Here is a 115,343-nt window from a genome sequence, read left to right on the forward strand (position 1 = left end):
TGTTGCGGTCCCCGTCGACGTCCTCCGCATGGTCCTGGAACCAGAGCCTGCGCTGTCCGGAGGACGCGCGCACCGGAGACGACCGGTCGGCCTGCGGGACGGCCGGGGTGTCACTCGCTCCACGCCGGCCGGCCAGCCAGCGTTGCAGCAGAAGTGCCCGACCGTCAGGATCGGCAGCCGGTTGCTGAGGCGAACTCATGGGATCCCACTTCTCCTCGATGTGGTCGAAGCCGGGTGGTGACCCCGGTCCTTGCGCCCGCTCGGGGCCGGCCCGGCCTCCGGTGGTGTCGGGAAACGGTCTGCCGGACGCCCGACGTCGTTCCGGGCGGGGGCCGCGGTGCGCACCTGCAGGACGGATGTGCCAACCGGTGTGACGATCTGGTCTCTGGCGTCCGAAATATCTGCGGTCCGGGTCGATGACCACGGCAACATATGCTTCGAAAATCGCCACAGTCAAGACTAGATCTTGAGCGAACCTCGTCCTCATACTTATGTTGAACGAGCACCGGTCGGCGCTGTTTTGACAGAACGTCTGGCGGTTTTTTGCATGTTTCGTTTCGTAGCCCCCGGGGGAGAGGCGCTTCCGCATGGCTGAGCAACAGCCGGATCCGGCCACCGACTTACTTCAGGCCTGGTTGGCCCGGGCAGGAGAGATTCCGGCCGACGCGGTGCCCCGGGCGGACCGTGACCGGCCCTTACCGGCCTCGCACGCGCAGCAGGGCATGTGGCTCGCCCAGCAGGTGGCGGGGGACGACGACCGTTCGCTGACCGCCCCGCACGCCTACCGCCTGGACGGACGGCTCGATGTGGACGCGCTGGCCACGGCCCTGGGCGTGATCGTCGCCCGGCACGAAGTGCTGCGCACGGGCTTCACCGTCCGACAGGACGAGCTGTTCCAGGTCGTGGCCGATCCGATGCCATTTCGTCTGATCCCCGAGGAAGTCACCGACCGGAAGGGTCTGGAATCCGCCGTACGGGCTTTCAGCCGGCTTCCCTTCGATCTGGAACACGACCCGCTGCTTCGGGTCGGACTGTATCGCCTGGCCCCGCAAGAGCACGTCTTGGTCGCCGTGTTCCATCACATCGCCAATGACGGCTGGTCCATGGACGTTTTCCACCGGGAACTGGCCGCACTCTACGACACTGTTGTCGGTCATTCTTCGGTGGTCGATCCGGAAATTCTGGCAGGCATCGCCGAATTACCGGAACTAAGCCTTCAATACCCGGACTTCGCCGTCTGGCAGCGCTCCCTCGCGGACGACGAGGCCGTGCACGAACCGGCTCTGGCCCACTGGCGTGAAACGCTCGCGGGCGCACCGGATCTGCTTCGCCTGCCGACCGACCGGCCGCGCCCCGCCACACGCTCCAGCACGGGAGAGCGGATCGGATTCGTCCTCCCGCCCGCGGTCTCGTCCGCCGTCGGCGAGCTGGCGACGGCCAGGGGAACGACACCCTTCGTCGTCCAGTTCGCGACGTTCCAGGCGCTGCTCGCCGCATGGTCGTGTCAGTACGACCTGGTGACCGGTGTCACGACGGCGAACCGGTCCTTGCCCGAGACGGAGGAGCTGATCGGGTTCTTCGTCAACATCCTGCCGATCCGTGGTGTCCTCACACCGGACGAGACGTTCGACGGGTTCCTGGCCCGGACGGCGCAGAGTCTGATCGACGCCTACAAGCAGGACGAACTGCCCTTCGAGTTACTGCTGGAGCGGCTGGAGCTGCCCCGCTCGGCCGGCCACAATCCGCTCGTCCAGGTCACCGTCGCGTCCCACCAGGAACTCACCGCGCCACTGGCCCTGACGGGCCTGGAGGTCGAGCATCTGCCTCCGCACGGGCTCGACGTGCAGGAGGACCTGACCTTCTACCTGACGACGGGCGGCCAGGAGGTCCTGGGCCATTTCGCCTTCCGCGCGGACCTGTTCGACCGGGACACGATGGAGGAGCTGAGCCGGGCCTACCTGCGCCTGCTCGAACTCGTCGTCGAAGACAGCGGACTGACGGTGGCCCAGCTGACCGGGAGAGCCGGTCTCCCGGAACGGAAACGGTTCGACGGAACGGTCCGGCAGGCCGGCCACGACGGCGAGGCGACGCCGAGCCCGGAGTCACCCCGCGGTGTCGTGGAGGAACTCGTCGCCTCCGTCTGGGAGGAGGCCCTGAACTGCGGCCCGCTGACACGTGATGCCAACTTCTTCCTCGTCGGCGGGACTTCGCTGGCGGCATCCCGCGTCGCCAACCGGCTCTCGGACGAACTCGGCATCCGGATCCCGGTCCGTGCCGTCTTCCAGAACAGCGGACTCGCACCGCTGGCCGCGCATCTGACCCGGCTCGTCCGGGAGGCCGCCGGCGCGCACTCCGCCGCGACGGGCACCGGGCGGGAAGGCCACGTGTGAAGCAGCCGCCGAACCCCCTGAACACCCGCCCGCAGGCCCGGGAGTGGCTCTGGGACCTGAACCCCCGCTCATCGGCCGCCGACGTGACCCTGGTACTCCTTCCGCACTCCGGCGGCTCGGCCCAGAGCTACGGCGAATGGGGACGCTGGTTCCCCAGCACCGTACGGGTGGTCGCCGCTCAGTACCCCGGCCGGGGCGCACGCTACGGGCAGGATCCGGTCACCGAGATCGCGGCCCTGGCGGATCCGCTGGCCGAGGTACTGGCCGGACTCGACACCCCGGTCCACGTCTTCGGACACAGTCTCGGCGCACTGGTCGGCTTCGAGGTGTGCTGGCGGCTGCAACAGGCCGCGCGCCCCGCGACCGTGTTCCACCCTTCCGCCGCCGCGGCCGCGCACGTGCACCGCTCGGCAGCCGTCTCCCCGGCCCGGCTCACCGACGCCGAACTCCTGGAACTGCTCGCGGAGCGCGGCGGGATGCCGGAGGACATCCTGGCCGAGCCCGACCTGATCGACCTCGTGCTCGACGCCTGCCGCACGGACATGGCCGTCACCGACAGCTATTCCTACGGCGGGGACGACCGGCGGCTGGACTGCCCCGTCATCGCGTTCGGCGGTGACACCGACTCGGCCGTACCGGTCGCCGAGCTGGAGCGATGGAGCGAACTCACCCACGCGGACAGCGAGATCCACGTCCTGACCGGAGGCCACTTCTACCTCCACGACCACATGGCCACGCTCACCGGCGTGGTGCGCCAGCACTTACAGGAGCGGAGTTCCCTCGGATGAAGCCCGACGCGCCCGCACTTCCGGCCACCGCCCTGCCGATCCGGCTGGAACCCGGCAAGCCGCCCGTCCTGTCCCCGCCCCCACTGCCCGACCTCGCCGCGGCCCGCACCTGGCTGGCCGAACGGCGGGCGGCCGTGCGGACCGAACTCCTGCGCCACGGACACCTGCTGATCCGCGGCCTTCCCATCAGCCGGCCGGAGGAGTTCGCCGAAGTACGCGATCTCCTGGTCGAGCGACGGGCCGCCTACAAGGAGAAGGCGACACCCCGCAGCGCGTACGGCGACGACGTCTACTCCTCCACGGACCTGCCGGCCGCGCAGCCCATCCACCTGCACAACGAGAACAGCTACACGCTGGACTTCCCCGGACTGCTGGTCTTCGGCTGCATCGAGGCGCCCCGGAGCGGTGGTGCCACCACGGTGGCCGACGTCCGCGAGGTGCTCGCGGCCATTCCCCCCGACCTCGTGGAACGGTTCCGCAAGGCGGGATGGCTCCTCACCCGCAACTACCACAGCCACGTGGGACTGCCCTGGCCCACGGCCTTCGCGACCGATCGCCCCGAGGCCGTCCAGGAGTACTGCGCACAGAACCTGATCGGCTGGGAATGGGGCGCCGACTCCGCGCTGCGCACCGTCCAGCGCCGCTCCGCACTGGTCCGCCACCCGGTGACCGGTGAGGAGGTGTGGTTCAACCACGCCGCGTTCTGGAGCCGGTGGTCCCTGGAAGAAGAAGTCCTCGACGTGCTGACCATGACCTACGGCGAGGACGGACTGCCCTTCGACACCGCTTTCGGCGACGGCAGCGCGCTCACCGAGGAGGACGTGCGGCTGCTCAACGCGGCGTACGAGTCGGCCACCCGCCGGGAGAGCTGGCAGGCGGGCGACCTGATGCTCGTCGACAACATCCTCTCCGCACACGGACGCGACGCCTACCAGGGGGACAGGAAGATCCTTGTCGCCATGGGGGAGCCCGTGACCCTTCAGGAGTGCGCACCGACGGTGGAGCCGGCTTCCGGGCCCACCGCCTGAACATCTCTTCCCAGACTTGGAGCATCCACCAGATGCCGGAACTCGACTGCGTCGTCATCGGATACAACGAGGGCGACTTCCAGGACTACCGTCTGATGTGCGAGCGAAGCGGCCCGGACTCGCCCGAGTGGCAGATCTACCGCAAGGAACATCTCGAGGTCGACGGGCGTCCGATGCCGTGGATGGACGCCCTGAGCACCCTGCGGAACAGGGCGACCGGACGCAACGACCGGTACCACGTCGGTGAGGTCTTCAACCTCGCCGGCCTCTATCTGACCAACTTCCTGCGCCGGCACGGCGTACGCGCCGACGCCGTGTCGTTGTTCGGAGCCGAGCAGGACCGACTGGCGCGGATGCTCGCCGGGCGTCCGGCAGTCGTGGCGATCACCACGACCTTCTACGTCAACATTCTCTCGGTCACGCCGATCGTCGACTTCGTCCGCACCCATTCCCCGTCCTCGCACATCGTGGTGGGCGGCCCGTTGGTCGACAACCTGTGCCTCGACGGCATCACCGACGAGGTGCAGGACCTCTTCCACGGGATGGGAGCCGACAGCTACGTCCGGGAGTCCCAGGGGGAGCACGCGCTGGCGGAGCTCTGCCACGCCGTCGGACGCGGGCAGCCGCTCGACACGGTGGCCAACCTGATCACCTGCCCGGAGGAGGACTGGGTCGCCAACCGGCGCAAGCCCGAGGGCAACGACCTGGACGCCTGCGCGATCGACTGGGGGAGTTTCACGCCCGAACAGATCGGTGTGACCGCGCAGACGCGCACGGCCCGCAGCTGTGCCTTCAAATGCAGCTTCTGCGACTACCCCACCCGGGCCGGGGCCCTGACCACCGCCTCGGTCGACACGGTCCGCCAGGAACTACGGGCGATGGCCGAACTCGGGGTGCGCAACCTCGTCTTCGTCGACGACACCTTCAACGTCCCGCCGAAACGGTTCAAGGAACTCTGCCGCATGATGATCGAGGAGGACCTCGGTCTCAGCTGGTACTCCTACTTCCGCTGCTCCAACGCCCGGGACGAGGAGACCTTCGACCTCGCCGCGCAGAGCGGCTGCCGGGGGGTGTTCCTCGGCATCGAATCGGGTGACGCCGACATCCTCGCCAACATGAACAAGCTGGCCCAGGACTCCCAGTACCGCGCCGGCATCGCCCGGCTCAAGGAGCGGGACATCACCACCTTCGCCTCGATCATCGTCGGCTTCCCCGGCGAGAACGAACGCACCATGCAGAACACCATCGATTTCGTCAACGAGACCGGACCGACGTTCTGGCGGGCCCAGCCCTGGTGGGGCAACCCGCGTTCCCCCGTCTACCGGAACAAGGAGGTGTACGGCATCGAAGGGGCCGCGTACGACTGGTCGCACGCGACGATGAACTCGGCCGAGGCCGCCGCGTGGTGCGACACCATGTTCGACCGGGTGACCGAGTCGGTGTGGCTGCCGCTCTACGACTTCGACTTCTGGTCGCTGCCGTACCTGGAGGGCAAGGGCCTCGGGGTCGACGACCTCGTCCCCCTCCTGCGCACCACCCAGGAGCTCATGCGCGAGCGTGACGGCCGTCGCCCGGACCCCGCCCGGCTCGCCGTCCTCAACGAACAGCTCGCCAAGGACGTGGCCGCCCTCGACATGGCCCCCGCACGGTTCGCCTACCCCGCGTCATGACCAGTGGCATACACGCGGCGATCACCGCCGCGGCACGCACCCATCCGCGCCGTGCCGCGGTGGTCACCGACGACGGTGAGCTCTCCTACCGGGAACTGGACGACCTCTCCGACCGGCTCTGCGCGGACCTGATACGCGCCGGCACGGCCCGGCAGTCGGTGGTCGGCCTGCATTTCTCGCGCAGCGCGGAGCAGGTCGTCGCCCTGCTCGCGGTACTCAAGGCAGGGTGCGCCTACCTGCCGCTCGATCCCCGCTACCCGGCGGACCGGTTGCGGTACATGGTGGCCGATTCCGGCGCCGCCAGGATTCTCACCAGCCCCATGCCGAAGCATCCGGAGGACTGGCCCGTGCACTGCCCGGTGACGCAGGTGTCCCTGCCGCTGCCGCCGGAGAGCGCGTCGGCGCGGCACGCCGGACGAACCGTCCACCCCGGCGACCTCGCGTACGTGCTCTACACCTCCGGGACCACGGGCCGCCCCAAAGCGGTCGGCATCACGCACGGCAATGTCACGAGCCTCCTGCGGGGCCTCGAAGCGACGGTCCTGCGGGACATCGGGCCGGCCAGGGTCGCCTGGAACGCGAGCGCCTGCTTCGACGCCTCCGTCCAGCAGTGGCTGCGGCTCGGCCGCGGCGACACGCTGGTCCTGCTGGACGAGGACGTCCGCGCCGATCCGTCCGGCCTGGTCGACGATCTGGTGCGACACGGTGTGACCGACATGGACGTGGTCCCGTCCCACCTCGCCCAGCTGACCGCACCGCTGGCCGTATCGGGCATTCCCCTGCGCCTGCTCGTCGGGGGCGAACCCCTGCCGCCCGCTCTGTGGGCCGAGCTGTGCCACCTGGGCGGCCGCCAGGGGCTGCGCGCCTGGAACATGTACGGTCCGAGCGAGTGCACCGTCGACACCACGGCGGCACCCGTCGACGGCGAGGCTCCGAACCTCGGCGGCCCGCTGCCGGGTGTCCACTGCTACGTACTGGACGCCGGGCTCCGCCCCGTGCGGGCCGGCGGAACGGGCGAACTGTTCATCGCGGGCCCCTCGGTCGGACGCGGCTACCACCGCCTGCCCGGGCGCACCGCGGCCGCCTTCCTGCCCGACCCGTTCACCGGGGACGGCGGCCGGATGTACCGCACCGGCGACCTCGTACGCCACGACGACCAGGGGCGCCTGGAGTTCGTACGGCGCCGGGACCGCCAGGTGAAGGTACGCGGCCACCGCGTCGAACTCGGCGAGGTCGAGGCGGCGTTGGCCGGACTGCCCGAGGTCGCGGGCGCATCGGTCGTGCTGCGCGACGACCTTCCTGCCGGACCGGGTCTCGCCGGTTACGCGGTGCCGGCCGCCGGGACGTCCCCGACCGCCCCCGCACTCCGCGAACGGCTGCGCGCCCTGCTGCCCGAGCACATGGTGCCCACCGTCGTCGTCCTCCTGGACACGCTGCCCCTGGGCCCCAACGGCAAGATCGACCATGCCGCGCTGCCCCGGCCCTCCTTCCCCGCCGCCCCCGCGGAGGACTCCGCCGAACCGGACCCCGCCGAACCGGGGGGACCCCTGGAACGGGACGTCGCACTGATCTGGACCAAGGTCCTGGGCGAGCGCCGGATCGGCGCCACCGACAACTTCTTCCAGCTCGGCGGTGACTCCCTGGCGGTCGGCCGAGTACTGAACCGGTGCCAGGAGCACTTCGGGGTGCGGCTCAGAGCCAGGGCGCTCTTCGAGAACCCCACGGTCCGCGGGTTCGCCGCCGCCGTACGCCACGAGACAGAACAGGTCCTCTCCCGACCGGACAACGAAGGATCCACCCCGTGACTGATCAGCCTGCGCAGCGCACCCTCCCGACCCGCCTCGGCCAGGAGGGTCCGTCCCCCGCCTCGTTCTCCCAGGCACGCCTGTGGTTCGCCGACCAGATGGGCCGACGCGGGCTGGAATTCGTGTACCCGTACGCGCTGCGGTTGCGTGGCCCCCTGGACGCGGACGCATTCGCCGGAGCCCTCGACGCGGTCGTCGCCCGCCACGAGACGCTGCGTACCACATTCGTCTCCCACGACGGAGAACCGCTGCAGGTCGTCAACGAGCCGTTCTCGCTCGGCCTCGAGGTCACCCCGGTGGAAGCCCGCGCGGACGAGTCGGCCGAAGCGGCGCTGGAGCGGGAGATCCGTGCCGTGGTGGAGCTGCGGTTCGACCTGTCGCAGGGGCCGGTGCTGCGGGCCCGGCTGTTCCGGGTCGGCCCCGACGAGCACGTGTTCCTCCTCGTGATCCACCACATCGCGACCGACGGCTGGTCCATGGAGATCGTGTTCCGCGAGATCGGCGAGGCGTACGAGGCACTGCGCTCCGGACGGGAGCCGGAGTTCCCGGAGCTCTCCCTTCAGTTCGCCGATGTCGCCTCCTGGGAACGACAGCGTTTCGCGGCCGGGGAGTTCGCCGCCGACCTGGCGTTCTGGCGCGAACACCTGGAGGGCTGTCCGCACGTGCTCGCCCTGCCTCTGGACCGTCCGAAGCCCGCTGTCCAGTCCTTCGACGGGCGGCTCCTGTCGTTCGAGGTCCCGGCGGCCGACGCGACCGCGCTGGCCGAACTGGCGAAGGAGTGCGGCGCTTCCACCCACATGGTGCTGCTCGCCACCTTCCAACTGCTGATGGCGCGGTGGTCGGGGCAGTACGACTTCGTCGTCGGCACCCCGGCCGCCAACCGAGAGGTGTCCGAGGCGGAGGAACTGGTCGGGTTCTTCATGAACCTGCTGCCGCTCCGTGCCGCGGTGGACCCGGCAGGCTCCTTCCGGGACCTGGTGGCCAGGGTCCGGGAGTCGTCGCTCGACGCCTATGACCACCAGGGACTCTCCTTCGACCGCCTGGTGGAGGAGATCGCGCCGGAGCGGACCCTTGCGCACAACCCCCTGGTCCAGATCGCCTTCAACATGGAGAAGCACCCGCGGCTCACCATCGACGGCGTCGGGGTCGAAGCGCTGGACGTCCAGCCCGACATCACGCGCTACGACTTGGCGGTCGACTACTTCGTGGAGCCTTCGGGCGCTCTGCGCTGGGACTTCTACTACGCGAGCGACCTGTTCGAGCCGGAGAGCATCGAGGCGCTGACCCGTCGGTTCGCCCGTCTGCTGCGCACGGTCACCGCCCGGCCGGACGCCTCCCTGGCCGTTCTTCCCGTGCTGGACGAGCAGGAGGAGGCCCGCGTCCTGGGCCTGGGCAGGGGCCCGCAGCCCGAGGGCGACGCCCCCACCCTGCTGGACCGGTTCCGGACAGCGGTCGAGACCCGCCCCGACACCCCGGCGGTCGTGGACGGTGACACCGTCCTCACCTTCGCCGAGCTGGACCGGCGGGCCACCGAGATCGCCCGGATCGTCGCAGCCCACGGAGCCGGTCCCGAGGAGGTGGTCGGCCTGTGCCTGCCCCGCTCCGCGGAACTGCTGGCAGCCATGCTCGGTGTCCTGCGCACCGGCGCCTCCTACCTTCCGCTGGATCCCCAGTACCCGGCCGAGCGTCTCGACTACCTGATCCGCGACAGCGCGGTACGGGTGGTGCTCACCGCGTCCCGCACCGAGCGCGACGCGCGACTCGGCGGTCTCGCGACGACGGTCCGACTGGACGAGGCGCAGCCGGGCGCCGCCGCTCCCACCCCCCTCGTCGAAGTGCGTCCCGACCAGTGCGCGTACGTGATCTACACGTCCGGGTCCACGGGACGCCCCAAGGGCGTCCAGGTCAGCCACGGCTCCCTGGCCTCCCTGCTGGCGGGTCTCGAACACTCCGGTGCCGTCCGAACGGCCGACGGCCGCGTCGGCTGGAACGCCAGCCCGTCCTTCGACGCCTCCGTGCAGCAGTGGACCCGGGTCTGTCGGGGGGACACCGTCGTCATCGTCGACGAGGCCGTGCGCCGCTCCCCGGAGCTGCTGGCGGACTTCGTCGCGCGGCAGCGCCTGACCGACCTCGACCTCACCCCCTCCCACGCGGAGCACCTGGCCGGCCCGCTGGCCGAGGCCTTGGGGTCCGTCGGCGGACTCCGCCTGTGGATCGGCGGCGAGCCCCTCCCCGTCGCCCTGTGGGAGACCCTGGGCGCGCTGACCGACCGGGGCGTGCTCGACGCCGTCAACGTCTACGGCACCACCGAGACGGCCGTGGACACCACATGGGCGCCCGTGACGAGCAGGACGCCGCCGCACCTCGGCACGTCCCTGGCCGGCCAGACCGTGCGTCTGCTGGACGGCGGACTCCTCCCGGTGCCGGTGGGCACGCCCGGTGAGCTCTACGTCTGCGGCGTGTCCGTGGCCCGTGGCTACCTCGGACGTCCCGGACTGACGGCATCGCGCTTCGTCCCCGACCCGTGGGCCGCCGACGGCTCCCGGATGTACCGGACGGGCGACCGGGCGCGCTGGACCCCGGACGGGCGACTGGAGTACCTGGGCCGTACCGACCACCAGGTGAAGGTGCGCGGCTACCGGATCGAGCTGGGCGAGATCGAATCGGTCCTCGCGGAGTTCCCCGGAACGCTGGACTGCGGGGTCGTACGCAAGGAGCACGAGGGCGACGCCGGGCTCGCGGCGTACCTGCGCACGACACCGGGCACCACCGCCCGGCAGGTGCGGGAACACGCCGAGAGCCGGCTGCCCGAATGGATGCGGCCCTCGACCTACACCCTGCTCGAGGAGATGCCGCTGACGCCGGCGGGCAAGCTCGACCGGGTGGCCCTGGCCGAGATCAAGACATCCGGGCCGAGCGAGGCGGAGACGTCCGCGCCGGAGGCCGACGTCCCGCGCAGCGCCACCGAGGAACTGCTGATCCGCATCTGCCAGGAGGTCCTCGGGGTGGAGGGCCTTCGCCCGTCCGACCACTTCTTCGAGGCCGGAGGCCACTCACTGCTGGCCATCCGGGTGGTCGCGCGGCTCAAGCGTCAGGCCCAGCTGGTCATCCCGATGACGGCCGTCTTCGAGAACCCCGTACTGCGGGACCTGGCGGCCTACGTCGAGGAGGCCATCCGGGCCCGGATGGCCTCCTCGTGAGCCTCGACCAGCCGCCATCGAAGTCCGGAGCACCCATGCGTCAGATCCCGATCCTCTGCCTGCCCTACGCGGGAGCAGGCGCCACCTTCTACCGGAGCTGGCCCGCGCCCCCCGCCGGCGTCGGCATCGTCGCCCTCCAGCCCGCCGGCCGGGAGGAGCGCTACCACGAGGACCCGTACGCCGGCCTGGAGGAGGCCGTCGAGGACCTCGCGAAGCTGGTCACCGCGCACGCCGAGGCCGGCCCCTACGCCCTGTTCGGTCACAGCTTCGGGGCGATCCTCGCCTATGAGCTCGCACGCGCGCTGCACGAGGCGGACGTACCGGGGCCCGACCGGCTCATGGTCAGTGGCTCCGCCGCTCCCGGAGTGCCGCTCGGGCGGCACTCCGCGGATCTGGACGACGAGGAGTTCGTGGCCCGGGTGGAGCAGCTCGCCGGCTACGTCCACCCGGCGCTGGCCGACCCGGACCTGCGTGAGGTGGTGCTCCCGGTGCTGCGGGCCGACGTGGGGCTGCACGAGTCCTACCGGCCCACGGGGACGAAGCCGCTCCCCGTCCCGATCACCGTGTTCCGGGGCGCGAAGGACCACCTGGTCAGCGCGGAGGACTGCCGGCCCTGGGCGGACCTGTCCACCGAGGGCTGCTCCTGGCTCGAGTTCGAGGGCGGCCACATGTACCTGGCGGAGGACCCCGTGTCCGTCCTGAACGCGATGGCCGACTCGGTCGCTGTCAGGCCTCTGCCGGAGCGCCCGTGAGCCGGGCCAACTCCCTGGTGCTGCCCGGCCTGCGGCGCATCGACGCGGACGAGGTCGGGCGTCGGCTCGACGGCTTGCGGGCCCCCGGACCCGTGTCCCGGGGGCCGGTGCTGTGGACGGAGACCCTGCCGTACCCGAGCCACGACCCGCGGGCCGAACGGCTGCGTCTGCGGACCACGGGCCGGCCCGTCGCCCCGCCCGACGGGCCGGCCGTCCGGGTCTGTCTGCTGACGTACACCGACCAGGTCCAGGACCTGGTGGTGAGCGCCCGGCCGGAGGCGCTGGACGAGGCAGGACTCGCCGGCCTGGCATGTCTGCTGGTCGAAAGGTCCGGCACCCCGGATCCCGGACCGGTGGTGCTGCCCGAACCCGTCGGCACGACCGCCGCGGAGCCGGCCGAGCGGCTTTCGCTGGAGTGGGCGTCGGGTGCCGACGGCGGCCCCGGAAGCCGGGGGAGCCGCGCCGTCGCCCTGCCCTCGGACGACGCCCCTCGGCGGGGCGAGGCCGTCGTCGTCGCAGCCCTGGCGGCGGCGCTGGCCCGTAGGACAGGCGGCACGGCCCCGCCCCTGACGGTGCGCCGGCCCGGCCCCGCCGGTGAGAGCCTGGCGCGTACGGACTCCGCCGCGACCGTACTGCTGCGGTCGCCGGCATCGGCGACCGTCGAGGCGAGGGCGGCCGCGGCCCGTCGGATCCTGCGCGATGCCCACTGGGCGGTCGGCCCGGTACCGGCGCACGATGTGGAGCTGCGGCTCCCCGTACCTCCGGCCACCCGTCTTCGGCTGGAGGCGGCGGGGCTCGGGCTGTCGTCGCGGACGGTGCCGGCCCCCGAGTCGGCCGTGCTCGCCTTCCGCCTCGACTCCGGGCCGGACGCGCACGAACTCAGCTGCGACTTCGCCGCCGACCTCGTGGCGAGCGAGGCGGTGGAGGCCCTGCTGACCGAGGTCGCCAGGGCCGTCGGCGAGGCGTCCGAGGATCCCGGGCCGGGAGGATCCCGTGCCGGGACGGCGTCGGCCGGAGGCGGCCCGGCCCTGGGCGCCGAGACCACCATTCACGACCTGGTCACCGAACGGGCCGCGGCGCACCCGGATGCCGTGGCGGTGACGGCACCCGACCGCGAACTGACCTACGGGCAACTGGATCTGTGGGCCGAGACGATCGGTGACTCGCTGCGCTCACGGGGCATCGGCGCCGGGCACCGCGTGGGCGTGTGTCTGACACGCGGCGCGGAACTCGTCGCCACACTGCTCGGGGTGCTCAAGTCCGGAGCGGCCTACGTACCGATCGACCCTTCCTCTCCCGAGGACCGGGTGCGCTATCTCGCGCGGGACGCGGGCCTCTCCCATGTCCTCACGCACCGGAGCGACGGAGCCTTCGCCGGCTGTCCGCACTCGGCCCCGCCATCGGCGACCGACGGACCGGCGGACGGGGGGGCGCGCGCGGCGGACGGCGCTCCGCGCTCCGGCTCCCGCGACCCCGCCTACGTCATCTACACGTCGGGGTCCACCGGCCGGCCCAAGGGCGTGGTGGTCGAGCACCGGAACTTCGCCGCGCTCCTGGCCGGGACGCGTGAGGAGTTCCGGTTCACCGGCCATGACGTGTGGACCTTCTTCCACTCGTTCGCGTTCGACTTCTCGGTGTGGGAGATCTGGGGCTGCCTCGCCACGGGAGGCAGGCTGGTCGTCGTCCCCGAGGACGTGGCCCGGGTACCGGAGGAATTCCGGGAGCTGCTTCACGGCCAGCGGGTCACCGTCCTCAACCAGACCCCGTCGGCGTTCGTCCAGCTGCTGTCCACCGAGACCGCCGGGGCGGCACCGCTCGACGTACGGCTCCTCGTCTTCGGCGGTGAACCGCTGGACTCGCGCACCCTGTTGCCCTGGTTCGACGCACACCCCGAGGACCGGTGCCGGGTGGTGAACATGTACGGGATCACCGAGACGACGGTGCACTGCACCTGGACCGACCTGACCCGGCGTGACGCCCTGGCGAACAGCCGCTCCATCGGCGTCGCACTGCCCGGCTGGACGCTCCACGTCCTCGATCCGCACGGGCGGCCCCTGCCGCCGGGCGTACCCGGCGAGATCCACGTCGGCGGTGCCGGAGTGGCCCGCTGCTACCACGGCCGGTCCGGCCTGACCGCCCAGCGCTTCCGCCCCGACCACCTGTCCGGGGTCCCCGGAGCACGTCTGTACCGAACGGGCGACCGCGGGCGGCTGCGTCATGACGGCCGGCTCGAACACCTCGGCCGGCTCGACGGGCAGGTGAAGGTGCGCGGGTACCGGATCGAGCTCGACGAGATCAGGAACTGCCTGCTGGAAGCCGCCGAGGTCCGTGGGGCGGCGGTCGTCCTGCGCCACCGCGGCGAGGCCGGCGACGCACACCTGGACGCCTACGTGGTGGGTCCGCAGGCCGATCCGGCGGCCCTGCGCGAGCACCTGGAGCGGACCCTGCCCGGCTACATGGTGCCCAGCACTCTCACGGTCCTGCCGTCCATGCCGGTGACGGGCAACGGGAAACTCGACGTCGAGCGCCTGCCCGAACCGGGCCACCGGCCGTCCCCGCCGCGGCCGGCCGGGACCACGGAGCAGCCGGTCCCGTCCGGACGGGCCCCCGCCGAGCCGGACGTGGCCTCCCGGATAGCGGGAGCCTGGCACGAGGTGCTGGGCACGCCCGTCACCCCGGACGACAACTTCTTCCTGGTCGGCGGCAACTCGCTGCTGGCCATCCGGGTCATGGTCCGCCTGCGGGAGCAGGGAATCACGGACGCGCCCGTACGGATGCTCTACCGCCACCCGACCGTCCGGCGACTGGCCGAGGCTCTGACCGCTCAGTAGCCCGTCCCGCCGCCCGGCCGAGATCAGCACACGACACCACATCACACCGGAGGAATCACACATGAGCGACAACGGCCCCGAGCGCTGGACCGTCCTGGTCAACGCCGAGGAGCAGTACGGCCTGTTCCCCGCCGAGCTTCCCCTGCCGGACGGGTGGCGTCCGGCGGACTTCACCGGTACCGAGGACGAGTGCGTCCGCTACGTCGACGAGCACTGGACCGACATGCGCCCGCTGAGCCTGCGGAAGGCCCTGGGGGGTTCGGCGGCATGACGACGACGCAGACGATGAACCTGCCCAACGGGCTGGCCGTCTCCCACGTCAGCGTGGGGGAGACGGCGTTGCTCTACCGGGACATCTTCGCCGAGCGGTGCTACATGCAGCACGGCATCACGTTGTCTCCCGGCGGCACCGTCTTCGACGTCGGCGCCAACATCGGCATGTCGACCCTCTTCTTCCACACGGAATGCCCCGGGCTCACCTTCCACGCCTTCGAGCCGGCGCCGATCCCGTACGCCGCGCTGAGCGCCAACATCGACGCGCACGGGATCGACGCCACGGCCACCCGGTGCGCCCTGTCCGACCACGCCGGAACCGGCCGTCTGACGTACTACCCCGACTCCACCGTGATGTCCGGCTTCCACGCCGACGCCCGGTCGGAAGCGGACCTGACCCGGACCTTCCTGGTCCGGAGCGGTTTCGACGACGAGGACGTGGAGGACATGCTGGCCGGCCGGCACGACACCGTCGAGATCGAGTGCCCGGTGCGGACCCTGTCCCAGGTCATCGCCGAGCACGGCACCACCTCGATCGACCTGCTCAAGATCGATGTGGAGAAGAGCGAACTGGAGGTGCTCCAGGGCCTGGAGGAGGCGGACTGGCCGAAGGTCCGCCAGGTCGTCGCCGAGGTCCATGACCTCGACGGCACGTTGAAGGCGTTCGTCTCGCTCCTGGCGGACCACGGATTCGACGTCGCGGTCGAACAGGACGCATTGCTCGCGGACACGGAGATCTACGAGGTCTTCGCCGTACGAAAGGCAGGCTGATCGTGGTCGACACGATCGATCCCACGACGATCGACCCGGCGACGATCGACGTGGCGGACCCGGAACTCTACGAATCCGGAGATCCGGTGGCCCTGTGGGCGCACCTGCGTGCCACGTCTCCGGTCCACTGGAACAACCACCCTCCGGGCCCCGGGTTCTGGGCCGTCATGTCCTACCGGCCCGCCCTCGAGGTCTATCGGAACACCGACGCGTTCACCTCCGAACTCGGCATGCGCATCGACTCCGACCCGGCCGCCGTCGAGGCGGCGGCGGGCAAGATGCTCATCGTCACCGACCCGCCCACCCATCCCCGGCTGCGGCAGCTGATGAACTCGGCCTTCCTGCCCAGGGTCGTCTCCACTCTGGAGGCCTCCATGCGCAGGGTGATCGAACCGCTCGTGGACGAAGCGCTGCGCAACGACGTCGTGGACTTCGTCAGCGAGATCGCCGCGGTCCTGCCGGCGGCGATCATCTGCGACATCATGGACGTGCCCCAGTCGGAACGGGCCATGATGATCGACCTGACCAGCAAGGCGTTCGGAGCCTCGGTGGGCGGCGAGGCGAAGTGCCCCATGGGAACCATGGAGAAGACCGAAGCCCACGCGGAGATATTCCTCTACTACACCGAGCTCGTGGAGCAGCGGAGGCGCGCCCCCGGGAGCGATGTGGTCAGCGCGCTCATCCAGGGGGACCTGGGCGGACGCAGACTCACCGACGAGGAGGTCCTGCTCAACTGCGACGGTCTGCTCACCGGCGCCAACGAGACGACCCGCCACGCCTCCGCCGCCGGGCTGCTGGCACTCATCCAGAACCCCGGCGAATGGCACCGGCTGCGCGGCGGGGAGGTGAGCATCGAGTCCGCGGTCGACGAGGTCCTGCGCTACACCAGCCCCGCCCTGCACGTCCTGCGCGTCGCCAAGAAGGACGTCGAGGTCGGTGGCCGGCTCGTCCGCGCCGGGGAGGCCGTCGCCATCTGGAACTCCTCGGTCAACCGGGACGAGACGGTGTTCCCCGATCCGGACAGGTTCGACCTCGGCCGCGACCAGAACCGGCACCTGACGTTCGGGATCGGCCCGCACTTCTGTCTCGGGGCACCGCTGGCCAGGGTGGAGTTGAAGGTCCTGCTCCAGGTGCTGGCCGAGAAGGTGACGCACTTGGAGCTTGCCGGGCCCGTCGAGCGGCTGCGGTCCAACTTCATGTGGGGCATCGAACGGCTGCCCGTGGTCCTGCGCTGACCCGCTCGCCCGGACCGCCGGAGCGGAGAGCGGCCGACGGCGAGACCGCCGGTCCGCCCCGGTGCTCCCGGGGGCTCCGACCCACCGGCCCCGCGAAGATCCCAGAGACCGGCCGCACGGCCCGCCATGGAGGAATCTGTGCCACTTCCCGCACTGCTTCAGGATCTCATCGACAACGCCGAGCTCCGGCCGTCGTCCCCGGCCCTCTCCGCCAGCGACGGGGAGCTGAGCTACGCGGAGTTCCACGCGGAAGTCCGGCGGGTGGCCCGTTGGCTCGTGGCGAACGGGGTCGAACCGGGGCAGCGCGTGGGGTTCACCGCGCACAAGACCGCCGCGTCGGTCGTCGCCATGTTCGCCGTCATGCGGGCGGGAGCGGCGTACGTCCCCCTGGATCCCAGGGCTCCGACGGCTCGTCTCGCCGGTCTCGTGGAGGACGCCCGGTGCCCCGTCGTGCTGACCTCCACCGCACGCGACGAGGAACTGGCGAAGGCCCTGCGGGCGAAGGGCGCCACGGTTCCGGCCGACCTGCGGACGATGCCGGCCGTGGCCGGGGACGCCGAGCTGCCCACGGAGATCGCGGAGAGCTCGGTGGCCCTCTGTCTGTACACCTCGGGGAGCACCGGGCGCCCCAAGGGGGTGCAGCTGTCCTACGCGGCCGTTCACGCCTTCCACGCCGGCTTCAACGAGCTGTCGAAGATGGGCCCCGACTCGCGGTGCCTCAATGTGGCCGCACTGCACTTCGACGTGTCTCTCTTCGACGTCCTGCTGCCCTTGCGCCTGGGGGCGGTCGTCCACATCGGGCCGGCGATCCCGACACCGGAGGTCACCCTCGGCATCGTGACCGAGCACCGCATCACGCACATGTCGTCGGTGGGATCGACGATGACGCTGCTCGCCGACGAGAGCAAGGACTTCAGCGGCTACGACCTGTCCACCCTGACCGCGCTGCTCACCGGCGCGGAGATCATCGATCCGCGGACGGTCCAGCGATGGCTGGCCGCGGCCCCGAACCTGGTGGTGATCAACGCGTACGGTCCGTGCGAAGCCACGTGCGCGGTGATCAACCACTGCATCAGCGAACGGGAACCGGACCGCACCGAGTTCTACCCCATCGGCACGCCGCTGCCGGGCACCCGCATCCGCTTCCGCGACGAGGACGGACGGGTGGACGAGGACGGCCCGGGCGAGATCCTCATCGCCGGTGACCAGCTCATGGTCGGGTACCTCAACCGGCCCGGGGAAGAGGAACGCGCCTTCCTCGAACAGGGCGGAACACGCTACTACCGCACCGGTGACTGGGGCAGCCGCCGGCCCGACGGCGTGATCCTCTTCGACGGCCGGCGCGACGACGAGGTGAAGGTCCGCGGGCACCGGGTCAATCTCAACGAGATCAGACGCGGCCTGGAGACGAGTCCGGACGTGCACCGCGCTTTCGTGGCCGCGGTGCGCGCCCCCTCCGGCACGCAGCTGCTGGCCTGCGCGGTCGCGCGCACGCAGGTCGAACGGATGACGGCCGGAGCGGCCGACGGGCGGCCGCTCGCGACGCTGCCCGCCGACCAGGAGCAGTCACTGCGCAGGCATCTCGGCGCGGTTCTCCCCGGCTACATGGTGCCCGACCTCTTCTACGTCCTTCCCGGCCTCCCCGTACTGCCGTCGGGCAAACCCGATGCCACGGCCGTCCGCCGGTGGATCACGGCCTCCGGCGTGGAGAACGCATGACCGACGCCGAGTCCTGGCTCGTCGGGACGTGCGACGAGATCCTCGGACGCAGGGTCCCGTCCCTGCTGCTCTCGCCCATCGAGGCCGGCATGAACTCCGTGATGGCGGTCCGGCTCGCCGCGCTCGTCTCCACGAGGTTCGACGTCGACCTCAACCCGGCCGCGGTGCTGCGCGCACCCAGCCTCGTATCGCTGGTCGAAGGGGTTCTGCCGCGGCCGCCCCGGCAGCTCGACCTGCCCGAGACGGACTTCGTCGCACTCAGTGACATGCAGATGGCGTTCTACGTCGCCGACGAGCTCTCCGGGGGCGGCAACGCCTTCCACTGCCCGCTGGCGTGGAAGCTCGGCGCGTCCCTCTCACCCCGGACGCTCGACCTGGCACTACGGGACCTGGCGGCCCGTCACCCCCTGCTGCGGGGGACCCTCTCCTTCGAGGGCGACGACCTGGGATTCCGCATGGCCGAGAAGACCGGGTCGCGTCTTGTCCGCCTCCGCGCGGCGGACGAGCGTTCCGCCCTGGCGCGACTTCGCGAGGCCATCGAGGAGCCGCTGCTCGCCGACCCCGACGCGCCCTTGTGGAAGGCGTTCCTGTGCACCTACGGCGAAGCGGGCGAGGAGGGACACTTCTTCGTACTGATGAACCATCACATGCTCGTCGACTGGGTCTCGGCCCAGGTACTCCTGAGGGACCTCTCGGAGTTCTACACCCGCCGTGAGTCGGGTGAGTACCCGCTGGTCACGGCCACGCCCCTGGTCCGCGTGCTTCAGGAGCGACGTCGGCGTGACGGCGAGGCCCGGCACGACAGCACCGCGTACTGGGCCGAAAAGCTCGAAGCGCTCCCCGAGCCGCCCCTGAAGGGGGGAGGTCCCCACCGCCATGACGAGATCCGCCTTCCGGCCGCCCTCACGGAGCGGTTGCGCCGGATCGCCCTCCGGCAGCAGTGCACCCTCCACAGCGTCCTGCTCTCCTGCTTCATGGCGGCGTATCACGCGTGGACGGGAGAGGACGACCTCGTGGTGGGGGTCTCGTACGCCTTCCCCCGGTCCGGCCTTTCGAGCAATGTGTGCGCCCCCCTGATGAACACGCTCTGCATCAGAACGCGTCTTCCTCCCCGAGGGGGAGACCCGGCCGCACTGCTCCACAACGTCGCCGAACAGGTTCTCGACGGGATCCTGCACGGAGAGCTGCCCGTCGCGAAGGTGGCGGCGGCGGTCACACCCGCCCGCCGCGGGAGCCCGCTCTTCGGTGTCTCCTTCAGCTACCAGGAGAACGGTGCCCCCGCTCTTTCCCTCGGGGTGCGGTCCGAACCCCTCCTCCTGCCCGTGCGGTCCATGTTCCCCGTGGTGATCGCCGCGGAGCCGAGGAACGACGAGATCCACGTGTCCGCCACGTCCTGCCTCCCGTCGGGGCAGGGGTGCGGCGCGCTGCTCAGCCGCTTCGCCGGTTTCTGCGAGGGACTCTCCGGATCGCGGTGACCCCGCCTTCGGGACCCGGCACCCGCACACCCGTCAGGAAATCGTTCACGGGAGAACACAGACGTGTCGAACCAGTCCGCGCCACTTGAGGTCAAGGTCCCGAGTGTGCTCGCGGCCGAGGAAGTCGTGCAGCAGGCCGAGGAGTTCTTCGCGTTGCCCGAGTTGTCACGGCTGCACGACGCCTCGCGGCTGAGAGCGGTTCGCTCCGAGATCGAAGCGACCGGAACCTACCGGCATACACGTGCGGAGTTGGAGACCGGCGCGAGGATCGCTTGGCGCAACCACGCCCGGTGCGTGGGGCGAACGAATTGGCGAGCGCTCCAGCTGCTCGATTTCCGCGACCGTACGACCCCTGACGGCATCGCCGAGGCCTGCTGGGAACACCTGCGCCACTCGACGAACAACGGTCGCCTGAAAGCCGTCATCTCCGTGTTCCCGCAGCAGCGGCCGGACGGCGCGGCCGTTCGGGTGCTCAATCCACAACTGCTCCGCTATGCCGGGTACCGCCGTCGGGACGGCTCGGTGCTGGGGGACCCCCTGCACTGCGAGCTGACCGAACATGTCGTGCGCGCCGGCTGGGAGGGCGCCGGGACGGCCTTCGACCTGCTCCCCCTCGTCCTGCATGTTCCCGGCCACGGGCCGGCGTTCTACGAAGTGCCTCAGGACGCGGTGCTCGAAGTGCCCATCAGCCATCCCGAATATCCGTGGTTCGGTGACCTGGGCCTCAAATGGATGGCGAACCCGGCCGTCTCCAACATGGCTCTGGTCATAGGAGGCGTCACCTATACCGCGGCGCCTTTCAGCGGCTGGTACCTGAGCTCCGAGATCGGGGCGCGGAACTTCAGCGACACATCCCGCTACGACATGCTGCCCACCGTCGCCCGGAAGATGGGGCTGGACATCTCCCACGATCGCACCCTCTGGAAGGACCGTGCCCTGGTCGAGCTGACGTACGCGGTGCAGCACAGTTATCGCAGCGCGGGCGTGCACATCCTCGATCACCACACGGCGGCTCAGCAGTTCATCCACCACATCGAGCGGGAGGAGGCCGCGGGAAGGTCCGTTCCCGCGCAATGGTCCTGGATCAATCCTCCGCTGTCCGGCAGCACCACCCCCACCTTCCACCGCGAATACGATGCGCCGGATCTCGGCGCACGCCCGAATTTCGTCGCTCAAGAGAGTCCGGCACACTGAGCCTTTTCGGACCTCGTGCCGGTGACGGCCGGTCGGGCCGCCGGGGTGAAGTCCGTTCTGTACCCGGCCGGTCATGTGGTCGACGGGGGCGGCGAGGAGGATGTGTCCGCCGATCTCGAACGCGTGGCGGGCCGACTCTCCGACAACTCCCGCCGACGGCCCGCCCATTCCTTTGGAGGTATCGCATGAGCGCCACAACGCCCCCTGAAACCGACGCCATCGGCCTGCCCGGCCCGCTCGTCCGGGCGGACTGGGTGGCCGGGCGGCTCGGGAAGGAGGGCCTGGTCCTCTTCGAGGTCTCCGTCGGCGCCCGCCGGGGCGCCGGCCCCCGCATCCCCGGCGCCCGCCCCTTCGACCTCGAGGGAGACCTGTCCGACCGGACCTCCGCGCTGCCGCACACCATGCCCGGCGCCCGGGAACTCACCGAGGCGCTGCGCACCCTCGGCGCGCACGACACCGACACGGTCGTCGTCTACGACGCCCAGGGCGTCTACTCCAGCGCCCGCGCCTGGTGGATGCTGCGCGCCATGGGCTTCGACCGGGCCGCCGTCCTCGACGGCGGACTGCCCGCCTGGACCGCGGCCGGTCACCCGGTCGACGCCGGGCCCGCCGCGTACGACGGCCCGCGCGGCACGTTCACCGCCCGGCCCCGGCCCGGCCTGGTCGTGGACGCCGACACCGTCGCCGCCGCCCTCGCCGACCCGCGTGCCGCCGTACTCGACGCACGGACCCGGGAGCGCTACGCGGGCACCGCCCCGGAGCCCCGACCGGGCCTGCGCGGCGGCCACATGCCGGGCTCCGTCAGCCTCCCCTTCGGTGAACTCCAGCGCGACGGCGGCGAGATGCGTCCGGCGGACGAGCTGCGTACGGCGTTCGAGGCGGCGGCCGGGGACCGGGAGCAGCTGTACCTCAGCTGCGGCTCCGGGGTCACCGCCTGCGTCCTCGCGCTCGGCGCCGCCCTGGCCGGCTACCGCGAACTCGCCGTGTACGACGGTTCGTGGAGCGAGTGGGGCCTGCCCTCGGAGCGCCCGGTGGCCACCGGCGCCGCAGACCAGGGCGGTTCACCGTGAGCGGGGGGGGTGTCAGCGGCGGACTCGCCGCGAGGTACCGGACGTCCACCGGCCTGCCGTCCGCGATCGAGGCCCTGATCGTCCTGTCGGTGGCGGTGGCCACCTTCATCCGGTTCGGCGGCGGCGTCCTGGGCGGCGTACCCGGCCGTCGCCCTCGCGACGGCCGGCCCCGCCACGTGAGCGGCGGGGCCGGACCCCCCGGCGGGCTCAGGTGAGGTCGAACCGGTCGAGATTCATCACCTTGTTCCACGCCGCCACGAAGTCACGCACGAACTTCTCTCCCGCGTCCCGGGACGCGTAGACCTCCGAGACGGCTCGGAGCTGAGAGTCCGAACCGAAGACCAGGTCGGCGGCGGTGGCGGTCCACCTGGCCTCGCCGGTGGCGCGGTCCCGGCCTTCGAACACGTTCTCGTCCGTGGCCGACGCCTTCCACTCCGTGCCCATGTCGAGCAGGTTCACGAAGAAGTCGTTGGTCAGGACTCCCGGCCGCTGGGTGAAGACACCGTGGGGAGACCCCTTGAAGCCGGTGTCCAGGGCCCGCATGCCGCCGATCAGCACCGCCATCTCGGGAGCGGTCAGCGTCAGCAGGCTTGCGCGGTCCAGCATGAGGGTCTCCGGCGACAGCTTCTCGCCCGCCGGGAGGTAGTTGCGGAAGGCGTCCGCCTTGGGCTCCAGCACGGCGAACGAGGCCGCGTCGGTCTGCTCCTGCGAGGCGTCCGTACGCCCCGGCGCGAACGGAACCGTGACCTCGTGCCCGGCGTTCCGCGCGGCCTGCTCGACGGCCGCGCACCCGCCGAGGACGATCAGGTCGGCGAGGGAGACCCGCGTTCCGCCCGACTGGGAGCGGTCGAAGTCCTGCTGGATCCCCTCGAGCGTGCGCAGCGCCTCGGCCACCTCGGGGACGTCGTTGAGTTCCCAGTCCTTCTGCGGCGCGAGCCGGATCCGTGCTCCGTTCGCCCCGCCGCGCTTGTCGGTGCCGCGGAAGCTCGCCGCCGACGCCCAGGCGGTGGTGACCAGTTGGGAGACGGAAAGGCCCGAACCGAGGATCCTGGCCTTGAGGGCGGCGACGTCCTCGTCCCCGACCAGTTCGTGATCGACGTCGGGAACGGGGTCCTGCCACAGCTGCGGCTCGGGAATCCACGGGCCGAGGTAGCGCGAGACGGGTCCCATGTCGCGGTGCAGCAGCTTGTACCACGCCTTGGCGAACGCCTCCGCGAGATGGTCCGGGTTCTCGTGGAACCTCTTCGTGATCGGGCCGTAGACCGGGTCCACCTTCAGCGCCAGGTCCGTCGTCAGCATCATGGGGGCGTGCCGCTTCGACGGATCATGGGCGTCCGGCACGGCGTCCCCGGCCGCGGGATCCGTGGGAGTCCACTGGTGGGCGCCGGCGGGGCTGCTCGTCAGCTCCCACTCGTATCCGTAGAGATTGTCCAGGTAGCCGTTGTCCCACCGGGTCGGCTCGGTGGTCCATGCGCCCTCCAGACCGCTGGTGAGCGTATGGGTACCCGTGCCGCTGTCGTACGTGTTCCGCCAGCCGAGGCCCTGCTGCTCGATCGGGGCGGCCTCGGGTTCCGGGCCGACATGACTGGCGTCGACCGCGCCGTGACACTTGCCGAAGGTGTGGCCGCCCACGATGAGCGCGACCGTCTCCTCGTCGTTCATCGCCATGCGCCCGAACGTCTCCCGGATGTCCTGGGCGGCGGCCAGCGGATCCGGGTTTCCGTCGGGTCCCTCCGGATTGACGTAGATGAGCCCCATCTGCACGGCGCCGAAAGGACCGGTGAGTTCCCTGTCGCCGCTGTACCGTTCATCTCCGAGCCATGTGTCCTCGGGCCCCCAGAAGATCTCCTCGGGTTCCCAGATGTCCTCTCGGCCGAACCCGAATCCGAACGTCTTGAACCCCATGGATTCCATCGCGCAATTTCCGGCGAAAACCAGAAGATCGGCCCAGGAGATCGCCCGGCCGTACTTCTGTTTGACCGGCCACAGCAGACGCCGTGCCTTGTCCAGGCTCGCGTTGTCCGGCCAGCTGTTGAGGGGGGCGAAGCGCTGTGCGCCGCTGCCGCCACCGCCGCGGCCGTCCGCGATGCGGTACGTTCCCGCGGCATGCCAGCTCATCCGGATGAAGAGCGGCCCGTAGTGACCGTAGTCGGCGGGCCACCAGTCCTGGGACGCCGTCATCACCTCGAAGACGTCACGCTTCAGCGCGTCGACGTCGAGGGCCGCGAACTCTTTCGCGTAGTCGAAGTCCTCGTCCATCGGGTTCGACCGGGGCGAGTGCTGTCGGAGAACCTGGAGGTCCAGCTGATCCGGCCACCAGTCCCGGTTCGTCCTGGGCCGCCGGGCCGGTGTGGGAGTCGGTGAGGGGATTGCCGGGTTCTCGCTTTCACTGCCGGACATGCCCGTCCTTCTTCCTGTCTCGGTGTTCCTTCTGCCGGCGGCCGCTCTCGGCGTCGTCGGATTTTCCGGTGTCGAGCACGTCGGCCTACGCGGTCGGCGCGCCTCGGCGCCCGCCGGACGGAAAATGTGCTCCACCGCGTCCGTATGGTCGCGCACCACGGACCACACCTCTATGAAACACGCAGAGCACCCTTCATGACATACGTGAGAGAAGGGGCTTCCTTTCCGTTCCCGCGCCGATTCGCGACGTAATCCGAATCGAATGCGGCAGCCCCGGACGCGCCGGAGTGTTCGCCGGTGCCGTCTGTCGTCACGAGCGGTTCGTCCGCCTCGCCGTGCAGGACGCGGTCCGAAGAGCCGGGAGACGCGGGGCGGCCCCGGCGCCTGCCTGACGGCTCGTCGGGCGAGTCGGCGACGGGCCGGTGTGAGTCCGGAAACACCCGTGGACGGATGACCGGACATGCGAAGCGTTGTACGCTCCGGAGACCGCCCTTGACCTGCAAGAAGCAGGCAAGGAGCAGACAAAACGGGAGTTGCTCCGTGCTTCGTACCATGTTCAAGTCCAAGATCTAGAATTTGGGCGTTTGTGCAGGTCAGCGCCTGTCGGCTCGCCCGAGGTCAGCAAAAGGTCAGCATGCGTCGCAGCAGAGACTCCGTTTGCTGACCTGGCGCCCCATGCGGACGCAAGGCGTGATCCCTGACTTGCGCTCGGAAGGCTCGTACCGGGCCCGAGAACTCGCCCACGGCACGGGGCCCGTCTTCAAGGGCTGCTCAAGTGCGGCGACTGTGCCAAGCCGACCGTTGCGCGCACCCGTACACGTGAGGAGGTCGGCTGCGGCAACCGCATGTTTGACGTCCCGCGGGTCGAGTGCCAAGGCGAGCTCACCGAAGGCCCGCGCGACCCGTCCCGCTGCTCGGGGCACACCGCCCGCCTGCTGCCGCAACTCGACCATCACCCGCGCCCGCGGTCCCTCGCGCTGAAGAGCGGTTCGGTCACACGCGGCTCGCCGTCCTTCCCGTCGATTGAGGAACCACCGCCGACAACCGCTCGCCCCACCGCTGAAACGGCATCACCGCCGCAGCACCCTGGCCGGGCTGAAGCCTCGTGATGGCGACAGAGGCATACGTGTGGCGGCGCCCGACGCGGCCGGGAGACCACTCGCCGCTCCCGGAGGCGCGGCGCTCCCCGTGGCCGACTTCGTCACTCACCCCGGTGTGCGGGTTCTGAGCCGTCACCTTCCGCCGCCACGGCCGCCCGCACCCGCTGCTCCTCGCGAGCAGAGCCGACGTCCCGTTCCAGGGGCGTGCGGCTCACGGCCGTCGCGAGCTCTTCCAAGGCCCGCTTTTGCAGTTCAGCCTCGCGCCGCACGACCGGGCTCCGGTTGCCGACGGGAGCGTCCTCCCACGCGTGGAGCGCCTCCTCCACACGCCCCCAGTCCGGATTCCTGTGCTCGCTCACGTCGACTGCCGCCTTCGCGGTGTCCGCCTCCAGGGCCTCGGCGAAACGCTCCGCCTCGGGGACGAAACGGCTGTCGGCCCGCGGGACGTGGCTCTCCATGAGCATCGCCGCCCGGCCGAACCCCTTGAGCGCCTCCTGCGCCTCCTGCGCCTCGCGCGACGTCAGACCCCTGGGGCGGACCGGTTCCTGCCTTGCCCGGTCGTACGCCTCCTGCCAGGCGGCATACGCCTCCCTGCTCGCCAGCAGTGCCCTGCGCATGTCGGCGTGATGCTCCCGGGTCGGTTCGGCGTAGTTGCGGAGCACCGCGGCCGCGTAGCGGCCGTCGGCGGCGAGCCAGTCCGCAAGCCGGCCCGGCAGCCGGGGTGTCTCCCATGCGGGGAACACCAGGTACGCCAGCATTGCCATGGCCCCGCCGAGCAGGGTGAGCACCACCCGCTCCGGGACCGTCTGCTCCCATGCCTGGCCGCCCATGCCGAGCAGGAAGACGACGTATGCGGCGGTGAAGCACTGGGAGTAGGCGTAGCCGGTACGGATCAGCGTGTACGACAGGCCCGCCGAGACCACCGCCAGCGCGCCGAACACATGGGCGTCCGGGCCCAGGGCCCGCACCATCCCGGTGGCGAGTGCAACCCCCGCCAGGGTGCCGGCGAGACGGGCCACCGCACGCGCGTACGTCCGGTGGAAGTCAGGCCGCATCACCATCACCGAGGCGATGGGCGCCCAGTAGCTGTGGCCCAGGGGCAGCCGGGCGGCGATCAGATAGCCGAGCGTGGCCACTGCTGCCAGGCGGACGGCGTGCCGGAACACGGGCGAGTCCCGGCGGAGCTCACGGCGGATCGCCCGGACGACGACCGGGACCAGCCGGAACATGGTCGGGCGCACCAGGAACTGGGCGCTCGTCGAGCCGGGCGGCGTGGGCGTCCTCCCGGAGACGCTGCCGCTCCCGGCGATCTCCAACGCCTCGCCGAGCAGTTCCACGAGCCGCTCGGCGGCCTGCCGCGCTGGGCCCTCCAGCACCTCGTGCTCCTCGTCGACACGCAGGACGTCCGTGCTCTCGGGCCGCACCTCGGCGGGAGTGCCGCGGCGGATCGAACGAGCGGCCGCATCCAGGACGTCGGCGGCCGCGTCGAGCAACTCCCGCGCGCGGTCCCTCCCGGGTCCCTCCGCCGGGGCGCCGACGTCCGGGTCGGCGAGCGCGGCGACGACCGGCCGAATGCACTCGGCGAGTCCTCGGGGGCCGTGGAGGACGGGGGGACGGGTGCGGGCCTGTGACGGCGTCACGGTGGCCGCGTCCCGGGCCGTCATCAACGGCTCCGGGTCGAACGGGGCGGTCGGGTCGTGCCGCAACCGGCGGGCGTAGTCCGCCACGGCGGCCAGGGCGTCGGCGAGCGCGTCACGATGCGCCCCCCAACGGCGGATCGGGAACAGCAAGATCAGCACGGCCTGCACCACGCCCCCGAGCGCGATGACCCCGGCGTGCTCCAGGGCTCGCCCGACGCTCGTGGGCAGGGTGATGGTCACCAGCATGCTGCCGACCGTCGTCGCTGCGACGATCCCAGTGGTCGATCCGACGGCCCACGCCATCCCCGCGACAAAGGCCCATACGGCCAGCAGTGGGAGGAACGTCACAAGTCGCCCCGCCGCCAGGTAGCCCACGAAGGTGCTGAGCGCCAGACCCGCGCCCGCGCCGAGCGCGATCACCTTGCGTGGACGCCAGGTGCGCTGGAAGGTGGCCCCACCCGCGGAGTAGGCGCCGAGGGCGGCGGACGCGGCATACGCGGGGGAGACGAGCCACAGCGCCGGCCCGACGACGATCGCCATCCCAGCGGCCGTGCGCAGCGCGAGCAGGGGCTCCAGCCGCGTCTCCTCGATCGTGAGCCCGGATCGCACGACCTCTCCGAAGGCCCGCAGCCACGTCACGGGTGTGAGCCTAGCCGGAACACCCTGCCGGGTCGCATCGGCCTGGTTGAGGTGCGGCAACCGTCGGGCAGGGAAGCCTCCCACCCGCCCCGCGAACAGGCCAGCGGCCGCAGCCGCTGGACGGGGTGCAGCCACTGCGGACACTGTTGAGCGTCCGCCGTCCGTCCTACCGGGCCGTAGCGCGGGCGATCGTCCCCAGCCCCGGCCGGAGGACGGGCGGGACGGCGGCCCCGGGTCGCCTACCGCTTGTGGCCGTTCCCGTGTCCGTTCGGATGCAGGACCACCTTGGTCCAGCCCTCGTCACGGGCGTCGAAGTGCTCGTAGGCGGTGGGGGCCTCGTCCAGGCCGAGTTCGTGGGAGACGACGAAGCCCGGCTTCGCCCTCTCGCCGGCGATCAGGTCCCGCAGCGCCCGGTTGTACCTCTTCACCGGTGCCTGCCCGGTGCCCATGCGCTGGCCCTTGAACCACATCATGCCGAAGTCGATCGGGACCTTGCCCTGCGCCTCCAGCTCGCCCTGGGCCTCCGCGCCGCCGGGGTCCTGGGGCAGGAACACGCCCACCACGCCGATGTCGCCCGTGAACCTGACCGAGTCGATCAGCCCGTTGAGCGTGAGGCTGGCGTCCTCGTGTCCCTCGGGATCGTGTGCCTGATATCCGACGCACTCGCAGCCGTTGTCGGCGCCCAGACCGAGGGTGGCCTCCTTGACGACCTCCGCCGGGTTCTGCTCTGCGGTGTTGATCGGGATGGCCCCGATCTCCTCCGCCTTGCGCAGCCGGTCGGGCTGGTGGTCCGCCACCCAGACGCGCCCGGCGCCCTTGAGGAGGGCGGAGTAGGCCGCCATCAGCCCGACGGGACCGGCCCCGAGGACGATCGTCTGGTCACCCGGTTTGACGTGGGCCATCTCGGTGGCGTGATAGCCGGTGGGGAAGATGTCGGCGAGCATCACGTAGTCGGTCTGCCGCTCGGCGGCGTCCTCACCCAGACGCAGCGCGTTGAAGTCGCCGTAGGGCACGCGCAGAAGTTCCGCCTGGCCGCCCTGGTAGGGGCCCATGTCGGCGAATCCGTAGGCGGCTCCGGCAAGGGCCGGTTCCGGCTGCATGGTCAGGCAGTAGTTGGTCAGACCCCGCTCGCACTGCTTGCAGAAGCCGCAGGCGATGTTGAAGGGCAGGACCACGTACTCGCCGACCTGGACCTTGCGGACGGCCGAGCCGACCTCCACGACCTGGCCCATGTTCTCGTGTCCCAGGGTGCGGCCGGACTCGAACGAGGTGCGGCCCTCGTACATGTGCAGGTCCGAACCGCAGATGTTGGTGGTGGTGATCCTGACGATGATGTCGCAAGGGTGTTCGATCTTCGCGTCCGGTACGTCCTTCACCGTGACCGTTCGCGGTCCTTCGTATACCGCTGCTTTCATGATCGCTTCCTTCGGCGCCGCGGCACGACCGCGGCACGGGTGCGATGGGGGCGGCGTACCGAGCCTGACTCCCGGGAGTCGGCGCGACGGGGTCCATGGCTCCGGCATGCCTCTGTGGGCCGTTCGCCCGGTTCAGGCGGAACGGTGGTGCCGCCGTTGCCTGCCCGGCGGGGCTTCGGCGCTCCGGCGGCGCGCCGTCCGAGTCCCCGTCGCCCTTGACGCGAAACAAGCACGCACCGATCGATCGGCGGAATATTCGTACGCGGACGACCATCGACCGCCGGCGCGTCTCCGGAGCGGGTCGCCGGCTAGTTGCCGTCGTCCTGGAGCATGCGGCGGCGTTCCTGTTCGCGCTTGGAGTAGGCGGCTGCCCGGATCGCCTCGTCGCTCTCCAGGCCTGATCCCAGCGCCCCGCCCACCGTCGCGACCGAAGCGACGAACCAGGACAACGTCCAGTATTCCGCGGCGTGAAGCGGGGTTCCTGTCGTGGAGGCGAACACCTGGCCGTTGAGGATGAACAGGGCCCACACCAAGTTGATGACGATCAAACCCGTGTAGCAGACGAGCACCCCGATACCCACGGTCATGATCGTCGAGGCGTTGTAGAGCCTCGCCCTCTGCCTCGCCTCGGGTGAGCGCTCCGCGGTTCGATGCCACAGTTGCGCGTCCAGGATCAGCCAGCCGATCATGAGCGCGACAGACCCGACCGTGGCGATCACGAGGCGCGGCGTGCTCAGGGACTCGGCCAGGTTCCAGATGGTCGAGTTCACGGTGGCGACCGCTCCCGTGGTGAGTGCGGCCGCCAGGGCTTTCGACAAGCCCGGCACCAAGCGCCACGGCCGGTTGGCGCGGACCATGCCGACGAGCACCCTCAGGTAACCGCGCGGCCCGCTGACGACGTACCGAAGATCAGCGGTCTCCTCCTCACCGATCCGGCCCGGGTGAACAGGCGCGAAACGACTGACGAAGGGAGCCGGCAACGGCTGACCCCGCGGAGGTCCCTCCGCCCCGGTGGCCCGCCGACCCGCCAGGCTGAGCACGGTTTCTTCCACGGCCCGCCGCGCCCTCGTCTGCAGCCGCAAGCCCCCCAGCGTGGGAAGGGACAGCAGGGCCAACCCGTGTTCGTGACTCAGATCCACCGCGAGCTTGAGCCCGTGCGAGTGCAGCGGAAGGTCGGTGAGGGCCACGACGATGTCCCAACTCTCCGCTCTTCCGCGGTCCATGATCCGGCGCATCAAGGTGGGCTGGTCCTCGGTCCCCGCGGTGAAGGGCTCACTGACCACCTCGACGTCGAACCGTCGTCCCTGGCCCGATCTGTCGGCGAGCCGAGCGGGAAGCACCCGGGCCATGCGCTGGGCGATCTCCGTGGGCGCGTCCGGATCCGCCAGGAGAGCCACGACCGTAACGCCCTGAGACGACACCCGCATGACTCCTTCTCGTCGCCTGCTTCCGCGATCGCCCGTGCCCCCAGGATGCCCCCGACGTACCGCCGACGCCGCGTGACACGCTGGCCCCTGCCGGCAGGTGCGGGCGGTACGGTCGGATCTCCTCGTCCACCCCGTGCGGGCCCGCTCCGCCACCGGGCCACGGTTGCGTGCGCCACCGCGAACGCCCGCTCCGCACCACCCCGGTCGGCACAGCACGCCGCGCCACCGGCCACCCCGCTTCGGTGCCCGGCCGGGAGCAACGGTTTCGTCCGCGCCCACGGCGCGCCGGTCAACGGAGCGCCCGGACCAGCGATCCGATGATCCGAACGAAGCGGCCGGCCCAGGTGGGACGGCCCCCGTGTGCGACGTCTTCGACGGGAGCGGCTCATACCGGGATTCTCCGGATGCTCGTGTGAGCGGGCCCGGTGGCGGCGCCTGTCGCGCGGTTCCCGGCGCGATCAGGTAGTCAGGAACGGTGGACAAGGACGCGACCGACCCCTTCGTGCATGTCCGGGGCGCCGGTGAGAACAACCTGCGGAACATCGATGTCGACGTTCCGCGGGACGCGATGGTCGCCTTCACCGGCGTCTCCGGTTCGGGCAAGTCCTCGCTCGCGTTCGGCACGCTCTACGCGGAGGCCCAGCGGCGCTACTTCGAGTCCGTGGCACCGTACGCCCGAAGGCTGTTGCAACAGGTCGGCGCACCGCACGTACAGGAGATCACCGGACTGCCACCGGCCGTGGCCCTGCAGCAGCGACGCGGGTCGCCCAGCTCGCGCTCGACGGTCGGCACCATCACCACGCTGTCCAATCTGCTGCGCATGCTGTACTCCCGCGCCGGCACCTATCCGCCCCGTGCCGCACGGCTGGAGGCCGAGTCGTTCTCACCCAACACCGCGGCCGGCGCCTGCCCGGAGTGCCACGGACTGGGCGTCGTGCACGACGTCACCGAGGACCTGCTCGTCCCGGACCCCTCGCTCAGCATCCGCGAGGGGGCGATCGCCGCCTGGCCGGGCGCCTGGCAGGGCGCCAACCTGCGCAGTGTCGTGAACGGCCTGGGGATCGACATCGACCGACCGTGGCGCAGGCTCAGGAAGAAGGACCGGGACTGGCTGCTGTACACGGACGAGCAGCCCTCCGTGTACATCGAGCCGGAGGAGGACCGCGTCGACTACGGCTACCAGGGCAAGTTCTGGAGCGCCCGCAAGCACGTCATGCACGTCCTCGCCGACTCCAAGAGCGAGAAGATGCGCGAACGGGCGCTCCGGTTCGTCAGGAGTGTGCCCTGCCCCGAGTGTCACGGCAGCGGACTGCGGCCCGAGGCGCTCGCCGTGACCTTCGCCGGACGGTCCATCGCCGAGATCAACGCGATGCCGCTCACCGAGGTCGTGGCGCTGCTGCGGCCCGTCGCGGGGCGGTCCGAGGCCGATGCCACCACGTCGACCGCCCGGTCCGGGGAGACGACCGAGGTCGCGGTCCGGATCTGCGGCGATCTGGTCGCGCGGGTCGAGGTACTGCTCGACCTGGGCCTCGGATACCTCAGCCTCGGGCGCCGCTCGACGACCTTGTCGCCCGGCGAGGCGCAGCGCCTGCGGATCGCCACCCAGCTGCGTTCGGGGCTGTTCGGCGTCGTCTACGTCCTCGACGAACCCTCCGCGGGCCTGCACCCGGCGGACGCGGAACCGCTGCTGGACGTGCTGGACCGCCTCAAGGCGGCGGGCAACTCGCTGTTCGTCGTGGAGCACGACATGGAGGTCGTACGGCGGGCGGACTGGGTGGTCGACATCGGCCCCGGCGCGGGCGAGGGCGGCGGACGCGTGCTGTACAGCGGCCCGGTCGCCGGTCTCGAGCGGGTCGGGGAGTCGGCCACGAGCCGGTACCTGTTCGGGCGCGCCCAGCCGCTCGATCACCGCCCGCGCGCACCGCACGGCTGGCTGCACCTGAGCGGCGTCTCCCGCCACAATCTGCACGACGTGTCCGTCGACGTACCGCTCTGCGTACTGACGGCGGTGACGGGCGTGTCCGGTTCCGGGAAGTCGACGCTGGTGACGCAGGTGCTCGCCGAGGTCGTCCGCGGCCACCTCGGACTCGCACCCGAGGAGCCCGACGAGGCGCGGCTGGAGGTCGACGTCCAGGACGCGTCGGGGGTCGAGTCGTTCGACCGGCTGGTCCGGGTCGACCAACGGCCCATCGGCCGGACTCCCCGGTCCAACCTGGCCACGTACACGGGCATGTTCGACGCGGTGCGCAAGCTGTACGCGGCGACGGACGAGGCCAGGGCGCGCGGCTACTCGGCCGGGCGGTTCTCCTTCAACGTCCCCGAAGGGCGGTGCGAGACCTGCCAGGGCGAAGGATTCGTCGCGGTCGAACTGCTGTTCCTGCCCGGCACCTACGCGCCGTGCCCGACCTGCGAGGGCGCCCGGTACAACGCCGAGACGCTGGAAGTCACCCACCGCGGCAAGAACATCGCGGACGTGCTGGCGCTGTCCGTCGACGCCGCCGCCGAGTTCCTGTCGACCGTCCCGGCCGCCTCCCGCAGCCTGGAGACGTTGCGCGAGGTGGGACTGGGGTACCTGCGGCTGGGCCAGCCCGCGACGGAACTCAGCGGTGGTGAGGCCCAACGCATCAAACTGGCCACCGAACTGCAGCGGGCCCGCCGCGGGCACGCGCTCTACCTGCTCGACGAGCCGACGGCGGGGCTGCACCCCGCGGACATCGCGCTGCTGCTGCGACAGCTGCACCGGCTCGTCGACGCCGGCAACACGGTCGTCCTCGTCGAGCACGACCTGGACACGATCGCCACCGCCGACTGGGTCATCGACCTCGGGCCGGGCGGCGGCGACGCGGGCGGGCGGGTGGTCGCGGCGGGTCCGCCGGCCAAGGTGGCGAGGGCCCGCCGCAGCGCCACCGCGCCCTATCTCGCGGCCCGGCTCGCGCGCTCCTGACGACGGCGCGGAAGGCTGAGCACCGGTCGGCCGGATTCGGGGCGCCGCCGCGCGTCGCCGTGCCGCGTCCCGGCCTGTGGCGGACGGCGCTCGCGTGGTGTCCCGTCCGTGCCACCCGGGTCGGCGTGGCTCCGAGTACCCGGGCCACGGCACCCAGTGCCTCGACCTTCAGGAGTCGCCCCCGCGCGATCGGATCGAACCGAGGAAGGGACACCCACCCACTGCGGCTCTGTGACAGGGCGGCTCGCCCAACTGCTCCTGACACCGCTCGCGCAAAGGTTCTGGCGAGGCGATCAGCCGGGCCCGCCCAGCACGATCTTCCACACTCGCGTCGCCACCTGGAGGTTCAGCCGGTCCTCGACGTCGGCGAGGTCGTTGCCGCTGATGTCGCGGATGCGCTGGAGCCGATAGCGCAGCGTGCTGCGGTGGATCGCGAGGGATTCCGCGGTCTCGTCGTAGTTGCCGCCGCAGTCGAAGTACCGGGACAGGGTCTCCACCATGGCCGTGTGGTGCCGGGAGTCGTAGTCGATGAGCTGCCCGAGCCACTCCTGGACGAACGTCTCCAGCTCCCGGTAATCGTTGCCGGGCCCCAGGATGCGGTAGAGGCCGAGCTCGTCGAAGAACGTCGTGCCGTAGCGCTCGCGTGAGTGGCGGCGCACTTCCATGGCACGCTGCGCCTCCTCGTAGCCGTGGGGTATGTCGTCCAGGGAGTCGCAAGGGGCGCTCACTCCGATCGTCCCGGAGCGTGTCCCGGTCTCCCGGGCGAGCGCCTCGTACAACGTGCGGGCGTGCGGCCTGTCGTCGGCGACCAGGACCACATGGTCGGAACGCCGGGTCAGCAGCGAGCGCATGCCCACGGCAGAGGCCGCCCGTCCCACGGTCTGCGCGAAGGAATCGTCCGCGGTCCGGTTCGGCCACTGCACCACGACGATGTAGTGGCTGCGGTGCAGGTCGTGTCCGACCGCCTCGGACCGGGCGTAGGCGCTCGCCTCGTCCGTCCCCGCCAGCAGGTCGTCGACCAGCTCGCGGTGCAGCCTCAGTTCCACTTCGGCCAGATCGCGCAGGTGCGTCAGCTCCGGGGCGAGCGACGCGGCGGCGTGTTCCAGCGCGAGCTCGGTGTGCTCGTCGGCCTCGTCCCGGGCATCGACCACGGCCAGCACGCCCAGGATCTCGCCGTGCGGGCGGACCAGGGCGATCAGCCGGTCCTTCACCCTCACCGGCCCGGCCTGACGGGCCACGGCGTGCAGCATGTCGTCCTGGCGCACGGGGTCCGGTTCGGGATAGGGGTCGGGGCGGCCGGGGCCGGTCCAGGACCTCAGGCGGCCGAAGCGGTCCTCGACCAGCGCGGGGAGTCCGGTGAGCCTGTGCAGTGCGCGGGTGATCGCTTCCTCGCCGCCGCTCGAGGCAGCCACGTCGGCCATGAGCGCGTGGACGGCCCGCTGGTACCCCAGCTCCGCCACGACGGAGATCAGCTGCCGCTGGAGGGCCGTGCGTTCGTCCCTCAGCCGGTGCAGCTCCAACGCGTCCTCGCGTCGGCGGTGGTGTGCGAAGGCGACCGACAGAGCGGCAGCGGTGTGCCGGACGAGCGTGGCGAGCAGGGATCGCTCGGCCTCGGTGGGCCGGGAGCGGGACGTCACCACGAGGTAGCCGTGGAGTCCCTCGAGTCCGCGCAGCCCCAGAGCCCGGCCCCAGGGCCGGCCGGGCACGGTCACGGGACCGTCCCGCCCGGCCAGGTCCCGCACCCTGTGGCCCGCGGCCGAGGCGTGCGTCTGCCCGTTCCTCGGGCTGGGGACCAGGTCGCCGTCCACCATGAGGTATCCGGCCTCGGCGCTGTATGGCCCCGCGGCGGCTATGTGGTCCATGGCCAGGCGCAGGATCTCGCCTTCGTCCGGGGTGTCGAACAGGACTCTGGAGAGCGCCGTCAGGTCGCGGAGGGCATGGTCGTCCGGGTTGCGAACGGGTGGGCGGGTCCATGTGCGCGCGGCCGTGGTGTGCCACCGGGCGCTGCCCTGCGGAAGGCTGCTCGCCCGGTCGGAGCGGCGATGGTACAAGCTGTGTGTCCGACTGCCGGCCATGGGATCACTCCGTTCTCCCTGAGCCTTCAGGGAGGCGAGTGGCGTTTCGCGTACCCGCTCCCGGCCGGCTTAACCGAGATGTTCGGATTCTTTCTCTCGTACTCGTAGGGCGACCCGACCCGTGCATTCCTGACTCGCCAGGCGCAGGCGTGGAGCCTCCCGGTTCGTCACCCTGGGGAGTGCTCGAGACCCTCCGCGCGCACCGGTGGGAAACCGCCGGAGGTCCCACCACCTGAACGAACGTGATCCGGAGAGTCGACGCAGGCGCCGTACCGGGAGGAGTTCCTCATGGCCAAGGCAGTGGGCATCGACCTGGGCACCACCAACTCGGTGATCGCCGTGTGGGAGGGCGGCGAGCCGTCCGTCGTGCCCAACAGCGAGGGCAACCGCACGACACCTTCCGTGGTGGCCTTCACCGACACCGGGGAACGTCTGGTGGGCCAACTGGCCCGCCGCCAGGCCATTCTCAACCCCAAGGGCACCATCTACTCGGCCAAGCGGTTCATCGGCCGGCACTTCGACGAGATACCCGACGAGGCCAGAGCGGTGGCGTACGACGTCGTCGAGGGCGACGGCGGGGCCGCCCGCTTCAAGGTGCGCGACAAGCTGTACGCGCCGGAGGAGATCAGCGCACAGGTGCTGCGCAAACTCGCCGACGACGCCTCCAAGCAGCTGGGGGAGCGGGTCACGGAGGCGGTCATCACGGTGCCCGCCTACTTCAACGACGCTCAGCGCACCGCCACCAAGGACGCCGGACGGATCGCCGGACTGGAGGTGCTGCGGATCATCAACGAGCCGACGGCGGCCGCCCTCGCGTACGGCATGGACAAGAAGGAGCACGAGACCGTCCTCGTCTTCGACCTGGGCGGCGGCACCTTCGACGTGAGCATCCTCGACGTCGGCGACGGCGTGGTGGAGGTGCGCTCCACCGCCGGCGACAGCCACCTGGGCGGCGACGACTTCGACCGGCGTCTGGTGGATCACCTCGCGGACGACTTCCAGAAGGAGAACGGCATCGACCTGCGCAAGGACCCGCAGGCGCTGCAACGACTGTTCGAGGCGGCGGAGAAGGCCAAGACCGAGCTCAGTTCGGTGACGCAGACGCAGGTCAGCCTGCCGTTCATCACCGCCGACGCCGCGGGCCCCAAGCACCTCACCGACTCGATCATGCGGTCCACGTTCGAGCAGATCACCGGCGACCTGGTGGAGCGCTGCCTGGGACCGGTGCAGCAGGCGATGGCCGACGCCAAGGTCGGCGACAGCGACATCGACGAGGTCATCCTCGTCGGCGGTTCCACCCGCATCCCCGCTGTCCAGACCCTGGTCCGCCGGCTGACCGGCGGCAAGGAACCCAACATGAGCGTCAATCCCGACGAGGTCGTGGCCCTGGGCGCCGCGATCCAGGCCGGGGTGCTCAAGGGCGAGGTCAAGGACGTCCTGCTGCTCGACGTCACCCCCTTGTCGCTGGGCCTGGAGACGCGCGGCGGAGTGATGACGAAGATCATCGAGCGGAACACCACCATCCCGGTGCGCCGCAGCGAGACCTTCTCCACCGCCGAGGACAACCAGCCGGCCGTCGATGTGGTGGTCCTCCAGGGCGAACGCGAGCTGGCCGCCGACAACCGGGTGCTGGGCCGGTTCCAGCTCACCGACATCCGGCCGGCGCCGCGGGGCGAACCGCAGATCGAGGTCACCTTCGACATCGACGCCAACGGCATCCTCAACGTCAAGGCCCGCGACCGGGACACCGGCAAGGAACAGGGCATCACCATCAGCGAGAGCTCCAACCTGGACCGCGGTGAGGTCGAACGCATGGTCCAGGAGGCCGAGAGCAACCGGGGCCAGGACCAGGCACTTCGCGAGGCCGTCGACGCCCGCAACGAACTCGACGCCGTCGCCTACCAGGTCGAGAAGCGTCTCGCCGAGCTGGGCGACGCGGCGCCCGCGCACGAGAAGGCACGCGCCGAGATGCTCGTGTCCGACGCCCGGGCGGCGGTCAAGGACGAGGCGGGCGTGGAGCGCGCGCGGCCCCTGACCTCCGAACTCCAGCAGGTGCTCGCCGGGCTGACGGCTCATCAGGGCGCAGGCGCCACGGGCGGCGGTCCCGGCCAGGACGCCGCCGCCGGCGGTCCCACGAGTGGCGGCGGCGGTGACGATGATGTCATCGACGCCGAGTTCGACAAGGGCTGAGGCGCGTCATGCCCACCCACGCCCAGGAACCCGACCGGGCCGCGTCGGATCCGGTCGTACCGGTCCCGGAAGCCGCCGGACGCTCTCCTCGCGGGGATCTGCCGCAACCGGGCCCGCCCCGGTCCGAAGCGGCGAACGACGAACCGGGACCCGACGCCGCCGGCCCCGCGCGTGCCGAGGACGAGTACACGACCGCGATCCAGGAACTGGAGGACCGCTGGCGACGCGCGCTCGCCGACCTCGACAACCTTCGCAAGCGTCACGCCAGGGAACTGGAGCGCGAACGGGCGGTCGAGCGGTCCCGCACGGCGGCCGCCTTCCTGCCCGTCCTCGACAACCTCGAACTCGCCCTGACCCACGCGGGCGCCGATCCGGGCGCGATCGTGGAGGGCGTCCGGGCCGTACGCGACCAGGCGGTCAACGTCCTCGAACTGCTCGGCTACCCGCGGCACGCGGAGACCGGCGTCGCCTTCGACCCGGCCCGGCACGAGGTGGTCGGCGTCGTCCAGGACCCCGACGCCCCACCGGGCACGGTCGTACAGGTCCTGCGCCCCGGATACGGGGACGGCGAGCGGCAGCTCAGGCCCGCCGCCGTGACCGTCGCGAAGCGGGAGTGACCGGTCATGGCGCAGGACTTCTACGAGGTGCTCGGCGTGTCGCGGACCGCGAGCCAGGACGAGATCCAGCAGGCATATCGCACACTCGCCCGCAGGCACCACCCCGACGTCAACAAGGACCCCGGGGCGGAGGAGCGCTTCAAGGACCTCAACGAGGCGTACAGCGTTCTGTCCGATCCGAAGACCCGGGCCCGCTACGACCGCTTCGGCGAGGACTTCCGCAAGATCCCCGAGGACTTCGACGAACGGGTCGCGGCCGGAGCGGGCGGCGGCTTCCGCGGTCGGAGCACCGCAGGCGGCGGTCCCCGTGTCCGGTACGCCACCGGCTTCGGCGACGACTTCGGCGCGGAGGGCATCGACATCGAGGACCTGCTCGGCTCCATGTTCGGAACCGGCGCCGCCCGGGGCGGCGTCCCCGGAGCGGACCAGGAGGCCGAACTGCCGCTCACCGTCGAGGAGGCGTACCGAGGCGGCCGCCGCACCGTCACGCTCGCCGGTCCCACCGGGCAGCCGCGGCGGTACGAGGTCGACGTGCCGCCGGGCGTCACCGACGGGCAGCGCATCCGGCTGGCGGGTGAGGGCGGCCGGGGCAGTGGCGACGCCGCCGCGGGCGACCTGTACCTGCGGGTGCGTATTCAGCCCCACCCCCGGTTCCGGCTGGACGGCCGCGACGTGCACGTCCAGGTCCCGGTCACCCCCTGGGAGGCGGCCCTGGGTGCGACCGTGCCGGTGCCCACGCCCGGCGGCGGCACGGCCAAGGTCACGGTGCCCGCGGGCTCGTCCAGCGGGCGGCGGCTGAGGCTGCGCGGCGAGGGCATGCCGAACCCGCGGGGCGCGAACGGCGACCTGTACGCCGAACTCCGCGTCATGGTGCCGCCCGCCCTCGGTGACCGGGAGCGCGAACTGTTCGAGGAGCTCGCCGCCACTTCCCCGTTCGACCCCAGGAGGACGTGATGAACGACCGACCCACGGGAGCGGCAGGCATCGGCCGGGCCGGCGTGGGCGCCCGACCGGTGCGGACGGGCGCCGACCTCACCGCCTCGACGGCTGTCCGGTACGCGCTCGTGCCCGTCCCCAGGCTCTCCCTGGCCGCCGTGGCCCTTCGCTCGGGCCTCCACCCCGATCTGATCCGCCGGTTCGTCGCCCTCGGCCTGGTCGACGCCGAACGCGACGCCGCGGGGCGCCTGGTGTTCGACCCCGCGGCCCCGGCGGTCCTCGCCCGCATCCAGCGGCTGCGCACCGGACTCTGCCTCAACTACGCATCCATCGGCCTGGTGCTCGACCTGCTCGACCGCATCAGCCTGCTCGAAGCCGCCCTGCGCGGCCGCGGCACGAGGAGTGAAACACCCCCATGGACATGAACCGTCTCACCCAGAAGTCCCAGGAAGCCCTCCAGGAGGCCCAGACCGCGGCCGTCGGCATGGGGCACACCGAGGTCGACGGGGAACACCTGCTGCTCGCACTGCTCGATCAGGAGGACGGTCTGATCCCGCGGTTGCTGCAACAGGCCGGCACCGAGCCGCAGGAACTGCGCGCTGCCGTGAGGGAGGAACTCTCCCGCCGCCCGAAGGTCACCGGCCCCGGCGCGGCGCCCGGCCAGGTCTTCGTCACCCAGCGCCTCGCCCGCCTGTTCGACGCCGCCGAACGGGAGGCCAAACGCCTCAAGGACGAGTACGTGTCCGTGGAGCACCTCCTGCTCGCGCTGGCCGAGGAGAGCTCTTCGACCGCCGCCGGGCGGCTGCTCAAACAGGCCGGCATCACCAGGGACTCGTTCCTGAGCGCGCTCACCCAGGTCCGCGGCAACCAGCGCGTCACCTCCGCCAACCCCGAAGTGGCCTACGAGGCGCTGGAGAAGTACGGCCGCGACCTGGTCCTCGAGGCTCGGTCCGGGCGGCTGGACCCGGTCATCGGCCGGGACGCGGAGATCCGCCGCGTCACCCAGATCCTCAGCCGCAAGACCAAGAACAACCCCGTCCTCATCGGCGACCCCGGCGTCGGCAAGACCGCCATCGTCGAGGGCCTGGCCCAGCGCATCGTTCGCGGCGACGTCCCCGAGGGCCTGCGCGACAAGACGGTGTTCGCCCTCGACATGGGCTCCCTGGTCGCCGGCGCCAAGTACCGCGGCGAGTTCGAGGAACGGCTCAAGGCCGTGCTCAGCGAGGTCAAGGCCGCCGAGGGACGGATCCTGCTCTTCGTCGACGAGTTGCACACGGTCGTCGGCGCGGGCGCCGCCGAAGGGGCCATGGACGCCGGCAACATGCTCAAGCCGATGCTCGCCCGCGGCGAACTGCACATGATCGGCGCGACCACCCTCGACGAGTACCGCAAGCACATCGAGAAGGACGCCGCCCTCGAACGCCGCTTCCAGCAGGTCCTGGTCGACGAGCCGAGCGTGGAGGACACCATCTCCATCCTGCGCGGACTGCGCGAACGCCTGGAGGTCTTCCACGGCGTGAAGATCCAGGACACCTCGCTGGTCGCGGCAGCGACGCTCTCCCACCGCTACATCACCGACCGTTTCCTGCCCGACAAGGCCATCGACCTCGTCGACGAGGCCTGTGCCCGGCTGCGTACGGAGATCGACTCCATGCCCGCCGAACTCGACGAGATCACCCGCCGGGTGACACGCCTGGAGATCGAGGACGCGGCCCTGTCCAAGGAGACCGACCCCGCCAGCAAGGCCCGCCTGGGGGAGCTGCGCAAAGAACTGGCCGACCTGCGCGGCGAGGCCGACGCCAAACGCGCCCAGTGGGAGGCCGAACGGCAGGCGATCCGCCGTGTGCAGGAACTGCGCCAGGAACTGGAGCAGGTCCGCCACGAGGCGGAGGAGGCCGAACGCGCCTACGACCTCAACCGCGCCGCCGAACTCCGCTACGGCCGACTCCAGGACCTGGAGCGCCGACTGGCCGCGGAGGAGGAGCAGCTGGCCTCCAAACAAGGGGAGAACCGGCTGCTGCGCGAGGTCGTCACCGAGGAGGAGATCGCCGAGATCGTCGCCGCCTGGACCGGCATCCCCGTCGCCCGCCTCCAGGAGGGCGAACGCGAGAAGCTGCTGCGCCTCGACGAGATCCTGCGCGAGCGTGTCATCGGCCAGGACGAAGCCGTCAAACTCGTCACCGACGCCATCATCCGCGCCCGCTCCGGCATCCGCGACCCACGCCGCCCCATCGGCTCGTTCATCTTCCTCGGCCCCACCGGCGTCGGGAAGACCGAGCTGGCCAAGACCGTCGCCCGGACCCTGTTCGACTCCGAGGAGAACATGGTCCGCCTCGACATGAGCGAGTACCAGGAGCGGCACACCGTCAGCCGGCTCATGGGCGCACCGCCCGGATACGTCGGCTACGAGGAAGGCGGCCAGCTCACCGAGGCCGTACGCCGCAAGCCGTACTCGGTCGTGCTGTTCGACGAGGTCGAGAAGGCGCACACCGACGTCTTCAACACCCTGCTGCAGATCCTCGACGACGGCCGCATCACCGATGCCCAGGGCCGCACGGTCGACTTCCGCAACACCGTGATCATCATGACGTCCAACATCGGCTCCGAGCACCTCCTCGACGGCGCCACCGCCGAAGGCGAGATCAAGCCCGACGCCCGCGCCCTGGTGATGGGCGAGCTGCGCGGGCACTTCCGCCCGGAGTTCCTCAACCGCGTCGACGACATCGTGCTGTTCAAACCGCTCGGCGAGCAGCAGATCGAGCGGATCGTGGAGCTGCAGTTCGACGAACTGCGGCAGCGGCTCGCCGAACGCCGCATCACCGTCGAACTCACCCCCGCCGCCCGGGAGGTGATCGCCCACCAGGGCTACGACCCGGTGTACGGGGCCCGGCCACTGCGCCGCTACATCTCCCACGAGGTCGAGACGCTGGTCGGACGCGCCCTGCTGCGCGGCGACGTCCAGGACGGCGCGACGGTCCGCGTCGACGCCCAGCACGGAGAGCTGGTGGTCACCTACGACCAGCCCGAGGACGTGAAGGGAGCGCGGGCGGCATGAGCACGATGCAGGCGACGACCGTCAGGTGTCCGAACTGCGGGCGCACCAACAGGGTGCCCGCGGCCGCGGAGGGCCGCCCCAAGTGCGGCCACTGCAAGCAGCCCCTGCCGTGGATGGTGGACGCGGGCGACGACGACTTCACCGAGGTCGCCGAGCGGGCCGACGTCCCCGTCGTGGTCGACCTGTGGGCCACCTGGTGCGGCCCCTGCCGCATGGTCAGCCCCGCGCTGGAGAAGGTCGCCACCGATCTCGCCGGCCGCATCAAACTCGTCAAGGTCGACATCGACAAGAACCCGCGGCTGTCACAGCGTTTCGAGGTCCAGGCGGTACCGACGCTGCTCGTCCTCGACCAGGGCGAGACGGTCGCCCGGCAGGCGGGGGCGGCGCCCGCCCCCGCTCTGCGCCACTGGGTGGAACAGTCGATCACAGCCCGGGAAGGGTGATCAGGATGACCCTGCACGCAGACCCCCACCTCGCGCTCGTCCGGCCGGTCCGGCCGCTGACCCCAGAAGGGTGCCAGGAGTGTCTGCTGCTCGGCTCCCCGTGGGTCCACCTGAGGCTCTGCCTGACCTGCGGGCACGTCGGCTGCTGCGACTCCTCTCCGAACAAGCACGCACGCAGGCACGCGGCTGCCGTCGACCATCCGATCGTGCAGTCGTTCCAGCCCGGCGAGGAATGGCGCTGGTGCTACGTCCACGAGGCGTTCGTCTGATGTCCGGCGACCAGTCGCCGCCGGGCGAAGGACCTATGCCGCGGGAGGCGACCTTCCCGGAGACCCCGGACATCTGCGGGGCGTATCCGCGCCTTGCGGAGGACCAGATCGCACGTCTGGCGGAGCACGGGCAACGCCGGAGCATGGCTCCCGACGACGTGCTGATCCGGGAAGGGGAGCGCTGCGAGACGTTCTTCGTCGTCCTCAGCGGTACCGTCGCCGTCGTCGAGGACTACGGGACTCCCGAGGAGCACGTGCTGCGCGTGCACGGCCCCGGTCGTTTCATCGGCGAACTCGGGCTGCTGCACGGACAGGTGGCCTTCTACACCGCTGTCGCCAGGGAGCCGGGCGAAGTCCTCGTCGTCTCCCTGGACCGGCTGCGCCACCTGGTGTCCCAGGACCCCTCCATCGGGGACGTCGTGCTGCGCGCCTGCCTGGGCCGTCGCGCGCTGCTCGTCGGACAGGGCGCCGGCTTCCGCATCATCGGCTCGCGCTACTCGCCCGACACCCGGCGGCTGCGCGAGTTCGCCGTCCGCAACCGGCTGCCGCACCGCTGGATCGACCTGGAGACCGACGAGGAGGCCGAGGACCTGCTGCGCCGCTTCGGCGTCGGACCGGAGGAGACACCGCTCGTCATCTGGCGGGACACCACCCTGTTGCGCAACCCCAGCAACGCGGAACTGGCCCGGCTCATCGGCCTGCCGCAACTGCCCGCCGGAATCCGTCACGGCGACGTCCTCATCGTCGGCTCCGGACCCGGCGGCCTCGCTGCCGCGGTGTACGCCGCCTCCGAGGGCCTGAGCACCACCGTGGTGGAGGCGATGGCCACAGGCGGCCAGGCCGGCACGTCGTCCCGCATCGAGAACCTGCTCGGCTTCCCCGCCGGCATCTCCGGCGCCGAACTCACCGAACGTGCCGTGCTCCAGGCCGACAAGTTCGGCGCCAGGATCAGCATTCCGGTGGAAGCGACCGCTCTCCATCACAAGGACGAGGACCACTACGTGGTGGCGTTCGCCGACGGCAGCGAGATCGCCGCCCGCGCCGTCGTCCTGGCCACGGGCGCCCGCTACCGCCGGCTCCAGGTGCCCGGCATCGAACGCCTGGAGGGAACGAGCGTCCACTACTCGGCGACCGTCTACGAGGCCCAGCAGTGCCGCACCGACCCGGTGGCCGTCGTCGGCGGAGGCAACTCGGCGGGCCAGGCGGTGCTGTTCCTCGCCGGGTACGCGCCGAAGGTGCACCTGCTGGTCCGAGGACCCAGCCTCGAGGCCAACATGTCCCGCTACCTGGTCGAGCAGGTCGAACGCCACCCGCGGGTGGAGGTCATGCTGCACACCGAAGTCACCGAGGTCATCGGCCAGGAGGTGCTGGAGGAGCTCGACGTGGTCGACAACCGCACGGGCGGGCACCGCCGACTCGCGGCAGGGGGGCTGTTCGTCTTCACCGGCGCCGACCCCCACACCGAGTGGCTCGCCGACAGCATCGCCCTCGACTCCCGCGGCTTCGTCCTCACCGGCCCGGAGGCCCAGGAGGCCTGCGCCCACCCGGAGGTGTGGCACGGCCGGGGGCGCTCGTGCATGACCCTGGAGACCAGCCTGCCCGGGATCTTCGCGGTGGGGGACGTCCGCAGCGGCTCGGTGAAGCGGGTGGCCTCGGCGGCCGGTGAGGGCGCGATGGCCATCCACTTCGTGCACCGGCACCTGGGGCACTCGGCCGCACCCGGCACCACGGGCACGCCCGCTGCCGCGGGCGGCTCGGACGCCTCCCCACGCACACGTCACAAGGAGTCCGCATGGCTCGCATGACGAACGGCGGGCGATGAGATCACGAGAAGGAAGATGGAGGCGATGGCGGTGGCCGTGCCCGTCCGGCGGCACCGCGGTGGCGGTCTGAAGGAAAGGCCCGTCCGGGCACCCACCCCTCTCAGCCCCCTGGTCGAGGTCGACGAACTGCTCAACCAGGTGAGCGGCCTGCGGGAGTCGGCGGCGGGCGCGACACCGGCGGCCGCGTGGACGCCTCTCGCGAACGTGTCGGAGTCCGACGACGCGTTCCACAGAGATGGGGATACGGCCTGCACGGTGCGGTTGGTCGGCATGGTCCCGACGCACACGTCAGAGCCCGGGCTACCGACCGATCATGGCCCGATCGCCCACCGCATCCACCTCCAGATCCGAAATGCCCGAGGAACATCGCTACTTGTGGACCGGGCGTGCCGTCACCCGGCACCGCGGCGACCGGGGCGAACCCGGCAAGACCTTCGCCATCGTCCTCGGCTGCGAGATCCGCCACGCCCCACCGCCTCGTCTACGCCGACGGCCTCGACCTCACCGATGTCTCCGCCGCCACCCACATAGGCATGGGCTGCCGCGTCTGCGAACGCCTCGACTGCCCCCAGCACGCCGCACCACCTCTCGGCCACCCGCTGCGGATCGACCAGGACCTGGCCGGCTCTCGTCTTCTCACGCGACATCAAAAAAGTCAGCAACGGGTCAGTGTGAGTCCTCGAACACCTGGCGACAGCAGACCGAACATGCGAAACGATGTAATCTCCGAAGACCGCCCTTGACCTGCAGTGGCAGGCAGGGAGCAGACGAATCGGGAGTTTCTTCGTGTTTCGTACAGTATTCAAGTCCAAGATCTAGAATCTGGGCGTTTGTGCAGGTCAGGAGCCTTGTGGGGTTGCTCAGGTCAGCAAATGGTCAGCATCGGGCGTGGGAGCGTCCCAGCTCGCTGACCTGGCGGCCGCCGTGGCGGGGGCCTGCGTGGGTGGGCGATGACGTGCTGAGCGCGCCCCCTGGGTGAGATGTCCGAGGGAAGGACGGGCGGCGCCCGACCCGTACGTACGACGGGGACCCCGTATCAGCCATGCCGCCGCCTCCCGGCAGCGATACTGGACGCATGGACGCGACGACCACCGCCCCCCGTGCCGAGGTGCTGCGGGACCGCTACCGCAGCCGACTGCCCGAGCGCTTGCAGGAGCTGGCCGGCCCCGTCGAGGGCGATGTGGACCTGCCGCTCCACATCGTCTGGTCCGGGCGGACGAGCTACAGCCTGGACCGTCCGAAGTCCTGCATGACGCTCTACCGGACCGTCCTCGCCGAAGGACTGAGCGAGGACCTGGTGGCTCTCCTGCACCACCGGCTGCTCGCCGAGCAGTGGCCCGTGCTGCGACGCTTGATCAGTCCCTACATCCGCGAGGTCTGGGAGGACGCCTTCCCCGAGCTGCTCCGCACCGCTCCGGCCGGCACGACCGCCGCGTGAAGCTCACTCCGCTCCACGAGCGTCTCCTCGCCGACATCCTCGACCTCGGCTCCCCCTACCCTCTGGTCCTCACCGGCGGATACGCCGTGCAGGCCCACGGCCTGGTCGAACGCTTCAGCCGTGACCTCGACGTCGCCACCGAGAACCCCGCTCCGATGCAGGAGATCGTCGCCTCACTCACAGCGGGCCTCAGCGCGCGCGGATGGCGGACCACGCACGTCCAGACCGATCCGCTCAGCGGCCGGTTCCTCGTCACCGATCCGGACACCGGCGAGGAGTGCGAGGTCGACGTCCTCAAGGAGGCGTTCTGGGCCCCGCCTGCCCAGACCCCCTACGGCCCCGTTCTTTCCCTCGACGACGTGATCGGCACCAAGGTCCGTGCCCTCGCCGACCGCGGCACCGTCCGCGACCTCATCGACGTCCAGGCCGCCTCCCGTCACCGCTCCACCGCCGACCTCGAATCCCTGGGCCGCCGTCGCGCCCACGACGAGTTCAGCCTCGAAGACCTTCGGGACCGGCTGATCGGCGCGGACTGGTACGAGGACGAGGACTACACCGCGTACGGGCTCACCTCCCGGCAGATCGAAGAACTCAAGGCGTGGGCGCTGGAGTGGGCGGAGGATCTGGGTGCGCGGATCCATGACGAGAACACCTGAGAGGTCGTTTTCGCCTGTCCTGCCTGGTTATTAGGCGATTCTCTGGGTGATGGATGGTGGTGCAGGCGAGGTCTTGGAGGCCGTCGATACCTGCGGGTCAGGGGATGTTGCTGATGGGGCGGAAAGGGCCGCAATCCTGTCTCATCCCAGGATGCCCGGTCCTCGAGGTTGTGTGCTTCGAGCGCCGATTCGGCGCGACTGGGCGCACTCGGGTCGGGGCAGTACGCCGGAAGCATGGCCAAGCGACGCCCGTATCCGAGTGATCTGTCCGATGCCCGCTGGGAGTTGATCGAGCCGGTCCTGGCGGCCTGGCGCTTCGAGCGCCGCGGCAGAGCTCTGGACTTCGGCCGGCCGCCCGAGCACGACCTGCGCGACATCATGGACGCGATCTTGTACGTGGACCGCACCGGCGTCCAGTGGCGCTACCTCCCGCACGACTTCCCGCACTGGAACACGGTCTACGGCTACTTCGCCAGGTGGCAGCAGGAAGGCGTGTTCGCCCAGCTCAACGGCCTGCTCAGGTAACTCTTGCGACAGAAGGAGGGACGGGAGGCCGAACCGTCTGCCTGCGTGATCGACGCGCAGAGCGTGAAAACCTCCACCAGCGCGCTCGCCTCCAGCCAGGGCATCGACGCCGGGAAGAAGATCGTGGGCAGGAAGCGGAGCATCGTCACCGACACGATCGGCCTTCTCCTCGCCGTGCTGGTCACTGCGGCGAGCGTGCAGGACTCTATCGCCGGCACCCAGCTCCTGGACCAGGTGGCCGCCGAACATCCCGGCATCCGCAAGGTGTGGGTCGACGGCGGCTACCGCCACCACCTCGTCGAGCACGCCGCCGGCCTCGGCATCGACATGGAAATCACTCAACGCAAGCCCGGAACCAGGGGATTCACCCCGATTCCGAAGCGGTGGGTGGTCGAGCGGACCTACGGCTGGCTCATGCTCCATCGCCGCCTGGCCCGCGACTACGAAACCCTGACCGCCCGCTCCGAAGCCATGATCCACATCGCCATGACCGACCTCATGACCCGCCGCCTCACCGGCGAGAACACCATCTCCTGGCGTGACCCGACACCACAGACCAAACACCAGATTCCGGGATGAAACGACGGAAGAAAACGACCTCTAACAGAAGCTGTTGATCATGTGACCTCCAGCTTGGACGGTCGTTGGTCCGAGTGTGGGAACACGTCAGTCGCGTCCTTGGATCGTGTCGGATGAACTGTGGTCGCTGATCGAGTCGTTGCTGCCCGAGCCGGGTCCGAAGCTGGTCGAGGGCAGGCTGCGGATCCCGGACCGGCAAGCCTTGTGCGGGATCCTGTTCGTGCTGCGCACCGGCATCCAGTGGGAGTACCTGCCCCAGGAGCTGGGCTTCGGCTCGGGCATGACCTGCTGGCGGCGTCTGGCCGCGTGGAACGAGGCCGGCGTGTGGGACGAACTGCACCTGGTGCTGCTGAGGAGGCTGCGGGCGGCGAAGAAGCTGGACTGGTCGCGGGCGGTGATCGACTCCTCCCATGTCCGGGCGACCCGGCAGGGCCCAAAAGCGGACCCAGCCCGGTCGACCGAGCGCGTCCGGGCAGCAAGCACCACGTCGTCACCGACGCCCAGGGCATCCCGCTCGCGGTGTCGCTGACCGGCGGGAACCGCAATGACGTCACGCAGTTGGTGCCTCTGATCGACAAGATCCCGGCGGTTGCCGGCGTCGTCGGCCAGCCGCGACGTCGGCCAGCCGCGACGTCGGCCCGACGCGCTTCTTGTGGACCGCGGTTACGATCACGACAAGTACCGCCGCCTGCTCCGGGCCCGTGGCATCCGATCCGTGATCGCCGAACGCGGCCAACCACACGGCTCCGGCCTGGGCGTCTTCCGCTGGGTCGTCGAGCCGACCATCGCCTGGCTCCACGGCTTCCGCCGCCTGCGCATCCGCTGGGAACGACGCGACGACATCCACGAAGCATTCCTAGGCCTCGCCACCTGCCTCATCACCCACCGACACGTCCAACGCCTTTGTTAAGACCTCTAAAGCGCTCCGCAGTGAACGCGCGCTTGCCGGCCGCAGTCCCCATCGTGGCCGATGGGGCGCTGGTGGAGTGGGGACCTGCGTCGATGCGGCGTGTCGCGGTTTCCCGCGAAATCCGGTGGAGTCTCAGCGGCCGGAGGTGGTTGGGTCCTGCTCAATGCTTCGCTGACACGGCCCGGCACAGTGCGAGGCGCAAGGTCCGAATCGCAGGCGCGATCTAGCACGCGTGTCGTCGAGTGATGGAGGTTGTCGCGGTGGCTGGTTATGGGGCGCTTTCCGACGTATACGAGTGGCTGATCGGGGACGACAGGTTGACCCCCGCCCAGGCAGCCGCGGTTTACTGCAGCGATGTCGTGGGCTCTCTGCCGCCCAACGCGCGCGTCCTCGACTGCGCGTGTGGAACCGGCCAGCTCGCCGTCGGTCTCGCGGGTCTTGGCCTTGACGTGGTCGCCGCAGACGCCAGCAATGGGATGGTTCGCCGGACCGAGAAGGCCGCCGACGAGCAGGGTGTCTCGCTTCGAGCCCTCCGCGCGAGCTGGGACGAGCTGCCCGACCACCTGGAGGACTCCACGTTCGATCTGGTGTTCTGCGTCGGCAACTCGCTCGGGCACGCCGAGGGCGCAGCCGGGCGCCTGACCGCACTGGAAGCGATGTCGCGGCTGCTGAATCCGGGCGGACGCCTCGTGCTCACGTCACGCAACTGGGAGCTCGTGCGCTCCGCCGGCTCACGGGTAGACGTCCGCGATCGACTCATCCGCCGCAACGACCGCGATGCGGTCGTCAGCTACTACTGGCAGATCGAGCAGCGCTGGGAGCAGGAACACTTCCTCGAGATCGTGGTCGCCCAGATCGAGCCGGATGGGGCAGTGCGAGCCTGCTCGGAGCGGTTGTCCATCTGGCCCTACCGGTACGAGGACCTCGTGGCGCAGTTGCGCAGTGTCGGGCTCACGGTGCAGTCCACCACCTTCGACCCCGAGAGCGATGGATACCTGGTGGTCGCCAGCCGCGACCAGGCGCGAGGCACGTCTGAGCCGACGCGCTGATCCGCCTTTCGTCGTTGCCGACCTGCCGGCTCGCGACCGCCTGCAGCGGGTTCTTCGCAAAGTGTTCAGCGCTTGAAGCGGTTGCTGCGGGTGCGGTCCTCGCCGCGCCGGCTTCCGACCTGCGGGCCGCGGCCTGCACCGCCTCCACCAAGGCATTCGTGATCCTGGACGGCACGCCGCTGCCGATCGACCGAATCGCGGCCGACCGGTCCTTCTGCTTTGGGAAACATGAGAAGCACGGCAGGAACGTGCAGATCATCACCGATCCCGCCGGGCGACTGGTGTGGGCGTCGCCTGCACTGCCCGGCGCGGTTCACGACATCAAGGCCGCGCGAATCCACGGCATCATCGACGTCCTGGAGGAAGCCGGCGTGGAGTGCTGGGCCGACAAGGGTTGCCGAGGCGTCCGGCGGCACCATACGGCTGCCCTGTTAGGGTCGCTGGGAGACGCTTTCCGCAGGTTCAGCAGGCTGTCAACCGCTCGCATGCGAGGATCCGTGCGCTCGTCGAGCAGGCCATGGCCACCCTCAAGTCCTGGCGGCTCCTGCGCGAAGCTGCGATGTTCCACGACTCGCATCACCAGCCTGGTTCAGGTCGTCCTCACCTTGCATCTGACCTGTTCAACCTGAGGTTGGAAACAGCTCACGGACTGCCTCACGGTCAGCTCACTTCAGTAGCTGGGGAATTACGTGAACTTCCGCTGATGACCTTGCCGCTGCCCAGGGCGAACTTGAACAGCTGGTCCCGGTCCCAGGAGGCATCGAACTCCTTCCCGGACTCGAAGGTCACTCCGACATAGTGGACCCTGACCACCATGCCCGGCTTGACCTCAGCCCCGTCACCGACGACCAGGTCCCGGATGACCAGCTCGGCAGGAGCGTCACCCTCTGGAACGTCGACCTCGGGCTTTGTCGGTTCACTCATCGCAGCCTCATCACTTTCCGTCGGAAGGCGTCGGACCAGCCGGACACGTGGACATCCCATGCGGCGGATGGTCGCGCTACCGAGAGTGCCGGTCCGCGCCTTCTCTTCTCAACCGCGACCCTGAGCGCAGGTGATACCGACGCTTGGGCAGACCTCGGCGCACCTGCTCACCGCGGCAATACCAAATGAGTCCACCCCTCGGTCCCGCTCCGAGCTCGCACTCGTTCACGGGCAGGGGTCGAATCGACTCCGGGCGGGCCGCGTGCTGCCGATCCTCAACTTGCCTGACGAGATGTCAGGTAAGTCAGCGTCCACTCAGCATCAGTCCCGCACGGTTCTTCGCGCATGGGTCGAGTCGGTGGCCCTGCGGCAGTCTGGTCGGCGCGGAAATGCGCAGGCGGGGTGCCTGGTCGCAGCAGCACACGATGTTCCTGAAAGTCTTCGAGTCCAAGGCGTGTCGATGTACAGTGTGGGACGCCTTTGACCTGCAAAAAGCGGGCAGGGAGCCGTCTTCCAGGAGTCCAAAGTGCTGCGTACTCTGTTCAAGTCCAAGATCCACCGTGCCACGGTCACCCAGGCCGACCTGCACTACGTCGGGTCCGTCACCATCGACGCCGATCTGCTCGACGCCGCCGATCTGCTGCCCGGCGAGCTCGTCCACATCGTCGACATCACCAACGGCGCCCGCCTGGAGACGTACGTCATCGAGGGGGAGCGTGGATCGGGGGTCGTCGGGATCAACGGAGCGGCGGCCCATCTCGTGCACCCCGGTGACCTGGTGATCATCATCAGTTACGCTCAGGTCGCCGACGCCGAGGCGCGGGCGCTGCGGCCGCGGGTCGTGCACGTGGACCGTGACAACCGGATCGTGTCCCTCGGCGCCGACCCGTCCGAGCCGGTACCGGGCTCGGACCAGGAGCGCAGCCCGCAGGCCGTCGCCCTCTGAGCGGCGGCGCGGCGGTATCGCAGGACCCCAGGACCCAGGACCGAGGAGTGCCCGTGAGCGACATCGAGATCCGCGACGACCGGCCGGCCGGCCGCCTCGAGGCCTTCGCCGACGGCCAAGTGGTCGGACACATCGAGTACTTCGTCCTGGAGGAGCCCGCGCGGGCCCTCGTCCCGGTGCACACGATCGTGGAACCGGAGCACGAGGGCAAGGGCATCGCGGGCTCCCTCGCGCGCGAGCTGTACGGCATCGCCGCACGCGAGGGCGTCGTCGTGGCCCCGCTCTGCCCGTACGTCGTGCGGTGGGCGGAGCGGCACCCGGAGGAGGCCCCGGTGGCCGACCCCGAGCTGCTGGACGCCGCGACGGAGTGGCTCAAGGCGCATCCGGGACGTTTCTGATGGCTCCGGCTCCGGATCAGGACCCGGCGCCGTTCCGGCCCCGGTTCGGACCGGTCGCCCTGCTGCACACCTCCCCGGCGCACGTCCCCGTCTTCGACGCGCTGCGCGACGCGGACCACCCGGACCTGGAACTGCGCCACCTGGTCGACGAGGAACTGCTCGCGAGAGCGCGGCGCGAAGGGCCCGACGCGGTGGCCGACCAGGTGCGGACGCTGCTGGCCTCGGCCGTCGCCGACGGTGCCCGCGTCGTCCTGTGCACCTGCTCGACCATCGGCGCGGTCGCCGAACGGACCGACGTCGGGGTGCCCGTGCTCCGGGTGGACCGTCCGACGGCCGCCGCCGCGGTGGCGGCGGGGCCCCGGGTCGTCGTCCTGGCGACGGTGGCGAGCACCCTGGGACCGACCCTCGCCCTGGTCGAGGAGGAGGCCCGCCGTGCGGGCCTCCCCGTCGAGGTCCGTACGGCCCTGGTCGACGACGCGTGGGTGCTGTTCGAGGCGGGGGACACGGACGGCTGCGCCCGAGCGGTGGCCGATGCCGCCGACGCGGTCGCCGACGCCGACGCGATCGTCCTCGCCCAGGTGTCCATGACCGCGGCCGGGCGGCTCACCACGACCCCGGTGCCGGTGCTGTCGAGCCCCCGGCCCGGACTCGCCGCCGCGGCGGACGCGGCCCGCGGGGTGTGTGCCGGGTAGGACCCGCGGGCCGTCACGACGGGTGCCGGGCGGAGCCGCCGTCCGGCGCGGCGGTGCGGATCAGGTGCGGATCAAGAGGGCTCGACGGGGTTTCGGGCGGTGCGGGCCGACGGGGCCGCGAGCCGTCCGGGTGATGCGCCCGCCGGTTCCACGGACCTCCCGGTACGGGCCGAGGCCGTCGCACGGCGCCTCGGCCCCGGCTCCGAGGTGCACGCTCGCCGGCGCGGGGGCGCGGTCCGGGCTGCGCCACCCGGGCGCCGTTTCCCCGCGCGGCGGGGTGAGTGGGGGCCCGGGCGCTGGGTACGCGGGAGACAAGTCCAGAGGGCCGACGTACCGACTGGCTGGAGGACCGCCATGACACAGCCGTATCCCGATCCCGTGCCGCCGGCACCCACCCCCGGGCCGAGCCCCGAACCCCCGGGCCCCTCTCCCTTCCCCGATCCGGTGCCGAATCCGGGCGGCCCCGACCCGGGACCCGGACCGACCCCCGGCCCCGGCCCGGTGCCGAACCCGGGCGGGCCCGATCCCGTACCCGGCCCGGAGCCCGTACCGTCCCCGTCCCCGGTCCCGAAGCCGCCGGGACCCGATCCGGTACCGGAGCCCCAGCCCCGGCCGGAGCCGCTGTCCTGACGGGCACTCTCCGTACGCATGCCGAAGCCGTCACGACCCCTGACGCGGGCCGTGGCGGCTTCGACGTGCGTACGGTGTCCGGCCGGGACGGTTCACTACACTCCCCGGGTGAACGACATACGGTGCACCCAGTGCGGTGTCGTGGGACTGGAGCCGGGCTTCGTCGAGGACTCGGGGCAGGGGGCTCGCGGGTTCGCGCGGTGGGGCGAGGGCGTGCTCGAGCGGGGCCCGCTGGGCGGTGCCAGGCCGATGGGTCGGCCGCGCCGGCAGATCGACGCCTTCCGCTGCCCCGACTGCGCGCACCTGGAACTGTTCGCCGCCCGGCGGAGCCAGGCTCGCCGGGCACCCCGGCACCGCTGAGGGCTCGCGCCCCGGCGCCTACGCCTCGACCTCCGACCGGTCACCGCCCCACAGCGTGTGGAACGAACCCTCGCGGTCCGTCCTGCGGTACGTGTGCGCTCCGAAGAAGTCCCGCTGCCCCTGGGTGAGCGCGGCCGGCAGGCGCTCGGCGCGCAGGGCGTCGTAGTAGGCGAGCGCCGCCGAGAAGCCGGGTGTGGGCACGCCCTGGAGGGTCGCGGCGACGAGGACCTCGCGCCAGCTGTCCTGGGCGGCCGCGATCTCCTGGGCGAACGTCTCGTCCGACAGCAGGCTCGGCAGGTCGGGCCGGGCGTCGTAGGCGGCACGGATCCGGTCGAGGAAGGCCGCCCGGATGATGCAGCCGCCGCGCCAGATCGAGGCGACGGAACCGAGGTCGATGTTCCAGTCGTACTCGTCGCTGCCCGCGGTGATCTCGTGGAACCCCTGGGTGTACGAGACGATCTTCGACGCGTACAGCGCCTGCTCGACCCGGTCCGCGAAGGCTGCGGCCTCGGACTCCTCGAGCCGCCGCGCCGTCGGACCGGCGAGGCCGCGCGAGGCGGCGCGCAGGTCCGCGTGTCCCGACAGGGAGCGGGCGAAGACCGCCTCGGCGATGCCGGACACCGGCACTCCGAGGTCCAGCGCGATCTGCACGGTCCAGCGGCCCGTGCCCTTCTGCTCGGCCCGGTCCTGGACCACGTCCACGAACGGCTCGCCCGTCGCCGCGTCCACGTGCGACAGCACCTCGGCGGTGATCTCGATCAGATACGAGTCGAGCCGGCCGGTGTTCCACGTACGGAAGATGTCCGCGATCTGCGCGGGGGAGTACCCGGCGACGTCGCGGAGCAACTGGTAGGCCTCGCCGATGAGCTGCATGTCGGCGTACTCGATGCCGTTGTGGACCATCTTCACGAAGTGACCGGCGCCGTCGGGACCCACGTGCGTGACGCACGGCGCCCCGTCGGCGGCCTTCGCGGAGATCTTCTCCAGCATCGGACCGAGCGAGGCGTACGACTCGACCGAGCCGCCCGGCATGATGCTCGGCCCGTTCAGCGCGCCCTCCTCACCGCCGGACACGCCCGTGCCGACGAAGTGGATGCCCTGCTCGCGCAGCGCGCGCTCACGGCGCCGGGTGTCCGCGAAATGCGCGTTGCCGCCGTCGATGATCATGTCGCCGGGCTCCAGGAGCGGGGCGAACTCCTGGATCACCGCGTCGGTCGGCTCGCCCGCCTTCACCATGATCACCAGACGCCGGGGCCGCTCCAGCGCCGCCACGAACTCCTTCGCCGTCTCGGCCGCCACGAACGTGCCCTCGTGGCCGAACTCCTCCACCAGCGCGTTCGTCCTCGCCACGGTGCGGTTGTGCACGGCGACCGCGTAACCGTTGCGGGCGAAGTTGCGGGCGAGGTTGCGCCCCATGACCGCGAGACCCGTGACGCCGATCTGGGCTGAAGTGCTCATCCGGTTGGCTCCTAAGAAGTGCGGTAGGTCCGTCGGCGGTACGGGAAAATCCCGGTACCGGCGCCGGCGGTCGTGCTCGCCAGTATTGCCCCAGCCCATCCTGACGTGTCGCAGGTGTCCGCGCAGGGGAACCTCCCGGCGCCGCGAGGGCGGATTTCGGACAGGTCGTGCGGCGCCGGCGGCCGGTGACCTGTGTGCCCGGCGGCCCGGACGCGGCCGCCGCTCCCGGCCGGCCCCGGAGAACGGTCCGGGAGCCCGTCGCCGGACACGGGAACCCGATGTCGGCAGGCCGTGGACCGGTCCCTGGCGCACCCCGGGCCCGGACCGGTCCGGTCACCCGCCGTGCAGGAGGCGCCCGCTCCGGGACGGCCCGGGAACCGGTCGACCGGCTTTTCCAGGCGACCGGTTGCCGCCTTGTCCCGTCCTGTTCCCAGCGCTTACTTTTGCCGCTCCTGACGCATGTCTAGGGGGGCTCCTTCATGGCCGTACGCGGCCGGCACCGCCGGTATCAGCCGAACAGGATCAACCGCGCCTCACTCACCGTCACGGCGGGCGGCGCCGGGATCGCGCTCCCGCTGGTCGGTGCCGGGGTCGCCCACGCGGCCGACGTCGGGACCTGGAACAAGGTCGCGGCCTGCGAGTCCAGCGGCAACTGGAGCATCAACACCGGCAACGGCTACTACGGCGGACTGCAGTTCACCCGGTCCACCTGGGAGGCGTACGGCGGCAAGGCCTACGCCGGGCGCGCGGACCTGGCCACGAAGGACCAGCAGATCGCCGTGGCCGAGAAGGTGCTGAAGGGCCAGGGGCCCGGCGCGTGGCCGGTGTGCTCGGTGCGCGGGGGGCTGACCGGAGGGGGCGCCGCCCCCGACATCAGCCCGGAGGGGACGGCGGCGCAGACGGCGGAGCAGCGGTCCGTGCGGGACGTGAAGCCGCAGGTCACACCGCAGTCGCGGGCGGGGACCGCCGAGATGTACACCGTCGTGCGCGGCGACACGCTCTCCGGCATCGCCGACTCCCGGCACGTCCAGGGCGGCTGGCAGGGGCTGTACGCCGCGAACCGCACGACCGTCGGTTCCGACCCGGACCTGATCCTGCCGGGCCAGCGGCTCACCCTGGGCGGTGGGACCCAGGCTCCCGCGCACACCCGGCACACGCCGGCCAGGAGCCCGTCGAAGACGCACTCCCGGACACCGGAGAAGAAGGCCCCGGAGAAGAAGACACCGGCGAAGAAGGTCCCGGCCGCCAGGACGCCCTCGCACACGACGGCCCCGGCCGGGGCCGGGACGCACGGACTCGTGGCCCCGGTGCACGCGGCGACCGGCACGGCCTACCACGCCACCGGCTCCCACTGGTCGAAGGGCTACCACACGGGCGTCGACTTCCCGGTGCCGACCGGCACCTCCGTCGCCGCGGTCGCCGCCGGACACGTGGTCAGCTCGGGCTGGGGCGGATCGTTCGGCTACCAGGTGGTGATACGGCACGCCGACGGCCGCTACACGCAGTACGGCCACCTCTCCGCGATCTCCGTGCGGGCGGGGCAGAGCGTGGTGGCCGGTCAGCGCATAGGCCGCTCGGGGTCCACGGGCAACAGCACGGGCCCGCATCTGCACTTCGAGGTGCGGACCGGGCCCGGCTTCGGATCCGACATCGACCCGATGTCCTACCTCCGGGCCGGCGGCGTCAGGATTTGACTCGGGTGCGGTGGTGGCTGACGAACGGCATCGGCACGTAGGTCGCACCGAGCATGACGGTCAGGTACGGAAGCTCGTCCCCGTCCGCCGGGTGCTGCGCGGTGACGGCCTCGGGCGGAGCCGGTACGAACGCGGCCGCGGGCCGCGGAGCCGGGGGGAACCCGCCCTCGGCGCCCGCCCGCCGTCCCGGCGGCACGCTCCCGGCACCCGTCTGCGCGGCCGGTACGAAGCCGTCCGCGCCGTCGGCGGGCCCGGGCAGCCCGGCCAGCAGTTCCGCCACGGCGGCCTCGGCGTCCGTGAGGGTGCCGAGGCCGGCGGCGACCGGGACGGCGGGCTCCACGAGGCGTGAGCGCGAAACGGCCGGCTCGGGGAGCCGGGGTTCCGACAGGGCCGCGACGGCCACCGACGCGGGGCCGGGGACGGGCCGGTGCGCGTCGTCGCCCGGCTTCCCGGCGTCCTGCTCCGGCACGGACGCGAACTCCGCGACGGCGGCCGTGGATCGGTCGCCGCTGCCGGTCCGCTCGGCGCCGATCCGCTCGGTGGTGAGCAGGATCAGACCGCCCGCCGCGACGACGCCGCAGCCCAGGGCGAGCACGGTACCGGTCGTTCCGTAGCGGAAGGTCTCGCCGAACATCGTGATGCCGACGGCGGCTGCCACGACGGGGTTTACGACCGTCAGGGTGGCCAGCGGCGCCTCCAGGCCCGCACCCCGGTAGGAGGCCTGCGAGATCAGCATGCCGGCCGTCGCGAAGGCGCCGATGGCCGCGAGGCTCGACAGGTCGGCGAGCGAGACGTGCTGCGACCAGTCGACCGCGACGGTCTTGGTGAACACGGAGGACATGCTGAAGGCGATGCCCGCCGCGACCGCCAGCAGCACACTGCGCACCGCGGGGTGCCGGTGCGCCGCGCGCCCCGCCACCATCAGGGCCGCGACCGCGCCGCCCGACACCACGCCCAGCGCCAGGCGCTGGGCGTTGCTCAGGGACTGGGCGTCGGACGCGCCGACCAGGGACAGCAGGCCCGCGAGACCCACGGTGGCCATGATCGCGCCGCGCCAGGCGGCGGCTCCGGCCCTGCGGCCGACGAACAGGGCCGCCATCGGAAGCGCGAAGACGATGGTCAGCGCGCCGAGCGGCTGTACGAGGCTCAGCGGGCCGAAGGCGAGGGCGACCACGTGCAGCAGCCCGCCCAGGCCGGTCAGCGCGACGGCGGCCCACCAGCCCGGCCTGCGCAACGGGGCGTAGGTCTGGCCGGGAGAGGTCAACGCGACCTGCTCCTGGACGATCGCGCCGCCCGCGTACGCGACGGCTGAGACGAACGAGAGCACCACGGACAAAGCGAGGGCACTCATGAGTCCCTCCTCTGCGTACGGCGCGGAGCGGCGGCCCGGCGCGACGAACGGTCGGCTTCCATGCAAACAACGATGCCGCGCGAATTAGTTCTCGTCGTCGTCCCTGAGCATTCAATGGGTCCTACTGCCGATGGAGTACGAATCGCCCGGTGTCCTCCCCAGGGTGGGCGACACCACGTCCTGATCCACTGGTGGTTCCCCCTAGGGGGCTTGGTACTACTGCTCTTCGTGGACCTCGACCCCGAACTCAAGGCGCTCGACGCGCTCGGCGGATTCTTCGTACTACGCACCGGCGTACCGCCGCGCGGCCCCCTGCCGACCCTCGCGAGCGCCTGCGCGGACCCGGAATCCGGGGGGTCCGCGGAGGTTTACGCGGATCCGATGACTTTTCGCGTCCGTAAGGTCGAACAGAGTATCCGGGCGCCGGAAGCGAGGGTCGCGGCCTCGGTGGCGCAGCAGGGTCTCGCGGCCCGCTTCTGGTCGATCGCCCTCGGCGCCGCCGCGCTCTGCGGGGAGCTGCCCGACCTCGATCCCGAGCTGCTGTGCTGGGACCCGGACGCCGGCGCTCCCGACGACCTCTGGCTGCGCGAGGTCCGTTTCCGGCCCGTGGCCGATCTCGACGCGGTCGTGCGCGCCGGGCTGCTCGTACCGCTGAGCGCGGCCCTGCGCTCGCGCCACCGGGTCTCACCGGCCCTGCTGTGGGGCAACGCCGGCTCGGCCCTGGCCGGGACCGTGCGGCAACTGGACCGCTGGGCGCTCGCCCACGGACGCCCGGACGTGGGCGAGCGGGCGCGGGCCCTCGCCGGCCCGCTCCTCGCGCACCCCGACCTCGCCGGCACCCTCGACCCCGGGACGCTGCGTCGCCGCAGCTGCTGCCTCTACTACCGGGTGCCCGGTGGCGGAGTCTGCGGCGACTGCTGCTTCGAGCGCCCGCCACGTCCGGCGCCCGGCCGGTCCTGACCAGGGCCCCGCCGGGCCCGCCGCGGGTGTCCCGCCGAACCCGGCGCGGACCCTTCCCCGGTCCTGACGCGGCCGTCTCCGCCGGGCCCGCCGGGGTCGCCTCCGCCGGGCCCGATGCGCGTGCTGCCCGGCCGCCCCGCGGGACGGACGCATGTGCCGCCCCGCCGGGCCCGACGCTCGTGCGACCCCGCCCGACTCGGCACGGCCGCCCCGCGCGACACCGGCAGCCGCACCCGGCCGGACCGGGCGCCGACGTCCGACGGACCGGGCGGCCGCGTCCACCGGATCCGGCGCCTGCCCCCGGCGGACCTGCCGCCGGTGTTCCACCGGCCCCGGTGCGGGCGCGCCCGTCGCGGTCTTCCGTATCGGCTTCAACTGAGTGACCATGAGGGGCACCATCCGGCTAGGACGGGGGTTCTGTGTGCGCGTGGGACTGCTGACCCGGGAGTATCCGCCGGACGTCTACGGCGGCGCGGGCGTCCACGTCGAGTTCCTCGCGAGGGAATTACGGGCCCTCACCGAACTCGACGTGCACTGCTGGGGCGAGGGCGCCGCCGGCGGAGTGGTCCGGCACCGGCCCTGGCCCGCCCTCGACGGCGCCAACGACGCCCTGCGCACCTTCTCCGTGGACCTCTCCATGGTCGCCGCGCTCGAAGGCCGCGACCTCGTCCATTCCCACACCTGGTACGCCAATCTCGCGGGACACCTCGGAAAGCTCCTGCACGGCATTCCGCACGTGATGACCGCCCACTCCCTCGAACCGCTGCGCCCCTGGAAGGCCGAGCAGCTCGGCGGCGGCTACGCCCTCTCCGGCTGGGCCGAGCGCACCGCCGTCGAGGCCGCCGACGCCGTGATCGCCGTCTCCGGCGCCATGCGCGACGACATCCTCGGCTGCTACCCGGACCTGGACCCGGCCAGGGTGCGCGTCGTGCACAACGGCATCGACACCTCCCTCTACCGCCCCGACCGCGGCACCGACGTGCTGGAGCGGATCGGCCTGGACACCGGGCGCCCGTACGTCCTGTTCGTCGGCCGCATCACCCGGCAGAAGGGGGTGCCCCATCTCCTGCGCGCGGTACGGGACATCGACCCGGCCGCGCAGGTGGTGCTGTGCGCGGGGGCCCCCGACACCCCGGAGATCGAGAGCGAGTTCCGCGAGCTGTACCGGGAACTGAGCGCCGTGCGTGACGGCGTGCACTGGATCCAGCAGATGCTGCCCCGGCCCGATGTCGTCCAACTCCTCACCCACGCCGCCGTGTTCGTCTGCCCGTCGGTGTACGAGCCGCTCGGCATCGTCAACCTGGAGGCGATGGCCTGCGGGACGGCGGTGGTGGCCTCGCGCGTCGGCGGCATTCCCGAGGTGGTCGAGGACGGCGGGACGGGTCTTCTCGTGCCGCTCGGGGACGACTTCGAGGCGGGGCTCGCGCGGGCCCTGGACTCGGTGCTCGCCGATCCCGGCACGGCCCGGCGCATGGGCGAGGCCGGACGGCGGCGCGCGGTGGGGGAGTTCGGCTGGGACGCGGTGGCCCGCAGGACCGTCCGGTTGTACGAGGAAGTCCTCGAAGCGGGGTAACCGTCAGGACAGGCGGACTTCTGTCAGGTGAACTTCGGAACGCGGGACGCGTCCGGGCGGCCGGACGTGGCCCGACCGGGCGTGGAAGGGGCGGCAGCATGCGGCGTGGTGGGCGCGGTGGACCTTCGGTGCTGGGAATCGTACTGGCGGGGGGCGAGGGCAAACGGCTGATGCCGCTCACCGCGGACCGGGCGAAACCCGCGGTGACCTTCGGCGGCACGTACCGCCTCGTGGACTTCGTCCTCTCCAATCTCGTCAACGCCGACATCCTGCGCATCTGCGTGCTCACGCAGTACAAGTCGCACTCGCTGGACCGGCACATCACCACCACCTGGCGGATGTCGAGCCTGCTCGGCAACTACGTGACGCCGGTTCCGGCCCAGCAGCGGCTCGGACCCCGCTGGTACCTCGGCAGCGCGGACGCGATCCTCCAGTCGCTCAACCTGATCCACGACGAACAGCCCGAGTACGTCGCGGTGTTCGGCGCCGACCACGTCTACCGGATGGACCCCCGGCAGATGCTCGCCCAGCACATCGAGAGCGGGGCGGGCGTGACGGTGGCCGGAATCCGGGTGCCGCGCGCCGAGTCGTCCTCCTTCGGCGTCATCAGCCCCGGTCCCGACGGCCAGAGCGTGCGGGGCTTCCTGGAGAAGCCCGCCGACCCGCCGGGGCTCGTGGACGACCCCGAGTCCGTCTTCGCCTCGATGGGCAACTACGTCTTCACCACCAAGGCGCTGACCGAGGCGCTCCAGCGGGACGCCGAGGACGACGGCTCCGTGCACGACATGGGCGGTTCGATCCTGCCGGCGCTCACCGAGCGGGGCGAGGCGCAGCTGTACGACTTCCATGACAACCACGTGCCCGGCGAGACCGCCCGCGACCAGGGCTACTGGCGCGACGTGGGCACCCTCGACGCCTACTACGACGCCCACATGGACCTGATCGCCGAGCGTCCCGCGTTCAACCTGTTCAACCGGAGCTGGCCCGTCTACACGAGTTCGGGACAGCTTTCCCCGGCGCGGTTCAACGCCGGGGGGATCGCGAGCGAGTCCATCATCAGCGCGGGCTGCCTGATCCGCGGACAGGTGACCCGGTCGGTGCTGTCGCCGGGCGTGGTCGTCGACCCCGGGGCGGTGGTGCAGGGGTCGGTCCTGCACGACAACGTCAAGGTGGGGCGGGGCGCCGTGGTGCGCGGAGCGGTGCTCGACAAGAACATCGAGGTACCGCCGGGGGCGACGATCGGCGTCAATCCGGAGCGCGACTCCGACCTCTACACGGTCTCCGAGGGCGGCGTGATCGCCCTGGGCAAGGGCCGGCGCGTGCTCTGACCGGGCCGGGCCCCACGTCCCGAGGGCGGAAGACGGCCGGCCGGAAGTCCCCGGGCCGTGCGGTACGGCGACTTCCGGCCGTTGTCGTGCTCCTGCTTGTCATGTCCCTGGACGGGGTGCGGAATCCCGTGCTGTCATGCCAACTGCCGTCGATGACAACGTTGTACAGCACTGACAACGATGTCATCGATCGGGGCGGCCCGGGGCGTGCCCTGCCCGGACGCGACGCGTCCCACGTGATCCCCTCCGGTTGCCGGGAAAGCCGGCTCCCCGCCCCGACCATGCAAGAGGACAACGATGTCGATCACCCACCGGAGGTCTCCCGCATGCGATGGACCCGGCGCCTGCGCCTGTGCACGGCGGGGCTGGTGACAGCGTCCGCGCTGTTCGCCCTGCCCACCGCACGGGCCGCCGAGCCGCGCGACGGCCAACTCACCGACCTGGTCAATCCGTTCATCGGAACGCAGAACGAGGGCAACACCTACCCCGGCGCCGCCGTGCCCTTCGGCATGGTGCAGTTCTCCCCGGACACCGGCCACAACACCGGCTACGACCACTCCCAGAACCACGTCCGCGGCTTCTCCCTCGTCCATCTCTCGGGCGTCGGCTGCGGCCTCGGCGGCGACCTGCCCGTCCTGCCCACGACGGGGGACATCACCCGGACGGACGACGCGCAGTACGCGGCGGAGTTCGGCCACGAGACCGAGGAGGCGCACCCCGGCTACTACCGGGCGGACCTGAAGTCCGGTATCGAGGCCGAACTGACGGCCACCGCGCGCACCGGCGTCCAGCGCTACACCTTCCCGGCCACCGACAAGGCCAACGTGCTGCTGAACGCCGGGCAGTCGCTGCACAGGACACTGGCCACGAAGGTCGAGATCCTCGACGACCACACCGTCCGCACGGCGATCACCGGCAGCGGCTTCTGCCAGGCCACCAAGCCCTACACGGTGTACACGATCACCCGCTTCGACCGGCCGTTCACCACCGCGGGCACCTGGAACGGGGACACCGTCACCGGTGCCAGGGAGGCGACCGGCACCACCGGGCGCACCGGGGCCTTCGTGCGCTTCGACACCACCGAGGACCGCACGGTCGAGGCGACCACCGCGCTCTCGTACGTGGACGCCCGCGGCGCGGCCGTCAACCTCCACGCCGAGGGCGGCCGTTCCTTCGACGCGGTGCGCTCCGCCGCGCGCCGCGCCTGGGAGGACCGGCTCGACGACGTGCGCGCGCGGGGCGGCACCGACACCCTGCGCCGCACCTTCTACTCGTCGCTCTACCGTTCCTTCCTCGCGCCCAACATCGGCAGTGACGCCGACGGCCGCTACACCGGCTGGGACCAGCGGATCCACCGCGCCAAGGGCTTCACGTACTACCAGAACTGGTCGCTGTGGGACACCTACCGCACCCAGTCGCAGCTCCTCTCGCTGCTCGCGCCCCGTGAGGCCCGGGACATGGCGATCTCGGTGATCAGGATCGACGAGGAGAGCGGCTGGCTGCCCAAGTGGGGCTACGGCACGGTCGAGACGAACATCATGACCGGCGATCCGGTCACCCCGTTCCTCACCAACGCCTACCAGCAGGGCCTGCTCGCGGGATACGAGGAGCGGGCGTACCGGGCGCTGAAGAAGAACGCCGACGGAGTGCCGCCGGCCGACTCGCCCGCGGTGGGCCGCGAGGCGAACAAGGAGTACATCGCGAACGGCTTCGCCCCGTACCTCAAGGGCGTCCGTCCGCACGCGAAGCCCGGCGACTCGGACTTCGACCACGGTGCCTCCGTGACCCTGGAGTACGCCCTGTCGGACGCCGTGCTCGGCGTGATGGCACGGGAGCTGGGCCACGACGAGGACGCGGCGCGCTATCTGGCGCGGTCCCGGAACTACCGGGCGGTCCACGACCCCTCGACCGGTTTCTTCCGCGCCCGGGACGCCTCCGGGGCCTTCACCGGGCCCGTCGACCCGGCCCAGGGCGTCGGCTTCCACGAGGGCACGTCCTGGCAGTACCAGTGGCTCGTGCCGCAGGACCTGCCGGGCATGATCGGCATGATCGGCGGCAAGCAGGCCGCCAACGACCGGCTCGACTCGTTCTTCGCCTACGGGCAGTTGCTGAAGGACCCCGCGAAGACGGCCCGCGAGGTCTGGGTCAACGGCCCGTACGCCTACTACAACGCCGACAAGTACAACCCGCAGAACGAGCCCGACCTGATCGCCCCGTACACCTACCTGTCCACCGGGCAGCCGTGGAAGACGACCGACGTCGTGCACGCGGCGCTGACCCTGTTCACCGACGCGCCGACCGGCATGACCGGCAACGACGACCTCGGCACGATGTCCGCCTGGAACGTCCTGTCGTCCATCGGGATCTTCCCGGTGCAGCCCGGCCACGACACCTGGGGCCTGTCCACGCCCGTCTTCGAGCGGGTCGACCTCACCCTCGACCGGCGCTACTACCCGCGCGGCGCCCTGACGATCACGGCACCCGGCACCTCGGACACCGACCGGTACATCCGGTCGGCCCGTCTCGACGGTTCGCCGTACGCTCGTACGTACCTGACCACCGGCACCCTGAAGAACACCCGGTCGCTCCGCTTCGCGGTCGGCCCGGAGCCGTCCGAGTGGGGAACGGCGGCCTCCGCGGCGCCTCCGGTCCTGAAGTGACGCCAGACGTGTCCTGAGGCGAGCGAGTCCCGTCCCTCCTCCGAGGGGCGGGACTTAATCCGCTGTTAACTGTGCGTAACTTGATCGTACTTGACCGTAATCACCAGTCCGGGTTGACTGCAAGTTCACCCATCCGTCGACGCGAGAGCAGGCCCTTGATCTCCGACCCCCTCGCACCACTCGACCTGGCCTTCTGGAACATCGAGTCCGACCGGCACCCGATGCACCTCGGAGCCCTCGGTGTCTTCGCCGCGCACTCGCCCACCGCCGGCGCCCACGCCGCGGACCTGCTCGCGGTCCGCGCCGCCGCGGTCCCCGGGCTGCGCATGCGGATCCGCGACGTGTGGCAGCCCACCGCCCCGCTCGCCTTCGGCGGCGCGGCCCGCGAGAGCGCGCCCGACTTCGAGCCGCTGGACCACGTCCTGCTGCACAAGCCGGCCGCCGACTTCCACGCCGAGGCCGGCCGGCTCATGGAACGCCCGCTGGAGCGCGGCCGGCCCCCATGGGAGGCGCACGTGCTGCCCGGCGAGGACGGCACGTCCTTCGCGGTGCTCTTCAAGTTCCACCACGCGCTCGCCGACGGGCTCAGGGCGCTGATGCTCGCCGCCGCGATCATGGACCCGATGGATCTGCCGGAACCCCGCCCGCGCCCCGCGGAACCGCCCCGGGGCCTCTTCCCGGACGTCCGCAAGCTGCCCGGCCTGCTCCGCGGCACCCTCTCCGACGTGAGTCGCGCCCTCGACATCGGCACCTCGGTGGCCCGCGCCACGCTCACCGCGCGGTCCTCGCCCGCCCTCACCTCCGCGCCCACCGGAACCCGGCGCACTGCCGGGGTGGTGATCGACCTCGACGAGGTGCACATCGTCCGCAAGACCGTCGGCGGCACCGTCAACGACGTCCTGATCGCGGTCGTCGCGGGCGCCCTGCGCCGCTGGCTCGACGAACGCGGCGACGGCAGCGAGGGGGTCTCCCCGCGCGCCCTGATCCCCGTCTCCCGGCGCCGGCCGCGCACCGCGCAGCCCCAGGGCAACCGGCTCTCCGGCTACCTGATACGGCTTCCCGTGGACGACCCGGACCCGCTCGGCCGGCTGCGTGCCGTGCGGACGGAGATGGACCGGAACAAGGACGCCGGACCCAACCGGGGCGCGGGCGCCGTCGCGCTGCTCGCCGACCACGTCCCGCCGCTCGGACACCGGCTCGGCGGACCGGTGGTGGGTCAGGCCGCCCGGCTGCTGTTCGACATCCTCGTCACCAGCGTGCCGCTGCCCAGCCTCGGTCTGAAGCTCGGCGGCTGCCCGCTCACCGAGGTGTATCCGTTCGCCCCGCTGGCCCGTGGCCAGGCCCTCGCGGTGGCCGTCTCGACCTACCGGGGGAGGGTCCACTACGGCCTTGTGGCCGACGCCGAGGCCGTTCCCGACCTCGATCTGCTGGCCCGTTCCCTGGCCGAGGAGGTGCGCGTACTGATCACCGCCTGCACGCCATGATCACAACGGGTTTGGTGCCGCGCGCGATTGGTCCGTAAAATTCCGCCTTCGAAAGCGAGCGCGGTTTCGAACGCGGCGCACAACCCGAGGAACGGCAGCGATGACGGTGACAGAGGACGGCCGGGCGACCCCCGCCGTGGACACGACAGATGTGGCGGCCGTCGCGTTCGGTCCCGGTATCGACCCCGAGCGGCTGGCCGTCTGCCTCGGCGTGCTCGACGAACTCGAGAAGATCGAGGTCGACCACCCCGACGCCATCGCCGTGCGCCGCGCCACCGCCGGCATCTACCGGACCGTGAAGCAGCGCCGCCGCCAGGAGCGCCGCGCTGCCAAGACCGCCCACGACAAGATGGTCACCGAGTCCACCGCGACCGGCTCCGCCCAGCGCATCGACGACGAGACCGAGGGCATCCTGCCCTCGTCCGTCACCGAGGCCGGCCAGATCGCGGGCATACTCCAGCGGCCGCGGTCCTGCTACACCTGCAAGACGCGGTACGTCGAGGTCGACTACTTCTACCACCAGCTCTGCCAGGACTGCGCCGCCCTGAACCGCTCCCGCCGCGACGCCCGCACCGACCTCACCGGCAAGCGGGCGCTGCTCACCGGCGGCCGCGCCAAGATCGGCATGTACATCGCGCTGCGCCTGCTGCGTGACGGCGCGCACACCACGATCACCACCCGCTTCCCGAACGACGCGATCCGCCGCTTCAAGGCCATGGACGACTCGGCGGACTGGATGCACCGCCTGGAGGTCGTCGGCATCGACCTGCGCGACCCGGCCCAGGCCGTGGCGCTGGCCGACCGCGTCGCCGAGCAGGGCCCGCTCGACATCCTGATCAACAACGCCACGCAGACCGTGCGCCGGCTGCCCTCCGCCTACTCCGCGCTCGTCGAGGGCGAGAGTGCCCCGCTGCCGGCCGGTGAACTGCCCGCCCGGCACGTCATCGGCGCCTTCAACTCCGGCGCGGTCGACGGACTGCAGGCGCTGCCCGTCGGCGTCTCCGGCATCGAGGCGCAGAAGGTGGCCGACCTCGCCCTGGTCGCCGGGAACGCCAGCGTGGAGCGGCACCGCGAGGGCACCGCGATCGACGCGGGCGGCCTGCTCCCCGACGTCGTCGAGAGCAACACCTGGGTGCAGACCATCGAGCAGATCTCCCCGGTCGAGCTGCTCGAGACCCAGCTGTGCAACTACACGGCGCCGTTCATCCTGATCAGCAAGCTGCGGCCGCAGATGGCCGAGGCCGCCCGCACGGCGCCCAAGGGCCGCGCGTACGTCGTCAACGTCTCCGCGATGGAGGGCGTGTTCGGCCGCGGCTACAAGGGCGCGGGGCACCCCAACACCAACGCCGCGAAGGCCGCCATGAACATGGTGACCCGGACCAGCGCCCAGGAGATGTTCCAGACCGACGGCATCCTGATGACCTCGGTCGACACCGGCTGGATCACCGACGAGCGCCCGCACTACGACAAGCTGCGCCTGGCCGACGAGGGCTTCCACGCCCCGCTGGACCTGGTCGACGGCGCGGCCCGGGTGTACGACCCGATCGTCCGCGGCGAGCTGGGCGAGGACCTGTACGGCGTCTTCATGAAGGACTACGCGCCCGGCAAGTGGTAGGGCCGCCGGCTACCGCGCGGACCCCCGCCCGTCGGGGGTCCGCCGGCGCAGCCGTTCGTGGACGGCGTGGGCGGGGGAGTCCGGGCGGGCCGCCCGCACCCGCGTGCCCCCGTCGACCAGCAGGTCGGCACCGGTGATCCACCCGGCCGCGTCGGAGACCAGCCAGGTCACGGCGGCGGCCACGTCCTCGGGCCGTCCGATGCGCCCGAGCGGGAGCGAGGCGCCCAGTTCGTCCTCGGAGCCCTCCCACACGAAGCGGGCCATCTCGGTACGGACGAGGCCGGGGGAGACCGAGTTGACCCGCACCCCCGGCGCCAGCTCGCCGGCCAGCTGCCGGGTCAGGTGGAGCAGGGCCGCCTTGCTGGTGCCGTACGCGCCGACCCGGGGGCCGACGTGCTCGGCGCCTTCCGTGCAGACGTTGACCACGGCCCCGCCGTGCTCGCCCATCCAGGCCCGCCAGGCGCACTGCACCAGGCGCAGCGGCGCCTCGACGTTCACCGCGAACGCCTCGCGCCAGTGCTCCGGGTCGGCGTCCATGAGCGGGCCGTAGGGCTGGTTGGTCGCCGCGTTGTTGACGACGATGTCCAGGCGTCCGAAGGTGCGCAGCGTGAGTCCGGTCAGCTCGTCCAGATGCGCCGCGTCGGTGACGGAACCCGCCAGGCCGATGCCCCCGACCCGCTCGGCGGCGCGCCGTACCGCGTCGGGATCGCGCGCGCTCACGCACACCCGGACACCCGCTCCGGCGAGCGCCTCGGCGACGGCGAGGCCGATTCCGCGCGAGGCGCCGGTGACGACGGCGGCCCTGCCCTGAAGTCCGTACGGCGGCGTCATCCGCGTACCGTCTCATGACGGGCCGTCAGTCGACAGGCCCCGGCGGCGACCGCCGGGGCGCCGGTGCCGTCAGTCCGCGGCGCCCAGCCGCACGGAACGTTCCGCCACCAGCTCCAGCAGGGTGCGCCAGTCCTCCATGTCCCCGGTGTACAGGCCGGGGACATGGCCGGCGTCGTCCGCCTGCCGCAGGGTCACCGCGTCCTCGGCCAGCGGGTCCTGCTCGAACGCCGCCGCCTCGTGCGGGGTCATCGCGCCGCCCCGGGCGGTCACGGCGAGGGGGGCGAGCGGGGACGGTCCGCGGTCCGGAGAGGTGGCCGCCAGGTAGCGCTCCGCCGCGACGTGCAGACGTACGAGACCGGAGACCCGCTCGCCGAGGAGCGGCCGCACCGCGTCCGCGGCGTGGTCGGCGTGCCCGGCGTCGTCGCCCGGCCTGAGCAGATGCCCGATGTCGTGCACCAGACCGGCGACCTGTAGCTCCTTGTCGCTGGGATGTCCCCGGCGCAGCAGCGCGGCGGTCTGCAGGGCGTGGTCGTGCAGGTCGACGGGGCCGCCGACGGGGGTCCCCCCGCCCGGGCGAAGCCGTGCGTGAGGGAGCGCCGGAGGCTCGTGGACACCCCGGCAGGCGTGCAGCAGATCCATCAGCTCCTCGACGCTGCGCAGCTCCATGCGTCAGTCCTCCCGCGAGAAAGGCCGTTGCCGTGCGACAGCAGAGCATGGGCTCCTTGCGAACCGGCCAACGGGAACTGAACTGCGTGACGTCTTCGGTGCCGGATGCGTGCGACGGCCGTCGGCCGATGGTGACCCAGTCCTGCCCGTGACGGGTCCCGACGCCCCCGTCCAGGGGCGATATTGAGCCGAACGGGTGGCCGCGAAGAGGGCATCATGTTTCAAATCGCCGCAGATCGGGGCCTGGTGAGACCTGGATGACGTGTGACAGTAACCTCAAGTTTTCAGCCCCATAGAGCGGGGGGCCGCTCATTTGGTTAGGCTGTAGCCGACGGACAGACTCACTGGGGTCCACCCACACCCACGGTCCGTCCCGGGACAAGCCGGTCACCACGGCCTGCTCTCACACGAGTTACCGGCGCCACCGCGTCCCTAACTGCTTCGACTCAGACCCGAGCGGGCGTCAGGCGGCCCGAGAGCACCGGGCGCTAACGTCCCCAGGGTGACCCGACACATAAGGAGTGCGCGGTGACACCAGAGAAGACGAAACTCGATCACGGCCCCGACGAACGCACGGAGCACCTCGGCGGTGGGTCCGACACCAAGCTCGGAAGCCTGGACGTGTGGGCCAGGTCCGCCCCTATCCGCCTCGCGGGCTACGAGGACGACCTCGCCGAGCCCCACATCCTGCCCAGCGTCGACTGAACGACACCGGGGTCCGGCACGATCGACCACGGCACGGGAGTGCCGGACCCGCGCTCGTGCCGAGCAGGAGAAGCCGCGGCCGACGAACGGTCGCGGCTTCGGCACGTGACGCCACGGCCCGCCGGACGGACCACCTCCGGCCGGGCGGCCCTCTCCGGCCGGACGCCGCCCTAGCCGAGCGGGGCCGTGCGCCGCCACGGGTGGAGCACTTCCAGTTGCGCGGCCACGTCCAGCAGGGCGGCCTCGGAGCCGGGCAGGCCGACGAGCTGGACGGCGCAGGGGGCGCCGTTCGGCAGCTTCCCGAACGGAACCGACATCGCGGGCCAGCCGGTGAGGTTCCAGGGCGGGGTCATCGGCGAGTAGTTGGTGTTGGCCAGGACATTGCGCAGCCAGCCCCGCTTGTGCCAGTCGACGGAGGACGGACTGCGCCGGGCGAGTGCCGGGGTGAGCAGCACGTCGTGCTCCGCGAAGAACGCCGCCAGGCGCCCGCGCAGCTGCTCGCGGCGTTCCCCCTTGCGCACCCCGGTGACGAAGCGGCGCCCGATCGCGGCGTGCACGCGGGTGCGCCGGGCCAGCCTGCGCGGGTCGAGATCCTCGGCGTCCACCGCGGTGCCCGCCGTCCAGTGCGCGAGCGAGGCCGTGCTCAGCCAGAGCGGGTACGGCGGGTTCGCGGTCCGTACCCGGTGGCCCGCCTCGGCCAGCAGGGCGGCGGCCTCCCGGGCCGCGTCCGTGTACGGCCGGGTGACGTGGACACCGGCCAGCGGGCTGCGCACCGAGAGGGCGATCCTGCGGGTGACGGGCTCCGCGGGCGGCGCCGGCTCGATGTCCGCGAGGAGGGCGAACACCAGCCGGGCGTCCTCGACCGTCGTGGCCAGCGGGCCGTTCTCCGACATGCCGAACCAGTCGCCGTGGCCGATCCCGGCGGGGATCACCCCGTGGCCCGGTTTCAGGGTCACCAGACCGCAGTTGGCGGCCGGTATGCGCAGCGAGCCCATGCCGTCGTTGCCGAGCGCGACCGGCACCATCGCGGCGGCGACCGCCGCCGCGCTGCCGCCCGAGGAGCCGCCCGCCGTGCGGGACAGGTCCCAGGGGTTGCGGGCGTTGCCGTACACGCCCTCCGTGGTGCCGAAGACACAGAGTTCGGGCACGTTCGTCAGGCCCACCACGACGGCGCCCGCCGCCCGCAGCCGGGCCACGGTGACGTGATCCTCGTCGGCGGGGGTGTCCGCGGTCGCGGCGGAACCGTTGCGGGTCGACTCGCCGCGCACCGCGAGGTTGTCCTTCACCGCCACCGGCACCCCCGCCAGGGGGAGCCGGCCGAGGTCCCGGCCGGACAGCTCGTCGGCCTCCGCGAGGGCGGCCCCGGCGCGGACCGTGCGGAAGGCGCCGACGCGCCCGTCGAGGCGTTCGATCCGCGCGAGGTGTTCGGCCACCACCTCGCGGGGGGTGACCTTCTTCTCGCGTACGGCTGCGGCGATCTCGGTGGCGGTCCGGCCGGCCCAGGTGGTCACGGGCGCTCCTCACTCGTGTCGTACTGGTGAGTAGTTACGGGGAGCACTCTGCCCGCAGCGAGGCCGTCGCGTCGAGGGTCCGCGGTCCCGGACCTCCGGCCACCCCCGGTCACGGCCCCGGCGGGCGGGCCGACGACGATCCGGCCGGAGCGCCCCTGAGGCACCCGGGTCCCTCCGAGGGGGTGCCCGGCGGGACGGAACCGTCGAGGCCGAGGCGTGTCCGACGCTGTACGGGGACGGGTGGGAGGAGAGATCCTCGGGACCGAGCGTCTTCCGCACCCGGCAAAGGACCCCCTGTCTCCGACGGAAAGGCCCGCCGTGCCCCCGACCCCCGCCCGCGTCGTCGCGGTCGGCACCCACGACATCCGCTTCCCCACATCGCGCGAGCTCGACGGCTCGGACGCGATGAACCCGGACCCCGACTACTCGGCCGCGTACGTCGTGCTGCGCACCGACGCCCCCGACGGAACCGAGGGGCACGGCTTCGCCTTCACCATCGGGCGGGGCAACGACGTCCAGGTCGCGGCGATCGACGCGCTGCGGGGGCACGTGGTCGGACGGTCCCTCGACGAGTTGTGCGCCGACCCCGGCTCCCTGTCCAGGGACCTGGTCGGCGACAGCCAACTGCGCTGGCTCGGACCGGAGAAGGGCGTGATGCACATGGCGATCGGCGCCGTCGTCAACGCCGCGTGGGACCTGGCCGCCAGGCGCGCGGGCCGGCCGCTGTGGCAACTGCTCGCGGAGGCCGATCCCGAGTGGCTCGTCGACCAGGTCGACTTCCGCTATCTCACGGACGCGCTGACGCCCGGAGAGGCGCTGGAACTGCTGCGCCGGGGCCGTGAGGGCGCCGGGGAACGCGCCGCGGCCCTGCGCGCCCGGGGCTTCCCCGCGTACACCACCTCACCCGGCTGGCTCGGGTACAGCGACGAGAAGCTCACCCGCCTGGCCGTCGAGGCCGTCGCCGGGGGATTCCGGCACATCAAGCTGAAGGTGGGCGCGGACCCGGCGGAGGACCTGCGCCGCCTGCGCGCCGCCCGTGCGGCGGTGGGCCCGCACATCCGTATCTCCGTCGACGCCAACCAGCGCTGGGACGTGGACGAGGCGATCGTCCGGACCAAGGCGCTCGGCGAGTTCGAACCGTACTGGATCGAGGAGCCGACCAGCCCCGACGACATCCTCGGCCACGCCGCCGTGCGCCGGGCGGTCGCCCCCGTCAAGGTCGCCACCGGCGAGCACGTGCACAACCGCGTCGTCTTCAAGCAGCTCCTCCAGGCGGGCTCCATCGACATCGCGCAGATCGACGCCGCGCGGGTCGGGGGAGTCAACGAGAACCTCGCTGTCCTGCTCCTCGCCGCCAAGTTCGGCGTCCCGGTCTGCCCGCACGCCGGGGGAGTGGGCCTGTGCGAACTCGTCCAGCACCTCTCGATGTTCGACTTCGTCGCCCTGTCCGGCACCACCGACGACCGTGTCATCGAGTACGTCGACCATCTGCACGACCACTTCACCGAACCGGTGGTGATCCGCGACGGCCACTACACCGCACCCACCGCGCCGGGCTTCTCCGCCGCGATGCGGCCCGAGTCCGTCGCGGAGTTCACCTATCCCGGCGGTGCCTTCTGGACCGCCGACCTCGCCCGGCGGAACGCCGGGAACCGGAAGGAGCGAGCCGTATGACGGACTTCCACGACTCCGAGGGGCATCGGGCAGGCCAGGACTTCGACGGCCTCAAGGCGCTGGTGACCGGCGGAGCCTCGGGGATCGGCAGGGCGGCGGCCGGCCTCCTCGCCGCCCGCGGTGCCCGGGTCGCCGTCCTCGACCTCGATCCGTCGTCCGTGGACGAGCCGCTGACCGGACACCGGGCCGACGTCACCGACGACGCCTCCGTGCGCGCGGCCGTGGCCGCCGCGGTCGCGGACCTGGGCGGACTCGACATCCTGGTCAACAACGCGGGGATCGGCGCCCGCGGCACCGTGGAGGACAACGACGACGCGGAGTGGCACCGGGTCCTGGACGTCAACCTCCTCGGTGTCGTGCGGACGACCCGTGCCGCCCTGCCCCACCTGCGGGAATCCGCGCACGCGGCCGTCGTGAACACCTGCTCGGTCGCGGCCGCGGCCGGACTGCCGCAGCGGGCGCTGTACTCGGCCTCCAAGGGCGCCGTCCTCGCGCTGACCCTCGCCATGGCCGCCGACCACGTCGGCGAAGGCATCCGCGTCAACTGTGTCAACCCCGGGACGGTGGACACCCCTTGGGTCGGCCGGCTCCTGGACGCCGCTCCCGATCCGGCCGCCGAGCGCGCCGCGCTGGAAGCCCGCCAGCCCACCGGCCGTCTGGTGACGGCGGCCGAAGCGGCGGGCGCCATCGCCTACCTGGCGAGCCCGTTGTCCGGATCCACCACCGGCACCGTGCTCGCGGTGGACGGCGGGATGCAGGGCCTGCGGCCGCGCCCGGCGGTCCGGTGAACTCCCTCGGCGGCAGCGGCGTCCCCGTCGGCGCGCTGTCCTTCGGCGCCGCCGGCATCGGCAACCTGTACACCGAGGTCACCGACGAGCAGGCGTACGAGGCGGTCGGCGCCGCCTGGACGAGCGGCATCCGCTACTTCGACACCGCCCCGCACTACGGCCTCGGCCTCTCCGAACGGCGCCTGGGAGCGGCCCTGCGCGGCCTGCCGCGCGCGGAGTACACCGTCTCGACCAAGGTGGGCCGCCTCCTGGAGGCCGTGGAGACGGGCGGCGACGACCTGGCCGACGGCTTCGCCGTGCCCGTCACGCACCGCCGCGTGTGGGACTTCAGCGCCGACGGCGTACGGCGCGGCCTGGAGGCCAGTCTCGAACGCCTCGGTCTCGACCGCGTGGACGTCGTCTACCTCCACGACCCCGACGACCATGCCGGGTAGGCGTTCCGCGAGGGCCTTCCCGCACTGGCGGAGCTGCGCTCGCAGGGAGTGGTGCGCGCGATCGGCGTGGGCATGAACCGGACGCGGATGCTGACCCGGTTCGTCCGTGAGACCGATGTCGACGTGGTGCTGTGCGCGGGCCGCTACACCCTCCTGGACCAAAGCGCTCTCGCCGAGCTGCTGCCCGCGGCCCAGGAGCGCGGCACCTCCGTCGTCATCGGCGGCGCCTTCAACTCCGGCCTGCTGGCAGGCCCCGGGCCCGGAGCGACGTACGACTACGCCGCGGCGCCCGCGGAACTGCTGGACCGCGCCCTGCGCATCGAGGGGATCGCGGGACGCCACGGCACCACCCTGCGCGCCGCCGCCCTGGCCTTCCCGGCCGCCCATCCGGCCGTGGCGACCGTCCTGGCCGGGGCCCGCTCGGCGGCAGAAGTCCGCGACTGCGCCGAGCAGTTCGCGACACCGGTGCCCCCGGACTTCTGGCGGGAGCTGTGCGCGGAGGGACTCCTCCCCGCATCCGCGCCCCTCCCCGCCCCGGAGCAGGCGTGAGGGTCGACGCGCACCACCACGTGTGGGACCTGTCGGTCCGGGACCAGGACTGGATCACCGGACCCGAACTGCTCCCCCTGCGCCGGGACTTCGGGATCGCCGATCTCGAAGCGGTGGCCGGGGCCGCCGGGGTGGACCGCACGGTCCTCGTCCGGACGGTCACCGTGGCCGAGGAGACCCCGGAGCTGCTCGCGCTCGCGGAGCGCGGTCCGCGGAGCTGACGGCGGGCCTGGACGAGAGCGGACGCCGGGCCGTCTTCACCGGCACGGCCACCCGCGTCTACCGCCTCTGACCGGCGTCCGCCCGTCGCCGCGTACCGGCGCGAGGCCCGTCACCGACGCGAGGCCCGTCGCCCGACCGCGCCCTCCAGCCGGGTCGGCGGGAGGAAGTCACGCACAGGGGTCCGGTGCCAGCACGCGCCCGTCTCGCGCAGCTCGCGCCAGGTCGTGTACCGGTAGCGGAAGAGACGGGCACGGATGTAGCGGGGCGGCGCGTCGGCGGGGAACGGGGAGCGGCGCAGCAGTCGCAGCGTGTCACGGTCGTTCTCCAGGAGCCGCTCCACGAGACCGGAGAACCAGGTGCCGGCGTATCCGGGGGAGAGCGCCACGAACCACATCAGCCAGTCGAGCCGCAGATGGTACGGCGCGAACTGGCGCGGCCAGTGCCGCGGATCGCCCGGTTTGCCCTTGAACTCGTACTCCCTCCACTCGGCGTCCTCGCGCGGCACCTCGTCCGCCGTGCCCTCGACGACCACCTCGTGACGCATCCTGCTGACGCTGCCGAACGCCCCGTAGGTGTTCACCAGATGGAGCGGGTCGAAGGAGCGGTTCATGACCTGCCGCCGGGAGACCAGATTGCGTGCCGGGCGGTAGCTGAGGGCCACCAGGCCCGCGGCCGCCACCAGCACGACCACCTCGTACCACAGCGGCGCGGCGGGGGTTTCCGGAGCGGTGCCGGGCAGTTCGGTCACGCTCAGGGCGAGCACGATCGTCGTCCAGTTCAGCCAGGCGAAGTTGCCGGACAGGACCAGCCACAGCTGGGTCAGGATCATCAGCGAGGCCGCCGCCGTCGCGATCGGCTGCGGGGTGAACAGCAGCACGGGAAGCACCAGTTGGGTGAAGTGGTTCGCGGCCACCTCGACCCGGTGGAAAGGCTTCGGCAGATGGTGGAAGAACCAGCTCAGCGGACCCGGCATCGGCTGGGTCTCGTGGTGGTAGTAGAGGCAGGTCAGCTTCCGCCAGCAGGCGTCGCCCCGCATCTTGATCAGCCCCGCCCCGAACTCCACGCGGAACAGCACCCAGCGCATGAGGAACAGCACGACGACCGGCGGCGCCACCTCGTCGTTGCCGAGGAACACCGCGAGGAAGCCCACCTCGAGGAGCAGCGACTCCCAGCCGAACGCGTACCAGGTCTGGCCGACGTTGACGACCGACAGGTACAGGGCCCACGGGACGAGCCACAGCAGCATCGCGCCCCAGAGCGGCACCAGCCCGTCGAGTCCGGCGGCCAGCGCCGCCGACACCGCGCAGCCCGTCCAGCACCAGGCGGCGTAGAAGCGGTCGGAGTAGCGCCAGTGGAACACGCTCGGCGCGTCCCGGAACGCGACCCGCCGCACGAAGCGGGGCACGGGCAGCATCCCGTGCTCCCCGGTCAGCGCGCGGAACTGCAGGGCCGCGCCCAGGAACGCGACCAGATACAGCACGGCCAGTCCCCGCTGGAACACCAGCCGGCCCATCCAGTAATCGGGTGCGACGAACCACTCCATGGCGCGTGCTCCTCTCCCCTCCATTGTGACGCTGGGTGACCGATTTCCGCTTGCGTGCGCCAAGAGGGTGACGCAGACAATGAGGCACCAACTGCCCGGGACGAACGGGAGAGACGTGGTGCGCATACCCACCAGGACCTTCGCCGCGGCCTGCTCGCTCGCGGCCGCGCTCCTTGTCGTCGCGGGCTGCGGCGGCGGTGGCGGGGACGCGCCGCCGAACGGGTCCACCGGCGGCGAAGTGCTCCTCCAGCCCCTCGCGGACCAGGGGCCCGACCCCTTCACGGCACCCACCGACACCACCCCCGCGTCCCGGCCGCCCATCACCCGAACGCCGCAACCGTCGGCCACCGTCACCGAGGGAGTGCGCTCGGTCTCGGGCGCCACACCGGGCCTGTACGGCGGCACCCGGAACACCGGCAGCTGCGACGTCGGCAAGCAGATCCGCTACCTGGCCTCCGACCCCGCCAGGACCCGCGCCTTCGCCGAGCTCTCCGGCATCTCCCCCGAGTCCGTCCCGGACTACCTGCGCCGGCTGACCCCGGTCGTGCTGCGCGCCGACACCGGTGTCACGGACCACGGGTTCGCCGCCGGACGGGCGACCGGCTACCAGGCGGTGCTCCAGGCCGGTACGGCCGTCCTCGTCGACGACCGGGGCGTGCCCCGGGTCCGCTGCGCCTGCGGCAACCCGCTGGGCCGGCCCACCGCGCGGGACGGGAACCCGGACACCCGGGGCAGGCCCTGGAACGGGTACCGGCCCGCCCAGGTCGTCGTGGTGACGCCGGCGCCCGACGTGATCACCGACATCACGATCGTCGACACCGGCGACGACACCTGGATCGAGCGGCCGGTCGGGTACCAGGGCCACCGTCACGACCACGCCGTACCGCCGCCCGACGGCCCGACCCCGGGGCCGCACGACTCCGCTCCCGGGCACGAGCCCTCCACCGAGGCCCCGGGGGGCGGCCGGAGCCCGTCCCCGGACGCCTCCGCGTCCGACTGCCCCACGCCGACCGCGACGGTGACCCCGGCCCCGACCTCGACGCCGGGCACCGGGGAGGGCACCCCCGACGAGAGCGCCGGGCCCGGCACCGTGCCCACCGGCGCTCCGACGGACGGCGCCGTCATGGACGTGGCCGGGCCGGTCCGGTCCGCGCGCCCGAGCGCCGAGCCCTCGCACTGTCCCCGGGCCACCGTCACGGCGGCGCCGACGACGGAGCCGGGGACCACTCCGGACCCCTCGGGCACCACGGCTCCGCGGCCGGATCCGTCCGCCCCCGACCGCCCGGACTCCCCGGAACCCTCGGCATCGCGGACCCCGTCCGACGAACCGGGCGCGCCCACCGAGGACACCGCCCCGGACGGCCCCGACGTGCCCGACGACGGGCTGATCCCCGACGGGCCGGCCGGTCCGGACAGCGTCTTCGACGTCTCGGCCGACGCCCCCGGCGGGTGAACGCCGTCCCCCCGTCGCAGGGCCCGGAACCAGGCCTCCCAGAAGTCGAACAATCGGGCAAATGCTGGCATGGTTGCCCCATGGTTGATCGGGGAGCGAGCGCCCTGTCACTCCCGGACGACTGGCCCGCCCACCCGGATCCGATCCTGGCGCTCAACCGCATGGGCAGCTTCGACTGGGACCTGGACACCGGTCTGATGCAGATGGACGCCCAGGCCCACGAGGTCTTCGACGTGCGCCCGGACGAATACGACGGGAACCCCGCCACCCTCGGCATGCGCGTTCCTCCGGCCGAGTCGCGCCGGCTCGACACGATGGTCTCGCACGCCCTCAAGGACGGCAGCGAGAACTACGGCGCCTACTTCCGCATCCGCCGCCGCGACGGCACCCTGCGCTGGACCCACACCCAGGGCTACATCCGCCGCGACGGGACCGGCCGGCCGCGCCGGATCATCGGCATCGTCCGCGACGCCACGGCGGAACTCGACGAGAGCGTGGCGCGTCGCGAACAGGCCGCCCGGCACGAGGTACGGCGCCAGCAGACCAGCGTCGTCCAGCTGACCACGGCCGCGCTGGCCCACGCCGTCACCGTGCAGGACGTCATCGACGTGCTGCAGGACACCCACGGCCTCACCCACCTCGGGGCGGCCAGCCTGGTCATGGGCCTGGTGGAGGCCGGCCGCATCCGCATGGTCGCCACGGGCCCCGAGCACAGCTACGTCCCCGGCACCCGCATCACGCGCCTGGACGCGCAGTACCCGATGAACGAGGTCGTACGGACCCTCGTGCCGCACTTCATCGAGTCGCCCGAGGAGTTCGCCGAGTCCTATCCGCTCCTGTGGCCGAACATCACCGACCTGAAGATCACCTCGGCCGCCTATCTGCCGCTCATCGTGCAGGCCCGTCCCATCGGCGCCATCGGCCTGCTCTACAACGACCGGCGCGGTTTCTCGGAGGACGAGCGCAACGTCCTCGTCGCGCTCGGCAGCAGCATCGCCCAGAGCCTCCAGCGGGCCATGTTCTTCGAACAGGAGAAGGACCTCGCCCAGGGCCTCCAGCAGGCCATGCTGCCGCGTTCCATCCCCAGTGTGAGCGGCGCCGACATCGCCGTCCGCTACCGCTCCGCCTCGCTCGGCCGTGACATCGGCGGCGACTGGTACGACCTGATCCCGCTGCCCGGCGGACGCGTCGGCGCGGTCATCGGCGACGTCCAGGGCCACGACACCCACGCGGCCGCCGTCATGGGCCAGCTGCGCATCGTCCTGCGCGCCTACGCGGCCGAGGGCCACACCCCGGCCACCGTGATGGCCCGCGCCTCCGTCTTCCTCCACGAACTCGACACCGACCGCTTCGCGACCTGCCTGTACGCGGAGATCGACCTGTCCACCGGAGTGACCCAGCTGGTCCGCGCCGGCCACATCGACCCGCTCCTGCGGTACGCCGACCGGACCTGCCGGCGACTGCCCCTGGAGGGCGGCCTGCCGCTCGGCCTGTCCGCCGAGTTCGGACGCCTCGAGTACCCGGTCGCCACCGTGGAACTCGACCCCGGCGAGACCCTGCTGCTGTGCACCGACGGGCTCGTCGAGGAGCCGGGCGTCGACCTCGCCGAGGGCATGCGCATCCTCGGGGAACGCATCCGCGGCGGTCCGGACGACGTCAGCGACCTGGCCGACCGGCTCATCGACATGGCCGAGGAACGCGGCGGCGACGACGACGTCGCCCTGCTGCTCCTGCGCCGCCACGGTCTGATCGACCAGCGCTCGGGCGGACGCCTCCAGCAGCACGTGGCGCCCGGCGACCCGGAGGCGCTCAGCGAGGCCCGCCACATGATCCGGGCCGCCGTCCGCGCGTGGGGAGCCCGTGAGCGGGCCGACGAAATCGAGCTGGTCGCCGACGAACTGATCACCAACGCCCTCATGCACACCGAGGGCTCGGCCATCGTCACCCTGCGCGTCCTGGCCGGGTCCGACCGCAGACTGCGCGTCGAGGTCGAGGACTCCTCCAGCGCGCTGCCGCGCCGCCGCGAGGCGGGCGAGTCCGGTGTCTCGGGCCGCGGGCTGCTGCTCGTCGACCGCCTCACCGACGTCTGGGGCGTCGAGGCGCGCGGCGGCGGCAAATGCGTGTGGTGCGAGTTCATGGTGGGGGAACGCGGCTGATCCCCGGAGGGAGCCGACGCGGTGGAGGCACCTCCTGGTAGGAGGCCGGGGGACGTCGGCGAGTGACGGCGATGCCGCTGGGGTCCCCGGCTCGAAGAGCTCGGGGACCCCAGCGGCGATGGAGCGCTCCCACGGGCCGGCCGGCAGGTGTCCCGGCGGCCGGACCCTCAGTGACCCGAGCGGTGGAACAGGTCTGGATCAGGGGGAGTTGAGCGTCACCAGGTGTTCGCCGTCCGACGTGCGCACCTCGAACCGGCGGATCTCGTCCGTCCGCATCGACGAGCCTCCCTGCATGGTGATGGCGGCGTCGTTGTGCGCGGGCTCCATCCAGCTCGTCACCGACTGCTCCGAGCCGTCCTTGCCGATGGCGACGAGCTCGCAGGAGCGGGGGCCCTCGGCGTCCTTGACCGCGACCTCGATCTCGCTGCCCCAGAGCCGTTCCCGGGTCGTCACCTGGGCCCAGACCCCGGTCTCCGCGTCGGTCCTGGCCATCTGGCTCGACGGGGGACCGTCCGCGACGACCGCGCCGGAGGAGGAGTCGTGGCCGACGGCGAGCGTCATCGCGGACCCGCCCACCGCGAGCACCACGGAGGCGGCCAGGGCGAACAGGAGGCGCCGGCGCCCGGCCCGGTTGCGTGTGGCCACCTCACCGAGCAGCTTGTCGAGCAGCCGCGGGCCGGGAGCGGCGAAAGGGTGCACGCTGCGTGGTGTCGACCGGCGGTACAGCATCAACTGCCGTGTGGCGGGCCGGTACTCGCTGACGAACGCCGTGCACTGAGCGCACTCCACGAGGTGGTCCTCGAAGCGGAAGGCTTCCGCCTCGCCGAGCACGCCGAGCGCGTAGGCGCCGACGTCGCGATGCCGTTCCAGGGACCTCATACCGAATACCGAATCCTCGTGGCGTGGGTGCGGACTGTGAGTGGTGTTGCTGTTGCCCACGGGTACGCATCTGAGCGCCGAATCACTCAAGACTCGTCAGGAATCGGGGTGAAGACATTCGGAGCGGGAGTGCTCGCGGATTGGTGCGAGCACGGGAAAGTTGTTCCCGGCGTGGTCGGGGCCGCCGCCGGAAGCGCTTCCGGCGTGGTCACGGCCGCCGTCAGAAGAGGTGGATGGCCAGATGCCCGAGCGGCAGTCCCAGTCGCCAGGCCGCCGTCCACACCTTGGGACCGTCGTCCTCACCGGGCACGGAACCGCCGCCGGGCACCGCGTCCAGGTCCGGAGCGAGCAGTTCCGTCTCCTCCAGCCACCGCCAGGCCGCGGACGCCAGCTCCAGATCGGGATCGGGCGCGGCGCGTCCGGCGGCCTCGGCCGTGCGCAGCGCCAGGTGTTCGCGCACCCAGGTGTGCCAGGGCTGGTCGTACGCCGTCAGCGAGAGCCAGGTCTCCAGCTGGGTGATGACCCGGATCCCGGAGAGTTCGCCGCCGCTGTCGGACAGGAAGACGGTCAGCGCGAGGGCGTCGCGCCCGGCGCGGAACTCGAAGGAGGTGGGCGGCATCAGGTCGCCCGTCCGCAGCAGCTCGTCGGCGATGTACTCGGCGTACAACCAGGCCATGGGGACGGTGAGTTCGCCCCCGCCGGTGCCGTCCGTGCTCTCTTGCCCTCTGTGCAGCATCCCTTCCTGCCTTCCTCCGGTGCGTGCGCGTCGCCCGACCCCGGGCCCCAGTCCGGAACACGGATGAGCCAAGCTGATTGCTCAACCATGGTCCTCAGCAAGGCGCTTTACGGAGGTTTGACTAAGTCTTCGGTTTCACCGCAGGTCGGCCGCGTATCCCGGAAGAACCCGGCGCAGGGCGCGCAGCGCGTAGTACGCGCGGGACTTCACCGTACCGGGTGGGATCCCCAGTGCCGCTGCGGCCTCCGCCACACTCGCCCCCTGGAAGTACACCAGCACCAGGACTTCACGGTGTTCGGGAGTGAGAGTCTTCACAGCCTCCCGCACGTCGAGCGCCGCCGCCGACCGTTCGGCGTGGTCGGCGCAGATCCGCGCGTTGTCGAGGACCGCGTCCCCGACCTCCGGCGGCCGTGCCTGCCGGGCCCGCCGCGCGTCGATGGCCAGCCGCCGCCCCACGGTCAGCAGCCAGGGCCGTACGGAGTCGAAGTCGTCGGCACGCAGGGCCTCGGGATGCTGCCAGGCGCGTACGAGCGTCTCCTGGAGCAGGTCCTCGGCGCGCTGGCGGTCGCCGTCGGACAGGCGCAGCAGCAGGGCGAAGAGGGGGCGGCCGTGCTCGCGCTGCAGTGCGGCCAGCTCGTGCTCGGCGGTCGTCCTGGGGGTGATGGTGGCGGTTCCGGCCGTCATGGCGTGTATGTCAGCGCCCCGGGCCCCGCGCGGACAGGCCGGGGACGCGGTTGTGCGGTGGGCGGTCGAAGCGGTCGGTGAACGGTGCGCCGAACGGTCGGCCGAGGTGGAGCCCGGGATTCCGAAGCCGCCGCCCTCGTGCCGCCGTTCGCCCCGACGGGCGCGCCGGTGGACGCCGGACGGGTGAGCCGCCGTGGCGCCTCCTTGACCGCGGGCGGTCCCCGTATGTGGATTCGTATCTATTAGTAATTAAATGCGACCACAGGGGGCCCGGCATGATCACACGCGCGCGGAAGGTCAATCTGGTCCTCGCGGCCGCCCTCGTCGCGGCCGCGGCGGCCGGTCAGGCCCACGACACGGCCGCGCACCACCGCGCCGGGCGGCCCGGGCCCGCGGCCGCCCGCGGCTTCACCCTCGTCGCCGCCGGCGACGTCCTGCCGGACGGCTCGGTCCTGGACCGGGCCGCCTCCGACGCGGGAGGCGGCGGGTACGACTTCCGGCCGATGCTCGCGGGCGTCCGGCCCGTCGTGTCCGGCGCCGACCTGGCGATCTGTCACATGCGGACCGTGTACGACACCGGAGGTACCGGCGGTACCGGCAGCACCAGCGGTACCGGCAGCACCGGCGGTACCGGCAGCACCGGCGGCACCGGCACAGGCGCCGACAGCACCGGCACCCACGTCCTCAAGTCCCCTCCCCAGGTGGCCGAGGGCCTCGCCGCCACGGGCTACGACTCCTGCTCCACCGCCTCGAGCCACACCCTGGACGACGGCGCCGACGGCGTCCGGCGCACCCTGGACGCGCTGGACCGCGCGGGAGTGCGGCACGCCGGATCGGCCCGCAGCGCACAGGAGGCGAACGAGGTCACCCTGATGAGGGCGGGCAGTGCCCGGGTCGCCCACCTCGCGTACACCGACGGCACGAACGGGCTCCCGCTCCCGCAGGGACAACCGTGGGCGGTCGGCCTGATCGACCCCGACCGGATCGTCGCGGACGCCCGTGCCGCCCGCAGGGCCGGCGCCGACGTGGTCGTCGTCTCCCTCGACTGGGGCGCCGAGCGGCAGGACCGGCCGGACGAGCGCCAGCTGAGCCTGGCGAGGCGGCTGACCGCCTCCCGCACCGGCGGGCGCCCCGACGTCGACCTGATCCTCGGCACCCACGCACATGTCCCGCAGGCGTACGAGAAGGTCAACGGCACCTGGGTCGTCTACGGCACCGGCGACCAGGTGGCGGGCGAGACGTACGACGACCAGGGCGTCCAGGACCCCCGCGGCGACCAGAGCACCATCGGCCGCTTCACCTTCTCCCCGCCCGCGCGGGGCTCGCGGAGGTGGGAGGTCACGAAGGCCGAGTTCGTCCCGCTGGCCTTCGACCTCGACGCCGGCCGGGTCGTCGATCTCGGCGCCGCGCTGGAGCAGGGCGCCGACGTCGGCGCCGTGCGCGACCGGATCCGCGACGTCGTCCTCGGCCGGGGCGCGGGCCGGGACGGTCTCGTCATGGCCGAGTGACACCGGCCCGGCACCACCGGCCCGGGCACGCTCCCGGGGCCCGGTGGCACGGGCCCGCACCGATCCGGACGCGCCCTACGGCACGACCGTGACCGGCCAGCGGCCCGCCTTCACCAGCCGGATCGCCACCGAACCGACGATCCGGTGCCCGGCCTGCTCGGAGGCCCCGACCACCACGGCGTCCGCCTTCAGTTCGTCCGCGGCGGTGACCAGGCCGTTGTACGGATCGCCGCGGAAGGTGTGGAACTCCCAGCGCACGTCGTATATGTCCTTCACCCGCTCGGCGGCGTCGCGGATGTACTGGATCAGGTCCTCGGCGATCTCGTCGGTCGTCTCCGCGACCGGCACCCCGAGCGCCGCTCCCGCCGCCATCACCGGCTGGACGTAGACCACCGCGAGCAGCGCCCGCTGCCGCCGTGCGAGCCCACCGGCGTACGCCGCGGCGCGCAGCGAGGAGTCGGAGCCGTCCACACCGACGACGATGACCTTGGGACCGTCCGTCCCGCGCTCGAACCGATGCGCGTGCTGCTCTTCCGTCACGCCCGCGAGGCTATCGGAACCCGCAGGTCCCCCGGCCGCGGGGGAGCGGCACGGATCCGCTCGACGGGCGGTGCGCCGCCGCTCTTCCTACAGTCGGAACCATGAGTGCCACCGTGGAGGCCCGCCCGCCGAAGACCGCCAGCGGCCCGCCACGGCCGCCCCGGAACGGCTTCCTCAGCAAGGTGCCCGAAGGCTTCGCGACCTTCTTCGCCGCCATCGGTCTGCTCTGCACCCTGCTCGCCTTCATCCCCCCGCTGCGCGCGCTGCTGCGCCCGGTCGTGCGCTTCCTCGACCTCCTGATCATCCCGGTCAGCGCCAACCTCGCGTACGCCGTCTTCCTCTTCCTGCTCGCCGCCGCGACGGCCGCCCGCAAGAAGATCGCCTGGTGGCTCGTGGTCGTCTACCTCGGCCTGCTCGTCCTGACCGACCTCCTCGGCATCGCCGCCGGCCTGTACCTGGCCTCGATCCCCTCGCTGATCGTCTGCGGGCTGCTGCTCGCGCTGCTGATCGTGGCCCGCCGCGAGTTCTACGCCGACTCGCGGCGCGCCGCCGTGCGACGGGCCCTGCTCGTCCTGGTCACCGGGCTCGCCGTGGCGATCCTGTTCGGCTGGGGCCTGGTCGAGCTGTTCCCCGGCACCCTGCCGGAGGGCCAGCGGCTGCTGTGGGCCGCCAACAGGGTCTGCGGCGGACTCGTCTCCGGGCGCTCGTTCGACGGCCGTCCGCCGCGCTGGCTGTTCTTCGTCCTCGGCCTGTTCGGCGCCCTCGCCCTGCTCAACGCGGCCGCCACGCTCTTCCGTTCCCAGCGTCTGGTCGCGGCCCTGCACGGCGACGAGGAGTCCCGGATCCGCGCCCTGCTCCAGGCGTACGGCGGCGACGACTCCCTCGGCTACTTCGCCACCCGTCGCGACAAGGCCGTCGTCTTCTCGCCCAGCGGCAAGGCGGCCGTCACCTACCGCGTCGAGGCAGGGGTGTGCCTCGCCAGCGGTGACCCCGTCGGCGACCGGGAGGCCTGGCCGCACGCGATCGCCGCCTGGCTGGACATCGCCCGCCGCTACGCCTGGGCACCCGCCGCGATGGGCGCCTCCGAGGAGGGCGCCAAGGCGTTCGCGCGCGCCGGGCTCGGCGCCCTCCAGCTCGGCGACGAGGCGATCCTGCACGTCGCCGACTTCGACCTGTCCGGCCGCGACATGCGGGTCACCCGGCAGGCCGTCAACCGCGTCAGACGCTCCGGCGCCACCTGCCGGGTCCGCCGGCACTCCACCCTGTCCGACAGCGAGATGGAGGAGATCGTCGGCCGGGCGGACGCCTGGCGCGACACCGAGACCGAGCGGGGCTTCTCGATGGCCCTCGACCGGCTCGGCGACCCCGAGGACGGCGACTGCCTGCTCGTCGAGGCGATCGGCTCCGACGGCAAGCTCCTCGCCCTGCTCTCTTTCGTGCCCTGGGGCCAGGACGGGATCTCCCTCGACCTCATGCGCCGCGACCGCAGCGCGCCCAACGGCGTCATGGAGTTCATGGTCGCGGAGCTGTGCGCGGTCGCCGGCAAGTCCGGGGTCCGGCGCGTCTCCCTCAACTTCGCCGTGTTCCGCTCCGTCTTCGAGGAGGGCGCCCGCATCGGCGCCGGCCCGGTGCTCAGACTCTGGCGCCGGCTGCTGCTGTTCTTCTCCCGCTGGTGGCAGCTGGAGGCCCTGTACCGCTCCAACGCCAAGTACCACCCGGAGTGGTACCCGCGCTTCATCTGTTACGGCGACACCGGTGCACTCGCCCGCATCGGCCTGGCGTCCGCCATCGCCGAGGGCTTCGTCTCCGTGCCCTCGCTGCGCAGCCTGTGGGGCAAGGGGCACGCGAAGGGCGCACCCGCGCCGGCCACGACCGCGGGGCTGCCGTCACTGGAAGCCCTCGGTCTCGACGGGCAGGGCGGCGACGGGACCGGGGGCCCCACCACCGGCCTGTCCGACCAGGTCCGCGTGCGGCACCGCAAACTCGACCGGCTGCGCGCGGAGGGCACCGACCCCTACCCGGTCGGCATCCCGCCGCGCACCCACGTCCTGGCCGATGTCCGCGGCGGCGAGGACGTGACCGTCGCCGGCCGCGTGATGCTCGTACGCGACTTCGGCGGCATCCTCTTCGCCGTGCTGCGCGACTGGTCGGGCGATCTCCAGATCGCTCTCACCCGCAAGGAGTCCGGTGCCGCGCTCGAACGCTTCCGGCAGGTGATTGACATCGGCGACCACATCAGCGCCGACGGTCTCGCGGGCGCGAGCGACACCGGCGAGCCCACGGTCTTCGTCACCGCCTGGCGGCTCACCGCCAAGTGCCTGCACCCGCTGCCCGACAAGCGCAAGGGCCTCGCCGACCCCGAGGCCAAGGTCCGCCGCCGCTATCTCGACCTGGTGTCCAGCCCCGCCGCCCGCGAGGTCGTGCGCGCCCGCTCCACGGCCGTCCAGGCGCTGCGCCAGGGACTGCTCGACCGCGGCTACCTGGAGGTCGAGACCCCGATGCTCCAGCAGATCCACGGCGGAGCCAACGCCCGGCCCTTCACCACCCACATCAACGCCTACGACCTGAACCTCTACCTGCGCATCGCGCCCGAGCTGTACCTCAAGCGATTGTGCGTCGGCGGCCTGGAGAAGGTCTTCGAGATGGGCCGCACCTTCCGCAACGAGGGCGTCTCCTACAAGCACAACCCCGAGTTCACGATGCTGGAGGCGTACCAGGCCTTCGCCGACTACGACGTGATGCTCGACCTCGTCCGCGAGCTGATCCAGGGCGCCGCGACCGCCGCGTTCGGCACTCCGGTCGCGCGCAAGGACGGCGTCGAGTACGACATCTCCGGGGAGTGGCCCGTCAAGACCGTGTACGGCGCGGTCTCCGAGGCGCTGGGGGAGGAGATCGACGCCGGCACGGGCCTGGAGAGGCTGCTGCGGCTGTGCGACCGCGCGGGCGTGCCGTACACGGCGGACGACGGACGCGGTGACGTCGTCCTGGAGATGTACGAACGCCTGGTCGAGGAGAAGACCGGGCTCCCCACGTTCTACAAGGACTTCCCGACCGACGTCTCCCCGCTCACCCGGCAGCACCGCACCGACCCGCGACTGGCCGAACGCTGGGACCTCGTCGCGTTCGGCACGGAACTGGGCACCGCCTATTCGGAGTTGACCGACCCGGTCGAGCAGCGCCGCCGGCTCACCGAGCAGTCGCTGCTGGCCGCCGGGGGAGACCCCGAGGCGATGGAGCTGGACGAGGACTTCCTCGACGCGCTGGAGTACGCCATGCCGCCCACCGGCGGGCTCGGGATCGGTGTCGACCGGCTCGTCATGTTCCTCACCGGACTGACGATCCGTGAAACGCTGCCGTTCCCGCTGGTGCGCCGTCGCTGAATGGGCCGGGCGGGTGCATTCACGGGGCCTTACCGGTGCCCTTCGGCGTGGCGTCCGCTCCGCCGGGTGACTGATTAATCATGAAAAAGGATCAGCTGTTTACCCGGCGCCGGGCGTTGATCGCCGGTGCCGCTGTCCTGGGAGCGGCAGGGGCGGCGGGCACGGCCCGTGTCCTGACCGACGGACAGGCCGTGGAGCGGAGCCTGCCGCGCTCCGGCCCGCAGGCGTCCCGCGCGCTCAAGCCGTCCGCCTACCGCCTCCAGCCGCTCGCCGGATACGGTCCGCCGCCGCACGGCGCGCAGTCGCGGACCCTCGTCCGGCACCAGCCCTTCATGCGGGTGTCCGGGCGCGGCCGCACGATGGTGCTGACCTTCGACGACGGCCCCGACCCGCACTACACCCCCGAGATCCTGCGCGTCCTGCGCGAGTACGACGTGCACGCGATGTTCTTCGTGTGCGGGCAGATGGCCGCCGTCAACAAGAACCTGCTGGGCGAGATGGCCGACGACGGGCATGTCGTCGGCAACCACACCTGGAGCCATCCGCTGCTGACCAAGCTCTCGCGCTCCGAGATCCGTTCCGAGATGGAGCGCACCAGCGACGTGATCGAGGACGCCTGCGGCGAGTCGCCGGCCTGGTTCCGCGCGCCGTACGGGGAGTGGAACCGGGCGGCCTACCAGATCGGCGCCGAACTCGGCATGGAGCCGATGGCCTGGACGATCGACACGCTCGACTGGTCCAGGCCGGGGACCCGGACGATCGTCGGCACGGTCCAGAAACAGGCCGCGCCGGGCGTCGTCGTCCTCCAGCACGACGCGGGCGGCGACCGCTCGCAGAGCGTCCAGGCGGTGCGCACCTATCTGCCGCGTCTGCTGGACGCCGGCTACCACTTCGTGGCGCCGCACCGGAAGAACACCTAGAACCGGAGAAGGGCCCCGCGCACCGTGCGTCGCGGGGCTTTCGGCCGGGCCGGCCGACGGGAGGCGAGGGGCCTCGCCGGCCGGCTGTTCGCGCGCCCGGTCCGGGAACGCTCAGCGCACCTCGGAAAGGCGCGCGAAAACGACCACGTTCCCGTCGTAGCCGTGCTGCTTGGAGAAACCGCCCCCGCACGTGATGACGCGCAATTCGGGGGCTCCCTTGCTGTTGTACACGCGGTCGCCGGGGAAATTGCTCTTCGCGAAGACCTCGATGCCGTAGATCTCGAACACCGCGGTCTTTCCGTCCTTGCGCAGGACCTCGACCTTGTTCCCCTTCTTGAGCGCCCCGAGCCCGTAGAAGACGGCGGGGCCCCGCATGTTGTCGACGTGGCCCACGATCACGGCCGTGCCCTTCTCGCCGGGCGAGACCGCGCCGGTGAACCAGCCGGCGAGATTCGGGTCGTCGGGCGGCGGCGCGTCGACCCATCCGTCGATGTCCAGGCCCACCGGCGTCACCGGGGCGTCGACGCGGATGGCGGGGATCCGTACCCGGTCGACCACGGAGTACGGCAGCGCGTCCGGGCTCTTCACGAACGTGCCGCCCGGCGTGCGGCTGTCCGCCGCGGCCGCCGAGGCCGGCTGCGGGGGGCCCACGTCGAACTCGCCGGAACCGTTCCGGATGAGTGCGAGGCCGGTCAGCAGGACAAGCGCTATCACGCCCCAAGGAGCGCGCTTCCTCCGCCGCTCCTCCTCTTCGGCCAGCTCGGACGCAGACATTCACAATCCCCTCTCGACGCGGCCGTCGCCTCGTCATCCGCGCATATGAGCACGCTAATGGCAGCAAGGCCACCCGGCGACGGGGCGCGGGCGAACGAGTGGCCGGACGAATCCCTCGTGAGCCATCCGAGTTGCCATGACCAGGAATTTTCTGACAGTCCGTGACCTGCGGCAATATCCGATTGTGTGGAATTCTTTCGGCGTGTCCTCTCACCAGGACGGACCATTCCCGAAATGCGGCCCCGTGCACGGCATCTGAGGGTCTGACTGGGAGGCGCTTTCTCGCCGATCCACCGGGGACGGTTCCCGGGGCGCCCCCGCGGAGGATCACATGCGTACTACTCGTGCCCTGGCGGTGTCCGCCGCCGCGGTCGCCGCCGTGGGGCTCGCCGCCCCCATGGCCGTGGCGTGGAACACGCCGAGCAACATCGTGGCGACGCCCAGCGTCATCGCCCGCGGCGGACAGCTGACCGTGACGGTCGACGGGTGCCCGAGGGGAGGGACGATGACCTCCCCGGCGTTCCCCCAGGCGAGACTCTCGCCGCTCCTGGGCAGCCGCAACGAGTCGTCCAGCGGTACGGCCACCATCAACCAGGACGCCCGTCCCGGCTCGTACGACATCACCGTCAACTGCGAGGGGACGGGCCCGCTGACCCGTCCGGCCGCCTTCACCGTCATCGGCGGTGTGCGCGGCGGTCTCGGCGGCAGCAGCACCACCGGTGCCACACCCACCGACATGGCGATCGGCGGCGGTCTGGTGGCCGCGGCGGCCGTCGGCGGCGGGGTGTTCTGGATGCGGCGCAGGTCGGAGCGGCACATCTGACCGGTCCGCCGGCGAGCGTCCGGTCCCGCCCTTCGGAGGCCGGCCGCCCGCCGCGCGGAGCGCACGTGAGACCCCTTCGCTCCGGACCCGCCCGAGAGGGACCGGAGCGAAGGGCTCCGCCGCTCCGTCAGGACTCGTCGGACGCGGTGCGCCGACGGGACAGGTACCAGGCCGTGCCGACGGAACCGGCGATGAGCGCCGTTCCCAGTCCGATCTCCTTCAGGTCGAAGCCACCGGCACTGCCGCCGACACCGGCCCGGACGCCCCGTTGCAGGGGCACCGGGGTCGGAGGGACCGGCCGGCCGCCGACGATGGTGAGACCGGTGCTGCCGCTCGCCCCGCCGCACGAGAACGTCACGTCGTACACGGCCCCGGGTCTGGCGTCCCGGTCGACCACGGCGGTGGCCGAGGACTGTCCCGGCGGGATGGTGACGGTGTCGAAGACCCCGGAGGTGACCGTCGCGGTTCCCCTGCACCCGCCGTCCCGCTTCAGGAGCAGCGACACCTGGCCACCCGCGGCGACGGTCGACGGCTGCACGCTGAAGGCGAACGGGGTGATCGGGGTGAGGCCGTGGTCCCCGTCACCGGCGACGGCGGCGGGTGCGGCGAAGGTCAGGGCGGTCACGCCCAGCAGTGCGGCCGAAGCGACGCGTATCGCGTGCATGTGGTGAGCCTCCGGGTCCCCGAGGAGCCTTGCTGCGGACCTTTTCCGCCTGCGCCAGAAATGCACCTCGACGACCGAAACGCTAGGAAAGGGCGAACAGGGGCGCGATCCCAGTAGCGCGAACGGGGCAATCGTGTGGGCCGTTCGAGGGGCGACGTGCGTGCGGACGGGGGACGGGCGCGGCGTGGCGCCCGTCCCCCGTCCGCCAGGGGCTCTCCGGGGGGCGTCAGCCGGGAAGGTGCGGGAACAGCGCCGTGAAGGGTTCCGCCGACGCCGTCATCCCGCGGCTGTAGGGAGAGTCGAAGTCCCAGATCAGGAAGAGCAGGAAGGCGATCAGGGCGGAGAACAGCCCGGCCAGGAGCAGCTCCCGGGCGGTGCGCCGGATCTGCAGCGCGAAGATCATCCCGACCGTGACCACGGCACCGGTGATGAGCCCGAACCACACCACTCCCGGCATGGTCGCCCCCGTGGAGTCGGCGCGGGCGCTGCGCGCGGTGTCGGCCGCCGTCACCTGGTCGAGGAGTGGCTGGTAGGCCTGCGCCTCGAAGTCCGACTTCGGCTCGTAGTCGGTGACGTCGCGCCGGACCCGGTCGAGGAGCCGGCCGCCCTCGTCGGTCACCCGGCCCCGCTCCTCCATGGTCTTCCACTCGGTGGTGACCACGTGGTGGACGTAACGGTCGACGTCGCCGCGGATCCGGTCGCGGACGTCGGGCGGATAGACCCGGACCCGTTCGGAGATCTCGTGCAGGGCCTGCGCCTCCGTCTGCACCTGGTCCTGGGCGGCGCCGCGGGCCTCCCAGACCCCGGCGATGGCCAGACCGAGGACGATGGCGTACACCACGCCGATCATCATCGTCATGTACTCGATGACGTCCGGCGTCTCGGTGGGGTCCTCGTCCTCGCGGGCCCTGCGATGACGCAGAAGGGTCACGACGAGGACCACGAGGCACGCGGCCGCCATCGCGAGGGCGAGAACAAGCCAATCCGACAAAGTGTGCCTCCAGGGGTCAGCGCGGGCGCAGCGCCGCGACGGCGAGCACCGCGGGCGCGGTGATGAGCAGGGTGAACGAGACCAGTGACGGACCGCCGCGGGGCGCGTGCTTGTGCGGCGGGGTGCGGTACGCCGGATAACTGACCGGAACCGGCGGCGGGGCGGGGCGCGCGCTCGGTGTCGGCGTGGGCTTCGGCGTGGGTCTCGGCGCCACGACCGGAGCCGGCCGCGGCGGCAGGGGCCTCGGCTTCGGTGCCGGTGCCGGCACCGGGGGAGGCGGAGGCGGCGGTGGAGGCGGTGGTGCGGGCTTCGGCGCGGGTGTCGGCTTCGGCGGTGGCGGCGGCTTGACGGTCGGCGGGGCCGGCGTGGGCGTCGGCGGGCAGGGCGGGGTCGGTGTCGGGGACGGGCACCGGACGGGGTGTCCGACGACGGCGACCGCCCCGTCGCCCGCCACGGCCACCGCGGTGGTCCCCTCGCCGTCCGGGCCCGCGGAGGCGTACGCGCAGGCGTCGGCCGAGGCCGTTCCGCTCGGCGCGCCGACGAGGAGCCAGGTGAGCGCCGTCAGCGCCAGTACCCGTATGACGAGGGCGGATCGGGTCCGCTGGGGTGCGTGCACGACGGAGATCATGGGGCGCCAGGGGCCAGGTCGCGCCGAAGTGTCCTGGATTGGCCACGAATTGGGTACCCCCGGCCCCCGGTGGCTTGACGCGCGCGGCCGGGAGGTGCGGGCGTCGATCGAAAATCCGTGCGACACGCCTCGAACGCGTCACGGTCTTCCGAAAGAAATTTGAGGCGCCTTTGAACGCTCCCGCACCTCCCGCCCGTACCTAGGGCCATGCGTGGCGCTGCAGGGCGCTGCAACACTATGCGAACAGCGGGAGTTACCAATGAAGACCTCCTGGCGGAGCGCCTCACTCGTAGCGTCAGCTGCGGCCGTGCTGGCGCTCACGACGGCGTGTGGTCAGGAAAATGGCAACGCTTCCACGGGTGCCCAGAACGTGGGTGCCACCGCGGCGGCGGGCGGCTACGGGACCAGCACCACCGCCGGTGCGGGCAACGGCTACGGAGCCGACTCCAAGGACGAGAGCGCCGCCGCCAAGCCGGAAGCCGCGGGCAAGCTGGCCGTGGCCGAGAACGCCAAGGTCGGCAAGGTGCTGACCGACGGCGCCGGATTCACCCTCTACCGCTTCGACAAGGACACCGCCGAGCCGCCGAAGTCGAGTTGTGACGGAGACTGCGCGAAGGCCTGGCCGCCGGTGCCCGCAGAGGGTGCCGAGGCCGCCGTCGGCGTCGACAAGGCGCTGCTCGGCGAGGTCACCCGGACCGACGGCACGAAGCAGCTGACCGTCGGCGGCTGGCCCATGTACCGGTACGCCAAGGACACCAAGGCCGGTGACGCCAACGGCCAGGACGTGGGCGGCACTTGGTTCGCCTCGGCGCCCGACGGCAAGAAGGCCACGCTGGCCTCCCTCCCCGGTCTGTCGGTCCGCAAGGACCCGAAGCTCGGCGACATCATCGTCGACAAGAACGGCATGACGGTCTACCGCTTCGCGAAGGACCAGGCCTGGCCCGTCTCGAAGTCCGCCTGCACGGGCGCCTGCCTGGAGAAGTGGCCCGCGGTCGCCCCGGTCTCCGAGGACGACACCAAGGGCATCAAGAAGAAGGGCCTGATGCCCTTCACCCGCCCCGACGGCGTGAAGCAGATGTCGGTCAACTGCTGGCCGATCTACACCTTCTCCGGTGACAGCGCTCCCGGCGACACCAACGGTCAGGGCGTGGGCGGCACGTGGTACGCCGTCTCGCCCGACGGAAAGACGGTCGGCGCGGCCAAGTAGGGCGTCAACACCCCACGGTTGCGGGCAGGGCATCAACACCCCACGGTTGACCGGCCCATCCGAACGAACGCGCCGCCCAGGGTCCGCCCCCTCCACCGGAGGGGGCGGACCCTTGCGCGTCCCCTCCGGCGCGGGCGGGGCGTTCTGGCCGTCGCCGGAACGTGAAAGATCCGGGCTGCGGTCCAGATGTGAAAGAACGCCGCCTTCCGGCAGGGGACTTGGACACGCTTCGTGACCCCGCGGAGGTTTTTGGAACGCTTCGGAACGATTTCGCGTGGGCTGTGGGTGGTGTGCGCGGTATGCGTTCGCAGTTGCCAATTCGGCACGTGCCCGAGGCAGTGACCGGGAACGGATGGTCAATTTCCGGTTCAGCTCGCCCCTTTGGCGGGCGATCAGTAGCCTCTGCTCGAACACCGGATCGTCCGTGCCGTCGCCTACGCCTTGGAGAGATAGATGGAGCGTCCCGCCTGGGCCCCTCGCAGCATTGACATCTCAGTGCCGAGCGTGTCCCGGATCTACGACTACTACCTGGGCGGTTCGCACAACTTCGAGGTCGACCGGGAAGCGGCGCGCAAGGCGATGGAGTTCATGCCGGGCCTTCCCAAGATCATGCAGGCGAACCGGGCGTTCATGCGCCGGGCCGTCCGCTACGCGGCCGGCGAGGGCATCGACCAGTTCCTCGACATCGGCTCGGGCATCCCGACGTTCGGCAACGTCCACGAGATCGCCCAGGCCGCCCGACCCGGCGCGCGGGTCGTCTACGTCGACCACGACCCGGTTGCCGTCGCACACAGCCAGGCCGTCCTGCGGGACGACGAGGACGCCGACGTCGTCGCCGCGGACCTGCTCAAGCCTCAGGAAATCCTGGTGAGTCACCAGGTTCAGCGGCTGATCGACCTGAAGAGGCCGGTCGCCCTGCTTCTCGTTGCCATACTTCACTTCGTGGAAGACGCGGACGACCCGTACCGGGCGGTGGCCGAACTGCGCGACGCCCTCGCGCCGGGAAGCATGCTCGTCGTCACGCATGCCTCGTTCGAGGGAATTCCGCTCCTCCGGGAGCAGGCCGAGGGCACGGTCGACGTCTACAAGGACATCCGCAACCCGCTGATCATGCGCACGCGCGAGGAGATCGCGCGGTTCTTCGAGGGGTACGACATGGTGGAACCCGGACTGGTGCCGATGCCGGACTGGCGGCCCGACACGGCACCCGAGGACGAGGATCCCTATTCCTTCTCCGGGTTCGGCGGCGTGGGACGCAAGGCGTGAGCGCCGAGCCGGACGGGCCGGAGGACAGACTGCGCCGGTTCGCGACGATCTGGAGCCGCGCGGTCTTCCCCGTCACCTCCACCTCGCTGACCCGGCCGGAGTTCGAGGAACAACTGCTGCCGCTCGCGAGGCGGCTGAGCGAGGCCCTGCGGGCCAGGACCTTCGAGGCCGCCGAGGGGCGGAGCGTCGGCGCGGCGCTCGTCGCCGCGCACTGCACCGACCCCGAGGCCCTCAGCCGGGCCCTCGACTGCGTCGACGCCTATCTGGTGCTCTACTGCGGCGAGGACGGCCCCAAAGAGGCGTTGCGGACCCGCTCCGCACGGCTCCAGCACGCCATGGCCGCCGGATACGCCGAGGCGCTGCGCGAGCGGACGCTCGCCGAGCAGCAGGCCATCTCGCAGGCCGCGTTGACCGCGCGCAGCGCCGTCGCCGAGGCGCTGCACGACAGCGAGGCCCGCTTCCGCGCGGTGTTCGAGGGCGCGGCCATAGGCATCGGCATCGCCGACCTCGAAGGCAACATCCTCCAGTGCAACGGAGCCCTGCTGCGCATGTTCGGCGGCTCCGAGCAGACGATGCGCGGCCGCAAGGTCACCGAGTGGACGCACGCCGAGGACGCCCCTCAAGTATGGCGGCTGTACGAGGAGTTGGTGCGCGGCGAGCGTGAGCACTACCACGTCGAGAAGGCGTTCTACCGCCCCGACGGCACCGCCCTGTGGACCAACCTGACGGTTTCCCTGCTGCGCGACGCGGACGGCGCCCCCCAGTACCAGCTGGCGCTGATGGAGGACACGACCGAGCGGCGGCTGCTCAACCTGCGGCTGCGCTACGAGGCGACCCACGACGCGCTCACCGGACTGCCTAACCGGACCCTGTTCTTCGAGCGTCTGGAGAAGGCGCTGGCCGCGGGGGAGGGACAGCGCTTCGGGCTCTGCTACCTCGACCTCGACGGCTTCAAGACCATCAACGACAGTCTCGGGCACGCGGCCGGCGACCGGCTGCTCGTCGAGGTCGCCGACCGCCTCCAGTCCTGCGCGACCGCCCCCGGCGAGATGGTCGCCCGGCTCGGTGGCGACGAGTTCGTGGCCCTCACCACCGGTCCGGACACCGAGCGCAAGGTCGACGAACTGGCGGGACGCATCATGAACGCGCTCGTCACCCCGGTCAGCATCGACGGCCGTGACCTGACCGTGCGGGGCAGCGTCGGCGTCGTCGAGGGCCCGGCCGGGGAGCGCGGCGCCGCCGAGGTGCTGCGCAGCGCCGACATCACGATGTACCGGGCCAAGTCCGCGGGCGGCAACCGCTTCGAGCTGGCCGACCCCGAGGCCGATGCCCGCGCCATCACCCGCAACGGACTCACCACCGCGCTCCCCGCGGCCCTGGACCGGGGCGAGTTCTTCATCGAGTACCAGCCGCTGGTGCACCTCGGCGACGGCAGCGTGCGGGGCGCGGAGGCGCTGGTGCGCTGGCTGCACCCGCAGCACGGCGTTCTCGGGCCCGACCGCTTCATCCCGCTCGCCGAGCACACCGGACTGATCGTGCCGCTCGGCCGCTGGGTCCTGGAGCAGTCGGTGCGCCAGGCCCGCAGCTGGCAGGAACGGAACTCCGACGCCGGCCCGCTGCGGGTCAACGTCAACCTCTCGCCGTGCCAGCTGACCCATCCCGGTCTGGTCCAGGACACGGTGGACATCCTGGAGCGCGAGGGACTCGACGCCCAGGCGCTGTGCCTGGAGGTCACCGAGTCCGCGCTGATCGGCGCGGACGACGACCTGCTCAAGCCGCTGCGCAGGCTCGCCGAGATGGGTGTCGACATCGCCCTCGACGACTTCGGCACCGGCTACTCGAACCTGGCCAACCTCCGCCGGCTGCCGGTCAGCATCCTCAAGCTGGACCGGTCCTTCACCCGGGGCATGCAGCAGTTCCCGGCGGATCCGGTCGACCTGAAGATCGTCGAGGGCATCGTCTCCCTCGCCCACAGCCTCGACCTCGCGGTCACGGTCGAGGGCGTGGAGACCGGCGCCCAGGCCGAACAGCTGCGGATCCTGGGCTGCGACACCGCCCAGGGCTGGTACTACGCCCGTCCCGGCCCGCCGGAGCGGCTGCACGAACTGGCGCTGGTCGACGCGGTCGGCTGAGCCCGCTCCCGCGCGGCGTGCCCCCTCCGGGGAGGCGCCCCGCGCGGGACGGGCTCCCGGCACGTCTCGCGCCCGCGCCCCTCGGTGGGTCTCATGGGACGGGAGGTACCTCCCGACCATTGGAGCTGAGACGGATGAGCACCGAACTTCAGGGCAGGACGGCCGTCGTCACCGGAGCGAGCAGGGGCATCGGACTCGCGGTCGCCGAGGCGCTGGCCGGAGCCGGCGCGAGGGTGATCGCCGGCTCCCGCGGCACCTCCGGGGGCCTCGACGCCCTGGCGGCGAAGGGGGACGTGACTTGGGTGCCGGCCGACCTCGCCGAACCGGAGGCCGCGGACAGGCTCGTGGAGGCGGCGGGCGGGCGGATCGACGTCCTGGTCAACAACGTGGGTACGGCCCCCGCCCGCACCGGCGGCTTCCTGAAGGTCACCGACGAGGAATGGCGGCGCACCCTCGATCTGAACCTCCTCACCGCCGTACGCGTCACCCGTGCGGCCCTGCCGTCGATGCTGGCCGCGGGAGAGGGCGCGGTCGTGACGATCGCCTCGGTCAACGCCACGCTGCCCGACCCCCTGGTCATCGACTACAGCGCGGGCAAGGCCGCCCTGGTCGCGTTCTCCAAGGCGCTCTCCAAGGAGGTCGGCCCGAAGGGCGTCCGCGTCAACACGGTGAGCCCCGGTCCGGTGGAGACCGACCTGTGGCTCGGCGGCGGGGGCGTGGCCGAGACGGTCTCGGCCGTCGTCGGAGCCACCCCCGGCGACGTGGTCGCGAAGGCTTCCGCCGCGACCGTCACCGGCCGCTTCTCCCAGCCGTCCGAGGTGGCCGAGCTGGTCCTCTTCCTCGCCGGGGACCGTGCGCGCAACATCACCGGCAGCGACTTCGTCATCGACGGCGGCCTCGTCCCGACCTGGTGACTCCGGCCGCGGCACCGCCCGCCGTCAGCGTTCCAGCAGCATCCGCTGGAGTTCCCGGGCCGCCCGGGGAGGTGCCACGTCGCTGCGGTGCGCCAGCGCGATGGTCCGCTCGAGCCCGGGCGGGGCGAGCGGTGTCACCCGCAGCCCCGATCCGGACCGGGCGGCCACCATGCGCGGTACGACGGCCACACCGAGGCCCGCCCGGACGAAGCCCAGAACCGCGTCCATCTCACCGCCCTCGACCGTGAAGTCGGGCTCGAAGCCCTCGGCGCGACAGGCGGCCACGGTCAGTTCCCGCAGGTCGTAGCCGTGCCGGAACATCACCAGGCGCTCGCCCTCCAGATCGGCGACGCGCACCGTGCGCCGGCTGCCGCCACCGCCGGGCGCCGGGGCCTCGGGCGAGGACACCACCACCAGGTCCTCGCGCAGCAGCTCCACCGTGGTCAGCGCGGGGGAGGGGGTGGGCAGCGGCAGGACGACCAGGGCGAGGTCGAGGGCGCCGCGCGCGAGTTCCCGTACGAGATCGTGGGAGCCGCCCTCCTCGATCAGCAGCCGGATGCCCGGATAGCGGTCGTGGAAGGCGCGCAGCACGTCGGGCAGCAGACCGGTGCACAGGCTCGGGGTCGCGCCGAGCCGTACCCGGCCGCTGTGCAGCTGGGCCAGCTCCTGCACCTCGTGCCGGGCCGTGTCCGCGTCGGCGAGGATGCGCCGGGCCAGCGGCAGCAGCGCCTCTCCCGCGTCGGTGAGCGTGATGTTCCCGCGCGCCCGCAGGAACAGGTCGGCCCCCAGCTCCCGCTCCAGCGCCTTGATCTGCTGGGACAGCGAGGGCTGCGCGACATGCACCAGGTCGGCGGCCCGGGTGAAGTGCCGGGTCTCCGCGACGGCCACGAAGTACTGGAGCTGTTGGAACTGCACCGTTCGACGATAGCTCACTCCTATGGAAACCAGCCGCTTCATGTCTTGGACCGATCGGTCCCCCGCGACCTACCGTCTCTTCCCATGGCTCTGGCAACGCGGACGGACCGACGGCCGTCCATGGCGCGCACCGTGTGGGACAGCTCCGTCGGCAAGAAGACCGTGATGGCCGTCAGCGGCCTGATCATGCTGCTCTACCTGATCGCCCACATGATCGGGAACCTGAAGATCTACTTCGGGGAGGGGGAGTTCGACCACTACGCCCACTGGCTGCGCACCGTCGGCGAACCCTTCATGCACTACGGGTGGACCCTGTGGCTCGTCCGCGTGGTCCTGGTGGTCGCCGTGGTCGCCCACGCCACGTCCGCCTACCAGCTCAGCCGGCGCGACATCAAGGCCCGGCCCGGCAAGTACGTGCACAGGAAGCGCGGCGCGAGCTACGCCACCCGCACGATGCGCTGGGGCGGGGTCATCCTCGGCCTGTTCGTCGTCTGGCACCTCCTCGACCTGACCACCGGCACCGTGCACTCCGGCGGCTTCCAGGAGGGCCACCCGTACCAGAACGTCGTGGACACCTTCTCCACCTGGTACGGCAACGTCGTCTACATCGTCGCGATGCTCGCGCTCGGCCTGCACATCCGGCACGGCTTCTGGAGCGCGGCCCAGACCCTCGGGGCCGGCAGCCGCAGCCGCGACCGCGCCCTGAAGACCGTCGCCGACGTCCTCGCACTGCTGCTCACGGCGGGCTTCATCGCCGTACCCGTGGGCGTCATGACCGGAGTGGTGAGCTGAAATGACCACCGAATACGCCCACTTCACGACCGGGGAGCCGGTCGCCGACACCAAGGCACCGGCCGGACCGGTCGAGGAGCGCTGGGACAGGCGCCGGTTCGAGGCCAAGCTGGTCAACCCGGCCAACCGCCGCAAGCACACCGTGATCGTCGTCGGCACCGGCCTCGCGGGCGGCTCCGCGGGCGCCACCCTCGCCGAACAGGGCTACCACGTCGTCCAGTTCTGCTACCAGGACTCCCCGCGCCGGGCCCACTCGATCGCCGCGCAGGGCGGCATCAACGCCGCGAAGAACTACCGCAACGACGGCGACTCCGTGCACCGCCTCTTCTACGACACCGTCAAGGGCGGCGACTTCAGGGCGCGTGAGTCCAACGTCCGCCGACTGGCACAGATCTCGGTCGAGATCATCGACCAGTGTGTCGCCCAGGGCGTGCCGTTCGCGCGCGAGTACGGCGGCCTGCTCGACACCCGCTCCTTCGGCGGCGTCCAGGTCTCGCGCACCTTCTACGCCCGCGGCCAGACCGGCCAGCAGCTCCTGCTCGGTGCCTACCAGGCACTCTCCCGGCAGATCGCCGCCGGCAACGTCGAGATGCACCCGCGCACCGAGATGCTCGACCTGATCGTCGTCGACGGACGCGCCCGCGGCATCGTCGCCCGCGACCTGATCACCGGGCGGATCGACACGTACTTCGCCGATGCCGTCGTCCTGGCGAGCGGCGGCTACGGCAACGTCTTCTACCTCTCGACGAACGCCATGAACTCCAACGCCACCGCGATCTGGCGGGCCCACCGGCGCGGCGCGTACTTCGCCAACCCCTGCTTCACCCAGATCCACCCCACCTGCATCCCGCGCACCGGCGACCACCAGTCCAAGCTCACCCTGATGAGCGAGTCGCTGCGCAACGACGGCCGCATCTGGGTCCCGAAGACGCACGGCGACACCCGCCCGCCGAACGAGATCCCCGAGGACGAGCGCGACTACTACCTGGAGCGCATCTACCCCTCCTTCGGCAACCTCGTGCCCCGCGACATCGCCTCCCGCGCCGCCAAGAACGTCTGCGACGAGGGCAGGGGAGTCGGCCCCGGCGGCCAGGGCGTCTACCTCGACTTCGCCGACGCCGTCCGGCGCATGGGCCGCGCGGCGGTCGAGGAGAAGTACGGCAACCTCTTCGACATGTACGCCCGGATCACCGCCGAGGACCCGTACACCGTGCCCATGCGGATCTACCCCGCCGTGCACTACACGATGGGTGGACTGTGGGTCGACTACGACCTCCAGACCACCGTCCCCGGCCTGTTCGCCATCGGCGAGGCCAACTTCTCCGACCACGGCGCGAACCGGCTCGGCGCCTCCGCCCTCATGCAGGGGCTCGCGGACGGCTACTTCGTCCTGCCGTCGACGATCAACGACTACCTGGCCCGCAACCCGCACCGCGCCGACGACGACCTGGACGACGAACACCCCGCCGTCCAGGAGGTGCTGGCCGAGACGGAGGACCGCGTCAACCTGCTGCTGTCCGTCGACGGCGACCGCACCCCCGACTCCTTCCACCGCGAACTCGGCGAACTCATGTGGGAGTTCTGCGGGATGGCCCGTAGCGAGAGCGGGCTGCGCAAGGCCCTGGAGCGCATCCCGCAGATCCGCGAGGAGTTCTGGCGGCGCATCAAGGTGCCCGGCAGCGGAGAGGAGTTCAACCAGTCGCTGGAGAAGGCCAACCGGATCGTCGACTACCTGGAACTCGCCGAGCTGATGTGCCTCGACGCACTGAACCGCGCCGAGTCCTGCGGCGGCCACTTCCGCGAGGAGTCCCAGACCCCCGACGGCGAGGCGGCCCGCCGCGACGAGGAGTTCTCGTACGCGGCCGCCTGGGAGTTCACCGGCACCGGCGCCGCTCCCGTCCTGCACAAGGAAGACCTGGTCTTCGAGTACGTCCACCCCACCCAGCGGAGCTACGCATGAAGCTCACCCTGCGCGTCTGGCGGCAGAAGAACGCCGACGCCGACGGAGCGATGTCCACGTACGAGGTGGACGGCATCTCGGCCGACATGTCCTTCCTGGAGATGCTCGACACCCTCAACGAGGAGCTCATCCTCGCCGGCGACGACCCCGTCGCCTTCGACCACGACTGCCGCGAGGGCATCTGCGGCGCGTGCAGCCTCGTCATCAACGGCGACGCGCACGGACCCGAGCGCACCACCACCTGCCAGTTGCACATGCGCTCCTTCCGCGACGGCGACACGATCGACGTCGAGCCGTGGCGGGCCGCCGCCTTCCCGGTCGTCAAGGACCTCGTCGTCGACCGCTCCGCCTTCGACCGGATCATCCAGGCCGGCGGCTACATCACGGCCCCGACCGGTGCCGCGCCCGAGGCGCACGCCACCCCCGTGCCCAAGCCCGACGCCGACTCCGCCTTCGAGCACGCCGAGTGCATCGGCTGCGGCGCCTGCGTGGCGGCCTGCCCGAACGGCGCCGCCATGCTGTTCACCTCGGCCAAGATCAACCACCTGAACGTGCTGCCGCAGGGCGCCCCCGAACGCGAGACCCGCGTCCTCGACATGGTGGGGCAGATGGACGAGGAGGGCTTCGGCGGCTGCACCCTCACCGGGGAGTGCGCGACCGCCTGCCCCAAGGGCATCCCGCTGTTCTCCATCACCGCCATGAACAAGGAGTGGCTGCGCGCCACCCGCAGGGCGGGCAGGCGTTAGGACCGAAGTCGTTCGCCGTACGGTGCGGACGGACGGGACCGGGTGTGGTGCTCATACCCCGGTCCCGTCTCGCTTTTCCGGGGCACCCCTGTCATTCAGCATCCCCACATCCGCCCTCCTGGCACTGGTCACGCAGGCGCCAACCGGCGTCGGAAGAACAGGAGCGCGCAGACCGTTCGGATCCGGCCTGCCGCCCCCCGCGCTCCCGACTCCCCTGGAGCAGGGGGTTCCCCCTCCGCCGAACCGGCCCGTGACCAGGAGAGTGCCATGACCGGCGTTTCCACCCTCGACACCCCGAGCGAGCCCCTCGCCCCCACCCGCTACACCGTCACCCTGGCCCGCGACGAGGCCGACGTCCGGGCCGCGCAACGGCTGCGCCACGACGTCTTCGCGGGGGAGATGGGCGCCCTCCTGAACACCCCGCAGCCGGGTCTCGACCTCGATGCCTTCGACGCGTACTGCGATCACCTGCTGGTCCGCGACACGGAGAGCGGCCAGGTCGTCGGCACCTACCGGCTGCTGCCGCCCGAGCGCGCCGCGGTCGCCGGACGGCTCTACTCGGAGAGCGAGTTCGACCTCGGCCCGCTGGCCGGAATACGCCCCGGGCTGGTCGAGGTCGGCCGCTCCTGCGTCCACCCCGACCACCGCGACGGCGCCGTCATCGGCCTGATCTGGGCAGGGATAGCCCGTTACATGGTCGACGGCGGCCACGAATGGCTCGCCGGCTGCTGCTCCGTACCGCTCGCCGACGGCGGCACCCTCGCCGCGGGCACCTGGGACCGGGTGCGGGCCAAGCACCTGGCCCCCGAGGAGTTCCGCGTCCGCCCGCTGCTGCCCTGGAGCGCCGAGGGCGTCGCCCGCCCCGCCCGCACCGAACTGCCCCCGCTGCTGCGCGGCTACCTGCGCCTCGGCGCCTGGGTGTGTGGCGAGCCCGCGCACGACACGGACTTCGGGGTCGCCGACCTGTACGTGCTGCTGTCGATGCGCCGGGTCGACCCGCGCTACCTGCGGCACTTCCTCTCGCTCGTCCCCGCCCGATGAGCACGCCCCGCACCGGAGCGCCCCACCCGCCGGCCCTCCACCGTCACCGGCCCGCCGCGGTCCCGGAATCCGCGCCGTCCGCCGACGCCGTCCCGGCACCCCGACGACCTGTCCCCGACCCGTCCCAGAACGCGCGGCCCGCCCCAGGGCCCGTCCAGGACCCGCGGCCCGCCCCGGGTTCCGGCCAGGACCCGCGGCCGGTTGCCGGACCGGTGCGGGTCGCGCGGCCCGACGCCGGCCGTGCCGAGATCCTGCGGCCCGTCGCCGGTCCTGGCCGGCTTCCCGCCACCGATCCCGCCCGCGTCCCGCGGCCGGGCGTCCGGCCCGTGCCGGCCGGGCGGCCCGGCGCCGGTTCCGTCCAGCCCCGGCGGACCGGCGCCGGGCCCGTACGGACGGCCAGTGCCTGGCTGCCCACCGCCCCCTGCTCGCCGCGCGACTGCGTGGAGTCCAGGCGCCCCTGGACGGGCGTGCCCCGGGCCGTCCTTCGGCTGGCCGCGCTACTGGCCGTGGTCGTCCTCGGAATCGCCCTGGTCCCGCTGATCGCACGGCTGCGGGACCCGTCGCGCCAGAAGTGGATCCGCCGCTGGTGCCTGGCCGTGGTGCACACGGCCGGGGTCCGGACGCGGATCACCGGAGCCGCGCGGCCCACCGGCGGAGTCCTGATCGTGTCCGACCACGTCTCGTGGCTGGACATCCCGCTGCTCGCCGCCGTCCGCCCGGCGCGGATGGTCGCCAAGACCGAGGTGCGCGGCTGGCCCGTGGTGGGAGCGCTGGCCGCCCGTGGCGGCACGCTCTTCATCGACCGGGACCGGCTGCGCGCCCTGCCCGGCACGGTGGACGAGGTCGCCGCCACCCTGCGCGGCGGTTCGGCCGTCGCCGCGTTCCCCGAGGGCAGCACCTGGTGCGGCCGGGCCCGGGGCCGCTACCGCGGGGCCCTCTTCCAGGCCGCGCTGGACGCCGGTGTGCCGGTCCAGCCGGTGAGCATCCGGTACCGGTCCGCCGCCGGAGCGACGAGCACCGCGCCCGCGTTCGTCGGCGAGGACCCGCTGCTCGCCTCGCTGTGGCGCGTGGTCTCGGCGCGCGGTCTGGTGGCCGAGGTGAGTCTGCGGCCCCTGCTCCCGGCGGGAGGCCACCCCGACCGCCGGTCCCTGGCCGAGGCGGCGTGGGGGTGCACGGGCGACCCCGGCTCGCCTCCCGGGACGCACCGGTGAGACCGGCGCCCCGGCGCCGTTCAGCCGTTGCGTACGCGCCCGCGGTACGAGGTGATCGCGGTGACCGTGAAGACCAGCGGCGGGCCCGCCCCGATCACCGCGAGCGGCTGGAGCACCGACCCCGGCCATCCGGGCATGTCCACGAAGAGCGGCAGCAGCATCAGCACGGTCAGCGGGACGAACGCCGGCATCGCGGCGGAGAGACCGGCCGTCAGCGCGCCCCGGCGGGCGGCGTGCCGGTCGATGCGGACGGCGGCCTCGGCGCTCGGCGCCCAGTCTGCGCCGCGGAGCTCCTCCCAGGCCTCCACCAGGGCCCCGACCTCGTTCGCGACGTTCACGTGCAGGTTGTCCAGGAAGGGCAGCAGCATCCTGCGGCCGTCCCGGCCGTAGGCGTACACCAGCACCGCGGGCGCGGTGTCCTTCCTCGCCGCGGTGGGGTTCCTCTCGGCCCGGATGCCCTGGATGTCCTCCCAGGCCGGCCGGCGCCGCCTGAACACACCGCGTACGTGGATGGCTTCGAGGTCCGCCGTGGTGGAGCTGTGCAAGGTGGTGCGGAACAGCCGGCCCATCAGCGCCGCCCACGCGACGAGGAAGGGGTACGTGAACGCGGTGGACAGACCGTCGGCGTCGAACAGGGCCTTCGCCACGCTCACGGTCCCCGTCACGATCACCACGAGGAACGTCAGCTCCCTCGACCGGTTCATCCGGTACTCGCGTGGCAGCCTCTCGTACTCTGTGCGCACCGCCCCGCTCCCCCCGCCCCGACCCTCGGCGCGGCACCATGCCGGCGTCCCGACTTCCTCGTGTCGAGGGATACATGACCTTTGACACACCCGCCCGGAGCGCTGCCGTGGCGCTAGCGACGGCCGGCGAGTGCCCGGGCGAGGTGCGGTGCCGTCCGGCCGGGCGCCGTCGCCACCTGCTCGGGCGGCCCGGCGGCCACGATCCGGCCGCCCTCGTCACCCCCGCCCGGCCCCAGGTCGACGACCCAGTCGGCGCCCGCCACCACCGTCATGTCGTGCTCCACCACCACGACGGTGTGACCGGCGTCCACGAGCCCGTGCAACTGCCGCATCAGCACCTCGACATCGGCCGGGTGCAGTCCCGTCGTCGGCTCGTCGAGCAGATAGAACGTGTGCCCCCGTCGTACCCGCTGCAACTCGCTCGCCAGCTTGATGCGCTGGGCCTCGCCGCCCGACAGCTCCGTGGCGGGCTGGCCGAGCCGCAGATAGCCGAGACCCACGTCGAGCAGCGTGCCGAGACTGCGCGAGACGGCCGGGGTGTCCGCGTCGGCGAAGAAGCGCGCCGCCGCCTCCACCGTGAGATCGAGGACCTGCGCGATGTTCCGCCCCCGGTACGTCACCTCGAGGGTCTCGGGGTTGTAGCGCGCGCCGCCGCAGTCCGGGCACGGCGCGTAGGTGCTCGGCAGGAACAGCAGCTCCACGCTGACGAACCCCTCGCCCTGACAGGTCTCGCAGCGCCCGCCGGCCACGTTGAAGGAGAACCGCCCCACCCCGTAACCGCGCGCCGAAGCCTCCTCCGTCGCGGCGAACACCTTGCGCACGACGTCGAACAGTCCCGTGTACGTGGCGAGGTTGGAGCGGGGGGTGCGGCCGATGGGCTTCTGGTCGACACTCACCAGCCGTCCGACGCCCGCGAGTTCCTCGGTCACCTCGCCGATCAGCGTGGACTTCCCGGAGCCGGAGACCCCGGTGACCGCGGTGAACACGCCCAGCGGGAACCTGGCGGTGACCCCGCGCAGATTGTGACGGGTCACCGGGCCGACCGACACCACGCCCCGGGGCTCGCGCACGGTCCGCGCGGGCCCGGGGGAGCGGTCGAAGAGGAAGCGCGCCGTCGCCGACTCCCCGACGCCCTCCAGCGCGGCGACCGGCCCGCTGTGCAGGACCCGCCCGCCGTGCTCCCCGGCCCCCGGGCCCACGTCGACCAGCCAGTCGGCGCCGCGCACCACGTCGAAGTGGTGCTCCACGACGAACACCGAGTTGCCCGCCGCCTTCAGCCGCTCCAGCACCGTCACCAGCGCTTCCGTGTCCGCCGGGTGCAGCCCGGCGGACGGCTCGTCGAGGACGTACACCACACCGAACAGCCCGGACCGCAACTGCGTCGCCAGACGCAGGCGTTGGAGTTCGCCCGCCGAGAGGGTGGGAGTGGCCCGGTCGAGGCTCAGATACCCGAGCCCGAGCTCCACGACGGGGGCGATACGGGCCGCGAGGTCCTCGGTCAGTACCCGGGCGGTCTCGGATCCGCCCGGGAGGGACCGCGCGAGCTCGGTCAGCGGCAGCGCGGCGAGTTCCGCGATGTTCCGTCCCCCGAACGTCACCGCCAGTGCCTCGGGCCGCAGCCTGCTGCCGCCGCACGCCCGGCAGGGAGCGGTGGCGAGGAAGCGTTCGGCCTTGGCCCGCAGGGTGGCGCTCTTCGTGTCCGAGAAGGTCTTCATCACATAGCGCCGGGCGCTCATGTACGTTCCCTGGTAAGGGCGTTGAATCCGCTCGGCCTCGCGCACCGGATGTACGGTGACCACCGGCTGCTCGTCCGTGAACAGGATCCACTCCCGCTCCTCGGCGGGCAGTTCGCGCCAGGGCCGGTCCACGTCGTGGCCGAGCGTGTCGAGGATGTCCCGCAGGTTCTTGCCCTGCCAGGCTCCCGGCCAGGCGGCGATCGCGCCCTCGCGGATCGTCAGCGAGGGATCGGGGACCAGCAACTCCTCCGTCGTACGGTGGACCCGGCCCAGACCGTGGCACTCGGGGCACGCCCCGGCGGCCGTGTTCGGCGAGAACGCGTCCGAGTCGAGCCGCTCGGCGCCCGCCGGATACCGTCCCGCGCGCGAGAACAGCATCCGCAGGGAGTTGGACAGATTGGTGACCGTGCCGACGGACGACCGCGAGGTGGGCGCCGATCTGCGCTGCTGGAGCGAGACGGCCGGCGGCAGCCCGGTGATCTCCCCGACCTTCGGCGCCCCGACCTGGTGGATCAGGCGCCGCGCGTACGGGGCGACCGACTCGAAGTACCGCCGCTGCGCCTCGGCGTAGATCGTGCCGAAGGCCAGAGACGACTTCCCGGACCCGGACACGCCCGTGAACACCACGAGCAGGTCCCGCGGGATGTCGACGTCGACGCCCCGCAGATTGTGTTCCCGGGCGCCGCGGACACGGACGCGGGAGTCGTGGGGGCGGCCGTCGGGGCTGGGCATCGGCGGGACTCCTGGAAGGCGGCCCGTACCGCGGGCCGGTGGTCCGCGGCCCGGCCGTCGGCGGGGCTGAGGGCGAACCCCACGATCCTAGGCCCCGCCCGGTCCCGCTACTCGGGCACGCTCTCCAGGTCCAGGAGCTGCCGCTTGCGCTCCAGGCCCCCGGCGTAGCCGGTGAGCGCCCCGCTCGCGCCGATCACACGGTGGCAGGGGCGGACGATCAGCAGCGGGTTCGCCCCGAGCGCCGTACCGACGGCACGGACCGCGGCCCTGGACGCGCCGATCCGTGCGGCGACCTCCCCGTAGCTGACCGTCGTGCCGTACGGGACGGTCTCCAGGGCCTTCCAGACGCGCCGCTGGAAGTCGCTGCCGCTCGGCACGTACTCGATGTCGAAGGCGGTCAGCCGGCCGTCGAAGTACGAGCGCAGCTGGGAGGAGATCTCCCGGAAGGCGTCCGCGTCCTCGTGCCAGCCCTCCTGGACGACCGCGCCGTGCTTCTGGTCCGGCACGGACAGCGCGGCGAGCGCGGTGCCGCCCCTGGCGGTGGCGGACTCCTCACCCACCAGCAGCAGTCGGCCGAGCGGGCTGTCCATGGTCGTGTAGACCGTCATCGGTCCGGTCCTTTCCGAGGTCTCACAGCGTGTTCACCCCCAACAGTGCGCCCTGCGCGGTCTCCCGTCCGGCGGGATTCGGACAGAGCGCTGACCGGGAGGGTCCGGCGCGGCCGTACGGGGCGCGCCCTCCCGTCCGCTGGGGTCGCGCCGGGGCCGGTGCGGGCACACGATCGAAGTCGACCACTCCGCACGGCCCAGGAGTCCCCATGGTCTGGATCCCGCAGATCTCCGACCTCGTCGACCGGCTCGGCGCCGCCGAGCTCGCCGACGCCCTGCGCGATCCGGCGGCGGCCACCGTGCCCGTCGCCCTCGACGACCCGGAGGCCGGCCGGATCAGCGGTGTCGTGGTCCTGGAGGCCTGGCTGGCCGTGCAGGACACCTGGCGGGCGGAACACGGGGCGGACATCGAGGAGGTCGCCGTCACGCTCGGCGAGCGACGGGCGGTGGGGGAGTGGGTGGTGCGCCTGGAGGGCACGGACGGGGAGCGCATCGGGCTGCCCGTGGCCGCAGCCGTGGACCTCGCCTCCACGCTACCGGTGCGGATCCACCACTCCCGCCTGCCGCTGCTCGGCCGGCACGTGGTGCGCCGGCCGATGGTGCCGCCGGACCCGCTGGCGCACCCCTCCGACGTGGTGGGCGCCTACAAGGCGGCCCTGGACGCGGGGGACACCGCGGCCGTCGTCGCCGCCTTCGGACCGGACGGCTCCTTCCGCGGGCCGGCCGACGACACGTCCCGGCACACCGGGGCCAAGGAGCTGACCGAGCTCTACGACTCCTTCTTCTCCGCGGGCGGCGGTATCCCGCTCAAGCTGTGCACCGTGACCGAGGACGGCACCCGCAGCGCGTTCGAGTACATCTGCGACCGCTGGGGCGGCGCCGACCTGCCCCCGCAGCCGGGTCTCGCGGTCTGCGCCCGGGGCGGCGATGGCCTGATCGTGTCGGCGCGGGTGTACGACGACGTGGAAGCCCCGGTGGAGTAGGGCTGCCGGGCGTCCGCGGCGGGCAGGGATCTGTCCTCGGATCTCCCCACCCCCACCGGCAGCGAGAGCAGGAGTGAGCATGCAGTACGTGAAACTCGGTTCGACGGGTCTGGACGTCTCCCGGATCTGCCTCGGCTGCATGAGTTTCGGCCTGCCCGGCCGCGGCGTCCACGAATGGACCCTCGACGAGGAGGCCTCGCGTCCCTTGATCCGCCGGGCCCTGGAGGCCGGGATCACCTTCTTCGACACGGCGAACGTGTACTCGGACGGCACCAGCGAGGAGATCGTGGGACGGGCGCTCGGCGAGTTCGCGCGCCGCGACGAGATCGTCGTCGCCAGCAAGGTCCACGGCGCCATGCACGAGGGCCCCAACGGCCGTGGCCTGTCCCGCAAGGCGATCATGACGGAGATCGACAACAGTCTGCGCCGCCTCGGCACCGACTACATCGACCTCTACCAGATCCACCGCTTCGACCGGCACACCCCCGTGGAGGAGACGATGGAGGCGCTGCACGACGTGGTCAAGGCGGGCAAGGCCCGTTACATCGGGGCGAGTTCGATGTACGCGTGGGAGTTCTCCAAGGCCCAGTACACGGCCACGCTGCACGGCTGGACCCGGTTCGTGTCCATGCAGAACCACTACAACCTCCTCTACCGCGAGGAGGAGCGCGAGATGCTGCCGCTCTGCGCCGACCAGGGGGTCGGCGTCCTGCCGTGGAGTCCGCTCGCCCGCGGCCGGCTCACCCGTGACTGGGACACGGCCACCGAACGCAGCCGGGGCGACGCGTTCGGCCGGAAGCTGTACCAGGAAGGCGACCGCGAGATCGTCGACGCCCTCGCCCGCATCGCCGCCGAGCGCGACGTGCCGCGCGCCGGGGTCGCGCTCGCCTGGCTGCTGCGGCGCGACGGTGTGACCGCGCCCATCGTCGGCGCCACCAGGGAGGGACACGTCGACGACGCGGTCGCCTCGCTCGATCTGGAGCTCTCGGACAAGGAGACCGAGGAACTGGAACGGTCGTACACCCCCCGGGCGATCAGCGGCCACTGACGCCCGCCGGGAGCGCTCCGCGCCGTTCGGCCGGAACCCCGGAGGTCCGTGCCGGGGTGACGGGAATTCCGTGCGGAAAGGTGCTCGGATGAGCGCGTGAGAGCGCTCCCATCGTGGAGACTTCGGGACGGAAGGTCGGAGCGCCGGGTTTCCGAATTTCTTTTGGAGCGGACTGACTGACATTCGGTCAATATTCGCGCCGGCGCCGCATTAAGAGAAAGTCCGGGATCGCTTGTTACTGCTCGTCGCTCTGTGCAATGGTGTGCGTTGTCGGCGTGCAGACAATAGTGGCTTCGTTCTGCGCGCGTGCGGCGCGCCCGCTCGCCCCGCCCGAAAGGGCTGTCGGAGGTGGTCGTTCGCGACGCCACCCCCATGGGTAGGCCCTCCGGTTCCGGCGGGCGGTCCACATACCCATTGGTATGGACTATCTGCCGCGCTGCCCTTGGAAGGAAAGCGGACGTGAATGACGGAACGCTGTCGCATTCGTCCGACCCCGACCGCTTGTTCGAGGTGTCGGATGAACGGCTCGCGGCCGAGCTGAAGAGGCAGGGGGGCGCGTCGGCGAACTATCCCGTCGGGGAACTCCTGGACCGCCACTGGGAGGCGGTGTTCTCTTACGCGCGGCTGTGCACCGGCGGTGTACGTCCCGCCGGAATGCTCACCACCGCCTCATTCACGCGCCTGTTCGGGGATTCGCTGCACCAGAGCGGGCCGAGCGCCGCCTGGCGGCCCCAACTGCTCGTCACCGTCCGCCGCATGGCGGCCGAGTGGCTCGTGGACCAGCGGCGCGAACTGCTCGATCCCGACCTCCTGACCGAAGCCGGCGGGGAGGGCGGGCAGGACCGGGCGGCGGCACGGCTGCTTCCGCCGGAGAACAGGCGCCTGATCTCCCGGGCGTTCCAGCGGCTTCCCGAACCCTCCCGCTGTCTGCTGTGGCACGGAGAGGTGGAGGCCGAACACCCGGAGGTTCCCGCCGCCCTGCTGGGGATCTCCCCCGAGGACGCGGTCACCGAACTGGAGCGGGCCAGGGAACGTCTGCGCCAGGGCTGTCTGGAGATCCACCACGAACTCGCCCCCAGCCAGGAGTGCCGCCGCTACCACCGCATGCTCGACGTCTCCTTCCGGCGCGGCGGCATCGACCTCGACCCCGACCTGCGCGCCCACATGGACGAGTGCGGCCACTGCCGCTACGCGGCCGACCAGCTGAGCCGGTTCAACGGCGAACTCGCCGTCCCGCTCGCCGAGGCGGTGCTCGGCTGGGGCGCCCGCGCCTACGTGGCCTCGCGGTGGGAGCGGGCCGCGGCGGCGCTGGAGTCCCGGGGCGACCGGACCGGCCCCGCCTTCGGCGGCGGACCGGCGGACACCGTCGGCGAGGCCCTCATGGACGGAGCCGCGGGAGCCGGCGCCGGTCCGGCTTTCACGGGCAGGGGCGGTGGTGCCCCCTTCGGCACCGGTGCCGGCCCGGCCGCCGGGACCCCCGGGATCGTCGAGTTCCGGCCCGACGCCGACGACGCCCGCCCGCCCGGCCTTCCCCCACGCACCGCACCGGACGGCTTTCCCCACCCCGGCACCCCGTCCACGGCCCACGAGGCCACCGCACCGCAGCCGGTGGTCCCGTCCGGACAGGACGCTCCCGCACCCGGCGGGGACGACCGTCCCTCGCGCCGCCGGGCCGCGCCCCGGAACGGCACCGGCACACGCGCGTCCCGCAGGGCCACCGGGCGCAAGGCCTCCCGGCGCGCACCGGGACGCCGTGACGTCGCCCTCGCCGTGCTGACCGTCAGCGCGCTGATCACGGTCCCGCTGCTCCTGTGGGCGGCCGACGCGGACTCCGACGGCCGGCACGACACGGCCGACGGCGGCCACTCCTCCGCGACACCGAGCCGGGGCACGAACCCGTCGTGGACCCGGACCGGGGAGAAGAAGGACGGCGCCGTGCGTGGCAGGCTGCACAACACCGCGACCGGACTGTGCGTCGGCTTCGCCGAGGCGAAGCCCGTGGCCGGTGCCGAGGCCCGGCTCGTCCCGTGCTCCTCGGAGTCGGCGGCACAGTGGTCGTACGCGACGGACGGCCTGTTGCGCGACGCGGACCACCCGAGCCTGTGTCTCGACTCGCACCTGGGCTATTCCGTCCGACTGGCCCCCTGCGCGGGCCCGTCGAAGCCCGCCGCCGAGAACGCCCGCTACGACTTCACCCTCCAGGGCGTGCTCGTGCCGCGCTGGAACCAGGACCTGGCCCTCGCCCCCGCGGCGGCCGAGGGGGAGTCGGCGCTCGTCCTCAAACTCCGCGAGGACGGGCCGGTCCAGCACTGGACGTTCGACACCTCGTCGCCCTCGCTCCAACTGGAGGTCGTCAACTGGGACTCCACGAAGGGCGACGCGAGGGGTTCCACCACGGGAAAGCCGTCCGCGCCCGCGACGGCACCGGCCGGCCCCCGGACGCCCACCGCGACGGCCGCGACCCCCGGCCACGGGACTCCGTCCGCGGAACCGTCCGGCGGCTCCTGCTCCTCCACGTCCGTCCTCTGCTCCGGGGACGGATCGGGCGGCTCGGTCCGGGACGGCGAATACGGTACGGGCTCCGGTTCCGGCGGTCACGGATCGTTCGGCGGAGGGGGCTGGGGAGGCCGCCGGTGACGCCACGGACTCCGGCGGCCCCCGTTGTCCGGACCTCTCAGGACGAGGCGGTGCCGGAGGACGGGGCGGCGGAGTCCGCCGCCCCGGCCGTGCCCAGGAACTCGGCCCAGCCGCCGAGCGGCGACTGTCCGGGGCCGAGCGTGCGCAACTTCCGCAGGACCGCGGGGTCCTGGGCCTCCAGCCACTTCACGAGCTGGCGGAAGGAGACCATGCGGACGTCGTCGTGCCCCGCCATCCGGGAGAGGGACTCCTCGACGGCGTCCATGTAGATGCCGCCGTTCCAGCGCTCGAAGTGGTTGCCGATGAAGAGCGGGGCCCGGTTGCTCTCGTAGGCGCGCCGGAATCCGGCGAGATAGCTGTCGCGGGCCTGCGTCCGCCAGGCGTCGTGGCGGGTGCGGTCGCCGAGCGGGTCGGCGTTCGACTGATTGGCCATCAGGTTGTAGTCCATCGACAGGACCTGGAAGGAGTGGCCGGGGAAGGGGATGGACTGGAGCGGGAAGTCCCAGATCCTGCCGCCCTGCACCTTGGAGGGCCACATCTGGAGTCCGCCGGGCGAACTGGCGTCGTACTTCCAGCCGAGGGCGGCGGCGGTCGGCAGCAGGTTCGACTGGCCCTCCAGGCAGGGGGTGCGGCCGCCGGTCAGCTCCTTCTCGTAGTCGAACGGCAGCGGTTCCAGGTCGGTGAAGCCGGTGTTGGTCCGCCACTCGGTGACGAACTTCTTCGCCTGCGTTATCTCGCTGCGCCACTCGGCGGGCGACCAGCGGCGGACCCCGTCCGGGCCGCAGAAGTGACCGTTGAAGTGCGTGCCGATCTCGTGTCCCTCCAGCCAGGCCGCGCGTATCTGCTGGAGCGTCGCGTGGATGTGCCGGTCGGAGAGGTAACCGATCGCGGAGGCGCCGACGGGGTGCCGCGGCGGGTGGTAGAGGTGCTTCTTCGACTCGGGCAGGGTGTATATGCCGCTGAGGAAGAAGGTCATCGACGCCCCGTGGTCGGCGGCGACCTTGCGGAAGCGGGAGAACAGCTTGTTGCTCAGCTCGCCCGCGCCGTCCCAGGAGAAGACGACGAACTGCGGCGGGCGTTCACCGGGCTTCAGCCGCTCCGCCCTCGGCTGCTTCGGCTGGGCCCCGGTGTCCGCCGTGGAACCGTCCCCGATCTTCCTGGCCGGCACGGGCCGCGCGGGGCCCTCGCCGCCGCTTCCCATGGACCAGT

Annotated in this window: 85 protein-coding genes and 7 pseudogenes (1 of these 92 running past the window's edge); 66 read left to right on the forward strand and 26 right to left on the reverse strand. The window is 71.8% G+C overall.

Annotated elements, in window-relative coordinates; translation table 11 throughout:
• Window positions 1-199, reverse strand: a 199-nt coding sequence (locus CW362_RS43990) for a hypothetical protein (protein ID WP_206300838.1), incomplete at its 3' end; no start/stop codon positions are given.
• Window positions 200-587: 388 nt separating this feature from the next.
• Here CW362_RS43990 and CW362_RS02265 point away from each other — a divergent pair.
• From CW362_RS02265 to CW362_RS02340, 16 genes are all read left to right on the forward strand, one after another.
• Window positions 588-2,390 carry a condensation domain-containing protein gene (locus tag CW362_RS02265; protein WP_103547609.1) on the forward strand — a complete coding sequence of 601 codons (1,803 nt, stop codon included), beginning with the start codon at window positions 588-590 and terminating at the stop codon, window positions 2,388-2,390.
• The gene (locus tag CW362_RS02270) at window positions 2,387-3,178 is read left to right on the forward strand and encodes a thioesterase II family protein (protein WP_162683942.1); all 792 of its coding nucleotides are present in this window, start codon (window positions 2,387-2,389) and stop codon (window positions 3,176-3,178) included. Before CW362_RS02265 ends, CW362_RS02270 begins: the two co-directional genes overlap by 4 nt.
• Entirely contained in the window at window positions 3,175-4,206 is a 1,032-nt protein-coding gene (locus CW362_RS02275) for a TauD/TfdA family dioxygenase (RefSeq protein ID WP_103547612.1), read from the forward strand. The genes CW362_RS02270 and CW362_RS02275 overlap by 4 nt, the downstream gene beginning before the upstream one ends.
• 32 nt (window positions 4,207-4,238) lie before the next feature.
• A complete protein-coding gene (locus CW362_RS02280) occupies window positions 4,239-5,876 on the forward strand; it encodes a PhpK family radical SAM P-methyltransferase (RefSeq protein WP_103547768.1) in 1,638 nt (545 codons plus the stop codon).
• The gene (locus tag CW362_RS02285; protein ID WP_103547613.1) at window positions 5,873-7,681 is read left to right on the forward strand and encodes a non-ribosomal peptide synthetase; all 1,809 of its coding nucleotides are present in this window, start codon (window positions 5,873-5,875) and stop codon (window positions 7,679-7,681) included. The genes CW362_RS02280 and CW362_RS02285 overlap by 4 nt, the downstream gene beginning before the upstream one ends.
• Window positions 7,678-10,881, forward strand: coding sequence for a non-ribosomal peptide synthetase (locus tag CW362_RS02290; RefSeq protein WP_162683943.1), 3,204 nt, complete (start codon window positions 7,678-7,680; stop codon window positions 10,879-10,881). Before CW362_RS02285 ends, CW362_RS02290 begins: the two co-directional genes overlap by 4 nt.
• A gap of 35 nt (window positions 10,882-10,916) precedes the next feature.
• On the forward strand, window positions 10,917-11,633 hold the full coding sequence (locus CW362_RS02295; RefSeq protein WP_103547616.1) for a thioesterase II family protein: 717 nt from the start codon (window positions 10,917-10,919) through the stop codon (window positions 11,631-11,633).
• On the forward strand, window positions 11,630-14,464 hold the full coding sequence (locus CW362_RS02300; RefSeq protein WP_240657618.1) for an amino acid adenylation domain-containing protein: 2,835 nt from the start codon (window positions 11,630-11,632) through the stop codon (window positions 14,462-14,464). Before CW362_RS02295 ends, CW362_RS02300 begins: the two co-directional genes overlap by 4 nt.
• Before the next feature lie 61 nt (window positions 14,465-14,525).
• The gene (locus tag CW362_RS02305) at window positions 14,526-14,735 is read left to right on the forward strand and encodes an MbtH family protein (RefSeq protein ID WP_103547618.1); all 210 of its coding nucleotides are present in this window, start codon (window positions 14,526-14,528) and stop codon (window positions 14,733-14,735) included.
• The gene (locus tag CW362_RS02310) at window positions 14,732-15,508 is read left to right on the forward strand and encodes an FkbM family methyltransferase (RefSeq protein ID WP_103547620.1); all 777 of its coding nucleotides are present in this window, start codon (window positions 14,732-14,734) and stop codon (window positions 15,506-15,508) included. The genes CW362_RS02305 and CW362_RS02310 overlap by 4 nt, the downstream gene beginning before the upstream one ends.
• A gap of 2 nt (window positions 15,509-15,510) precedes the next feature.
• On the forward strand, window positions 15,511-16,743 hold the full coding sequence (locus tag CW362_RS02315; protein WP_240657619.1) for a cytochrome P450: 1,233 nt from the start codon (window positions 15,511-15,513) through the stop codon (window positions 16,741-16,743).
• A 138-nt stretch (window positions 16,744-16,881) separates the two neighbouring features.
• Window positions 16,882-18,462: an amino acid adenylation domain-containing protein gene (locus CW362_RS02320; protein ID WP_162683944.1), complete on the forward strand. Its 1,581-nt coding sequence runs from the start codon at window positions 16,882-16,884 to the stop codon at window positions 18,460-18,462.
• Complete coding sequence (locus CW362_RS02325; protein WP_103547623.1) at window positions 18,459-19,937, forward strand: condensation domain-containing protein; 1,479 nt, start codon at window positions 18,459-18,461, stop codon at window positions 19,935-19,937. Before CW362_RS02320 ends, CW362_RS02325 begins: the two co-directional genes overlap by 4 nt.
• Before the next feature lie 63 nt (window positions 19,938-20,000).
• Complete coding sequence (locus CW362_RS02330; RefSeq protein WP_103547625.1) at window positions 20,001-21,131, forward strand: nitric oxide synthase oxygenase; 1,131 nt, start codon at window positions 20,001-20,003, stop codon at window positions 21,129-21,131.
• A gap of 185 nt (window positions 21,132-21,316) precedes the next feature.
• Complete coding sequence (locus CW362_RS02335; RefSeq protein WP_103547627.1) at window positions 21,317-22,201, forward strand: sulfurtransferase; 885 nt, start codon at window positions 21,317-21,319, stop codon at window positions 22,199-22,201.
• A complete protein-coding gene (locus CW362_RS02340) occupies window positions 22,198-22,416 on the forward strand; it encodes a hypothetical protein (RefSeq protein WP_103547628.1) in 219 nt (72 codons plus the stop codon). Before CW362_RS02335 ends, CW362_RS02340 begins: the two co-directional genes overlap by 4 nt.
• Here the strand turns inward: CW362_RS02340 and katG are convergent.
• The 4 genes from katG to CW362_RS02360 all read right to left on the reverse strand — a co-directional run bounded on the left by katG (window position 22,409) and on the right by CW362_RS02360 (window position 30,822).
• Window positions 22,409-24,601, reverse strand: coding sequence for a catalase/peroxidase HPI (gene katG / locus CW362_RS02345; RefSeq protein WP_103547629.1), 2,193 nt, complete (start codon window positions 24,599-24,601; stop codon window positions 22,409-22,411). The two genes, CW362_RS02340 and katG, sit on opposite strands and share 8 nt — an antisense overlap.
• Window positions 24,602-25,802: 1,201 nt before the next feature.
• A complete protein-coding gene (locus CW362_RS02350) occupies window positions 25,803-27,980 on the reverse strand; it encodes an FUSC family protein (RefSeq protein ID WP_103547630.1) in 2,178 nt (725 codons plus the stop codon).
• A gap of 239 nt (window positions 27,981-28,219) precedes the next feature.
• Window positions 28,220-29,395 carry a glutathione-independent formaldehyde dehydrogenase gene (locus CW362_RS02355; protein ID WP_103547631.1) on the reverse strand — a complete coding sequence of 392 codons (1,176 nt, stop codon included), beginning with the start codon at window positions 29,393-29,395 and terminating at the stop codon, window positions 28,220-28,222.
• Window positions 29,396-29,703: 308 nt separating this feature from the next.
• Window positions 29,704-30,822 (reverse strand): hypothetical protein, encoded by a 1,119-nt coding sequence (locus tag CW362_RS02360; RefSeq protein ID WP_206300839.1) that lies wholly within the window; start codon window positions 30,820-30,822, stop codon window positions 29,704-29,706.
• Between the two features lie 475 nt (window positions 30,823-31,297).
• Here CW362_RS02360 and uvrA point away from each other — a divergent pair, with 475 nt between their 5' ends.
• A complete protein-coding gene (gene uvrA, locus CW362_RS02365) occupies window positions 31,298-33,766 on the forward strand; it encodes an excinuclease ABC subunit UvrA (protein ID WP_103547632.1) in 2,469 nt (822 codons plus the stop codon).
• Window positions 33,767-34,059: 293 nt separating this feature from the next.
• Here uvrA and CW362_RS02375 read toward each other — a convergent pair whose 3' ends face one another.
• On the reverse strand, window positions 34,060-35,841 hold the full coding sequence (locus CW362_RS02375; protein ID WP_103547633.1) for a PucR family transcriptional regulator: 1,782 nt from the start codon (window positions 35,839-35,841) through the stop codon (window positions 34,060-34,062).
• A gap of 288 nt (window positions 35,842-36,129) precedes the next feature.
• On the opposite strand from CW362_RS02375, the gene dnaK reads away from it, so the two are divergent.
• From dnaK to CW362_RS02455, 15 genes and pseudogenes are all read left to right on the forward strand, one after another.
• Complete coding sequence (dnaK, locus tag CW362_RS02380) at window positions 36,130-38,031, forward strand: molecular chaperone DnaK (protein ID WP_103547634.1); 1,902 nt, start codon at window positions 36,130-36,132, stop codon at window positions 38,029-38,031.
• Between the two features lie 8 nt (window positions 38,032-38,039).
• Entirely contained in the window at window positions 38,040-38,648 is a 609-nt protein-coding gene (locus CW362_RS02385; RefSeq protein WP_103547635.1) for a nucleotide exchange factor GrpE, read from the forward strand.
• A 6-nt stretch (window positions 38,649-38,654) separates the two neighbouring features.
• Window positions 38,655-39,602: a DnaJ C-terminal domain-containing protein gene (locus CW362_RS02390; RefSeq protein WP_103547636.1), complete on the forward strand. Its 948-nt coding sequence runs from the start codon at window positions 38,655-38,657 to the stop codon at window positions 39,600-39,602.
• Complete coding sequence (locus CW362_RS02395) at window positions 39,602-40,009, forward strand: chaperone modulator CbpM (protein ID WP_103547637.1); 408 nt, start codon at window positions 39,602-39,604, stop codon at window positions 40,007-40,009. Before CW362_RS02390 ends, CW362_RS02395 begins: the two co-directional genes overlap by 1 nt.
• Window positions 40,000-42,639: an ATP-dependent chaperone ClpB gene (clpB, locus tag CW362_RS02400; RefSeq protein ID WP_103547638.1), complete on the forward strand. Its 2,640-nt coding sequence runs from the start codon at window positions 40,000-40,002 to the stop codon at window positions 42,637-42,639. Before CW362_RS02395 ends, clpB begins: the two co-directional genes overlap by 10 nt.
• Entirely contained in the window at window positions 42,636-43,082 is a 447-nt protein-coding gene (trxA, locus tag CW362_RS02405) for a thioredoxin (protein WP_103547639.1), read from the forward strand. The genes clpB and trxA overlap by 4 nt, the downstream gene beginning before the upstream one ends.
• A gap of 5 nt (window positions 43,083-43,087) precedes the next feature.
• Complete coding sequence (locus CW362_RS02410; RefSeq protein ID WP_103547772.1) at window positions 43,088-43,351, forward strand: UBP-type zinc finger domain-containing protein; 264 nt, start codon at window positions 43,088-43,090, stop codon at window positions 43,349-43,351.
• On the forward strand, window positions 43,351-45,156 hold the full coding sequence (locus CW362_RS02415; protein WP_103547640.1) for an FAD-dependent oxidoreductase: 1,806 nt from the start codon (window positions 43,351-43,353) through the stop codon (window positions 45,154-45,156). Before CW362_RS02410 ends, CW362_RS02415 begins: the two co-directional genes overlap by 1 nt.
• 348 nt (window positions 45,157-45,504) lie before the next feature.
• Window positions 45,505-45,917 (forward strand): annotated as a pseudogene (locus CW362_RS02420) (short-chain fatty acyl-CoA regulator family protein); the annotation flags it as partial.
• A gap of 332 nt (window positions 45,918-46,249) precedes the next feature.
• Window positions 46,250-46,612: a hypothetical protein gene (locus tag CW362_RS02425; RefSeq protein ID WP_103547641.1), complete on the forward strand. Its 363-nt coding sequence runs from the start codon at window positions 46,250-46,252 to the stop codon at window positions 46,610-46,612.
• Window positions 46,609-47,268 (forward strand): nucleotidyl transferase AbiEii/AbiGii toxin family protein, encoded by a 660-nt coding sequence (locus tag CW362_RS02430; RefSeq protein ID WP_103547642.1) that lies wholly within the window; start codon window positions 46,609-46,611, stop codon window positions 47,266-47,268. Before CW362_RS02425 ends, CW362_RS02430 begins: the two co-directional genes overlap by 4 nt.
• Window positions 47,269-47,502: 234 nt before the next feature.
• Window positions 47,503-48,372: pseudogene (locus CW362_RS02435) on the forward strand (IS5 family transposase).
• A 76-nt stretch (window positions 48,373-48,448) separates the two neighbouring features.
• Window positions 48,449-49,282, forward strand: a pseudogene (locus tag CW362_RS02440) (IS5 family transposase).
• 245 nt (window positions 49,283-49,527) lie between these two features.
• Entirely contained in the window at window positions 49,528-50,331 is an 804-nt protein-coding gene (locus CW362_RS02450; protein WP_206300840.1) for a class I SAM-dependent methyltransferase, read from the forward strand.
• 95 nt (window positions 50,332-50,426) lie between these two features.
• Window positions 50,427-50,960, forward strand: a pseudogene (locus CW362_RS02455) (transposase family protein); the annotation flags it as partial.
• 58 nt (window positions 50,961-51,018) lie between these two features.
• On the opposite strand, the pseudogene CW362_RS02460 reads toward CW362_RS02455, so the two are convergent.
• Window positions 51,019-51,255, reverse strand: a pseudogene (locus tag CW362_RS02460) (FKBP-type peptidyl-prolyl cis-trans isomerase); the annotation flags it as partial.
• Window positions 51,256-51,781: 526 nt separating this feature from the next.
• On the opposite strand from CW362_RS02460, the gene panD reads away from it, so the two are divergent.
• From panD to CW362_RS02485, 4 genes are all read left to right on the forward strand, one after another.
• Entirely contained in the window at window positions 51,782-52,201 is a 420-nt protein-coding gene (gene panD, locus CW362_RS02465; protein ID WP_103547644.1) for an aspartate 1-decarboxylase, read from the forward strand.
• A 53-nt stretch (window positions 52,202-52,254) separates the two neighbouring features.
• Complete coding sequence (locus CW362_RS02470) at window positions 52,255-52,599, forward strand: GNAT family N-acetyltransferase (protein WP_162683945.1); 345 nt, start codon at window positions 52,255-52,257, stop codon at window positions 52,597-52,599.
• Window positions 52,599-53,291 (forward strand): aspartate/glutamate racemase family protein, encoded by a 693-nt coding sequence (locus CW362_RS02475; protein WP_103547646.1) that lies wholly within the window; start codon window positions 52,599-52,601, stop codon window positions 53,289-53,291. The genes CW362_RS02470 and CW362_RS02475 overlap by 1 nt, the downstream gene beginning before the upstream one ends.
• A gap of 771 nt (window positions 53,292-54,062) precedes the next feature.
• A complete protein-coding gene (locus tag CW362_RS02485; RefSeq protein WP_103547774.1) occupies window positions 54,063-54,281 on the forward strand; it encodes a hypothetical protein in 219 nt (72 codons plus the stop codon).
• Between the two features lie 18 nt (window positions 54,282-54,299).
• Here CW362_RS02485 and gndA read toward each other — a convergent pair whose 3' ends face one another.
• Window positions 54,300-55,739: an NADP-dependent phosphogluconate dehydrogenase gene (gndA, locus tag CW362_RS02490; protein ID WP_103547648.1), complete on the reverse strand. Its 1,440-nt coding sequence runs from the start codon at window positions 55,737-55,739 to the stop codon at window positions 54,300-54,302.
• 479 nt (window positions 55,740-56,218) lie between these two features.
• Between gndA and CW362_RS02495 the strand changes: the two genes are divergently transcribed.
• On the forward strand, window positions 56,219-57,433 hold the full coding sequence (locus tag CW362_RS02495; RefSeq protein ID WP_103547649.1) for a transglycosylase family protein: 1,215 nt from the start codon (window positions 56,219-56,221) through the stop codon (window positions 57,431-57,433).
• Here CW362_RS02495 and CW362_RS02500 read toward each other — a convergent pair.
• Window positions 57,423-58,784: a DMT family transporter gene (locus CW362_RS02500; RefSeq protein WP_103547650.1), complete on the reverse strand. Its 1,362-nt coding sequence runs from the start codon at window positions 58,782-58,784 to the stop codon at window positions 57,423-57,425. The two genes, CW362_RS02495 and CW362_RS02500, sit on opposite strands and share 11 nt — an antisense overlap.
• 210 nt (window positions 58,785-58,994) lie before the next feature.
• Between CW362_RS02500 and CW362_RS02505 the strand changes: the two genes are divergently transcribed.
• The 6 genes from CW362_RS02505 to CW362_RS02530 all read left to right on the forward strand — a co-directional run bounded on the left by CW362_RS02505 (window position 58,995) and on the right by CW362_RS02530 (window position 68,404).
• Window positions 58,995-59,744, forward strand: coding sequence for a (2Fe-2S)-binding protein (locus tag CW362_RS02505; protein WP_206300842.1), 750 nt, complete (start codon window positions 58,995-58,997; stop codon window positions 59,742-59,744).
• Window positions 59,745-60,165: 421 nt separating this feature from the next.
• A complete protein-coding gene (glgA, locus tag CW362_RS02510) occupies window positions 60,166-61,317 on the forward strand; it encodes a glycogen synthase (RefSeq protein WP_103547651.1) in 1,152 nt (383 codons plus the stop codon).
• Between the two features lie 98 nt (window positions 61,318-61,415).
• Complete coding sequence (gene glgC, locus CW362_RS02515) at window positions 61,416-62,645, forward strand: glucose-1-phosphate adenylyltransferase (RefSeq protein WP_103547652.1); 1,230 nt, start codon at window positions 61,416-61,418, stop codon at window positions 62,643-62,645.
• 326 nt (window positions 62,646-62,971) lie between these two features.
• Entirely contained in the window at window positions 62,972-65,305 is a 2,334-nt protein-coding gene (locus tag CW362_RS02520) for a GH92 family glycosyl hydrolase (protein ID WP_103547653.1), read from the forward strand.
• Window positions 65,306-65,460: 155 nt separating this feature from the next.
• On the forward strand, window positions 65,461-66,789 hold the full coding sequence (locus CW362_RS02525; RefSeq protein WP_103547654.1) for a wax ester/triacylglycerol synthase family O-acyltransferase: 1,329 nt from the start codon (window positions 65,461-65,463) through the stop codon (window positions 66,787-66,789).
• Between the two features lie 100 nt (window positions 66,790-66,889).
• A complete protein-coding gene (locus tag CW362_RS02530) occupies window positions 66,890-68,404 on the forward strand; it encodes an SDR family NAD(P)-dependent oxidoreductase (protein WP_103547655.1) in 1,515 nt (504 codons plus the stop codon).
• 9 nt (window positions 68,405-68,413) lie between these two features.
• On the opposite strand, the gene CW362_RS02535 is transcribed toward CW362_RS02530, so the two are convergent.
• Both CW362_RS02535 and CW362_RS02540 read right to left on the reverse strand, forming a co-directional pair.
• Entirely contained in the window at window positions 68,414-69,235 is an 822-nt protein-coding gene (locus CW362_RS02535; RefSeq protein WP_103547656.1) for an SDR family oxidoreductase, read from the reverse strand.
• 69 nt (window positions 69,236-69,304) lie between these two features.
• Window positions 69,305-69,901: an HD domain-containing protein gene (locus tag CW362_RS02540; protein ID WP_103547657.1), complete on the reverse strand. Its 597-nt coding sequence runs from the start codon at window positions 69,899-69,901 to the stop codon at window positions 69,305-69,307.
• A gap of 528 nt (window positions 69,902-70,429) precedes the next feature.
• Between CW362_RS02540 and CW362_RS43715 the strand changes: the two genes are divergently transcribed.
• Complete coding sequence (locus CW362_RS43715) at window positions 70,430-70,606, forward strand: hypothetical protein (RefSeq protein ID WP_167455602.1); 177 nt, start codon at window positions 70,430-70,432, stop codon at window positions 70,604-70,606.
• 170 nt (window positions 70,607-70,776) lie between these two features.
• On the opposite strand, the gene CW362_RS02545 is transcribed toward CW362_RS43715, so the two are convergent.
• Window positions 70,777-72,117, reverse strand: coding sequence for an amidase (locus CW362_RS02545; RefSeq protein ID WP_103547658.1), 1,341 nt, complete (start codon window positions 72,115-72,117; stop codon window positions 70,777-70,779).
• 318 nt (window positions 72,118-72,435) lie between these two features.
• Between CW362_RS02545 and CW362_RS02550 the strand changes: the two genes are divergently transcribed.
• The 4 genes and pseudogenes from CW362_RS02550 to CW362_RS02565 all read left to right on the forward strand — a co-directional run.
• Window positions 72,436-73,791 (forward strand): enolase C-terminal domain-like protein, encoded by a 1,356-nt coding sequence (locus CW362_RS02550; protein WP_103547659.1) that lies wholly within the window; start codon window positions 72,436-72,438, stop codon window positions 73,789-73,791.
• Window positions 73,788-74,579 carry an SDR family NAD(P)-dependent oxidoreductase gene (locus CW362_RS02555; RefSeq protein ID WP_103547660.1) on the forward strand — a complete coding sequence of 264 codons (792 nt, stop codon included), beginning with the start codon at window positions 73,788-73,790 and terminating at the stop codon, window positions 74,577-74,579. The genes CW362_RS02550 and CW362_RS02555 overlap by 4 nt, the downstream gene beginning before the upstream one ends.
• Window positions 74,576-75,562: pseudogene (locus CW362_RS02560) on the forward strand (aldo/keto reductase). Before CW362_RS02555 ends, CW362_RS02560 begins: the two are co-directional and overlap by 4 nt.
• Window positions 75,559-75,762: pseudogene (locus CW362_RS02565) on the forward strand (amidohydrolase family protein); the annotation flags it as partial. The pseudogenes CW362_RS02560 and CW362_RS02565, both read left to right, overlap by 4 nt.
• A 131-nt stretch (window positions 75,763-75,893) precedes the next feature.
• On the opposite strand, the gene CW362_RS02570 reads toward CW362_RS02565, so the two are convergent.
• Window positions 75,894-77,327 carry a lipase maturation factor family protein gene (locus CW362_RS02570; RefSeq protein ID WP_103547661.1) on the reverse strand — a complete coding sequence of 478 codons (1,434 nt, stop codon included), beginning with the start codon at window positions 77,325-77,327 and terminating at the stop codon, window positions 75,894-75,896.
• A 118-nt stretch (window positions 77,328-77,445) separates the two neighbouring features.
• On the opposite strand from CW362_RS02570, the gene CW362_RS02575 reads away from it, so the two are divergent.
• Together CW362_RS02575 and CW362_RS02580 are read left to right on the forward strand one after the other, a co-directional pair.
• Window positions 77,446-78,780 carry a DUF6777 domain-containing protein gene (locus tag CW362_RS02575; RefSeq protein ID WP_103547776.1) on the forward strand — a complete coding sequence of 445 codons (1,335 nt, stop codon included), beginning with the start codon at window positions 77,446-77,448 and terminating at the stop codon, window positions 78,778-78,780.
• A gap of 80 nt (window positions 78,781-78,860) precedes the next feature.
• A complete protein-coding gene (locus CW362_RS02580; protein ID WP_103547662.1) occupies window positions 78,861-80,936 on the forward strand; it encodes a SpoIIE family protein phosphatase in 2,076 nt (691 codons plus the stop codon).
• A 198-nt stretch (window positions 80,937-81,134) separates the two neighbouring features.
• On the opposite strand, the gene CW362_RS02585 is transcribed toward CW362_RS02580, so the two are convergent.
• The 3 genes from CW362_RS02585 to CW362_RS02595 form a co-directional block, all read right to left on the reverse strand.
• Window positions 81,135-81,815, reverse strand: a complete 681-nt coding sequence (locus tag CW362_RS02585; protein WP_103547663.1) for a zf-HC2 domain-containing protein — start codon at window positions 81,813-81,815, stop codon at window positions 81,135-81,137.
• A 220-nt stretch (window positions 81,816-82,035) separates the two neighbouring features.
• Window positions 82,036-82,551: a hypothetical protein gene (locus CW362_RS02590; RefSeq protein ID WP_103547664.1), complete on the reverse strand. Its 516-nt coding sequence runs from the start codon at window positions 82,549-82,551 to the stop codon at window positions 82,036-82,038.
• A 135-nt stretch (window positions 82,552-82,686) separates the two neighbouring features.
• Complete coding sequence (locus CW362_RS02595; RefSeq protein ID WP_103547665.1) at window positions 82,687-83,235, reverse strand: sigma-70 family RNA polymerase sigma factor; 549 nt, start codon at window positions 83,233-83,235, stop codon at window positions 82,687-82,689.
• Between the two features lie 275 nt (window positions 83,236-83,510).
• Here CW362_RS02595 and CW362_RS02600 point away from each other — a divergent pair, with 275 nt between their 5' ends.
• Window positions 83,511-84,743 (forward strand): CapA family protein, encoded by a 1,233-nt coding sequence (locus CW362_RS02600; protein ID WP_103547666.1) that lies wholly within the window; start codon window positions 83,511-83,513, stop codon window positions 84,741-84,743.
• 75 nt (window positions 84,744-84,818) lie between these two features.
• On the opposite strand, the gene CW362_RS02605 is transcribed toward CW362_RS02600, so the two are convergent.
• Window positions 84,819-85,283, reverse strand: a complete 465-nt coding sequence (locus CW362_RS02605) for a universal stress protein (protein ID WP_103547667.1) — start codon at window positions 85,281-85,283, stop codon at window positions 84,819-84,821.
• 101 nt (window positions 85,284-85,384) lie between these two features.
• Between CW362_RS02605 and lysX the strand changes: the two genes are divergently transcribed.
• The gene (gene lysX / locus CW362_RS02610; protein WP_103547668.1) at window positions 85,385-88,663 is read left to right on the forward strand and encodes a bifunctional lysylphosphatidylglycerol synthetase/lysine--tRNA ligase LysX; all 3,279 of its coding nucleotides are present in this window, start codon (window positions 85,385-85,387) and stop codon (window positions 88,661-88,663) included.
• 80 nt (window positions 88,664-88,743) lie between these two features.
• On the forward strand, window positions 88,744-89,583 hold the full coding sequence (locus tag CW362_RS02615; RefSeq protein WP_103547669.1) for a polysaccharide deacetylase family protein: 840 nt from the start codon (window positions 88,744-88,746) through the stop codon (window positions 89,581-89,583).
• A 111-nt stretch (window positions 89,584-89,694) separates the two neighbouring features.
• Here CW362_RS02615 and CW362_RS02620 read toward each other — a convergent pair whose 3' ends face one another.
• Entirely contained in the window at window positions 89,695-90,357 is a 663-nt protein-coding gene (locus tag CW362_RS02620) for a class F sortase (protein ID WP_103547670.1), read from the reverse strand.
• 331 nt (window positions 90,358-90,688) lie between these two features.
• Between CW362_RS02620 and CW362_RS02625 the strand changes: the two genes are divergently transcribed.
• The gene (locus tag CW362_RS02625) at window positions 90,689-91,180 is read left to right on the forward strand and encodes a hypothetical protein (protein ID WP_103547671.1); all 492 of its coding nucleotides are present in this window, start codon (window positions 90,689-90,691) and stop codon (window positions 91,178-91,180) included.
• 127 nt (window positions 91,181-91,307) lie between these two features.
• On the opposite strand, the gene CW362_RS02630 is transcribed toward CW362_RS02625, so the two are convergent.
• From CW362_RS02630 to CW362_RS02640, 3 genes are all read right to left on the reverse strand, one after another.
• Window positions 91,308-91,844 (reverse strand): hypothetical protein, encoded by a 537-nt coding sequence (locus CW362_RS02630; RefSeq protein WP_103547672.1) that lies wholly within the window; start codon window positions 91,842-91,844, stop codon window positions 91,308-91,310.
• Between the two features lie 226 nt (window positions 91,845-92,070).
• Window positions 92,071-92,835: a bestrophin-like domain gene (locus CW362_RS02635; protein ID WP_103547673.1), complete on the reverse strand. Its 765-nt coding sequence runs from the start codon at window positions 92,833-92,835 to the stop codon at window positions 92,071-92,073.
• Between the two features lie 16 nt (window positions 92,836-92,851).
• Complete coding sequence (locus CW362_RS02640; RefSeq protein ID WP_240657620.1) at window positions 92,852-93,451, reverse strand: hypothetical protein; 600 nt, start codon at window positions 93,449-93,451, stop codon at window positions 92,852-92,854.
• Between the two features lie 271 nt (window positions 93,452-93,722).
• Between CW362_RS02640 and CW362_RS02645 the strand changes: the two genes are divergently transcribed.
• The 4 genes from CW362_RS02645 (at window position 93,723) to CW362_RS02660 (ending at window position 98,982) form a co-directional block, all read left to right on the forward strand.
• The gene (locus CW362_RS02645) at window positions 93,723-94,670 is read left to right on the forward strand and encodes an SCO0930 family lipoprotein (protein ID WP_103547675.1); all 948 of its coding nucleotides are present in this window, start codon (window positions 93,723-93,725) and stop codon (window positions 94,668-94,670) included.
• Window positions 94,671-95,123: 453 nt separating this feature from the next.
• Window positions 95,124-95,936 carry an SAM-dependent methyltransferase gene (locus CW362_RS02650; protein ID WP_103547676.1) on the forward strand — a complete coding sequence of 271 codons (813 nt, stop codon included), beginning with the start codon at window positions 95,124-95,126 and terminating at the stop codon, window positions 95,934-95,936.
• Window positions 95,933-98,068, forward strand: a complete 2,136-nt coding sequence (locus CW362_RS02655) for a putative bifunctional diguanylate cyclase/phosphodiesterase (protein WP_103547677.1) — start codon at window positions 95,933-95,935, stop codon at window positions 98,066-98,068. The genes CW362_RS02650 and CW362_RS02655 overlap by 4 nt, the downstream gene beginning before the upstream one ends.
• A gap of 134 nt (window positions 98,069-98,202) precedes the next feature.
• Entirely contained in the window at window positions 98,203-98,982 is a 780-nt protein-coding gene (locus CW362_RS02660; protein WP_103547678.1) for an SDR family NAD(P)-dependent oxidoreductase, read from the forward strand.
• Between the two features lie 24 nt (window positions 98,983-99,006).
• Here the strand turns inward: CW362_RS02660 and CW362_RS02665 are convergent, their stop codons facing one another.
• Window positions 99,007-99,897 carry a LysR family transcriptional regulator gene (locus tag CW362_RS02665; protein WP_103547679.1) on the reverse strand — a complete coding sequence of 297 codons (891 nt, stop codon included), beginning with the start codon at window positions 99,895-99,897 and terminating at the stop codon, window positions 99,007-99,009.
• Window positions 99,898-100,017: 120 nt separating this feature from the next.
• Here CW362_RS02665 and CW362_RS02670 point away from each other — a divergent pair, with 120 nt between their 5' ends.
• From CW362_RS02670 to CW362_RS02690, 5 genes are all read left to right on the forward strand, one after another.
• Window positions 100,018-100,689, forward strand: coding sequence for a succinate dehydrogenase (locus CW362_RS02670; protein ID WP_103547680.1), 672 nt, complete (start codon window positions 100,018-100,020; stop codon window positions 100,687-100,689).
• A gap of 1 nt (window position 100,690) precedes the next feature.
• Complete coding sequence (locus tag CW362_RS02675; RefSeq protein ID WP_103547681.1) at window positions 100,691-102,649, forward strand: fumarate reductase/succinate dehydrogenase flavoprotein subunit; 1,959 nt, start codon at window positions 100,691-100,693, stop codon at window positions 102,647-102,649.
• Window positions 102,646-103,395: a succinate dehydrogenase/fumarate reductase iron-sulfur subunit gene (locus tag CW362_RS02680; protein ID WP_103547682.1), complete on the forward strand. Its 750-nt coding sequence runs from the start codon at window positions 102,646-102,648 to the stop codon at window positions 103,393-103,395. Before CW362_RS02675 ends, CW362_RS02680 begins: the two co-directional genes overlap by 4 nt.
• A gap of 267 nt (window positions 103,396-103,662) precedes the next feature.
• A complete protein-coding gene (locus CW362_RS02685) occupies window positions 103,663-104,436 on the forward strand; it encodes a GNAT family N-acetyltransferase (protein ID WP_103547683.1) in 774 nt (257 codons plus the stop codon).
• 407 nt (window positions 104,437-104,843) lie between these two features.
• Window positions 104,844-105,647 carry a lysophospholipid acyltransferase family protein gene (locus CW362_RS02690; RefSeq protein ID WP_240657624.1) on the forward strand — a complete coding sequence of 268 codons (804 nt, stop codon included), beginning with the start codon at window positions 104,844-104,846 and terminating at the stop codon, window positions 105,645-105,647.
• A gap of 20 nt (window positions 105,648-105,667) precedes the next feature.
• Here CW362_RS02690 and CW362_RS02695 read toward each other — a convergent pair whose 3' ends face one another.
• The 3 genes from CW362_RS02695 to CW362_RS02705 form a co-directional block, all read right to left on the reverse strand.
• Window positions 105,668-106,390, reverse strand: a complete 723-nt coding sequence (locus CW362_RS02695) for a PH domain-containing protein (protein ID WP_103547685.1) — start codon at window positions 106,388-106,390, stop codon at window positions 105,668-105,670.
• Window positions 106,391-106,503: 113 nt separating this feature from the next.
• Window positions 106,504-108,858, reverse strand: a complete 2,355-nt coding sequence (locus CW362_RS02700; RefSeq protein ID WP_103547686.1) for an ATP-binding cassette domain-containing protein — start codon at window positions 108,856-108,858, stop codon at window positions 106,504-106,506.
• 107 nt (window positions 108,859-108,965) lie between these two features.
• Window positions 108,966-109,466 carry a methylated-DNA--[protein]-cysteine S-methyltransferase gene (locus CW362_RS02705; protein WP_103547687.1) on the reverse strand — a complete coding sequence of 167 codons (501 nt, stop codon included), beginning with the start codon at window positions 109,464-109,466 and terminating at the stop codon, window positions 108,966-108,968.
• A 209-nt stretch (window positions 109,467-109,675) separates the two neighbouring features.
• On the opposite strand from CW362_RS02705, the gene CW362_RS02710 reads away from it, so the two are divergent.
• The 3 genes from CW362_RS02710 to CW362_RS02720 all read left to right on the forward strand — a co-directional run bounded on the left by CW362_RS02710 (window position 109,676) and on the right by CW362_RS02720 (window position 114,134).
• On the forward strand, window positions 109,676-110,449 hold the full coding sequence (locus CW362_RS02710) for a nuclear transport factor 2 family protein (protein ID WP_103547688.1): 774 nt from the start codon (window positions 109,676-109,678) through the stop codon (window positions 110,447-110,449).
• A 79-nt stretch (window positions 110,450-110,528) separates the two neighbouring features.
• Window positions 110,529-111,497, forward strand: a complete 969-nt coding sequence (locus CW362_RS02715; protein WP_103547689.1) for an aldo/keto reductase — start codon at window positions 110,529-110,531, stop codon at window positions 111,495-111,497.
• Between the two features lie 459 nt (window positions 111,498-111,956).
• Window positions 111,957-114,134 (forward strand): ricin-type beta-trefoil lectin domain protein, encoded by a 2,178-nt coding sequence (locus CW362_RS02720; protein ID WP_240657621.1) that lies wholly within the window; start codon window positions 111,957-111,959, stop codon window positions 114,132-114,134.
• A gap of 37 nt (window positions 114,135-114,171) precedes the next feature.
• Here CW362_RS02720 and CW362_RS02725 read toward each other — a convergent pair whose 3' ends face one another.
• Window positions 114,172-115,343: the 3' portion of a polysaccharide deacetylase family protein gene (locus CW362_RS02725; RefSeq protein ID WP_206300843.1), read on the reverse strand. The gene runs 85 nt beyond the window's last position; only the last 1,172 of its 1,257 coding nucleotides appear in the window; its start codon lies beyond the right edge, outside the window — the gene reads right to left on this strand; it ends in the stop codon at window positions 114,172-114,174.

It is taken from the genome of Streptomyces populi (genome assembly GCF_002911015.1).
In the GTDB taxonomy this organism is placed as follows: Bacteria; Actinomycetota; Actinomycetes; order Streptomycetales; family Streptomycetaceae; genus Streptomyces; species Streptomyces populi.

What these genes read in the sequence shown, in the direction of transcription:
- CW362_RS02585 (WP_103547663.1), bottom strand. Translation starts at nt 81,815, where the DNA reads ATGAGGTCCCTGGAACGGCATCGCGACGTCGGCGCCTACGCGCTCGGC.
- CW362_RS02530 (WP_103547655.1), top strand. Translation starts at nt 66,890, where the DNA reads ATGACGGTGACAGAGGACGGCCGGGCGACCCCCGCCGTGGACACGACA.
- CW362_RS02680 (WP_103547682.1), top strand. Translation starts at nt 102,646, where the DNA reads ATGAAGCTCACCCTGCGCGTCTGGCGGCAGAAGAACGCCGACGCCGAC.
- CW362_RS02395 (WP_103547637.1), top strand. Translation starts at nt 39,602, where the DNA reads ATGAACGACCGACCCACGGGAGCGGCAGGCATCGGCCGGGCCGGCGTG.
- CW362_RS02660 (WP_103547678.1), top strand. Translation starts at nt 98,203, where the DNA reads ATGAGCACCGAACTTCAGGGCAGGACGGCCGTCGTCACCGGAGCGAGC.
- dnaK (WP_103547634.1), top strand. Translation starts at nt 36,130, where the DNA reads ATGGCCAAGGCAGTGGGCATCGACCTGGGCACCACCAACTCGGTGATC.
- CW362_RS02715 (WP_103547689.1), top strand. Translation starts at nt 110,529, where the DNA reads ATGCAGTACGTGAAACTCGGTTCGACGGGTCTGGACGTCTCCCGGATC.
- CW362_RS02615 (WP_103547669.1), top strand. Translation starts at nt 88,744, where the DNA reads ATGAAAAAGGATCAGCTGTTTACCCGGCGCCGGGCGTTGATCGCCGGT.
- CW362_RS02450 (WP_206300840.1), top strand. Translation starts at nt 49,528, where the DNA reads ATGGAGGTTGTCGCGGTGGCTGGTTATGGGGCGCTTTCCGACGTATAC.
- CW362_RS02390 (WP_103547636.1), top strand. Translation starts at nt 38,655, where the DNA reads ATGGCGCAGGACTTCTACGAGGTGCTCGGCGTGTCGCGGACCGCGAGC.
- CW362_RS02555 (WP_103547660.1), top strand. Translation starts at nt 73,788, where the DNA reads ATGACGGACTTCCACGACTCCGAGGGGCATCGGGCAGGCCAGGACTTC.
- CW362_RS02600 (WP_103547666.1), top strand. Translation starts at nt 83,511, where the DNA reads ATGATCACACGCGCGCGGAAGGTCAATCTGGTCCTCGCGGCCGCCCTC.
- CW362_RS02670 (WP_103547680.1), top strand. Translation starts at nt 100,018, where the DNA reads ATGGCGCGCACCGTGTGGGACAGCTCCGTCGGCAAGAAGACCGTGATG.
- CW362_RS02535 (WP_103547656.1), bottom strand. Translation starts at nt 69,235, where the DNA reads ATGACGCCGCCGTACGGACTTCAGGGCAGGGCCGCCGTCGTCACCGGC.
- CW362_RS02305 (WP_103547618.1), top strand. Translation starts at nt 14,526, where the DNA reads ATGAGCGACAACGGCCCCGAGCGCTGGACCGTCCTGGTCAACGCCGAG.
- lysX (WP_103547668.1), top strand. Translation starts at nt 85,385, where the DNA reads ATGAGTGCCACCGTGGAGGCCCGCCCGCCGAAGACCGCCAGCGGCCCG.
- CW362_RS02520 (WP_103547653.1), top strand. Translation starts at nt 62,972, where the DNA reads ATGCGATGGACCCGGCGCCTGCGCCTGTGCACGGCGGGGCTGGTGACA.
- CW362_RS02580 (WP_103547662.1), top strand. Translation starts at nt 78,861, where the DNA reads ATGGTTGATCGGGGAGCGAGCGCCCTGTCACTCCCGGACGACTGGCCC.
- CW362_RS02415 (WP_103547640.1), top strand. Translation starts at nt 43,351, where the DNA reads ATGTCCGGCGACCAGTCGCCGCCGGGCGAAGGACCTATGCCGCGGGAG.
- CW362_RS02540 (WP_103547657.1), bottom strand. Translation starts at nt 69,901, where the DNA reads ATGGAGCTGCGCAGCGTCGAGGAGCTGATGGATCTGCTGCACGCCTGC.
- CW362_RS02685 (WP_103547683.1), top strand. Translation starts at nt 103,663, where the DNA reads ATGACCGGCGTTTCCACCCTCGACACCCCGAGCGAGCCCCTCGCCCCC.
- clpB (WP_103547638.1), top strand. Translation starts at nt 40,000, where the DNA reads ATGGACATGAACCGTCTCACCCAGAAGTCCCAGGAAGCCCTCCAGGAG.
- CW362_RS02675 (WP_103547681.1), top strand. Translation starts at nt 100,691, where the DNA reads ATGACCACCGAATACGCCCACTTCACGACCGGGGAGCCGGTCGCCGAC.
- gndA (WP_103547648.1), bottom strand. Translation starts at nt 55,739, where the DNA reads ATGAGCACTTCAGCCCAGATCGGCGTCACGGGTCTCGCGGTCATGGGG.
- CW362_RS02475 (WP_103547646.1), top strand. Translation starts at nt 52,599, where the DNA reads ATGGCTCCGGCTCCGGATCAGGACCCGGCGCCGTTCCGGCCCCGGTTC.
- CW362_RS02285 (WP_103547613.1), top strand. Translation starts at nt 5,873, where the DNA reads ATGACCAGTGGCATACACGCGGCGATCACCGCCGCGGCACGCACCCAT.
- CW362_RS02360 (WP_206300839.1), bottom strand. Translation starts at nt 30,822, where the DNA reads ATGCGGGTGTCGTCTCAGGGCGTTACGGTCGTGGCTCTCCTGGCGGAT.
- CW362_RS02280 (WP_103547768.1), top strand. Translation starts at nt 4,239, where the DNA reads ATGCCGGAACTCGACTGCGTCGTCATCGGATACAACGAGGGCGACTTC.
- CW362_RS02275 (WP_103547612.1), top strand. Translation starts at nt 3,175, where the DNA reads ATGAAGCCCGACGCGCCCGCACTTCCGGCCACCGCCCTGCCGATCCGG.
- glgC (WP_103547652.1), top strand. Translation starts at nt 61,416, where the DNA reads ATGCGGCGTGGTGGGCGCGGTGGACCTTCGGTGCTGGGAATCGTACTG.
- CW362_RS02645 (WP_103547675.1), top strand. Translation starts at nt 93,723, where the DNA reads ATGAAGACCTCCTGGCGGAGCGCCTCACTCGTAGCGTCAGCTGCGGCC.
- CW362_RS02705 (WP_103547687.1), bottom strand. Translation starts at nt 109,466, where the DNA reads ATGACGGTCTACACGACCATGGACAGCCCGCTCGGCCGACTGCTGCTG.
- CW362_RS02410 (WP_103547772.1), top strand. Translation starts at nt 43,088, where the DNA reads ATGACCCTGCACGCAGACCCCCACCTCGCGCTCGTCCGGCCGGTCCGG.
- CW362_RS02425 (WP_103547641.1), top strand. Translation starts at nt 46,250, where the DNA reads ATGGACGCGACGACCACCGCCCCCCGTGCCGAGGTGCTGCGGGACCGC.
- CW362_RS02265 (WP_103547609.1), top strand. Translation starts at nt 588, where the DNA reads ATGGCTGAGCAACAGCCGGATCCGGCCACCGACTTACTTCAGGCCTGG.
- CW362_RS02375 (WP_103547633.1), bottom strand. Translation starts at nt 35,841, where the DNA reads ATGGCCGGCAGTCGGACACACAGCTTGTACCATCGCCGCTCCGACCGG.
- CW362_RS02595 (WP_103547665.1), bottom strand. Translation starts at nt 83,235, where the DNA reads ATGACGGCCGGAACCGCCACCATCACCCCCAGGACGACCGCCGAGCAC.
- CW362_RS02620 (WP_103547670.1), bottom strand. Translation starts at nt 90,357, where the DNA reads ATGTCTGCGTCCGAGCTGGCCGAAGAGGAGGAGCGGCGGAGGAAGCGC.
- CW362_RS02335 (WP_103547627.1), top strand. Translation starts at nt 21,317, where the DNA reads ATGAGCGCCACAACGCCCCCTGAAACCGACGCCATCGGCCTGCCCGGC.
- CW362_RS02710 (WP_103547688.1), top strand. Translation starts at nt 109,676, where the DNA reads ATGGTCTGGATCCCGCAGATCTCCGACCTCGTCGACCGGCTCGGCGCC.
- CW362_RS02630 (WP_103547672.1), bottom strand. Translation starts at nt 91,844, where the DNA reads ATGCACGCGATACGCGTCGCTTCGGCCGCACTGCTGGGCGTGACCGCC.
- CW362_RS02355 (WP_103547631.1), bottom strand. Translation starts at nt 29,395, where the DNA reads ATGAAAGCAGCGGTATACGAAGGACCGCGAACGGTCACGGTGAAGGAC.
- katG (WP_103547629.1), bottom strand. Translation starts at nt 24,601, where the DNA reads ATGTCCGGCAGTGAAAGCGAGAACCCGGCAATCCCCTCACCGACTCCC.
- CW362_RS02500 (WP_103547650.1), bottom strand. Translation starts at nt 58,784, where the DNA reads ATGAGTGCCCTCGCTTTGTCCGTGGTGCTCTCGTTCGTCTCAGCCGTC.
- CW362_RS02325 (WP_103547623.1), top strand. Translation starts at nt 18,459, where the DNA reads ATGACCGACGCCGAGTCCTGGCTCGTCGGGACGTGCGACGAGATCCTC.
- CW362_RS02700 (WP_103547686.1), bottom strand. Translation starts at nt 108,858, where the DNA reads ATGCCCAGCCCCGACGGCCGCCCCCACGACTCCCGCGTCCGTGTCCGC.
- CW362_RS02625 (WP_103547671.1), top strand. Translation starts at nt 90,689, where the DNA reads ATGCGTACTACTCGTGCCCTGGCGGTGTCCGCCGCCGCGGTCGCCGCC.
- CW362_RS02310 (WP_103547620.1), top strand. Translation starts at nt 14,732, where the DNA reads ATGACGACGACGCAGACGATGAACCTGCCCAACGGGCTGGCCGTCTCC.
- CW362_RS02495 (WP_103547649.1), top strand. Translation starts at nt 56,219, where the DNA reads ATGGCCGTACGCGGCCGGCACCGCCGGTATCAGCCGAACAGGATCAAC.
- trxA (WP_103547639.1), top strand. Translation starts at nt 42,636, where the DNA reads ATGAGCACGATGCAGGCGACGACCGTCAGGTGTCCGAACTGCGGGCGC.
- CW362_RS02570 (WP_103547661.1), bottom strand. Translation starts at nt 77,327, where the DNA reads ATGGAGTGGTTCGTCGCACCCGATTACTGGATGGGCCGGCTGGTGTTC.
- CW362_RS02650 (WP_103547676.1), top strand. Translation starts at nt 95,124, where the DNA reads ATGGAGCGTCCCGCCTGGGCCCCTCGCAGCATTGACATCTCAGTGCCG.
- CW362_RS02590 (WP_103547664.1), bottom strand. Translation starts at nt 82,551, where the DNA reads ATGCTGCACAGAGGGCAAGAGAGCACGGACGGCACCGGCGGGGGCGAA.
- CW362_RS02295 (WP_103547616.1), top strand. Translation starts at nt 10,917, where the DNA reads ATGCGTCAGATCCCGATCCTCTGCCTGCCCTACGCGGGAGCAGGCGCC.
- CW362_RS02385 (WP_103547635.1), top strand. Translation starts at nt 38,040, where the DNA reads ATGCCCACCCACGCCCAGGAACCCGACCGGGCCGCGTCGGATCCGGTC.